Source organism: Cupriavidus sp. YR651 (genome assembly GCF_900101625.1).
Taxonomy (GTDB): Bacteria; Pseudomonadota; Gammaproteobacteria; order Burkholderiales; family Burkholderiaceae; genus Cupriavidus.
Genome location: NZ_FMYZ01000014.1, coordinates 1 through 115,343 on the forward strand (window position 1 = coordinate 1; position 115,343 = coordinate 115,343).

The window sequence follows — 115,343 nt, forward strand, 5'->3', positions numbered from 1 at the left end:
GTCCAGCCCCGCGCCGATCCAGTTGAACGGACGGAACAGCGTGTAGTTCAGGCCCTGTTCCATGCCGTAGGCGTGGATCACGCGGTCCATCAGCTGCTTGGAGCAAGCGTAGATCCAGCGCGGCTTGTTGATCGGGCCGTACACCAGCGGCGAGGCCTCCGGATCGAATTCGTCATCGGCGCACATGCCGTAGACCTCGGAGGTCGACGGGAACACCAGGTGCTTGCCGTACTTCACGGCGGCGCGCACGATCGGCAGGTTGGCCTCGAAGTCCAGCTCGAACACGCGCAGCGGCTGGCGCACGTAGGTGGCCGGCGTGGCGATCGCCACCAGCGGCAGGATCACGTCGCACTTGCGGATGTTGTACTCGATCCACTCCTTGTTGATGGTGATGTCACCTTCGAAGAAGTGCATGCGCGGGTGGTTCACCAGATCGCCCAGGCGGTCCGACGACATATCCATGCCGTAGACCTCCCATTGCGTGGTTTCCAGGATGCGGCGCGTCAGGTGGTGGCCGATGAAGCCGTTGACGCCAAGAATCAGGACCTTTTTCATCGGTGTTCCTCTCTGGACTGTGCGGTAAGAATGTGTTGGAAATCGGAGGTGGAGACCGGGCTCGCGTGGTCGGCGGTGCTGCCTTCCAGCAGTTGCCGGACCCATAGCGCGCCGCCATCGCCGCAGATGGCGACAATGCGGCTGCCGTCGACGTGCAGGCCTGGCGTCAGGCCTGCCGGCGCTGCGGTGGCGTCGATGCGGCGCGCCTGCGCGACGATGAAGCGCCGGCTGCCCAGGTCCGTGAAGGCGCCCGGGTAGGGCGGCGCCACGGCGCGGATCAGGTTGTACACGGCGCTGGCCGGCTGCGTGAAATCGATGCGGCCGTCCTCCGGCTTGCGGCCGGAGAAATAGCTGCCATCCGCCAGCCGGTTGGGGCGCTTGGGCGTGTGCCCGGTCATCATGGCCGGCAGCGCACGCCACAGCGTCTGCTCGGCGGCCACGGTGACTTTCTCGAAGACTTCGCCCGCGGTGTCGTCAGGCAGGATCGGCACGGCGGTCTGGTCGACGATGTAGCCGGCGTCGGGCTTGGCTTCCATCGCATGCAGCGTGGCGCCGGTCTCCGTCTCGCCGTGCAGCACGGCCCAGTTCACGGGCACGCGCCCGCGATACTTGGGCAGCAGCGACCCGTGCATGTTGAACGCGCCACCGGGGGCCAGCGCCAGCACATCGGCGGGAATCATCGACCGGTAGTAGAACGAGAAGATGACGTCCGGCTTGGCGGCGCGCACGGCGTCGGCCAGCGCGGGATCGGCGGGGTCCTCGTTATAGAGGAAGGACAGGTTCAGGTCAGCCGCCGTATCGGCCACGCGGCGGAACCAGATGTTCTCGTCCGGGCGGTCGCGATGCGTGACGACCAGTGCCACGTCCACGCCGCGCGCGTGCAGCACGCGCAGGCAGCGGTCGCCGACGTTGTGGTAGGCAAAGACTACCGCGCGCACGAGGCCTCCGTTGCGTTGGCTTGCGCATCCTGCTCCGGGTCACGCTCGAGCACCGCCTGGATGCGATAGCGCGGGCGGTCGCGTACTTCCTGATAGATCCGGCCGACGTATTCGCCCAGCAGGCCGATGCCGAACAGCATGATGCCGACCAGGAAGAAGTTCAGGGCGAACAGGGTGAACACACCCTGGACTTCCGAGCCCAGCAGGAAGCGACGCACCAGCAGCACCACGAACAGGCCCGCCGACGAGATCGACAGAATCGTGCCGATGGCCGAGAACCACTGCAGCGGAACGATCGAGAAGCCCGTGACCAGGTCGAAGTTCAGCCGGATCAGCTGGTAGAGCGAATACTTGGATTCGCCGGCGTGGCGCTGCTCGTGGCCGACCTCGATTTCCACCGGGTTGGACGAGAACGTATACGCCAGCGCGGGAATGAAGGTGTTGACCTCGCGGCACGCGTTGATCGTATCGATGATGTTGCGGTCGTAGGCACGCAGCATGCAGCCCTGGTCCGTCATCTTGATCTTGGTGATCTTCTCGCGCAGCCGGTTCATGGCGCGCGACGCATAGCGGCGGAACGCGGTGTCATTGCGCTGGCGGCGGATGGTGCCCACATAGTCGTGGCCACGGCGCATCTCTTCCACCAGCCGCGGGATCTCTTCCGGCGGGTTCTGCAGGTCGGCGTCCAGCGTGATCGTGATGCGGCCGCGAGTGTGCTCGAAGCCGGCCAGGATCGCCATGTGCTGGCCGAAATTGCCGTTGAACAGGATGACCCGGGTCACGTCCGGGCGCTTGTGGTACTGGGCGGCCAGCATCTGCGCCGAGCGGTCCGAGCTGCCATCGTTGATGAAGATGATCTCGTACGATTCGCCCGTGGCGTCCATCGCCGGGTAGACACGGTCGAACAGTGCCTGCAGCCCATCCTCCTCGTTGTAGACGGGGATGACGACCGAGACCTCGACGGGGCTTAGTGAGAGAGGCGTTTGCATGTTTCGCTGAGGATTGCGCATACCCGCTCGACATCGGCGGATTGCATGGCGGGGAATAGCGGCAACGTGACGATGCCGCGGCCAATGCGTTCGGCGTGAGGGAGCATGCCCTCGCGCCAGCCCAGTGAGCGGTAGTGTGAAAACAGGTGGATCGGCGGATAGTGCACGCCGGTGCCGATGCCGCGCTCGCGCATGGCTTCCATGACGAGCTTGCGCGCTTCGGCCGGGCCGCCGCGCATGCGGTCGGTGGGCAGCACCACCTGGAACATGTGCCAGTTGGTGGTGGTGTTGGTGGCGTCCAGGGGCAGCGGCAGTTCGATGCCGAGGTCCGCCAGCCCGGCGTCCGCCGCACAGCGGAAGTAGGTCTCGGCGAGTTCGGCGCGCCGCGCGGTGATGGTGTCCAGCTTCTGCAGCTGGGCCAGGCCGATGGCGGCGTTGACATCGGTCAGGTTGAACTTGCCGCCGGGTTCCTCGACATCCATGCCGTCCATGCCGGTGCGGATCACACCCTGCAGGCGCAGGCGCTCGGCGCGCAGCGCTTCCTCGGGCGTGTTCATCACCAGGCAGCCGCCTTCGACGCTGGTGATGTTCTTGTTGGCCTGGAAGCTGAAACTGACCAGATCACCAAACGCACCGATGCGCTGGCCGCGCCAGCGCGAATCGATGGCCTGGGCGGCATCCTCGATGATGCGCAGGTTATGGCGCTTTGCAATGGCGTACAGGCGGTCCATGTCCACCGGCAGGCCCGACAGGTAGACCGGCATGATCGCGCGCGTGCGCGGCGTGATGGCGGCCTCCACGGCGTCCAGGTCGATGTTGCGCGTGCGCGGGTCGATGTCGACAAAGACCGGCCTGGCCCCCACGGTCAGCACGACGTTGGCCGTGGCCACCCAGGTGATCGAGGTGGTGATGACTTCGTCGCCGGGGCCGATGTCGGCGATGCGCAGCGCGATCTCCATCGTGGCGGAGCCGTTGGCGAAGGTGCGCACGGGGCGGCCGCCGAAGAGTTCCGACAGCGCGGCTTCGAACGCCTGCATTTTCGGGCCGGATGTGATCCAGCCGGAGGCCAGCACCTTGCCCACTTCCGCAATGGTGGCGGCGTCGATTTCGGGGCGGACGAACGGCAGGAAATCCTGCGGAGCGGTAGCGGTCATGGTCCTAGGAGCGGGCAATGAGGAAAACGCCAGCCAGTATCAGCAGGATGCCGGCCACGCGCAAGGGACCGATGATCTCGCCGAACAGCCACCAGGCGGCCAGGGCATTGACGACGTAGCCGAGCGACAGCATGGGGTAGGCGATCGACACGTCCACGCGCGACAGGCCCACGATCCAGACGCCCACGCTGATGACATACAGCGTCAGGCCGCCGATCACCGGCCACTGCGTGAGCACGCGGAAGGCCGTGGTCAGCAGCGTGGCGCGGTCAATGGTGATCGCGCCGATGGTGTTGACGCCGGCCTTGAGCAGCAATTGCGCGCACGCATTGAGCAGCACGCCGGCAAAAATGAAGGCAAAGGTCGATAGCGTCATGGCGCGGATCGGGGCTCCTGGGGCTGGGCCGGCGCGGGCGTGCCCGGCGGCGGGAAATTGCTGACGACGACGCGGCGTACGTCGCGTGCCACTACATACATCGGGATCTGGCGGGCCGCCAGGCTATCGTAGGTGTCCGGCGACATGATACCCATCGCGGGCTGGCCGTCACGCCAGCGGGCGAGGAACTGGTCCACGGTGGGAATCCACTTGGCCGGCTCCTGCTGGACGCCGAATTCCAGCTCGTCAGGGTGCTCCACCATGGTCAGCGTGAGGCCAAGGTAGAACGGCAGGGTGTGATCCAGCACGCCCACGCCGTAGAGCGGCATGTCGGGTTTCAGCACCGCCTGGATGGCCGGCACCATATCGACACCGGATGCGCGCCGGCCCATGACCTCGTGGCCCATCAGGCCGATGGTGCAGGTCAGGTACATGGCCAGCGCGAAAGCCGTGATGCTCGGGAGCAAGCCGCGCGTGCGCAGCAGGCGCCGCGCCAGCAGCATGCCGGCCAGCAACACCGCGAAGGCGACGCCGATGTAGACGGCGAACGCCCGGAAGACTTCGTTGGGGTTGGTCGGGCGGTCCAGCGTGGCCACCACCGGCGCGGCGATCAGCCCCACCACTGCCAGCACCAGCAGCGCGTTGATCTGGCGCTTCCATGAACGCTCGTTGATCTGGTCCAGTGCCACGCCGGCCAGCATGGCCAGGGCCGGGAAGACCGGCACGATATAGCCCGGCAGCTTGGACCCCGACAGGCTGAAGAAGGCAAAGATGGCGATGAACCACAGGAAGGCCATCAGCGCCGGCTGGAATGGCTTGCCGCTGGCGCCAAGCACGGTGCCGGCGCGCTCTCGCACGGTATCCCACATCCGCGGGGTCAGGCCCAGCCAGGGCAGGAAGCCCGCCACCAGCAGCGGCACGAAGTACCAGACGGAGCCCTTGCGCGAGTGGACCGTGGAGGTATAGCGGTCCCAGTGCTCGTGGATAAAGAAGAAATGCGGGAAATCGGGATTGGTCCTGGAGATCAGCCAGAACCACGGCACCGTGACCGCCAGCAGGACGACGATGCCGGTGGGCAGATGCAGTCGGCGCCACAGGCCGAAGTCGCGCGTGGTCAGCGTGTAGACCACCAGCACCAGGCCGGGCAGGGCGATGCCGACCAGCCCCTTGGTCAGGATGGCCACGCCCATCGCCACCCAGCACGCCAGCATCCAGCCGCGCCGGGCGGCAGGCGTTGCCTCCGGGTGCTGGGCCAGCATCATGAATGCCAGTACGCAGGCCAGCGCGCCGGAGAGCGTCATGTCGAGCGAATTGAAGTGGCCTGCCACGCTCCACATCGGCGCCGCCACCAGGGCCAGACCGGCCAGCAGGGCCGCGCGGATGCCAAACCAGCGTGCGGCCGCCAGCACGGTGGCGGCCAGGCCGACGATGCCGGACAGGGCCACGCACAGGCGCGCCTGCCAGTCGCCCACGCCGAACAGCTCGTAGGCGATCGTCGTCACCCACATATGGAAGGGCGGCTTCTCGAAGTACTTCAGGGCGTTGTAGCGGATCGTCACCCAGTCGCCGGAGGCGAACATTTCGCGCGAGATCTCGGCGTAGCGGCCTTCGTCGGGGCGCAGCAGATGGCGGGCGTCGAGCGTGCCGAACCACACCAGCAGGACTGCGACGACGACCAGAGCGATCATGCCAACGGGCAGCCCGTCATAGCGCGAGGGCGATGAACTACGCATAAATCTCCTGAAAGGGCCGGATACCGGGGGCGGTCTTGGAGGCCTGGCCGTGCGGCGGACACCACAAAACGCGGCATGAGCGAATTCGGTGGACAACAGCTGGCGCCGCGGCGATGGGAGCCGGGCGTCGCGGCATGGTTCCCGGGCGCCGGGCGGGCACCCCGGGCCGTCCACCGTGGCGCGGGCGCGCAATGGTAGCACGAGCGTATCGGGCGGCCCTTTTCTGGCCCTATATCTGGCCCTATATCTGGCACCGCTCTTGGCCCCACCTCTGGCCCCACTTCCTTCCTCCGGATCCGGCCGCGATTTCGCTATCCCCTTCCACGCAGCCATTTCCGGCACGCCGATTTCGCGCAATACTTCTGGCTGGCCGGCTTCGCGTCGCCGCCCGGAACGACGCGCCACGGAAATCGGGTACCCAGTGATGAAAACCGCCCTGATGTGCGCCTTGCTGTGTGGTGTGGCGATTAAGGCATTTGCACAAGCCTCGGCGCCAATGGCGGATGCCGCACCGGTGGCGGGCGTCTCGCCGATGCCGATGCCGGTTGGCGCCGTGCTGTGCGATGCGCCGTGGTTCCGCTCCGGTTCCCGCGTGCAGATGGAGGGCGACGGCGACTTGCCGGTGTCCATCACCATGACGTTGCGGGACGTGATGCGGACCGCGCGGGGCTGCAGCGCGCAGCTGGAAGTCCGCTCCAAGTCGGCGTTGTCCGCGCTGATGGGGCCGCCGGTGGTCATGGATCAGGTCCACGAGATCAATATCGACCGCAACAGCGCGACGGCCCGGACCCGCATCGACAGCCGCAATGCCGTCATCAACGCCCGCGCCCGCTATGCGCGCATGTTCGGGGAAGCCTCGTTCAGCGGCAGCGGCGTATTCAACTATGCCGGCCTGGAGATCAAGGAAGGCGCGATGCTCGACGGCGAGACCTTCCAGTCGAGCGTGGCGCTGAAAATCTACCCGCTCGGGTCGGATACCGTGGTGGGCACCATGCAGGCGCTGCACGCGTCGATCATCGTCGGCTCGCGCCATGTGGGCCGACGCCAGATGATCGACACGGTCATGGGGCGCAAGCAGTGCATGCCGATCACGTACGAGAAGCGCACCTCGCTGGGTCCGCTGATGGTGGGAGACGAGATCCTGCAACTGGAACCCAGCGTCCTGTACGTGACCGACTGGTACTGCCCGGCCGAAGCCTTCGTACTGCGCACCGAGATCCGGCAGAACAACAAGGTGCAGCGCGTGGATGTGACCGCGCTGGAGATGGTGGACACCGAGTCGGAGTCACGCTGAATCTGGCGACCGCGTGGGCGGCAAACAAAAAACCCCGGGTGGACCCCGGGGTTTTTTTCTGCGCAGCGACCAGCGACCAATCAGTTGCCTTGTGCAGCCTTCTTGGTCTTCTTCGTCTTGGACTTCTTCGGCGCGGTCGACTGGTCGACCAGATCGGCACGCGTGCTCTTGTTCGCGCCCTGGCTGTACGGGTCGAACTTGTCGCCGGACTTGGCACCCTGGCTGTAGGTGTCAAATTTCTCGCCGGACTTGGCGCCCTGGGAATACGGGTCGAAATTCTTCTTGTCTTGCGCCACGGCGGCAACCGAGGCGGTGGCGAGGCCAAGCGCGATGGCGGTGGCGATGAACTTGTTCATGGGTTCTCCTGATGGATGCCGCCTGGCGGCGGTTCGCGTTTTGCAGGGCTACCGGCCGGTAAGTCCCGCTCGGGCCAGTGTCGCCAAGCCCGTGAAGGCCGTCAACTCAGGGGTTGTCCGGGGGCAACACGCCGCTGTTGCCCCGCCGGAACGATGCCGGGCGCCTATTCCGTCACAACGTCGGACGGGTGCTTCCAGGCGTGGAGGACTTCTCCGGAGGGCGCCAGCGCCAGGTTGGTGCCGCGTGCGCCAATCGGCTGCTGGAACCAGCGCTTCTGCAGCGCGGTGGCATCGGGGCCGGCAAACGTCGTGGCCAGGGTCTGGTCCACCAGGCGCTTCCACTCGGGGTCGGCCTTGGACATCATCAGCGCGTTCTGCTCCACGGACAGGGCGGGGCCGACGATCACGTACTGCGACGGGTCCTTGGACTTGGCGCGCAGCCCGGCCAGCAGCACATCGTCCATGACAAATGCCTGGGCGCGGCCTGTTTCCAGCAGCAGGAACGATTCACCGTGGTCCTTGGCGTAGACGTCCCGGTAGCCATACTCGGCCTTCAGGCGGCGGACGTGGCGGTCGCCGGTGGAGCCGGCACTGGTGACCACGGTCTTGCCACGCAGATCCTCGAACGAACGGATGCCCGAATCCGCGCGCACCAGCATGCGCACGGTGGATACGTAGTGCGACACGCTGAAGGCCACCTGTTTCTGGCGCTCCAGCGTATTGGTGTTGGGTGCGCAATCCAGGTCGACCAGTCCGTTGACCACGGCCGGCACGCGGTTCTGCGGCGTCAGCGGCAGCCAGCGCACCTTGATGTCCTTCAGGCCCAGCTTCACCCGCGCGGCCTCGGCGGCGCGCAGGCACAGGTCGACGGCGTACCCGGCCGGCTGGCCCTTGTCGTCGGCAAATGCAAACGGCAGGGCGGATTCACGATAGCCCAGGGTGATCGTGCCGGTTTCGCGGATCTTGTCCAGCACGGGGCTCTGGGCATGGGCGGCGGCAGGTGCCAGCACGGCGCCGCCGAGCGCAATGGCGGCCAGCAGACGACGGGGGGAGTGGGACGAGGACCAGAAAGCGGACCAGGCGGAAGACCAGAACGAGAACGACGCGAAGGAAGACATGAAACGCGAATCCGGCAAAAGAAACGAAGGGTATACCCGCACCGCCGGCACGCGAAGGACAACTTTCTCATAAGCTAATTTCGCGCCCTCAAATCCTTGTCGACGGCGTTGGCATTCCGGCAATTGCGTGAGTCGTCAGGGATCGAGCCGGGTTCCGTCGAGCGCCATCAGCGCCCAAACCATCAGAATCGCGAGGCCGCACAGCCAGCGCAGCCACGTGCGGCCGTGTGCCGTGAGCAGTGCCCATACTGCGAGCACGCTGGCTAGCCAGAGTGTGAAGCACGCGAGCAGATAGTTTGTCTGCGATCGGTATGACCACATGGCCGCGGCAGGGCCTTCCGCGCCGAACGGATAGTCTTCAGGGGTCGTCCACGCGCCCCACATCTCCATCAGCATCACCGCGGCGATGAAGCAGAGGATGCCGGCTGCCAACGCCCTAGTAGCGGACTTCCAGTTCCATGTCTTTTGCATAGTACAAAGACTCTTTGGCGAAGGCATTCATATAGCAGCTTGGCCCCGCGCCTGTCGATTTCGCGCTCCAGTTCTTCAAGTCGGAGCATCTCGATGATTTTGCGCGGGGAGTTCGGGCGATGGAGCGTGTATCCAAAGCGTTCGTTGAATAGCTCTTCGAATCGGCGCCTCAGGATGCTGTTATCTCGGAGCTCAGATACAAGGAAACTCATTTTGCAATCGGCCTCGCCATGGATCGCTCACTTCGCCATGGCGAGGTCATTGCGTAAATGGTACTAATCTGAATTCGGCGTGCAGTCTTCTTGCCGATCCTTCAGTAGTGCTTGGATCACGAATGGATCAAGCGGGGCAGGAATGGCCCCCGCGATGGGGCGGGCGGCACACTTCAGGCGCGTGTTACATCAAGTTACGCGCCAGGCACATTTTCGGAACGCACCAGTGCGGGTACAATGCGCCCACTTTTGTATTGTCTCTATAACAAATGAGCCCCCGTCCTTCTCGTCTGGCGTGCGTGGACGCGCTGAAGGCGGTCAGCTCGCAGCTGATCGTGCTCCACCATCTGGCCTTCTATGGCCCGATGTCCGACGCCGCCCAGGCGTTGGCTCCCGGCCTGATCGGCTGGCTGGCCGACTATGCCCGTATCGCGGTGCAGGTATTCCTTGTCATCAGCGGCTTCCTGGCCGCTCGCAGCCTGGCCCCCGGCGGCCACCTGACCGTGTCGAGCCCGATGGCCACGCTCTGGCGCCGCTACCAGAAGCTGGTGGTGCCCTATACCGTCGCCATCCTCGTGGCGATTGCCGGTGCCGCCATCGCGCGGACCTGGATGACACACGACTCGATCCCGGCGGCGCCGCACCTGATGCAGGTTGTCGCGCATCTGCTGCTGTTGCACAACATCCTGGACGTGGATGCCTTGTCCGCGGGCGTCTGGTACATCGCCATCGACCTCCAGCTCTTCGCGTTGCTGGTGCTGACCTTGTGGCTGGCGCGCGGGGTGTCGCGCCACAGCCTGCCGCTGGGGGTGCCACTGGTGGCCGCGCTGGCCGTGGCATCGCTGTTCTGGTTCAACCGTGACGCCAGCTGGGATGTCTGGGCGATCTACTTCTTCGGCGCCTATGGCATGGGCGCGCTGGCGTTCTGGGCCTCGAACCCGGAGCGCTCGCCGATGGCGCTGATCACGCTGGCCACCATCGGGGCGGCGGCGCTGGTGGTGGATTTCCGGCTGCGCATCGCGGTGGCGCTGGCCACGGCGTTGCTGCTGGCGATCGCCCGCCGGGGCGAATGGCTGGAGCGCTGGCCGGGCGGGGCGATGTCCGCCTATTTCGGCAAGATTTCCTATTCGGTTTTCCTCGTGCACTTTCCGGTGTGCCTGGTGGTCAATGCGGTGGTTTCGCATCTGGCGCCCGGACAGCCGGTGATCAATGCACTCGGCATGGGCCTGGCCTGGGTGGCCAGCAATATGGCCGGCGCGATCTTCCATCGCTATGTGGAGGCCGCCAACCCGCTGCGGACGCTGCGCATGGCCGTCTGGCCGCCGCGCGAGGACCGGGCGACTTCCAAGGCCTGAACCGCCTACATTGTTCGACAAGAACGGCACGCAACTTCACGGTTGCGTGCCGTTTTGCTTTGGGGGCGCGCGGACCGCTCCCAATCCCGCGCGAAGCGTCGTGGTGCGCATGCACCCGGATGTACCGTGCGAGATACCGGGGCGGCGCGCGGGCGGCACAGTGGCGGTGCGTGCGTCATGTCACGCACCGTAACAACCCCAGTTGGGCGATGGCACGAACGTTGCCTACTATGAAGCTATAAACCTGACCATTTGGTCAGGATTCCTGATCCCGGGGAAGTCCGGGAGACGAGGCTGCCATGTCCGACCATATCGTCCTGACTTCGCACGCACGCCACGGCAAGCCGGCCGAGCCGATCCACTGGGGCGCCCCCACGGCGGCCGAGCGGGGGCCCGTGATTGCCAGCCTGACCGATCCGGCGCAGCGCAATGTCATCGGCACCCATGCCGGCGCCTACGCGATCTATCGCGCGCTGGCCGTGGCGTCTGGCAGCCTGCAGCGCGCGCATCGTCCGGACCTGACCGACACGGCGCCGGCCGAAGCCATCGGCCCGCATCCGCAATGGGGCGACCCGGACAAGATCGTTTCGCTCGATCCGTGGGGCCATCTGGTTTCCACCGTGTTTGCCGATCGCATCGCGGCCGGGGTGGACATCCGCCCGACGATTGCCGTGACGCGCGCCCATATCAATATGCCGGAGCTGACCGCCGCCATCGCCGCGGGCCGGCTGAAACCCGATGGCGAGATCCTGTTTCCGAATGGCGATGTGCGCGTGACCAAGGCCGCCGTCGATCCGGTGTGGTACCTGCCCGGCATCGCGCGCCGCTTCAACATCAAGGAAAGCAACCTGCGCCGCAGCCTGTTCGAGCAGACCGGGGGCATGTTCCCGGAACTCGTGACGCGTCCGGACCTGAAGGTCTTCCTGCCGCCCATCGGCGGCATGACGCTCTACTTCGTCGGGGACGTCGCCAAGCTGGGTCATCCGGAAACACGCGTGGCCTGCCGCGTGCACGACGAATGCAATGGCTCCGATGTGTTCGGTTCGGACATCTGCACCTGCAGGCCGTATCTGGCGCACGGCATCGAGCTCTGCATCGAGATGGCGCAGGAGGGCGGCGTGGGCCTGGTGGTCTACAACCGCAAGGAAGGCCGCGCGCTGGGCGAGGTGACGAAGTTCCTGGTCTACAACGCGCGCAAGCGCCAGGTGGGCGGCGACCGCGCCGAGACCTATTTCGCGCGGACGGAATGCGTGGCGGGCGTGCAGGACATGCGCTTCCAGGAACTGATGCCGGATGTTTTCCATTGGCTCGGGATCAGGCGGATCGATCGCTGGGCTTCCATGAGCAACATGAAACACGGCGCGCTGACGGCGCAGGGCATCGAGGTGGTCGAGCAGGTGGCGATCCCCGAGGCGCTGATCCCTGCCGACGCGCGCGTGGAAATCGATGCCAAGGTGGCGGCGGGATACTTCACACGGTATGCGCCGCCCGATGCTGACGAACTCGCCCTGGCAAAGGGCAGGGGGTTGAAGGAATGAACCAATATCCCGACGGGGGCACGTCCGGACACGACGATGGCACCGGCAGCGGCTGGCACAGCCCCGTCCCGGCCGACCATCCCGCGTCCGCGCTGTTGAGCGCGGAGGCGGTGCGCACGCATTGCGCAACCGTGACCGGGCACGTGGCGTCCGGTGAGTCCGAGCACTTCACCTGGAATCCGGACCGGGTCCACGCGATTGCCGATTACGTGGCCGCCACCATCCGGCGCCGCTATCCGACCCTTCAGGTGCCGTACCACAGCCGCTGGCGCCATTTCGAGAGCGGCGGCCCGGGGGAAGAGAAGCTCGACCGCTGGCAGATCCTGTGCGAGCGCGCCGGCATGTCGGGCGTCGACCATTGCGCGGAACGCGCGCGCATCGGCATCGACCTGGTAATCCCGAGCGTGCTGCTCGATGCCGGCGCGGGGCCGGACTGGCGCTATCGCGATCCGGCCAGCGACCTGATGCTGACGCGATCGGAAGGCCTTGGCGTGGCCAGCTTCGACCTGTTCGCGCGCGGCGGTTTCTCCGCCGAGCACGGCGACCCGCTGCGGGCGGACGGCGAGCGGCTGGCCCGCATCGACGCCTCGACCATCGCCACCGCATTCCAGGTGGCGCAGCACAATCCGCTGGTCGGCCTCGAGGGCCGCGCCGGGCTGCTGCGCCGGCTGGGCGAGGTGGTCCAGGCCACACCCGCGGTCTTCGGCAAGCCGGCCCGGCTGGGCAACCTGTACGACTACATCGCCGCGCATGCGCGCGACGATCGCATCGAGGCCAGCTTCGTGCTGCGCACCTTGCTGGTGGCGCTGGGGCCGGTCTGGCCGGGCCGCGTGCAGATCGAAGGGATTTCGCTGGGCGACTGCTGGCGCCATCCGGCCGCGCCGGGGGGGCTGGTTCCGTTCCACAAGCTCACGCAGTGGCTGACGTACTCGCTGCTGGAGCCGCTGGAAGACGCCGGCCTGACCGTGACGGGGCTCGATGCGCTGACCGGCCTGCCCGAATACCGCAACGGCGGGCTGCTCTATGACTTCGAACTGATGGTGCCGCGCGATCCGGAGTTCGCCAAGGTGACCCATACCGTGGATGAACCCGTGATCGTCGAATGGCGCGCGTTGACGGTGACGGGCCTGGATCTCGTGGCGGATGCCGTGCGCCAGGCGCTGGGCGTCTCCGAGGCGGACTTCCCGCTGGCACGTGTGCTGGAAGGCGGCACGTGGGCCGCGGGGCGACGCATCGCAGCGCAGCGCCGCGAAGGCGGCCCGCCGCCTTTTGCGATCCAGAGCGACGGCACGGTGTTCTGACGCGAGATTTTTTTTCCTGCAGGCAGCCAGGCGGCGGGCCAGTGGCCCGTCGCGCCCCGAATCCAGCGAGTCTTCCACCCTAGGAGCGCACCATGAACGACCTGTCCGCCGTGCCCACTGCAGCGGAGACCTTTGCCGAGACTGAAGCGGCGGCGTCGCCCTCGCTGATGGTGGTCAATCATCCGCTGGTACAGCACAAGGTCACGCTGGCGCGCAGCGAGGAAACCACCACCGATAATTTTCGCCGGCTGGTGCGCGAGATCAGCCAGCTGCTGACCTATGAGGCCACGCGCGACCTGGCGATGGAGACCATCGCCATCAAGACGCCGATCGCGCCGATGCAGTCGCCGATCCTGTCGGGCAAGAAACTCTGCCTGGTATCGATCCTGCGCGCGGGCAATGGTTTCCTGGACGGCATGCTGGAGCTGCTGCCGGCCGCGCGCGTGGGCCATATCGGCCTGTACCGCGACCCGGAGACGCTGGAGCCCATCGAGTACTACTTCAAGATGCCGGAGGACATCCACGATCGCCTGGTGATCGTGGTGGACCCGATGCTGGCCACGGGCAATTCGGCCATTGCCGCCCTGAACCGGCTCAAGGAGGCCGGCGTCACCACCATGAAGTACGTCTGCCTGATCGCCTCGCGTCCCGGGCTGCGCGCGCTGCAGGCCGCGCATCCGGATGTGGCGATCGTCACCGCCGCGATCGACGAGCAGCTCAACGACCACGGCTATATCGTGCCCGGTCTCGGCGATGCCGGCGACCGGTTGTACGGCACGAAATGATGGACGCGCTGGCCGCCGCCCACACGGGCGTCGCCGCGTCGCGGGAACCCGGCGGCCGCATCCGCCAGGAGAACGAGGCGCTGATCCTGCGCGCGGCGGAGTACGTCTTTGCCCGCGCGGGCTTTGCTGGCGCGACCATGGCGGACATCGCGATGCGCGCCGGCGTGCCCAAGTCCAACCTCCACTACTACTTCCGCACCAAGCAGGCGCTGTACCGCGCGGTGCTGGCGCACACGCTGCAACTCTGGCTGTCGGAAACCGACATCATCAGCGCCGACTACGCGCCGCGGACGGCGCTGGAGCAGTACATCCGGGCCAAGATGCGGCTCTCCGCGAGCCATCCCGACGCGTCGCGCGTGTTTGCGAACGAGCTGCTGCACGGCGCGCCCGAGATCGGCGGCGTGCTGCGGGAGGCGTTGCGCGAGTTGGTGGCGCGCAAGGCGGTGGTAATCCGCGCGTGGATTGCCAGCGGGCAGATGGCGCCGGTGGACCCGCGTCACCTGTTTTTCACGATCTGGGCGGCCACGCAGACCTACGCGGACTTCGAGACGCAGGTGTGCGCGGTGCTGGGCGTAAGCCAGCTGGACGCGCAGGACTTCGCGCAGGCCACGGAGCATCTGGTGGCATTGCTGCTGCGCGGCTGCGGGCTCGATCCCGACCCGGGCGACGCGGGCGACTTGACCGAACCGTCGGCGACATCGGGTCCGGCGGACATCGGGGACATGGCCGACATAACGGAGATGGCCTCGGCCTTCTCGCGGCGCGCGCCGGATATCGCCTGAGCCGGGCGGCACAACAAGAATTCCAACGCAGTACTCGATACGCGCTCGACGCGAAAGGGGAGTGAAGTCATGAACATGGAACGCTATCGCCGCACCTGGCTGAAGGCTGCCGCCGCAGGCGCCGCGCTGGCCGCCATCGGCGTCACGCCGCTGGCCCACGCGCAGGCCAAGGTCAAGGTGGCCGCGGTGTACACGGTGCCGGTGGAGCAGCAGTGGGTGTCCCGCATCCACAAGGCGTTGAACGAAGCCAAGGCCCGTGGCGAGATCGACTATGTGTTTTCGGAAAGCGTCTCCAATGCGGACTACGAGCGCGTGCTGCGGCAATACGCGGAGCAGGGCTCCGGCCTGATCGTCGGCGAATCGTTTGCCGTGGAAGCCGCCGCGCGCAAGGTGGCCAAGGACTACCCGAAGATCGCGTTCCTGATGGGGTCCTCGGGCAAGCCGCAGGCGCCCAATTTTTCCGTGTTCGATAACTACATTCAGGAGCCCTCGTACCTGACCGGCATGATCGCGGGCGGCATGACCAAGACCAACCACATCGGCATGGTCGGCGGCTATGCGATCCCCGAAGTCAACCGGCTGATGCACGCGTTCATGGAGGGCGCGCGCGAGGTCAATCCAAAGGTGAAGTTCACGGTGAGCTTTATCGGGTCATGGTTCGATCCGCCCAAGGCCAAGGAGGCGGCGTTCGCCATGGTCGACAAGGGCGCCGACGTGCTCTACGCCGAGCGCTTTGGCGTTTCCGACGCGGCCAAGGAGCGCGGCAAGCTGGCCATCGGCAACGTGATCAACACGCAGCCGCAGTATCCGTCGACGGTGGTGGCGTCCGCGCTGTGGAACATGGAGCCGACCATCGGCGCCGCGCTGGCCAAGGTCAAGGCCGGGCAGTTCAAGAACGAGGACTACGGCCAGTATTCGCTGATGAAGTACAAGGGCGCGGAACTGGCGCCGCTGGGGACGTTCGAGGGCAAGGTGCCGGCCGACCTGGTGGCGAAGGTCAAGGCGAAGGAAAAGGCCATCCTGGACGGCAAGACCACGGTCAAGGTGGTGGAGACGGAGCCGAAGTCGACACCTTGATGACGGCCTGATGACGGCATGCCGACCCGGTGCTGATGCGGTTTTCAGACACTACGCGGGCACTACGCAGGCTACGCAGGCAGAACCCGGGCAGGCCGCTTCTCCCCTCTCGCGCCTCGCGGAGAGGGGAGACCCCATACCTAGAAACTGATCGATGTCGAACGCTCCCCCCGTCCTCCGGCTCTCTCATATCACCAAGCGGTTTGGCCCGCTGACCGCCAATGACGATATCTCGCTCGCACTCCATCGCGGCGAGGTGCTGGCGTTGCTTGGCGAAAACGGCGCGGGCAAAAGCACGCTCGTCAACATCCTGTTTGGGCATTACGTGGCGGATGCCGGCACCGTGGAGGTCGACGGCGTGCCCCTGCCGCCGGGCAATCCGCGTGCCGCGCTGGCGGCCGGGGTCGGCATGGTGCACCAGCATTTCACCCTGGCGGACAACCTGTCCGTGCTGGACAACATCCTGATTGGCACGGAACCGCTCTGGCGCTGGCGCCAGCAGCGTGGCGCCGCGCGGGCGCGCGTGCAGGAACTGGCCACGAAATTTGGCCTGGCCGTGCAGCCGCAGGCCCGCGTCGGGGCGCTGTCGGTCGGTGAACGGCAGCGCGTGGAAATCATCAAGGCGCTCTATCGCGGCGCACGTGTGCTGATCCTCGATGAGCCGACCGCCGTGCTGACGCCGCAGGAGGTCGACAGCCTGTTCAGCACGCTTGCGCAACTGATTGCCGAAGGGCTTTCCGTTATTTTCATCAGCCACAAGCTGGACGAGGTATTGCGCGTCTCGCATCGCGTGGCCGTGCTGCGCGGTGGGAAGCTGGTGGCGACGCGCGCCGTGGCGGAGACCAGCAAGCCGGAACTTGCCGAACTGATGGTGGGCCGGCGCGTGGAGATGCCCACGCGCGATGCGGCGGCGGCGCCCGGCGCGCTGGTTGCCACGCTGGATCGCGCCAGCGTGCCGCCCGCCGAAGGCCGGGTCGGCCTGCACGACGTCACGCTGGCGCTGCATGCGGGCGAGATCGTTGGCATCGCCGGCGTGTCCGGCAACGGGCAGGTGACGCTGGCGGAGTTGATGAGCGGCATGCTGGCGCCGTCCTCGGGCCGGCTTGCGATTGCCGGGGCGCACCTGCCGGCCGAGCCACGACGCTGGATTGCCGCGGGCGTGGCCCGGGTGCCCGAAGACCGGCACGCCGAAGGCGTGGTGGGTGACCTGGCCGTCTGGGAGAACGCCATCGCCGAGCAACTGGCCAACCCGGCGTTTGTTCGCGCGGGATGCATTCGCGGTGGCGCCGCGCGGCGCTTTGCCGCAGCGCTGGTGCGGGCGTTCGACGTGCGTGGTGGCGGCATCGACGTGCCCACGCGCACGCTTTCCGGCGGCAATATGCAGAAGCTGATCCTCGGGCGCGCGCTCTCCGTACGCGGTTCCTCCTCGCCGCAACTGGTGATCGCCAGCCAGCCGACCTGGGGACTGGATATTGGCGCGGTGGCCTACGTCCACCGGCAGTTGCTGGAAGCCGCAAGCGGCGGCGCGGCGGTGTTGCTGATCTCGGAGGATCTGGATGAGTTGCTGTCGCTGGCGGACCGCATCGCGGTGATCCACGGCGGACGCGTGACGCCGGCGCGGCCGGCCTCGGCGTGGACCATCGGCACGCTCGGCCTGGCCATGGCTGGCGCCGACGCCACACACGGCATGCCCGAGGCGGAGGTGGTCCATGCGGCTTGAAGCCCGTACCACAGTGTCCCGCACGGCGCTGGTGGCGGCGCCGTTCGGCGCCATCGTCGCCACGCTGCTGATCTGCGCGCTGCTGGTGGCCTGGGCCGGCGCGCCGGTCGGCAAGGCCTACCTGTTGCTGCTGGAAGGCGGATTCGGCTCGCGCTTTGCGTGGTCTGAAACGCTGACCCGCGCGACGCCCCTGATGCTGACGGGACTCGCCGTCGCCGTGGCGTTCCGCACGCGGCTGTTCAACATCGGCGCCGAGGGACAGCTATACCTTGGCGCGCTGGCCGCCGTGGCGGTGGGCGGCCAGGTGGATGGCGCGGCGGCCCCCTGGGCGGCAGCGCTGCCCAACGGCGTGCTGTTCGGCCTGATGGTGGCGGCCGGGATGCTGGCCGGCGCGCTGCTGTTGCTGCTGCCGGCCGTGCTCAAGCTGCGGCTGGGCGTGGACGAGGTGGTCACCACGCTGCTGCTCAATTTCGTGGTCTTGCTGGGTGTATCGATGATGCTGGACGGGCCGATGAAAGATCCGCTGGCAATGGGCTGGCCGCAATCGGTGGCGCTGGTGTCGGAACTGGAGCTGACGCGGCTGCTGGAGCGCTCGCGCGTGCATAGCGGGCTGCTGATCGCGATGGCGCTGGCGGTGGCGATCTGGGCCGTCAACCGCTTTACCGTGTTCGGCCTGCAGATGCGCGCGGTGGGCGCCAATGCCCGCGCGGCCGCATTCGCCGGCATGCCGGTGGCGCGCGTCACGCTGCTTGCTGCGTTGCTGTCCGGCGCGCTGGCGGGGCTGGCCGGGGTGGTGGAAGTGGCCGGCCGCACCGGCTATCTGACGCTCGATATTTCGCCCGGCTACGGCTATGCGGGCGTGGTCATCGCCATGCTGGCCGGGCTGCATCCGATTGGCGTGGTGGCCGCATCGGTCTTCGTGGCCGGGGTGCTGGTGGGGGCCGACGGCATGAGCCGCGCGGTGGGGGTGCCCAACGCCATCGCCGACGTCATCGTGGCCGTGGCGCTCTTGACCATGCTGGTGGCGACGATGCTGACGCGCTACCGCGTGCGTTTCGATCGCATCGGGAGGGCCGCGTAATGGAGCTTCTCGATATTCTCGCCGGGGCGCCGTTCTGGATTGCGGTGCTGCGCGTGGCCACGCCGCTGATCTTCGGCACGCTGGGCGTGCTGCTGTGCGAACGTGCGGGCGTGCTCAACCTCGGCATCGAAGGGATCATGGTGGCCGGCGCGTTTTCCGGCTGGCTGGCCGTCTACCACGGCGCGCCGCTGTGGGGCGGCGTGGGCGCGGCGGCGGCAGTGGGCCTGGCTTTCGGCCTGCTGCACGGATGGCTGACGGTGTCGATGGCGCTGTCGCAGCACGTGGCGGGGCTCGGCGTGACGATGCTGGCGACGAGCCTCTCCTACTATGCGTACCGCCTTGGCTTCTCACAGGTCTCGACGCCGCCGACGATCACGCCGTTCGCGCCGATGACAGCGTGGCAGCACGTGCCGCTGATCGGCCCCGTGATGGCGGGCGAAACCGCGCTGACGCTGCTGGCGTTACTGATGGCGCCGATCATCGCCTGGCTGCTCTATCGCACCCCGCTGGGGCTGGCCGTGCGCATGGTCGGCGAGAATCCGGCGGCGGCCGAAGGGCAGGGCATTCGCGTGGGTGCCATACGCATCGGGGCGATCATGGCCGGCTCCGCCTTGATGGCGGTGGGCGGCGCCTTCCTGACGTTGTCCGCGTTCAACGCGTTCTTCTTCAACATGATCAACGGCCGGGGCTGGATCTGCGTGGCGCTGGTCGTCTTTGCGTCCTGGCGGCCGGGGCGCGCGTTGCTGGGCGCGCTGCTGTTTGCCGCATTCGACGCCTTGCAGTTGCGGCTCCAGCAGGGCGGCGTCAGCTTGCCCGGCCTGCCGGCGCTGCCCTATCAGGTCTACCTGATGCTGCCGTATGTGCTGTCGATCCTGGCGCTGGTGCTGGTGGCGCGCCGCGCGGCGTATCCGCAGGCGCTGATGAAGCCCTATCGCAAGGGCGAGCGCTGATTTCTTTTCTTTACGAGACCTCTCATGTTCGACCTTATCCTGCGCCACTGCACATTGCCCGACGGACGCACCGACATCGACATCGGCATTGCCGACGGCAGGATCGCCGCGCTGGAGCCACGCCTTGCCGCCACCGGCGGCGAGGAAATCGACGCCGCGGGCCAGCTGGTGACGCCGCCGTTTGTCGACGCGCACTTTCACATGGACTCCACGCTGTCGTACGGCCTGCCGCGCGTGAACCAGTCGGGGACGTTGCTGGAGGGGATTGCGCTGTGGGGCGAGCTCAAGCCGTTGCTGACACAGGATGCACTGGTGGAGCGCGCGCTGGCCTATTGCGACTGGGCGGTGGCCAAGGGGCTGCTGGCGATCCGGTCGCACGTGGATATCTGCGATCCGCGCCTGCTGGCCACCGAGGCGCTGCTGCATGTCCGCGAGCGCGTGAAGCCGTATCTGGACTTGCAACTGGTGGCGTTTCCGCAGGACGGGGTGCTGCGATCCCCGGGCGCGCTGGAGAACCTGCGCCGGGCGCTCGATATGGGCGTCGACGTGGTCGGCGGGATTCCGCACTTCGAGCGGACGATGGCGGACGGCGCGGCGTCGGTGAAGCTGCTCTGCGAGGAAGCGGCCGCGCGCGGCCTGCGCGTGGATATGCATTGCGACGAGAGCGACGATCCGATGTCGCGGCACATCGAGACGCTGGCGAGTGAATCGGTGCGGCTGGGGCTGCAAGGCCGCGTGACGGGGTCTCACCTGACATCGATGCATTCGATGGACAACTACTACGTGTCCAAGCTGCTGCCGCTGATGCGTGAGGCTGGGGTGGCGGCCATCGCCAATCCGCTGATTAACATCACGTTGCAGGGGCGGCACGATACGTATCCCAGGCGGCGTGGCATGACGCGTGTGCCGGAGATGCTGGCGGCGGGCATTCCGGTGGCGTTCGGGCATGACTGCGTGATGGACCCGTGGTACAGCCTGGGCACGGGGGACATGCTTGAGGTGGCGCACATGGGCCTGCACGTCGGCCAGATGACGGGGCAGGACGCGATGCGTGCGTGCTTTGCTGCGGTGACGGAGACGCCGGCGGCGATTCTCGGGCTGGAAGGGTATGGCGTGGCGCCGGGCTGCCGGGCCGACCTGGTGCTGCTGCAGGCGCGCGATCCGGTGGAGGCGATCCGTTTGCGGGCGACGCGCCTGATGGTGCTGCGCGCGGGCAAGGTCGTGGCGCGCACGCCTGCGACGACGGCGGTGTTGTCGCTGGAGGGGCGGCCATCGCAAGTGGATTTCCAGTTGCGTCGCGGTGGGTGACGAGCGCGGAGCGCGCGTGGCGTTCGGATTTTTTAGGGCAGGGTGTTGACAGCCATCGAGCGTGTCAGCATAATTGCGTTCTTCGCATCGCAGCAGCAATGCAGCGAGACGAAGCCCAGATGGCGGAATTGGTAGACGCACTAGGTTCAGGTCCTAGCGGTGGCAACACTGTGGAGGTTCGAGTCCTCTTCTGGGCACCATATTCAAGGCCCCGCGCAAGCGGGGCCTTTTCATTTGTCAGCCCAGAAAGGAAAGCCCTGAGGGCTTTCCGCGAGGACGAGAAAAGGTTGCGCTTGCAAGCGCAACCCGGGGTCGCGCGTGGGTGACCGAGTCCTCTTCTGGGCACCATATTCAAGGCCCCGCGCAAGCGGGGCCTTTTCATTTCTACTTGCCGACAGGCAGGAGCGCCCCCGCTCTTTCAGGTCGCCGCTGCCGCGGGCATCTTGCCCGACGTGCCTTCGCCCGACATGCCCGGCGCGTGCCGGACGCAATTGCGTCCGTCCGACTTCGCCTGGTACAGCGCTGCATCGGCTGCGGCAAACAGCGCGTCCCAGTGCCGTTGCCCTCGCGGGCCCATCGCCACGCCAAAGCTTGCCGTGACCTCGAGCCTCGCGCCGCCAGACAGCCGGATCGTGTGCGCGGCAATGGTCAGTCTCAGTGTCTCCGCCAGCGCCAGCGCGCGCGCGCCGTGCGTCGCCGGCATCAGGATCGCGAATTCCTCACCGCCGAAACGCGCAGGCACGTCCGGTGCGGACACGTGCGAGCGGATCAGGTCCGCGATATCGCGCAGCACGGCGTCGCCAGCCGGATGGCCGAACCGGTCATTGATCCGCTTGAAGTGATCCAGATCCATCAAGATCAGGCAGACCGACTCACGCACGCGCTGGGCATTCGCCTCATCCGCAAACAGGTCGTCCGCGTCGTCGATCTGGCCGAATCCCGCATAGCTCGCATTCAGCATCGTGGTCGGTGCGTCGCGCAGGTGTCCCGCCATGAGTTCCAGCGCGCGGCGGTTCAGCAGGCCGGTCAGGCCGTCCGTGCGCGCCTGGTGTTCCAGCTCCTCCGTCATCGTGGCGCGCTCGCGCAGCTTGCGGCGCAGGATGTCGAGCGCATCGAAGAGCCGGCGCAGCTCGCCGGCCTGGCGGGCGTTTTCGGGCATCGCGGCAAAGGCCGGCGGGGCGCGTTCCTCGGCCAGCGCAATCACCTCGTCGCGCGCCGCCAGCAGCGGGCGGAACAGCGATCGCTGGGCAAACAGCATCAATTGCGCCAGCACCGCGAGGATCAGCGCTGCCGCACCGCCGGCCGCCAGCAGCACGCGCAATGCGCTGTCGCGGCTGGCATCGAAATGCCGGATCACATCGTCCAGGAAGGTCTTGCGCAGACGTTCCAGCGGTTCCAGCGTCGGCACGTAACGGTTGGTCAGTTCCGTGGGGGTCATCGAATAGTGCCCGCCGACGCGGCCCTGGGCGACCAGGCTGTCGACCATCTGCAGTCCCTGGCCGAAGAAGCGGCGATCGGCATCGGCGTAGGCTTCGCGCAGCGCGGGCGCGTCGCCGTAAAGGCTGTAGGCGGCGCCCGTCAGCTGCCAGAGCTCCAGCAGCCGGCCGCGCGTACGGTTGAAGTCGACGAGCGTGCCGAGCGGCAACGACTGCCGCGCGGCAATCGGCGCGATGATGTTGGAGGCGATGCGGCCGCCGTATTCGCGCAGGTCTCCCAGCATGCGGCCCGTGATGGCTGGCGCGGCCAGTCCGGCGTTGCAGCTGGAAAGCTTCTTCACCTGCCAGCTGATTGCAGGTTGCAAGGTATCCACGACCTCGAACATGCCTTCGATGGCGTGCTGGATGTCTTCGAGCTGGCGCTGGGGGAGGGGCAGGGCGCTCAGGCGGTCGATCTCGGCGCGGGCGCGCGTCAGCCGCTCGCGCACGCGGTCGATCATCAGTGGGGGCACCGGGTGTGCGTGCAGCCAGAACGGTGCCGGGGGCGGATCGGTCAGGCGGGCCAGGGCGGCGTCGCTGCGCGCGCGGAACCGGTTCAGCCGCTCGCGGGCCGGGCTGTCCGGCGACAAGCCCTCGCCCATGACGCTGTTGGCGGGACCCCGCTCGGCGGACAGCACGTTGGCGGCGTCCAGCAATTCACGGTATCCGGCGATGTCGTACAAGTTCTGGCGGGCCGTGGCGAAATCGCTATAGGAGCGCGCCATCAGCATGCCGGCCAGGCCAGTCGCGCAGAATGCGGCCACGGCGGCGCCCGCGCCCAGCTTGCGGCGCAGGCTCGGGCCAAACTGGCCCGGCAAGCCGTGTCTTGCTGCGCGCCGCCGCAGGGTCGGCCAGCCGGGCATCGGGATCTCCAGATAGAAATGTCTCGGGGCGGATGCTAACGAAGCAGCAACGCTTTGCATAGTCAGACAATTGCCGTTGCGCGCATGCCTAAATTGTCTGCTTGCTTGTACGATCTCTGCGGGTTTCGTCCTGCGCGAGACCTCACATTCCAGGTAACCATCGACCGATGTTTGACCTATTCTCAAACTGATCGGGCAAGGTTGAGAACGCCCGACGAGGTGGTTGCCATGTCCGTGCTGAAGCTGTACGGGAGAGAGGAGAGGGCCGGGAGCCATCCCGGATGGGGACGCTGTGTTGCCGCGGACCCAGGCCACCATCCTGTTCTCCACTGGTGTTTTCTGCTTGCGCTGCTGGCCAGCGCCGCCGCTCACGCGGACTTTGCGAGCGGGCCACCCGGCGACGAAGGGCCGCGAGTCTGGGTAACCGTGGAACCCGAGGAGCCCGCAGCGCCGCCGGTGGCCGCGGAGCCCCCGGTGTCCGCAACGCCCACGGTATCCGAAGTGCCCCCGGTGTCCGCCACATCCCCGACTCCAGCCGCGATTCCCGAGACGCCGTCGATGGTGCCGCCACGCATGATCAGCGAGGACGAAAACCCGGATCTGCCCGTCCCCGTGCACGCATCGCTGCCGCCAAGATCGGCACCGGACGCCGACCATGACACGCACCCGCTGAGCGGCATCGACCGTGAGGTCGTCTCATTCCGCGAAGGCCCGCGTCGCCCATTGCTACATCTCGACGATGTTGCCACGGCCACCGGATTTGTCGATAGCCGCGTGCGCAGCATGGCGCTGGCGCTGGACACGCCCCTGTCGCGCAATGCCAATGGGCTGACTTTGCAGTCGCGCGTGGAAATGGCGTATCGCCCCGGACTGTCACCGGTGCCGGGCAACTGGGATGCGCCACCCGGAGAGGCCAATGCCACCGGCCTGGCGGTGCGGCTGTACGGCTCCAAGCCAACGCGGCTGAACGGGGTGTATCCCTTCGTCGAGGCCGACTGGTGGCAGGACAATCGCGCGCGGACCATCAATATCAATGGCACCCGGATCGATACCGACGTGCTGCGCGGCCTGCTGTCGTTCAACATCGGCGCGCACAGCAATTCGACGACCGGCCTGAAGTTGTGGGTCAAGGCGCGAGGCGGGAAAAATGCAGGCGGCACGCTGGGCGCGCGCTACAGGTGGTAGCGCTGGCGGGGCTGCGGTGCACAGAGGGGAAGAATTTTCACGAAACGCTTGCACGCGAGGCGAATTGCGATACAATTGCGGCCTCGCGTGCGGCTGTAGCTCAGTTGGATAGAGTACTTGGCTACGAACCAAGGGGTCGTGGGTTCGAATCCTGCCAGCCGCGCCATCTATAAAAAGGGAAAGGGCTTCCGGAAACGGAAGCCCTTTTTCTTTGTGCCCGCTCTTTGCGCTTCCTCCCTGCGCTGCCCCTTCCCGCTTCCCCTCGATTTCCCATCGCGGCTCCCGTCGTCCTGCCCCCGCCGGTCTCTTTGCTGCTCCCGTCGCGCCCCCCGTGTTTTCCGTCGCCGATGGGGTTACATGGATCGATCAGTCGGCTTGCGGATGACATATCTGCGGCGCCGCGCATCCTCCGTCACGCCGATCCATACCCGTGGTCCTCGCGTCATGTAACGCCGGGGACGCTTTGCGCCCGGCCGTGGCCAGCTTCCGGTTCTGCCGCCGGCGCTGTGGAATGTCCCGGAAGTTCAGTGATTGTGTACGTTTCCCCCCAATTTGCAGACACGAATCATTGACAGTGCCAGACCCACAGCGCCATCATTCGTTCGGAACAGATGCGCCTCCGGGGCTACACAAATACCGCCCTGCAGTCCCCCGGAAGGGTCGCCAGCCTAAGGGAACGGGGTCATGAATCCATCGATACGCCAACTGGCAAGCGTCCTCTCGCTTGCCGTCCTGCTGTCCGCTTGCTCGTCCACGTCCGAGCCTGTCGTCACCGAAACCCCGGCTGCCGAACAGCCCTCCGACCAGGCCATGAAGGCCCTGTCGGCTGAGGTCTTCACGTACGGCTATCCGCTCGTGCTGATGGATGTGACGCGCGAGGTGATGACGGCAAAGGTGCCGCCCAACACGTTCGTCCACAAGCGAACCTTCCCTGATCCGACCTATACCGACGTTGTCAGCCCCAATGCGGATACCTTGTATTCGTCCGCGTGGATCGACGTGTCGAAGGAGCCGGTCGTGCTGTCCCTGCCCGACACCAGCGGCCGCTATTACCTGATGCCGGTGATGGATGCGTGGACCAATGTGATTGCGTCGCCGGGCAAGCGCACCACGGGCACCAAACGGGTCGCCTTTGCGATTGTCGGTCCGGACTGGCAGGGCACGCTGCCCAAGGGCGTCAAGGAGATTCGCTCGCCGACCGCGCTCGCGTGGGTGATCGGGCGGACGCAAGCCAACGGCAGGCAGGACTTTCCGGTCGTGCATCGGCTGCAGGACCAATACCGGTTGATTCCGTTGTCGATCTGGCAGAAGGGCGGCCGCATGGCGCCGCCGCCGCTGCCGCCGCGTGTCGCCCTGATCGATACCCAGACGCCGCCGGTGGAGCAGGTGGCGGCGATGGATGCGCAGGCGTTCTTCAGCCGGCTGTCCGCGCTGTTGCCAGAGAATCCGCCGGCGCCCGAAGATGCCGCGATGGTGGAGAAGATGAAGCGGATGGGCGTGAAGCCCGGGGAGCCGTTCAAGACCACGGTGCTCGAACCGTCCACGGCCCGCGCGGTGCAGGAGGGCGCCACGGCGGCGCTGGCCGGCATTACCGCCAACGCCCGCAAGGGCGCCGCCGGCAGCACGGGCTGGCGCATGCAGCGCGACCTCGGCACGTATGGCGTCGACTACGGCAAGCGTGCCGCCATCGCCATGGTCGGGCTGGGCGCGAACCTGCCCGAAGACGCGATCTATCCGTGGACGCGCGCCGATGCCACGGGCCGGCCGTTCGACGGTGGCAGCCGCTACGTGCTGCACTTCGACAAGGGCCAGCTCCCGCCGGTCAAGGCGTTCTGGTCGCTGACGATGTACAACGACAAGCATGCGTTCGTCAGCAATCCGCTCCAGCGCTACACGATTGGCAGCCGCGACCGCCTGCGCTACAACCGCGACGGTTCGCTCGATATCTATATCCAGTACGATCGCCCGGCGCCCGATCAGATCGCCAACTGGCTGCCTGCGCCGCCCGAGGCATTCAGCCTGATGCTGCGCGCGTACTGGCCGGACCAGGTATTGCTGGATGGCAAGTGGACGCCGCCAGCGGTGCAGCGCGTGAACTGACTGCGTGAACTGAGCGCGCGGGCCGCGCGGGCAAACCGCGAGCCAGTGATGAGCCCTTCCTGACCGGAAGGGCTTTTTTCATGGTGCCGGGAGAATCGGAGGCGGCGCGGAGGTGGCCGCCGGATGTGCCCGCGAGAAACGGGCTCAAGAAACGGGCTCAAGAAACGGGCGCCGGATGTCGGCGCCCATTGCCTCAGAACCTGACCTTCACCCCCGCATAGAACGCGCGGCCCACGCCCGGGTAGAACACGGACGTATTGGCCGTGCGCGCATCCGCCACGGTGCTGAAGTCGCTGATGTAGCGCTTGTCGGCAAGGTTGCGGGCGTCGAGGAAGAGCGTCACGCCGCGCTGGAACTCATAGCTTGCCTGCATCCCGAACAGCACGTACGCCGGCACCTTCAGCGTGTTGGCGTAGTCCACGTACGCGCCAGTCGGCACCCAGTCGAGCGTGCCCGCCACGCGCAGCCCCGAGGCATGGCTGTAGGCCAGCGTGGTGCGCAGCACGTGCTGCGGCACGCCGGCGATGCGGTTGTTGCCGTAGACCGGATCGTTGTCGAAGCGGAAATCGCTGTAGTTCCACAGCTGCGATACGGTGACCTTGTCGCCGGACCGCGCCACGTCGCGCAGCACGTCGGCGCTGGCGCCCAGTTCCACCCCTTGCAGGATGGTCTTGTTGGCATTGAAGGTGGAGGCCGGCACGTCGGGGCTCACCGTGAATTGCAGCAGCTGGTCACGCACCAGCGACCGGTAGACGGTCAGGTCCCAGCCAAAGCGGTCCAGCTGGCCGCGCGTGCCGGCTTCCAGCGTCCAGCCGTGTTGCGCCGACAGCGGCACGAACTGGTTGGTCGTGCCGATGGTCTGGTTCAGGTCGGAGAAGTCCGGTACGTCGGCGCTGCGCGTGATGTCGACGAAGGCCTGCACATCCTTCCTCGGCTCCCACAGCACGCCGAACTTGGGGTTCACGCCGCTGTACGTGGTGCCATCGGATTTCGCGGTCGGGTTCGTCGGCAGGCCGCCGTAGTCCTGGTACTCGCGACGGTTGCGGTATGCCTTGGCGCCGGCCATCAGCGCCACGGTGGGCACCACGTAGAGGCGGTCCTCGAAGAAGGCCTCGTAGTTGTAGGCGTCCTGCCTCGAATTCAGCGTCTGCGCACCGCGGTCGCCGTTCACGTTGACGTACTGGCGCGCATCGTTGTTGCCGCCGAAGAAACGCAGCCCCGCGATCATCTGGTTGCGCAGGCCGCCGAGCGTGAAGTTGCCCGTGTAGCGCGGCGCGAAGCCGTAGGTCCAGCTATCCTGGTCGATCACCTGGAAGATCGGGTGATACAGGCTCTTGTGGATGACCCAGGTGGTGAAGTCGATCTGCCCGCTATCGAGCTTCACGCTGGTCACGTTGGCCAGCCGCTCGGTGCGCGTGTTGCGCGCCTGGTCGCCGGCCAGTGCGGTGGCCGAGGCCTTGCGCGGGTTGTTCAGCGCGTCGCTGAGCGACAGCGAACCCGGCAGCAACTGGTCGACGATGTACGCGCCGAAGTAGAACCGCGTCTCCACGCTCGGGCTGAAGCGGTAGCCGAAGTTGGTGTTGAGCTGCTCATACTGGCCGCGTTCGTGGGCGCGATAGCCTTCCGAATGGTTGACGCTGAGATTGGCCAGGAAGTCGAACGCGCCGATCTGGCGGGATACCTGTCCGCTCGCGCGGATCGTGCCAAAGCTGCCGCCGTCCACGCGCACCATGTTGCGGGCGTCGGCGGTCAGCGCGGTGGGCGTGGTGAAGTTGATCGCGCCACCGAGCGTGGTGGCGCCATAGGCCAGGCCGTTGCCGCCCTTGTAGACCTCGGCCGCGGACAGGCCGAGCGGGTCGATCTGGTAGTAGTCGCCGCTGCCATCGGCAAAGTTGGTCGGCACGCCGTCCTGGAGGATTTCCAGCCCGCGCGTGTGGAAGCCGCGCGCGATGCCCGAGCCGCGGATCGACAGCCGCAGTTCCTGACCATAGCGTTCCTCGACGTAAACACCCGGTGCATCCTTGAGCACATCGCGCAGATTGCTGGCGTAGGTGTTCGAGTACGACGCGGCATCGACAAAGCCGACCGAGCCGGCCGACTGATAGAGCGACCGGCGTTGCTGCGCGATGCCCGGCACGGTCAGCGATCCCTCGGCGGTGGCCGTGGCGGTGACGGTGGGTAGCGTGGGAACCGGCGTGTTGGCGTCCGTGGCGGCCGGGCTTGCGGATTGGGCCAGTGCCGCGCCCGTGAGGGCAGCCGCCGGCAGCACCGCGGCGCGGCGCCAGGTTTTGGCTCGTTTCATTCCTTCCTTGTGGTCGGGACTCACGCCCGCATGGCTGCGGGCGCTGTCTCGCTCTATCTTATGAGATGGACAGGAAGGATACGAACTTGGGTGCCCATGCGCCATGCGACACAGCAGCGCACCGCAGCGAGGGGACCGCGAGAAAGCGCCCGGTGAAGGCGCCCTGTGAAGGCGCCTTCGGGGGGCCCCTCGTTCAGATCGCGGCCTGTCCCGCGCAGGCCACGCCGCACGCAGCGGTGTGGACGTGCGTGGCCGGCGTGGCGGACACGTTGGCCGTGGCGGGGCGCTGCACGCGCTTCCACGTCACCGGGGCCTGCCCCGCGAGCTTGCCGCGCAACTGGCGCGCCGCGGTGACCATGTTGGCCAGAGCGGCTTCGGTCTCCGGCCAGCCACGCGTCTTCAGGCCGCAATCCGGGTTGACCCACAGCCGCTCGGGCGGGATGACCTCGCAGGCGCGCTCCAGCAGCCGCGTGACGGCGTCCACCGTTGGCACGCGCGGCGAGTGGATGTCGTAGACGCCCGGGCCAATCTCGTTCGGATAGTCGAAATCGCCAAACCCTTCCAGCAGTTCCATGGCCGATCGCGAGGTCTCGATCGTGATCACGTCCGCATCCATCGCCGCGATGGCCGGCAGGATGTCGTTGAACTCGGCATAGCACATATGCGTGTGGATCTGGGTCTGGTCGGCCACGCCGGCGGCCGACAGCCGGAACGCGTTCACCGCCCATTCCAGGTAGGCCGCCCAGTCCTCGCGGCGCAGCGGCAAGCCTTCGCGCAGCGCGGGCTCGTCGATCTGGATGACGCGGATGCCGGCCGATTCCAGGTCGCAGACCTCGTCGCGAATCGCCAGCGCCAGCTGGCGGGCCGTGGTGGCGCGCGGCTGGTCGTCGCGGACGAACGACCATTGCAGCATCGTCACCGGCCCGGTCAGCATGCCCTTCATCAGCTTGTCCGTCAGGGACTGGGCGTAGCGCGCGGTGTCCACGGTCATCGGCTCGGGACGGTAGACGTCGCCGTAGATCACCGGCGGCTTCACGCAGCGCGAGCCGTAGCTCTGGACCCAGCCGTTCTCCGTGAAGGCGTAGCCGCAGAGCTGTTCGCCGAAGTATTCCACCATGTCGTTGCGTTCGGCTTCGCCGTGCACCAGCACGTCCAGCCCCAGGGCTTCCTGCTTGCGCACGGCCAGTTCGATTTCCGCGCGGATCCGCTCGAGGTATTCCAGCGCGCCGATGTCACCGCGCTTGAAGGCGGCGCGCGTCTGGCGAATCGCGGCAGTCTGCGGGAACGAACCGATCGTGGTCGTCGGCAGGGCCGGCAGGTTCAGGGCCTCGCGCTGGCGATCGATGCGGATGTCGAAGGCGCTATCGCGGTCGGCCATGTCGGCCGTGACCGCGGCCAGCCGCTTCTGGACCTGCTGGTTGACGACACGGCTGGAGGTGCGGCGCGACTGGCGGGCGCTGTCGGATGCCGCCAGCTGGTCGGCCACGGCCGCCTCGCCCTCATTCAGCACGGTGGCCAGCGTGTGCAGCTCGTCGAGCTTCTCGGTGGCGAAGGCCAGCCAGGATTTCAGCTCGGGGTCGAGGCGCACCTCCGCATCGAGCGACACCGGCACGTGCAGCAGGGAGCAGGACGGCGCCAGCCAGAGCCGGTCGCCGAGCGCGGCATGCAGCGGCTTGAGCGTGTCGAGCACCGCGCGCAGGTCGGCCCGCCAGATATTGCGGCCGTCGATCACGCCGACGGACAGCACGGCATCGGCCGGCAGCACGTGTTGCCAGGCGGCCAGCTGCGCCGGGGCGCGGACGAGGTCGATGTGGAAACCCTGCACCGGCAACGCCGCGGCACGCGCGGCATGCGGTGCGGCCGTGTCGAAATAGGTGGCCAGCAGCAGCTTGACGCCCGCCTGGGCCAGCGCGGGATAGGCCTGGTCGTAGGCATCGAGCCATGCATCGTCCAGGTCCAGGCACAGCGCCGGTTCGTCGATCTGCACCCACTCGATGCCGCGCGCCTTCAGCGTGGCCAGGATGCGCTGGTAGGCCTGCACGACCTTCGGCAGCAGGCTCAGGCGATCGAAACCGGGTGCGTGGGACTTGGACAGCCACAGGTAGGTCACCGGTCCGATCAGTACCGGACGGGTCTGCAGGCCGAGTGCGAGGGCTTCGTCGATCTCGTCGAAGAACCACGCGGGGCCGCCATCGAAGGTGCTGTCCGCATCGAGCTCGGGGACGATGTAGTGGTAGTTCGTGTCGAACCACTTGGTCATTTCCATCGCCGGCTGGGCGGCGTTGCCCCGGGCCAGTTCGTAGTACTGCGCCAGCGTCAGCGCGGCGGCGTCGAAGCCAAAGCGCCGGGGCAGCGCGCCCAGCAAGGTGGTCAGTCCGAGCATCTGGTCATACCAGGCGAAATCCCCGGCGGCGACGGTGGCCAGCCCGGCGTCGGCCTGCAGTTGCCAGTGGCGGCGGCGCAGCGTGGCGCCGGTGTCGCGCAGCGCGACTTCAGAGGTTTCACCGCGCCAGAAGGCTTCCTGCGCGAATTTCAGTTCACGGCGCGCGCCGATGCGCGGAAAGCCGAGGGTGTGGGTGCGTGCCATCTGTTGCTCCGATCGAGTCTGTCTGTCTGGCGCACAGTGTCGATTCCCACGTAGAATGAATCAAGCGACATGTTTTAAACAATGTATGAATTTTATTCAAGTGACTCCATGATCGAGGTTCGCCATTTCCGCTCCCTCGTGGCCATTGCCGAATCGGGCAAGCTGGCCACGGCGGCCGAGCGCGTACACGTCAGCCAGTCCGCGCTGTCCCACCAGATCAAGGCCATCGAGGCGCACTACGGCATGGCGTTGTTCGATCGCACCCGGCAGGGGCTGCGCTTCACGCCGGCCGGCGAGCGGCTGCTGGCGCTGGCGCGGGAAGCCCTGGCCGCGATCAGCGCCGCCGAGCGCGACCTGCTGCGATTGAAGGGCGACACGCGCGGCGAGCTGCGCGTGGTGCTGGAGTGCCACACCTGCTTTGACTGGCTGATGCCGGTGATGGATGAATTCCGGCGCCGCTGGCCGGAGGTGGAGGTAGATCTGGTGGCGGGCTTCCATGCCGATCCGCTGGCGCTGCTGACCAACGGCCGCGCGGACATGGTGATCGGCTCGAAACCGCCGGGCAAGCGCGGGCTGGAGGTGGCGCCGCTGTTCCGCTTCGAGATCCTGGCGGTTATCGCCAACGAGCATCGGCTGCGCAACAAGCGACGGATCGAGGCCGCGGACCTGGCCGGGGAAACGCTGATCACCTATCCGGTGCCCGAGCAGCGGATCGACCTGATCCGTGAAGTGCTGGAACCGGCCGGCATCCACCTGCAACGACGCACGGCGGAACTGACGGTGGCCGTTCTCCAGCTGGTGGCCAGCCGCCGTGGCGTGGCGGCGCTACCCAACTGGGGCGTGAAGAACTACGTCGATCACGACTACGTGCTGGCCAAGCGCATCGGGGCAAAAGGGCTCTGGAGCGAACTCTATGCGGTCGTGCCGGCCGCGATCTCGGAGCGGCCTTATGTGGCCGATTTCGTGTCGATCGTGCGCGATATCTGCGCGGCGGAACTCGACGGGATCGAGCTGCTGGCGCCGGCGGCCTAGCCGCATTGGCGAGGGCGAGCCGGCCAGCGCAGGGCGGCCGGATCGCAACGGGCGCCGGATGAGGGCACTTCAGGCGTGCAGGGCAAGCGGTTCGGCGAGCGTCGGCACCCCCACGCCGTCCAGCGCATCCAGGCCCTCGACGTCATCGGAGAATTCCACGTCGACGATCTCGACTTGCACGCCGTGGCCGACCCGGCGCACGAACACGTGAAGCAACTCGGGCATCGGCGCCTCGGCCAGCAGCCGCACGGCATGGCCGCCTTGCGCGTCGACATGCAGTTGTCGCAACGACAGCCCGGTGCGGCGGGCATTGGCGAGCACCCATTCCAGACTGCCGAAGACGTCCGTACGGTCCAGGCGGAGGGCGATCTGAAGAGAGGGCAGCGACATGGCAGAGGTCCGGAAGTGATTCGCGAGAGGTCCGGTAAATTTACCAGCCAACCGCCAAAATGAGCTTCTGAATTTTCTTCATGTGAAGGCTGAATGGAGATGAAATCTCTGTTTGATGTAGAGTCTTGGGGAGATTGTTCTTCAGAGGAGGTCGCGCGGTGCCCAATGTACCCAAACTCGATGAGATCGATCGCCGCATCCTGCGCGAACTGCGCCGGGACGGCCGGATCTCCAATGCAAAGCTGGCCGAACTGGTCGGCCTGTCTGCTACGCCGTGCTGGAACCGGGTGCGGGCGCTGGAAGAGGCGGGGGTGATCGAGAGCTATGCCGCGCTGCTGAACCAGAAGGCACTGGGCCTGCCGGATACGGTGCTGATCGAGGTCACGCTCGACCGGCACGACGACGACATGCTCCATCGCTTTGGCGAGGCGCTGGCGGAACTGCCCGAAGTGCTGGAGGCGCACCTGCTCACGGGCGAATACGACTATCTGATCAAGGTGGCGGTGGCCGGCACGGAAGGGTACGAGGAGTTCCTGCGCCACAAGCTCTACAAGCTGCCGGGGCTGCGGCACAGTCATTCCACGTTTGTCCTCCGCACGCTCAAGCGAGAACCTTCCGTCCAACCCTAGAGGTCGTTTCACAAAGATCCTGGCGTCGCCGCGCGGCCTTGCGGCCGCCCGACCGCTCAGCGCGCGGCCAGCCTGCCCAGCCTCGGCGCCAGCGCCGTGGTGACCACGCCCAGGCCGATCAGGGCCAGCCCGATCGACAGGTCCGCCGAGATCCGCTCGTGCCAGGCCGCGGCCGACAGGACCAGACCGATCAGCGGCACGCCGAGCATCGCAATCGAGGTGGCTGCCGGCGGCAGGGACTGCGTGACGTTGAGCACCACGATAAAGGTCAGTGCCGTGGCCAGCGGGCCGGTATAGAGAATCACGGCCCAGATATCGGCGATCGCGGCGAGGTCCGGCGCGCCATCGCGGAACAGCGCCAGCAGGACCAGCGGCACCGTCGCCACCGCGCATTCCCAGGGAATCATCTCCGCGCCGAGCCGGACGGACCGGTTGGCGCGCAACTGGATGATGCTGACCGACCACGCCAGCGAGGCGCCGAGCAGCATCGTCAGTCCCATCACGGTGTGCCACTGCCAGTCGCCCAGCGCGGGCGCGACGATGACGGCGATGCCCGCGTAGCTGAAGGCCGTCGCCAGCCATTGCAGGCGCGACGGGCGCTCGCCCAGCACCAGCGACGACAACGGAATGACCCAGACTGCCGTGGCGTAGGCCACCACCGACGCGCGGCCCGGCGCCACATACTGCAGCGCCCACAGGGCCAGCGCCGTGAATGCCGCCATCTGCAGCAGCCCCACGCCGATCACCAGCGGCCATTCTTGTCGCGTTGGCAGACGCAGCCGGCGCACGGCGCCCAGCACGACCACGCTGATCAGCGCCGCCGAGCCAAAGCGGCAGGCGGCAAACCACAGCGGGCTGACATGCGCGAGGCCCAGCTTCATGACTGGCCAGTTGCCGCCCCAGATGATGACGGCGCCGATCAGCGGCAGGAACTTCTTGATACCGGCGAGGGAGGCCGCGCCGGCGGGAGCTTGGACTGACATCGGGTGAGGCTTGAGATCGTTGTTTTGCGCGATCGGGCAAGTGCCGGATCGGATGCGGAAAGTCTACGGGGCATTGCGCCGCAGCATTGACCGGATCGCCCTGCAAGGGTCCGCGATTGCGGCATAGAATGCTGGCTTCAGCCCTAACGAAAGCGCAACATGCTGGACATCGATCTCGACGCCACAGACATCCGGATCCTGAGCGAATTGCAGCGGGACGGCAGCCTGACCAATGTGGAACTGGCAAGCCGCGTCAATCTCTCCCCGTCGCCATGCCTGGCGCGGGTCAAGCAGCTCGAAAAAATGGGGGTTATCTCCCGCAAGGTGACGCTGCTCGATGCGCGTCGGCTGGGGCTGAAGGTCGTGGTGTTTATTTCGATCTCGCTCGACAAGCAGCGCCGCGAGACCCTCGACGAATTCGAGCGCCGCGTGGGCGCGCTGCCGCAGGTGATGGAGTGCTACCTGATGTCGGGCGATGCCGACTACCTGCTGCGCGTGGTCGTGCCGGACGTGGAGGCGCTGGAGCGGCTGATCATCGACCAGATCACGCGCATTCCCGGGGTGTCCAATATCCGTTCGAGCTTCGCGCTCAAGCAGGTGCTGTACAGCACCGCACTGCCACTGGGCTGATTTCGGGCCGCGTTCCCGGCTGGATTCCCGACCGGACAACCGACGGATGCGCCAGCGCGTCCGGAACGTTCGCAGTATTCTCGCCCTCTGGCACGGGCCGGCGTCGCGCACGGCCTGCGGAAGACATCGCAAGGAGAAGACAGCATGGATCTGGGACTCGGCAATAAGGTGGCGATCATTACGGGTGGATCGCAGGGCATCGGCAAGGCGGCGGCCGAGCGGCTGGCGGCGGAAGGCGCGGCGGTGGTGATCGCGGCGCGCGGCATGGCGCGGCTGGAGGAGGTGGCGGCGGAAATCCGCGCCCAGGGCGGGCGAGCGCTGCCGGTGCAGGCCGATGTGAGCCGCGCCGAGGACTGCGTGAAACTGGTGGCGGCCGCCGTCGAGACCTTCGGCCGAGTCGATATCCTCGTCAACAACGCCGGCACCTCCGCCACGGGCGATTTCGAGTCCACGCCCGATGAAGTCTGGCAGGCCGACTTCGACCTCAAGCTGTTTTCCGCCATCCGCCTGTCGCGCCTGTCGATCCCGCACATGCGCCGCCAGGGCGGCGGCCGCATCATCAACATCACCAACATTGGCGCCAAGCAGCCGCGCGCCAAGTCGATGCCGACCACCGTGACGCGGGCCGCCGGTCTGGCGTTCACCAAGGCCTTGTCCAAGGAATTCGCGCCGGAGCAGATCCTGGTGAACACGATCTGCATCGGCCTGGTGCGCGCGGGGCAGCACGAGACCAAGGCCGCGCGTACCGGCGTCGACGTCGAGGATCTCTACGTGAAGCTGGGCAAGGACATCCCGCTCGGCCGCGTGGGGCAGGCCGAGGAGGTGGCCAATGCCATTACGTTCCTGGCGTCTGACGCGGCCAGCTATATCACCGGGACCAGCATCAACCTCGACGGTGGCACATCGGGCGTGCTCTAAGCGGCTACGTTCCTGCCGGCAGGCTTATGGCTGGGGTGCCTGGGTGCGCTGGCCAGGCGCGCCCGCCGCAGGTCAGGAGCATTCCAGCCGCACCGCTGTATCGTAGAAGCCGATCCAGCGCGTGATCTTTTCGTTCTCGACGGTAAAGACGTGCGCCCATTCGAGCGTGTAGGTCTTTCCGGTCTGGCGCACCACGCCCTCCACGATCCCCAGCACCGTGATGTCCTTGCCGTTGGCGGCTTCGATGATCTCGATGTCGTCGAATCGCTTGATGTCGTCGTCGGCCGCCATGTGCTCGAACACGTTCGCGATATCGGCGAGCGAGTTGCGCTCCCCGGCGTAGCGGATGTGGCGCGGCTGGCCAACCATCTTCCAGCGGACATCCGGGGACAGGACGGCAAGCACGGCCGGGATGTCCTGCCTGCGATAGGCGGCGTAGGTGCCCTTCACGATCTCAATCGGCGTTGCCATGACGGAGTCTCCCTGATGGTGTTGTGTGTGGGGGGTGCTGATCTTCTGGCGCGGCTTGCCCGGCCGCTCGGTCCACCGTAGGGCGCGGCGGCAGGCCATGCAAGCCGACCAGGCGGGCTGGCACACATTGCGACACAACGTGCAGTGAATGACACATGGAACGCCTGTATCATCGGCGGTTTTGGTGTCCCGACGGTTGTCCCTGTCGCCGGTTTCACCTTGGCCCGATCCTCTCGTTATCCTCTCGTCGCCATGAATCCAACCTCGATCTTCTTCGCCCAGGCCTGCCTGGTCGTGGGCACGCCGCTCATTCTGTGGCGCAGTTTGCGAATGGGAGGCATCGTGCCGCTGGTGGTCATGCAGATCGTCGGCGGCATCCTGCTGGGGCCGTCGCTGCTGGGTGCGCTCTGGCCGGAGAACTGGCATGCGTTGTTCGGCGCGCCAAAGCTGGCCGCGCTGTCCGGGCTGCAATGGCTGGCCGTGGTGCTGTTCGCGTTCCTGTCGGGCCTGCACATCGGCGGGGGCGAGGCGCAGGGCCTGCGGCGCATCGCGATCAGCGCGGCCATCGGCTGCGTCATGCTGCCCTTCGTGTTGGGCGTGGGCGCCGGCTTTGCACTGGGCCACTTCCGCCCGACGTTGCTCGGCGAATCCGCGACCCTGTGGCAGTTTGCGATTGCTGTGGGGGTGTCCATGGCCGTCACCGCGCTGCCGGTGCTCGGCGCCATCCTGCGGGAGATGCAGTTGAGCGATTCCACGGCCGGCCGGCTGGCGGTCGCCTGCGCGGCATTCAGCGATGCGGCCATCTGGATCGTGTTGTCCTGCATCCTTGCCAGCGCCGGCCAGGCAGCTGGGCAAGATCCGCTGCGGCTGGTGCTTTGCGGTGCCGCCTACGTCGCCGTCATGTTCGCCATCGTACGGCCGCTGCTGGCGGCATGGCTGCCCCGGCTGCGTGGCGCGGATGCGCGGCTGGCCGCGGTGGTCGTGCTGATCTTTGCCTCGGCCTGCGCGTCCGAGCTGATCGGCCTGCACTACATCCTCGGTGGCTTCCTGGCGGGCGTGGTGCTGCCGCGCAGCGCCGCCGCCGATATCGGCCGGCAGCTGGAACCGACCACGGTGGTCGTGCTGATGCCGTTCTTCTTCCTGATGACGGGGCTGCGCACGGACCTGACGACGGCAGGCGGCGATGCGCTGGTGGTCTTCGTGGTGGCGACCGTGGTGGCCGTGGTCGGCAAGATGGCCGGCACCGCGCTGCCTGCGCGGCTGGCCGGGCTGGGTCGGCGCGATGCCTGGACCCTCGGGGCGCTGGCGCAGACCAAGGGACTGATGGAGGTGGTGGTGCTGGCGATCCTGCTGGAAAACAAGCTGATCGGCACGGCGGCGTTCTCGGGCCTGCTGCTGATGGCATTGGCCACGACGGTCGTGGCCAAGCCGCTGACGCTGGCAGCCCTGCGGATGAAAGCCGACTAGAGGTCGTCCGGCTCCCGATTCCGGGTCAGGCTAGCCGGCTGCGTATCGCCGCCCGCAGCGCGGGCAACAGTTCCGCCTCGAACCACGGATGCTTGCGCATCCATCCCACCACGCGCCATGACGGATGCGGCAGCGGAAAGACCGCCGATCCGAAATCGCGGAAATTCTGCACAGCTGCCGTCATCGAATCCCGGGCCTCCTTCGGCAGGTACCGCGCTTGCGCGTAGGTGCCGACCAGCAATGTCAGGCGATCCGCCGGCAACTGGTCGAGCACGCGCTGGTGCCACAGCGGCGCGCACTCGGGGCGGGGCGGCAGGTCGCCGCTCTTGCCCTTGCCGGGGTAGCAGAATCCCATCGGCATCAGGGCGACGCGCGCCGGATCGTAGAACTCGTCGGGGGTGAGGCCGGTCCAGTCGCGGAGGCGGTCGCCGCTTGGGTCATCGAACGGAACGCCGCTGGCGTGCACGCGCGATCCGGGTGCCTGGCCGATGATCAGGATGCGCGACGTGGCGCTGAATTGCACGATCGGACGCGGGCCGGCGGCAAGTTGGGGAGCGCAGCGGGTACAAGCGGCAATCTCGCGCTGGAGGGCGTTGACGACACCCTCCGCGCCGTGGGGTAACTGCATGGTCTGCCAGCGAAGTTTGTGGGGCATGCGTATATTACTGGGCGATGCGCCGGCCGTGCCGCCGGCGGGCCGAACGAAAGGATTTGACGTATGACGACGAAAACCGAAACCGCCATCCTGGCGGGTGGCTGCTTCTGGGGCATGCAGGACCTGCTGCGCCGCTATCCCGGCGTGCTGTCCACGCGCGTGGGCTATAGCGGCGGCGATGTGCCCAATGCCACATACCGCAACCATGGCACCCACGCGGAAGCGCTCGAGATCGTTTTCGATCCGGCCAGGATCAGCTTCCGCCAGATCCTGGAGTTCTTCTTCCAGATCCACGATCCGACCACCCGGAATCGCCAGGGCAACGATATCGGCACCAGCTATCGCTCGGCGATTTTCTATGCCGACGAAGAGCAGAAGCGCGTCGCCGAGGAAACCGTGGCCGATGTCGACGCGTCCGACCTCTGGCCGGGCAAGGTGGTGACGGAGATCGCGCCCGTGGGCCCGTTCTGGGAGGCGGAGCCCGAACATCAGGACTATCTGGAGCGCTATCCCAACGGCTACACCTGCCATTTCGTGCGGCCCAACTGGAAGCTGCCGTCGCGCGGGTGATGGCTCGGGCACTCGGCGCCATGCCCGGGCGCCGGGGTGCCGTCATCGTGACATGACAGGGCGGTTCCTATAATCGTTCGCGGTGCCGCGCGCGCCTGCGCGCGGCGTTCTGCCGCCGCTTCGTCGCGACGTCGGGCTGACCGAGTCAGACAGTCCGACAGTCCGATGAGTCCGACGCAATCAGCGTATTGCGGCGATTGCGGCGACTTCCGCTGCGCCGATGCAGCGTGCGCGAGGAACATCATGTCCGATACCGATATCGCCACCGAATCCCCGGAGCTCTTCGACGCCATCCTGATCGGCACCGGCCAGGCGGCGCCGTCGCTGGCCAACCGGCTGACCTCGGCCGGCATGACCGTCGCGGTTGTTGAGCGCGCCCTCGTGGGCGGCACCTGCGTCAATGTCGGCTGCACGCCGACCAAGGCGATGGTGGCCAGCGCCTATGCCGCCCGCATGGCGGCGCGGGGTGCGGAGTACGGCGTGATGCTGCCGGGGCCGGCGCGGATCGACATGGCGAAGATCTCCGCGCGCGTGGCGGGCATCACGGGTGCCAGCCGATCGGGGCTGGAGCGCTGGATGGGCGGCATGCGTGGCTGCACGTTGATTCGCGGCCATGCGCGTCTCGAAAGCCCCCGGACGGTCCGCGTGGGCAATCGCCTGTTGCGGGCGGACAAGATCTTTCTGAATGTCGGCGGCCGCGCACTGGCGCCGGATAGCATCAAGGGACTCGCCGACGTCCCATACCTGACCAACACCAATATGGTGGCGATGGATGAGGTGCCGGAGCACCTCGTCGTCATCGGTGGCAGCTATGTGGGACTGGAGTTCGCGCAGGTGTTTCGCCGCCTGGGCGCCAGGGTGACGGTGGTCGAGCGCGGTTCGCACCTGATTTCTCGCGAGGACGCCGAGGTGTCGCTACAGGTCCGCGAGATCCTCGAGAAGGAAGACATCGTGATCCGGTGCGGGGCCGAGTGTATCCAGTTGCATCGACATGCCGAAGGCGTGGCGGTTGGCGTGGACTGCGCATCGGGCGACCCACAGATCGTCGGCAGCCATGTGCTGATGGCCGTGGGACGGCGACCGAACACCGATGACCTCGGCCTCGACAAGGCCGGGGTCTCCATGGACGCGCACGGCTACATCAACGTGGACGACCAGTTGCGGACCAGCGTCGACGGCATCTGGGCGCTGGGCGATTGCAACGGGCGCGGCGCGTTCACGCACACCGCGTACAACGATTTCGAGGTGGTGGCGGCCAATGTGCTCGACGGCGCCAACCGTTCCGTGGCGCATCGCATCCCGGTCTATGCCCTGTACACCGACCCGCCGCTAGGCCGCGTCGGCATGACGGAGGCGCAGGCACGCAAGGCAGGGCATCGCGTGCGCGTGGGCATGCGACCCATGACGCGCGTGGCGCGCGCGGTGGAGAAGGGCGAAAGCCAGGGATCGATGCGTGTCGTGGTGGATGCCGACACCGACAAGATTCTCGGCGCGGCCATCCTCGGGCCCGGCGGGGACGAAGCAGTGCACATGATCCTGACGGCCATGGCGGCCGGCATGACCGCAACTCAGGTCACGCAGACGATGGCGATCCACCCCACGGTGTCGGAACTGATTCCGACGATTTTCGGGGAGCTGGCGGACGCGAAATAGACGGCGTGATGGCTGGCAAGCTCTAGCGTACCGGTGTTGGTGAGTTTTCGACGAAATATGATTGGCAAGGTGCTATAGCGACAATAGAATTTTTTTCATAGCAGTTTTATATAAAAACCCCGCACTTATGGAAGCGGGGTTTTCTTATTGAACCAAAAAGCCCGCACGATTCCAATCGCGCGGGCTTTTTTTTGTCGTCTTGATCGGTAGCTTGCAGTACGACGTCCGACCATGGATAAGCGGAAAATTCTCAAATACTTCATCAATGGCGTTTTGGTTGTTTGTTGTCTTCCCTTTGTGATTGTTTTCCTTATTGGATTGCGCCATTTCGATTTGGATACTGGAACATGCCCAGATGCGGGGCCGCAGTTCTATGAGTCTGCCGTGCGAGAACGCTACGTTCGAGGCGGCAAAACCATCGACGATATTGAATTTCTGCCTGGCACGCGATACGCCGCTCCATTATATTGGTACGTTCCATTCAAGAAGGGTTCGGACAAGTATTTCGCCTTGGTTGACTGCCGTGGTGGCATAGAGTTAGGTCGACCGACGGACTAACTGCACCGCCAGGCGCAGCACACCTGGGAAGTCCGCTTCGTCAACAATCCCTTGAAAGTTGGAAGACCCGCCAGTCGGCAGGGCTTCCCCGGGCGGTTCTGTGGTCAGGCCGCCCATTTTTTTCCTGTCTCCGTCGCCGCGGTGTCTTTCGCGCGATTTCTGTGCCAGACCCAGACCCAGACCCAGACCCAGACCCAGACCCAGACTGGCGCACCGCGATGCGGGTTAGTCCGCATGCGCGACTGCCAAAAGGCGACAGTCCATACCTGACCCCGCTCAGATAATCGGCGCGACGCCTATCACTCTGGGAGACCCAACATGGACCTGCTGCGTATTGACATCAACGGGGATGATGAAAGCAGGCTGTTCCGGAAGGTGAGCTGGCGAATACTGCCGGTGCTGTGTGTCTGCTATGTCTTCAGCTTTCTGGATCGCACCAACGTGGGCTATGCCCAGCTTCAGATGCGCGACGAGCTCGGGTTCGGCGATGCGGTATTCGGGCTGGGGGTCAGCGTGTTCTTTATCGGCTATGCGCTGTTCGAGGTGCCCAGCAACATGCTGCTGTCGCGCATCGGGGTCCGGAAGACGTTCCTGCGCATCCTGATCCTGTGGGGACTCGCCTCCGCGGCGATGATTTTCGTGAAGACGCCCGCGCAGTTCTACGTCGTGCGATTTCTCGTCGGGGTGTTCGAGGCCGGATTTGTGCCCGGCGTCCTGTACTACCTGACCCTGTGGTATCCGAAGCGGCGCATCGCCCAGGTGACCGCGATCTTCTATATGTCCTATACCCTGGCGCCGATCCTGGCCGGCCCGGCGGCCGGAGCGATCATGACGTGGCTCGACGGGGCCTTGCAGCTTCATGGATGGCAATGGCTTTACCTGCTGGAAGGCCTGCCGTGCTTGCCGTTGGGTGTCATGGCGTACCTGCTGCTGTCCGAAAGCCCGAAGGAGGCGCGATGGCTGACCGAACGTGAGCGAGGCGAGCTTGAACAGCTGCTGAGCCAGGATCGTGCTGGCCATGGCCACGCTCGCATGCGCGACGCGATCTTCGATGCGCGCGTCTGGGTGCTGGGGCTGATCGTGTTCCTGGTCGTGTTCGGCGTCTTCGCGCTGTCGTTCTGGAAGCCGACCCTGCTCAGGGGCATGGGGCTGACCGTGATGCAGGTCGGCCTCGCGGCGACGATCCCTGCGCTGTGCGGCGCAGCCGCAGCCGTCCTGATGGGTCGTCACTCGGACAAGACTGGCGAGCGCCGCTGGCACTTTGCCATTGCCGCAATGGTTGGGGCCATCGGCATGCTCTGCGCGTCAATGTTTCCGCACGATCCCGTCATGACCATCGTATGCCTGACGCTCGCGTCGATTGGCATGTCCAGTGCCTATGCGGTTTTCTGGGCGATGCCCGCGAGCATCCTGTCCGGCCCCAGTGCCGCCGCGGGCATTGCCGTCATCACGACGATCGGTTCGAGCTCCGGCGCGGTCGCTCCGCTGCTCGTCGGGGTATTGAAGACGCTCACCGGCGGCTTTACCGCGAGCCTTTACGTCCTGAGCGGCGCGCTGGCCTGTGCCGCCGTCATCTTCGCCTACTACTTCAGGGACGATGCTGGCGCACGCCGCGTTGCGAATTCGGCAAGCCACACGTCGGCCGCCTGACAAGCAGAAATGAAGCGAGGGCCCGGAGGCCCTCGCCAATTGCCTGGAATCGTCGCGGCGCGTCAGACCAGTCCGAGGGCGCGCAGCTTGGCGTCCGTGGCCGAGTAGGGGCGCTCGCAAATGATCTTGTCCGAATTCGGCGCGAATTCGAAAGTCGCGGCCATGCGTACGCGGAACTTGCGGCCGGAGGGCGGGAAGATCTTGCCGTTGGCCTTCAGGTCGCCAAGGTGCGTGCCCGAGAGCCAGAACTCGACCAGTACGGTGTCGTCCGCGGCGGCGATGGCGATGATCTCGTTGGCCAGGTCGGGGAATGAGGCGCGCGACGAATCGAAGTAGCCTCGCACCTCGTCTTCGCCATCGAACACGGTGCCGGTGGCGTGCATTTCGTACCGGGGATGCGCAAAGGTGTCGATCACGGCATCCCAGTCGTGCGTGCATTCGAGGGCCATATGATCACGCACGGTCTGGATGCGCGCGGCGTTCAGGGATTCGGACATCATGTTCTCCATCAGGTATTGCGGGAAGGATTGGCGACTGGCATCGGCTTGCGCTGCGCCAGTCGCTTAAGGGAATGGAACGCGGTGTCAGCGCAACAGCCGCCAGCCGCCGTCAACGGTGAATTCGCCGCCTGTGATGTAGCCGGCCTGGTCCGACGCCAGGAAGGCAATCAGGTTGGCGACATCCTCGGGCTTGCCTTCGTCGGCGAGCGGAATGCGCCGGCCTGCCGTTCGGGGATCGACACCGCCCGCCGCCTGCCGTTGCTTGTATTGGTCGAAGATGGTTTCGAGCATCGGCGTGGCGATCTTGCCGGGGTGGACGGAATTGCAGCGGATCTGGTGGCCGTTTTCGGACCCGGCCAGCGCCACGGTCTTGGTCAGTTGCGTCACCGCGCCCTTGCTGGCGCCATAGGCGACGCTTTGCAGGGTCGGGTAATACGCACCGACGGAGGCGAGATTGACGATGGCGCCCTTGCCGGTCTTGCGCATTGCCGCGATGCCTTCGCGGCAGCCCAGGAACGTCCCGTCAAGGTTGACGGCCATGACACGCCGGAAGTCGGCGAGAGTGGTGTTGGCGAGCGTGCCATTGACCACATCGCCGACGATGCCGGCCGCATTGACGAGCACGTCGAGCCGCCCATGGCGCTCAAGGATGGCCGCGATCGTGGCTTTCCAATCCGACTCACTGGTGACGTCCAGCGCCATGAACTCGGCGCCAATCCGGTCCGCCACCGCGGCACCGTTGCCGCCCGCAAGATCGGCAATGACGACGCGCGCACCGCGCTCCGCCAGCAGGCGGGCGGTAGCGGCCCCGATGCCGCTCGCGCCGCCGGTCACCAGCGCCACCTGGTCCTTGAACTGAGTCATCTCGATAGTCTCCTGTGGGTTGTCTGAAAGCATGGTTTCCTGCACATCATCTGATTTTGTGCTGGAATGAAGAAACGTTTCTACACGTGGTTATGATTGTTGGTGCCACGAAAGATGCGGGCAATCATGGTAAACACTACCAACCTTGATGCAGCGTTGCGGCTATATTGTAAAAACGTTTCTGCAAAGGCGGGACGGCAACATTCAGACGACAAGGAGACAGCGATGAGTTATTTGTTCGGCGGCGTCCGGCAGCTTGGCTACGTGGTGAGCGACATTGAGAAGGCCATGGCTCACTGGACGGAAAAGCTGGGCGTCGGGCCGTGGTTCTACAAGGAAGACGTGGGAACGACGGAATACCGCTACTACGGCAAGCCTGCGACGCCGCCGAAGCTGTCGATCGCGCTGGCCAACTCCGGCGACCTGCAGATCGAGCTGATCCAGCAGAGGGACGACGCCCCGTCGCTCTACCTGGACTCGCTCAAGCGCAGCGGCGAAGGTGCGCAGCACATCGCCTACTGGACGGAAGACCGCTTTGACGAAATCGTGGCCCACCTCCTGGAGGCCGGCTATGTAGAGGGGCATGGTGGCCGGATGGGGCCGCGCGGACGCTTTGCCTACTTTGTGAATCCGGAACTGCCCAGCGGCATGTTCGAGATCTCCGAACTGACCGGTGGCAAGGGCGAGTACTTTGCCGAGGTCAGGCGGGCAGGGCTGGCCTGGGATGGCAAGGGACAGGCCATCCACCAGATCGGCGCGCCGCGCTAGCGCACCGCCTGGCCTGCAGGCCGGCCACTTGCCGGCTGGTTGTTTCTCCGGCGGCAGGCCCTGAAGAGTCCGCGTCCCCTGGTGAGCTAGAATGCCTGACGTCCAGGAATGACGCGTACTCGTCGCTGGCTCGCCGCGCTGCCGTGGCGGCCGGCGCTATAAAAGAGCCGGGGAGGGAGTCGATGTTGCAGTCTTGTGTCAGGCCCGTTGCGGCACAACGAATCGCGAAACGTAGCCGATGAAGCCACGCATCACGATCCGTGAGGTTGCCAAGGAGGCCGGTGTTTCGATTGGCACGGCGTCCCGCGCGCTCAATCGGGCCGGACGCGTCAGCGAAGCCGCGATCGCCGCGGTTACCAAGGCGGCGCGGCAACTGGGGTACGAACCCGACGCCATCGCGCAGAGCATGCGCACGCGCTCGTCCGGCGCCATCGGCCTGATCGTGTCGGATCTCGCCAACCCGCTTTACGCCAGGATCATCACTTCCGTCGAGGCCGCGCTGCAGGCAGCCGGGTACGCGTTGCTGATCGCCAGCACGCATAACGACGGGAAACGCGAAAAGAACCTGATCGACCTGTTCCGCCGCCGACGCGTGGATGGCCTGATCCTGGGGCCCTGCGAGACGGAAAATCCCAAGCTGCTGGAGCAACTCTCCCAGGAGATGCCGGTCATCGCACTCGACCGCGATTTCGGCCCGACCGGCACCGGTGTCTATGTCGATCACTACACCGGCGCGCTGCAGGCGACCCGCTACCTGCTGAACCTGGGCCACACACGCATCGCGCTGCTGACGCCGGGCAGCGTACTGCGTCCGGGCCGGGAACGTATCGCCGGCTTCAAGGCGGCATACAAGGAGCAGGATCTTGAACCGGTGCCGAAACTGATCCGATGCGAGAAATCCGCAATGGATTTCGCGTTTACCGAAGCGCTCTCGCTGCTGTCCGGATCCGATGCGCCCACGGCCTTCATGTGCCTCGGCACGCGCATCCTGGCCGGGGTGTTGCAGGCGATGCGGCATACCGGCAGGACAGCCCCCGGGGATGTGAGCGTGATCAGCATCGGCGACACAGACTTGTCGCAGCTATTCAGCCCGTCCATCACGTCGTTGACGTGGGACCTGGAGATCGTCGGCACCGTGCTCGCGCAGCTCATGCTCAAGCAACTGGAACGCGACGCAGACATCGAACCCGAGACCATCGTGATTACCACGCAACTCGTGCTCCGCGAGTCATGTGGCCCCGCCACCGCGCGCAAGAAAGCCACCGCGTAGCCGCTGCGCCATCCGTTCCCGGGTCAGCAATGCCGCCTTCATTCGAGGCGGCATTTTTTTGTCCAGCGAGTCCTTGCTCAAACTGCGAAAACGTTTCTACAATGGACACACCATGCGTGGTGACGACGTGACAGCGTGACTGCGTTCCAGACCTATACGACAGGAGACACATGCAATGAAAGCTGCGATTCGCGGTGAGACGGGACTTGCTTTTGCAGAGTTGGAGATCCCTCGACCCAAGCCCACTGAAATCCTCGTGAAAGTCCGCGCCAGTTCCCTGAATCGCGCCGACTTGTCGCTGGTCGACGGGAAGGCGCACGGGGCCGCCGGCGGGACCGGTACGCCGCTGGGCCTGGAATGGTCGGGGGATGTAGTGGAGGTAGGCGCGGACGTCACGACGTACCGGGTGGGCGACAAGGTGATGTGCTCCGGCCTCGGCGGCTTTGCCGAGTACGCGGTCACGGATTGGCGGCGCGCCTTCCCGTTTCCGGACCCGGAGATGGACTACGAGACCGGCGCCTGCCTGTCCGTCGCACTGCGCACGACCCATACGGCGATGCGTCATCTGGCCGGGCTTGAAGCCGGGCAGACCGTGATGGTGCTGGGCGCTTCCTCTGGCGTTGGTCTGATGGCCTTGCAGGTGGCAAAGCATTTTGGCGCCAGCCTGGTCATCGGCACGTCGACGAAGCCCGATCGCCGCGCACGCCTGGCAGCGTTTGGCGCCGACATCGCGCTCGACAGCAACGACCCTAACTGGGGGAAGGCCGTGCTGGAGCACACCGATGGTCGCGGCGTGGATCTGCTGGTCGATTTCCTGGCCGGGCCGTTTATCAACGACAGCATGCGCGCGGTGAAGATCGGCGGACGCATCGTCAATATCGGCCGGATGGCAGGGGAGAGCGGAGAATTCGACTTCGATCTCCATTCGTTGCGCCGCATCCAGTACCTCGGCATGACCTTCCGGACCCGCACCGTCGAGGATTTCGGCGAGATTGCCGAACGCGTGCAACGCGACTTCTGGCCGGCTCTGCGGCAAGGACAGCTTCGCCTGCCGATCGATGTCAGGCTGCCGCTGGACCGTGTCGCCGAGGCTTGCGAGATGATGCGCAGGAACACGCATTTCGGAAAGATCGTTCTGACGCAGGGCGCATAAGCCTCGCGCGACGCCCGAGCTGGCGACCTCCGCCAGCCCTCCGTGCACGCGCTCCGGCGCGCGCACAATCCTCACAAAATTCTCACGGGTTTACCACCATTTGATTTGCGCTCTCGCCATCGCACAATTTGTGGAAACGTTTCTTCTCGTTCCAGAAAATGCCACGTCCGATGGCAAGCGAACACGGAGCGATGAACGCGTGAAAGACAGAAGTTGGAGACAAAGATGAAGACCTACGCCGCCCTCGGTTTCCTCGCAGCAGTCGTGTTGTCCTTTGGCGCGCAGGCGCAGGGCGAAGCCAGCTATCCGAACCGGCCGATCCGCCTGATTGTCCCGACCGCGCCGGGCGGCGGTGGCGACGTGTTCGCCAGAATCCTCGCGGACCAGCTCGGCCGGCGCCTGAAGCAGCCGCTTGTCGTCGAGAACAACGCCGGCGCGGCCGGCACCATCGCGATCGGCCAGCTCGCACGGGCCACGCCGGATGGCTACACGATCGGCCTTGGCACGATGACGACGACCACGCTGGCCCCGGCCGTCTACCAGGCGCTGCCCTATGACCCGGTCAAGGACCTGACGACCATCGCCCGCGTGGGAACGTCACCGATCATCCTGGTCGCCACCAAGGACTTTCCCGCCAACAACCTGAAGGAACTCGTGGCCGTGGCGAAGAAGAGCGCGTCGCCGCTGCAGTTCGGCACCTGGGGACTGGGCTCCACCGGACACTTCTGCGCGGAGGTGCTGGCGCAGAAAACCGGTATCAAGCTGGACCACATCCCGTTCAAGGGCACCTCGCCGGTGGTGACGGCCATGTTGGGCGGCGTGGTGAAGCTGGCCTGGCTGGACATCGGCAGCGGCACCTCGGCGGTGAAGACCGGCAAGATCAAGCCGCTGGCCATGTGCACGCGTCGCACCGCGAATTTCCCCAATGTGCCTACCTACAAGGAGCAGGGGGTCGATTTCGACCAGTGGACGGGCTGGGCGATGTTCGCGCCCGCGGGCCTGCCAAAGCCGATCACGGAAAAGCTTGCGGCAGCCGTGCAGGAGACGCTCAAGGATCCGGCGGTGACGAGCAAGATGGCCGATCTCGGCATCACGCCTGACTACGTCGCCGGCAGCGAACAGGCCGCGATCAATGCGCGCGATATCGACGTGTGGAAGCGCGTCGCCCGCGAAGCCAACATCAAGCTCGACTAAAACATTCCTATCCATCTCTCCTGGAGGTAGCCATGCCATTGCCGAAGGTTGTCACGCACCAGGACCGGCTCTTGTCGGTCAACATCAACGAATCGCACGAGTTTCCCGGCTCCGAGCCGGGCTCGACCATCATTCCGCTGTTCCTCGATCGCGAAAACGGCGTCTGGGTGCTCTACGGCAAGTTCGAGCCGGGCACGACGCTCCCGCCCCATTTCCACACCGGCACCGTGCACTTCTTCACGACCAAGGGGCAGTGGAACTACATCGAGTATCCCGAGGACCCGCAAACCGCAGGCAGCTACCTGTATGAGCCCGGCGGCTCGGTGCATACCTTCTCCGTGCCCGCCGATGCGAAGGAGCCCGCTGAAGGCTTCATGGTTGTCTACGGTGCCAATGTGATCTTCTCCGAAGGCGAATTCCAGAGTGTCCGCGACGCCGGCGCGATCGAAGAGGGCATCCTCGCGGCCGCACGCAAGGCCGGGATTCCGGTGCCGCGCTACATCCGCCCCAAGGGGGGCGCGGAGTTCTCCGTGGGCTGAAGCGTTCCCGGAGCTGGCAGGTCAGAACAAAACACAGGAGACAACTGTCATGAAGCCTTCCCTCTGCAGCAGCCTCGCGGCGATCTGCATGTCGCTTGCCACGGTCGCCTTTGGCCAGCCCACCGGCGACTATCCCACCCGCCCGGTCAAGCTGATCGTGCCCTCTGCCGCCGGCGGGGGCGCGGACGCCTTTGGCCGGCTGCTGGGCGATCAACTGAGCAAGCGCCTGAAGCAGCCGTTTGTCGTGGAGAACATCGCCGGCGCGGCCGGAACGATTGCCATCGGACAACTGGCGCACGCCAGGCCCGATGGCTACACGATCGCACTGGGCACGATGACCACGACCACGCTGGCGCCGGCGGTCTACCACCAGCTGCCTTACGATCCGGTCAAGGGCCTGACCACGCTGGCACGGGTCGGCACCTCGCCGATCATCCTGGTCGCCACCACCGACCTGCCCGCCAACAACCTCAAGGAATTGATCGAATTGGCGAAGCGCAGCCAGAAACCGATCCAGTTCGGCACCTGGGGCCAGGGCTCGACCGGCCACTTCTGTGCCGAAGTACTGGCGCAGAAGGCGGGCATCAAGCTGGACCATATCCCGTTCAAGGGTGGTGCCGCGGTCATGACGGCCATGATGGGCGATGTCATCAAGGTCGGCTGGCTCGATATCGGCTCCGGCACGGCCGCGGTGAAGACGGGCAAGATCAAGCCGCTGGCGATGTGCACGCGGCGGACTGCCAACTTCCCGAACGTTGCCACCTACAAGGAGCAGGGCGTCGACTTCGATCAATGGACCGGCTGGGCGATGTACGCGCCGGCCGGCGTGCCGAAGCCGATCGTCGACAAGATCGCGGCGGCACTGAAGGACACGCTGCAGGATCCCTCCGTCATGGCGAAGATGAACGACTGGGGCATCACACCCGACTATCTTGGCGGCGCGGAGCAGGCCGCCGTCAACGTGCGGGAGATCGAGGTCTGGAAGCGCGTGGCGCGGGAGGCCAACATCACGTTGGATTGACGGCCATGCCAGGCGTCGCGGAAGCCCGCCGCCATGGTGGCGAGGCACTGCTGTCCCCCGAGCTGGAGGCTGCGTTGCGCGCCAACGTCATGCGCCGGCAACTGGCGAGGAACGAAGTGCTGTTCACCTACGGCTCCTCGCCGGAGGCGCTGTTCTGCGTGGCGCGCGGACGCATACGCTTCAGCGTCACGGCGGCCAACGGCCGTGAAGCCGTTCTCAGCGTGCTGGAGCCTGGGCAATGGTTCGGCGAGGTCTCGTTGTTCATGGATGCGCCCCGCGTCTACGATGCGCGCGCGGTGGTCGATTGCGAGGTGCTCGTGGTGCCCGCGCAGGCGTTCCATGCCATCGTCGATCACCGCCCGGCGTTCCTGATGGAATTCACGCAACTGATCTGCTCGCGCTATCGCTGGGCGCTGGAGTGGATCGACGAGACGATCCTGCAACCGTTGCCGGTACGGCTGGCGCGCCGCCTGCTGGCGGCGCAGCATGCGCACGCGCTGTCGGAGGCGGCCGACGGGGATGCGGCGCTGCACTTGTCTCAGGAGGACCTGGGGCACATGCTGGGCGTCTCCCGCCAGAGCATCAACCGGCAGCTCAAGGCGTGGGAAGCCCAGGGGATCCTGCGGCTCGACTACGGCAGCGTCACCCTGCTGGACCAGGACGCCTTGCGGCGCCTGGCCTGACGCGCTGGTTACTTCGCGCTGGCAAATTCCGCGCCGCCTCTGGGGCGGATGTACTTTGGCATCGGCATGGCGCCCAGCTTCACGGCAGCCAGCAGTGCCGCCTCGATGGCGCCGGCATCCATGATGCTGTGGTACTCGCCATTGACGAAGTTGATGTTGGCGCCATGGACCACCATCAGGCCTTCGGCCGGCTCGCTGGCATCGGCCGGCACCATGAAGGTGTGCATGGAGCCACCGGGTTCGAACAGGTAGCTGCCCGCCGTCTGCGGATCGTCCGGATACTCGGCGTAATGCCACATGCCGCGCGTGGTGTAGAAATGCACCGTGCCCGTATGGAAATGCGTGGGCAAGACCGTGCCCGGTTCGAATTTTCCGAAGAGCACCCAGACCCCGTTCTCGCGATCCAGGAACAGTGGGGTGATGGTGGTTCCCGGCACTTCCGTCGGCAGGCGCGGGACTTGGTTGGTGTTGATCGTCAGCAGGTGTTCCTGATGGGTCGTGGCTTCCGGCAAAGGCATGTCGATGTCTCCGTGGCAATCGTGATCGGTGATGGCGACTTACGCCGCGGCGGCGTGGTCTGCTGCCGTGTCCCGCAACAGGCCGGCAAGGGCCCGCGCCTTCTCTTCGGCAGGCAAGCCGGCCAGTAGCTGCTGCATCATGGTCAGGCTGTCGTAGTAGATGCGTTCGCAGGTCAGCGTCTCGCCGTCGAACAGGAAGAGCGCGATCATGCGGCAGCGGAACGGTTTCCCCGTCGGCGGCAGGCCGTTCAGGTTGCCGCGATGCGTGCCGAGCAGCCAGAACTCGACGATCACGGCGTCATCGGTATGCCGGAGCTGGATGATCTCGCTGCGCTGGTCCGGAAAGGCCACGCGGCTTTGCGTGTAGTACTTCCGGACGTCAGCGTTGCCATCGAACACTGCGCCGCTCGCGATGAGCTCGTAGTGCGGATGCGGGAAGGTTGACAGGACCGCATCGAAATCCTGCCGGATCTCGTCGGCAAAGTGATCGCGAACCACGCGTTCGCGAAGCGTGCGCAGGTCTGCGCCAGTGGTTGTTGTCGTCATCGAAGTCTCCGTCGCACTTTTGTGAGGGCGCTGCCGTGCTGGTTCTGGATGGCAGTGCGCCGGAGGCAATTATCGGCATGGGAGCCGAGGAAGACTGTCGCGGATTGGCGGTTCAGGCGGCGTGTTTTCAGCCACCAGCAAGGACGTTGCGTTGACGACCGGGTGATCGCAACGGGCTGAGCTACTGCTCTATCGCTTTATTGCCCCAGACGGTCCCGGAGGAACTCGATGAAGCGCTGTGTCTTCGCCGGCAGCAGGCGGGTCTCGGTGATCGCATAGACGGGCATCGGCGTGCCTTGCCATTCCGGCATGATCTGGCGCAGCTTCCCGCTGGCGAGTTCATCCGCGACGATTTCCTGCGGCATCAGGACGATGCCCATATCGAGCGTTGCCAGGCGGCGGCTCATGCCAACGCTGTTGAGGATGAACCGCCCACTCACCGGCACCGTGGCGGTTCGCTTCCCGTCGTGCAACGTCCACGAGCCCGCCTTCAGGATGGTCAGGCACTCTCGCCGCGCCAGATCGGCGGGGTCGTCTGGCTCGCCCATTTTTTTAAGGTAGCCGGGCGAGGCATAGAGTTGAGGCGTGAGTGAGGCCAGCGTGCGTGCGATCAGTTGCGAGTTCTCGGACTCTCCCATGCGGATCGCCACGTCGAACGGCTCGCTGACCAGATCGACGCGTCGGGGCGTCAGGTCGAAATCGAAAGTGAGGCCGGGATAGAGGCCGGCAAACTCGGCGATCAAGGGCGCCAGGTAGGTGACCGCGAAATCCACCGGCAGCGACGCGCGCAGCACGCCGGTGGGCTGCGCGAGCATTTCGCCGAGTTGCTCATGTGCCAGCCGGGCTTCATCGACGATGCGCTTACATCGGTCGAAGTAAATCTGACCGGCCTCGGTCAATTCGATCTTGCGTGTTGTGCGATGCAGCAGGCGCAACCCGATCGCCTTCTCCAGCGCGCTGATTCGGCGCGACAGGGTCGAGTTCGGCACGCCCATTGCCTCCGCTGCACTGCGAAAGCCCCTGGCTTTGACGACCTCCACGAACAACGCCATGTCGTTCAGCAGTTCCATGTTCATTGCTCCATTAATGGATCAATGTTATCCGAATCACCATATTTATCCCGAATGGGAAGCAAGCGATGATGTCTTCCATCCATCAGAGGAAGTCATCATGAGCAAACTATTCGATCCCGTCCGCGTCGGCCGCCACACGCTGCAAAACCGCCTGGTCATGGCACCGATGACTCGCAGCCGTGCCCAATTCGATGGCACGCCGGGCGAGTTGGCCGCCGAGTATTACGCCCAACGCGCCAGCGCTGGCCTGATCGTCGCCGAAGGCACACAGCCCTCGGACGATGGACAGGGCTACCTGACCACGCCGGGCATCTACACCGATGCGCACGTCGCCGGCTGGAAGAGGACCACCGATGCCGTGCATGCCAAGGGTGGCCGCATCTTCATCCAGCTCATGCATGCCGGACGCATGTCGCACCCGGATAACACGCCGCATCATCGTGAGGGCGTCGCGCCGTCAGCGATTGCCCCGGGTACGGGGATGTTCACGGCCAAGGGCATGCAGGACATTCCCGTGCCGCGTGCGCTGACCACCGCGGAAGTGCACCGGACCGTCCAGGATTTCCGCCATGCGGCCCGGCGCGCGGTCGAGGCCGGCGCCGATGGCGTAGAAATCCACGGTGCGAATGCCTATCTGATCCAGCAGTTCTTCGCACCGAGCGCGAACACGCGCACGGACGCATACGGTGGATCGATCGAAAACCGCACCCGCTTCGCCATCGAAGTCGCCACCGCGATTGCCGAAGAAATCGGCGCCGATCGCACCGCGATCCGCCTCTCACCCGGCACGACCATGTGGGGGATCGACGAAGGTGACGAAGGGCCGGATTTGTACCGCTACCTCGTCGCCGAGCTCGACAAGCTGGGACTGGCCTACCTGCACATCATGCATCAGGGCAACGACCCGCTGCTGGCCGATATCCGCAAGCGCTGGAAGGGCTCGCTGATCCTGAACCGGCCGGGCCGCCCGCGTGAGCAGATCGGGGCCGACGTGGCGTCGGGGCTGGCCGATCTGGAGTCCTACGGCCAAATGACGCTTGCGAATCCGGACTTCGTCGACCGCCTGAAGGCCAACGCGCCGATGAACGAGGCCGACCGCAATGGCTTCTTCGGCGGCACGGCGCAGGGCTACACCGATTACCCGACCTTGAGCGAAACCAGAGCCGCCTGAGGCCAGCACCGCAACCTGACCACCAAGGCGTTTCAGGTCCGCTGCGCCCCCGTCAGTTGAGAACTCCCACTGGAGAATCTATGCTGCAGTGGGAGCGCAAGGGGGCCATGCACCATTCAGACTTTCAGCCCGGCACACTGTGGCCGGCCATCGTGCAACGGACGGCACACGCCCTGCAGAGCGGGGCGTTGTGTCCGATCGAAACCGTCCAGTCGTCGATCGAGGACGGCGGCGTGCGGTTTCTGGTCCGCCAGGTGTCGAGCCTGGCCCGCAAGGACAAAGCACGCGGAACGGGCAGTGGCGGGGCCAATCCATTTCTTCCCTATGACCCCGATCTGTTTGTTTCGGATATCTCCGACACCCACGTGGCGTTGCTCAACAAGTTCAATGTCATCGAGCATCACCTGCTTATCGTCACGCGCCGCTTCGAACTGCAGGAATCATTGCTGACCGTGGCGGACTTTGCCGCGCTGTTGGCTTGCATGGCGGAGTTCGGGAGCCTGGGCTTCTACAACGGCGGGGCAGCCGCAGGAGCGAGCCAGCCCCACAAACATCTGCAGGTCGTACCGCTGCCACTTGCCGAGGCGGGCCCGGCGTTGCCGATCGGCCCCTTGCTGGAGTCGGCGCGGATCACCGGCACCATCGGCACCGTCCCCGGCCTGGCATTTGCCAATGCGTTCGCGCCGCTGGATATCTTTGCAGCGCCCGCGCGCGAGATGGCGTGCACGTTGTGCGAGCGCTTCCGTGCATTGCTCGATGCGGTTGGCGTTCGGGCCATCGATGTGGATGGCGGACTGCATCAGTCAGCGCCGTACAACCTGCTGATCATGCCCGCAGGGCTGCTACTGGTGCCACGATCCAGCGAATTCGTGGAAGGCATCTCGGTCAATGCGCTGGGTTTCGCCGGCTCGCTGTTTGTGCGGGACGTGGCGCAGATGCGCGTGATCGAGAGGCTTGGTCCAATGCGTTTCCTCCAACGCGCCGCGGCGGCCGCAGGCTAGCGGGAAGGGGCGCGATCGGCCGAATCGGCCGATCGGATCAAAGCCAGAGCTTAGAACTGGAGCGACGCATTCATCAGGAATGTGCGCGTTGCGGCTGGCAGCACGAAGCCGTCGTACGTGGTGGTCCAGTAGCGGCGGCCGAACACGTTGTTCAGCGCGGCACGGACGGTCAGCGACTTGCCGGCCACGCGCGTGGTGTAGCGCGCGCCGAGGTCGGCGGTGGTGTAGGACGGTATCTGCTGCGTGTTTGCCGAATTCACGTACATCGAACCGGTGACCTTGGCCCCGGTCCACAGCGTCAGGCCGGGCACGAACGGGGTGTCGTACTCCACGCGTCCCGTGAGGATGTAGTTCGGCGTTGCGAACACGCGGTTGCCGTTGATGGCGGGATCGTCCACGTCCCGGGTCTTCGTATGCAGCCACAGCACGCCGCCCATCACGCGCCAGTCACGCGCCACGCGAAGCCAGCCGCTGGTGTCCAGCCCCGTGAACTGCTGGTTGCCGTTCTGCACGAAGACGTTCGACGTGTTGGTGTACTCGTAGCCCTTGTCGACGCGGAACAGCGCCACGTTGGCCCCCCACTTGTCGCGATCGGTCTTGAAGCCCACTTCGTACTGGCGGCTCTTGAGCGGACCGAAAGTTTCGCCGGCGTTGACGTTGGTCACGCTGGCCGAACCACCCTGTTCCAGAGATTCGACGTAGCTGACGTAGGCCGTCGAGAAATTGTCGGTCTTGTACATCAGCGCCACGGTCGGCGTGAACGGATTCGCGCTGTAGTGCGAGGTCTTGACCGCGTCGGGTGTGTAGTTGTCCTGCGTGAAGTTGTTGTAGCGAACGCCCGCCAGCACCGAGAAGCGAGGCGTGAACTGGATGGTATCGCTCAGATAGATCGACTTCTGCTGGATCTTGTAGTCGCGGTAGGGCATGTAGTCCTTGCCCACGTCCGGCTGTTCCGGCAGCAGCACCGGGTTGTACAGGTTGCTGGTGCCCATCGCGATGCCGTTGCCACCAAGGCCGCTGTCGAGCTCGCGCACCTGCGACAGGTAGCCCAGGCCGGCTACGATCTCATGCTTGATGCCACCGGTGTCGAACTTGCCCTGCACCATGGCGTCGTACGCCTGATAGTAGTAGGCGGTCTTCCAGCGATAGTTGGTATCGGCGAAGTCGCCATTGTTGTCGAAGACGTAGAGGAAGCTGTCCGCGTTCAGGCGATTCTGGCGCGCGAAGCGGTACTTGAAGCTGGTCTTCCAGTCGCTGTTGATCCGGTAGTCCACGCCGGTGCCCACGGTCAGCGTATCGGTCTCGTGCGAGGACCAGGGCTGCGCCAGGTTGCGCGCCACGCTGCTGGCGGCAGGAATGGTGTCCGTGCCGAACGACAGGCCAAAGATCGTGCCCTGTGACTTGCGCTTCCAGTACATGACGTCGGCGCTCCACGTCAGGTCCGGCGTGATGCGGAAGTCGGTGGCCAGCGAGAGCGTTTGGCGGCGCACATGCACGCCGGGCTCGTTGGTGTTGCCGTCCTCGTTCACTGCGTTGAAGCGATAGCCGAAGCGATCGTCCATGCCGAAGCGGCCACCTACGTCGAGCTTCTCGCTCCAGACGTTGTTGGTCTGGTAGCCGATGGTCACTTCGCGCAGCGGCTTGTCGGTGGGCCGCTTGGTCACGTAGTTGATGATGCCGCCCGGCGAGCCAAAGCCGTACATGAAGCCCGACAAGCCCTTGAGCAGTTCCACCTGCTCGAATGGCTCCAGCGGGATGTCGGCATCCCAGGTGACGAAGTTCTGGCCGTCCACCTTGGTGCCGTTAAGCATGTCCACGCGCATGCCGCGCACGGCGAAGTACGAGTTCTCGGTTCGCGCGTTGTCCCCCAGCACTTGCACGGCCGGGTCGTACTTGAATACGTCGTTGGCGGTCTGCGCCATGCGCTGCTGGATTTCGTCGCTCGATACGGCCGTCACCGAAAACGGCGTGTCCACGGCCTTGCGATCGCCCAACGCCCCGTTGCTCACACGTTCCACCTTGACGGCCTCGCCACTTCGCTCAGCCACGACGGTCGCGGTCGGCAGCGTAGCGGCAGCATCGCCTTGCGACTGCGCCTTTGCCGGCAGCGACAGGGTCAGCCCGAGTACCGCAATGGCCACGGGCGAGAGGGCAGGCAGGGATGAACGGCAAAAAACGCGCGCGCGCAGGCTGGCGCGCCCGTTGGAGGGACGGTGCGAAGACATAGGTTCCGGGAAGGTTGTAGCGGGAGGTGGTTGTTGTCAGCCCTTGTTTTCCGGGCTGCAAGGTAATCCAAATACAAACGCAAATGCGAAGGATTCGCATTTATAACACACAAGAACCGCGATTAAGCAAACGCTTAGTTTGGCTAGGGGATTGTTGCAATTCACCAACGCGAAGGGAGGAGTCAGCACCCTTCGGAGAGCGAAAAGCGCGCCGGTGGAGGAGCGATTCGGCAGAGCCTTATCGTGGGCGCGGCTTGGTCGATAGATGACTGTATGTTTATACAGTATAGTGGCGGCATTGCCGGAGCAGGCGGTACTGCCCGTCACCCAAAACCCTTCTCGAAGTGTCTGATTTTATTAGGGCATGATGGTGTGTTTTGGTGGCGCAAGAGCACTTCGGTCTTGCTCCTAACCCTTTGATTTGAGAGGCAGAATTGTCCGAACATGGCACGATCCGCATTCGCGGCGCCCGTCAGCACAATCTCAAGAATGTCGACCTGGACCTGCATACGGGCCAGATGACCGTGGTCACGGGCCCGTCAGGCTCCGGCAAGTCCAGCCTGGTATTCGACACGCTCTACGCGGAAGGCCAGCGCCGCTATGTCGAGACCTTCAGCGCCTACGCCCGCCAGTTCCTGGACCGGATGGACCGGCCCCAGGTGGACAAGGTGGACGGTGTGCCACCCGCCATCGCCATCGACCAGACCAATCCGGTACGCAGCTCGCGGTCCACGGTCGGCACCATGACCGAACTGAACGACCATCTGAAGCTGCTGTATGCGCGCGCGTCGGAGCTGTTCGACCGCCAGACCGCGCTGCCGGTACGCCACGACTCACCCGAAACGATTTACGCCGAACTGGTGGCCCGCACGGCCCCCGGCCAGCCGTTTGCGGACGCGCGGCTGGTGGTGACGTTCCCGGTGGAATTGCCTGAGTCCGCCACGGACGAGGAAGTGGAACAGTGGCTGTCCGTCAGCGGCTATACGCGCGTGCATGGCCAGCGCGTCGTGCAGTCGCCCACGGGCAACCGCAAGGTGCTGGACGTGGTGGCCGACCGCTTCCGGATCGGCAATGTCGACAAGGCGCGCGCCCTGGAGGCCATCGAGGCCTCGCTCAAGCGGGGTGGCGGTCGCGTGAGCGTGAGTGTCGTGCCGGACGAGGGCGATGGCCCGGTCTGGAAGTTCTCCACCGGCCTGCACAGCCCCGAAAGTGATATCCGCTACGCCGATCCGCAACCGGCGCTCTTTTCGTTCAACTCCGCCTACGGCGCATGCGAGACCTGCCGCGGCTTCGGCCGCGTGATTGGCGTGGACCTTGGCCTGGTGATTCCCGATGGCCGCAAGTCCCTGCGTGACGGCGCGATCAAGCCGATGCAGACGCCGGCCTGGAAGGAGTGCCAGGATGACCTGATGCGCTACGCCGCGCGTGCCGGCATCCCGCGCGACCTGCCGTGGAACCAGCTCAGCGAGGCCGAGCAGCACTGGGTGGTCCACGGCTCGCCGGACTGGAACGGGCAGTGGAACAAGCAGTGGTATGGCGTGATGCGGTTCTTCAGCTACCTGGAGTCCAAGGCGTACAAGATGCACATCCGCGTGCTCTTGTCGAAGTACCGCAGCTACACGCCGTGCGAGACCTGCGGTGGCGCACGTCTGAAGACGGAATCGATGCTCTGGCGCCTGGGTTCCCGCGACAATGCCGATGCCGTGTTACCCCCGGCGCATCGCTTCCTGCCGCGTGGCGTGGACTGGGACCGCACGCAGCTGGAAGCGCTGCCGGGCCTGACCGTGCACGACCTGATGCTGATGCCGATCGCGCGCATCCGTCGCTTCTTCGACGACCTGACCCTGCCCAGCGCGCTGCTCGACGACGCACTCAAGCTGCTGCTGGCCGAGGTTCGCACGCGCCTGAAATACCTGTGCGACGTCGGCCTGGGCTACCTGACACTGGATCGCCAGAGCCGTACGTTGTCCGGTGGCGAGGTGCAGCGGATCAACCTGACCACGGCGCTCGGCACCTCGCTGGTCAACACGCTGTTCGTACTGGACGAGCCCAGCATCGGGCTGCATCCACGCGACCTCAACCGCATCGTCGAAGCCATGCACCGGCTGCGCGACGCTGGCAACACGCTGGTGGTGGTCGAGCATGACCCGTCGGTGATGCTGGCCGCCGACCGTCTGATCGACATGGGGCCCGGCCCCGGCGAGCGCGGCGGCAACATCATCTTCGACGGCACGCCCGAGCGCATCCGGGGGGAGCACACGCTGACGGGCGACTACCTCGGTGGCCGCCGGCTGGTCACGGACACGTCGCACTGGATCACCCGCCCGGTAGACGCCAGTACGCCGCGCGTTGTGCTGGAGGGTGCCTCCGAGCACAACCTGCGCGATGTGACCGTGGAAATCCCATTGAACCGCCTGGTCTGCGTGACCGGCGTGTCGGGATCGGGCAAGTCCACGCTGTTGCAGGACGTGCTGTACCCGGCCATGGCGCGGCACTTTGGCAAGACCACGGAATCTCCGGGTGCGTTCCGCGACCTGACCGGCGTGGAGCAGGTGGATGACGTCGTGTTCGTCGACCAGTCGCCGATCGGCAAGACCGCGCGGTCGAACCCGGCCAGCTACGTGGGCGCGTTCGACGAGATCCGCAAGCTGTTTGCCAAGGCGCCACTGGCGCTGCAGCGCAGCTATACGGCCGGCACGTTCAGCTTCAACTCGGGCGATGGCCGTTGCCCGACCTGCGGCGGCTCGGGCTTCGAGCATGTGGAGATGCAGTTCCTCTCCGACGTCTATCTGCGCTGTCCGGACTGCGATGGCACGCGCTATCGCGCGGAAGTGCTCGAAGTGAAGATCGAGCGCGCCGCACGCGGCCAGCCGCCGCGCACGCTGAGCGTGGCCGATGTGCTGGAGCTCACCGTCAGCGAGGCCACCGCGCTGTTTGCCGACGATCCGGGCGTGCTGCGCGTGCTGGCGCCGATCGCCGACGTCGGCCTGGAATACGTGAAGCTGGGGCAGCCGGTGCCGACGCTCTCCGGTGGCGAGGCCCAGCGCCTGAAACTGGCGGGCTTCCTGGCGGAAACCGCGCAGGCGCAACCGGTCAGGAACCGCAAGGCGGTGATCCTGCCGAAGCGGCTGTTCATGTTCGACGAGCCGACCACGGGCCTGCATTTCGACGATATCGCCAAGCTGATGCGCGCGTTCGGCAAGCTGCTGGACGGTGGTCATTCGCTGATCGTGATCGAGCATAACCTCGACGTGATCCGCGCGGCGGACTGGCTGATCGACCTGGGCCCGGAAGGCGGCGACGCGGGCGGCGAGGTGCTCTGCGTGGGCACGCCGGAAGACGTCAAGGCCTGCGCCGATTCCCATACCGGCCAGGCGCTGATCCAGTATGACGCCGCGATGGGCGAGGCCGGCACGCTGGCCGCCGAGCGCGCGGAGATTGCCACGCACGGCCTGCCGCTGCAGGCGGCGGTGCAGGCCGCCCGGGCGCGGCGCGCCGTCGAGGGCGAGGGCGTGGTGCGCATCGTCAATGCGCACGAGCACAACCTCAAGGCGCTCAACGTCGATATCCCGCACGGCAAGTTCAATGTGATCACCGGCGTGTCCGGTTCCGGCAAGTCGACGCTGGCGTTCGACATCCTGTTCCACGAGGGCCAGCGCCGTTACCTGGAGTCCCTCAACGCCTATGCGCGATCGATCGTGCAGCCGGCCGGGCGGCCGGAGGTGGACGCCGTCTATGGCATTCCGCCGACGGTGGCCATCGAGCAGCGCCTGTCGCGCGGTGGCCGCAAGAGCACGGTGGCGACCACGTCGGAGGTCTGGCACTTCCTGCGCCTGCTGTATGTGAAGCTGGGCATCCAGCATTGCGTCCACGACGGCGCACCGGTGAAGTCGCAAAGTCCTGCGTCGATCGCCGCCCAGTTGCTGCGGGATTATCGCGGCCAGCACGTTGGTTTGCTGGCGCCGCTGGTGGTGAACCGCAAAGGCGTCTATACGGATCTGGCCAAGTGGGCGCGCGCGCGGGGCAACACCCACCTGCGCGTGGACGGCGAGTTCCTGCCGGTGGACCCGTGGCCACGGCTGGACCGGTTCCGCGAGCACACGATCGAGCTGCCGGTGGGCGACATCGTCGTTTCGCCGGACAACGAGGCGCAACTGCGCGCGCTGCTGGACCAGACGCTGGAAGTCGGCAAGGGCGTGATGCATTTGCTGGCGCCGCTCGACGGGCTGCATGACGCCATGCACGGCGGCGGCGGCACGGGCCATGTGGGCGAGACCAAGGTCTTTTCGACCAAGCGCGCCTGCCCGGTCTGCGGCACCAGCTATCCGGAACTCGACCCGCGCATGTTCTCGTACAACAGCAAGCACGGCTGGTGTTCCACCTGCGTGGGCACCGGTCTGGCGCTGACGCGCGAACAGCGCGCCGTGTATGACGACACCGTGCTGGGCGGCGATGACCGCGGCCGGGAGCAGAGCCTGCCGTCGGAGGAACAGGAGCCGGAAGGCGTGGGCGACACGCCATGCACCGATTGCGGCGGCACGCGCCTGAATGCGGTGGCGCGCGCGGTGACGTTCGATACGAATGCGATCACCGATGTGGCGCAGTGGACCGTGTCCGACACTCGCCGCTGGGTGGACGCATTGCGCCTGACCGGTCGTGACGCGGAGATCGCGCGCGACGTCGTCACCGAGATCGCCAGCCGCCTGCAGTTCCTGGAAGAGGTGGGCCTGGGTTACCTGAGCCTGGATCGTGCCGCGCCGAGCCTGTCTGGCGGCGAGGCGCAGCGGATTCGTCTGGCGGCGCAGCTTGGCAGCAACCTGCAGGGCGTGTGCTACGTGCTGGACGAGCCGACCATCGGCCTGCATCCGCGCGACAACCAGATCCTGCTGGACGCGCTGCGCAAGCTGGGCGACAAGGGCAACACGCTGGTGGTGGTGGAGCACGACGAGGACACGATCCGTCGCGCCGATCACATCATCGACATCGGTCCGGGCGCCGGCAAGCGCGGCGGCCACCTGGTGGCGCAGGGCGGGGTGGCGGCGCTGGCGGCCGCACCGGATTCGACCACCGGCCAGTTCCTGGCGCGGCCGATCATCCATCCTTTACAGGCGCGGCGCGTGGTGAAGCCCGCACGGGCGGGCAAGGAAGCCGAGCCCGCGCAGTGGCTGACCGTTCATGGCGCGCACCTGCACAACCTGCGCGACGTCACGGCGCGGATTCCGCTGTCGCGCCTGGTGGCCATTACGGGCGTCTCCGGTTCGGGCAAATCCACGCTGGCGCGCGATGTGCTGATGACCAACCTGCTCGATGCGGTGGGGCGGTCGGTGATGTCGTCGCCGGCCACGCGCCGCGCCCGGGCGGCCGCGGAGAAGGCCGGCAAGCCGACGGCGACGCGGGCGCTCAGCGTGGAGCACGCCTGGCATGGCTGCGAATCCATCACCGGCTGGGAGTCCGTCGATCGCGTGCTGGAAGTGGATCAGACCCCGATCGGCAAGACGCCGCGCTCGTGTCCGGCTACGTATATCGGCGTGTGGGATGCCATCCGCAAGCTGTTTGCGGAAACACTGGAAGCGAAGGCGCGCGGCTACAAGGCGTCGCGGTTCTCGTTCAATACGGGCGAGGGACGCTGCCCGGCCTGCGAGGGCCAGGGCGTGCGCACCATCGGCATGAGCTTCCTGCCGGACGTCAAGGTGCTGTGCGACGTCTGCCACGGCCAGCGCTTCAATCCGGAAACGCTGGCGGTGACCTGGCGCGGCAAGAACATCGGCGACGTGCTGACGATGGAGATCGACGAAGCCGTGGAGTTCTTCTCGGCCATGACGCAGATCTCGCATCCGCTGCAACTGATGAAGGACGTGGGGCTTGGCTACCTGACGCTGGGGCAGCCATCGCCCACGTTGTCCGGCGGCGAGGCGCAGCGGATCAAGCTGGTGACCGAGCTTTCCAAGGTCCGCGACGACATCACGCGCCGCGGCCAGAAGGCGCCGCACACGCTGTACGTGCTGGATGAACCGACCGTGGGGCTGCATATGGCCGACGTGGCGCGGCTGATCCGCGTGCTGCACCGACTGGCCGATGGCGGCCACAGCGTGGTGGTGATCGAGCACGACCTGGACGTGATTGCCGAGGCGGACTGGATTATCGACCTGGGGCCGGAAGGCGGTGCGGCGGGCGGGACGATCGTCGGCGCGGCGGATCCGGAGGCCCTGTCGCGGATCAAGGTGAGCCATACCGGTGCGGCACTGGTGCCGGTGCTGGCCCGCGAGGCGGAAGGCGAGGCGCGGGCGGTGAGTTGAGGGCGTGCTTCAGGGGGCGGCTGGTTGTGCTCCACGCGTGAAGGTTGCCGGTTGAGCCGGCGGCCTTCGCATGTGATATCACGCATCAGGCACCTGCCGTCGGGCATCAGCCATCAGCCATCAGCCATCAGCCATCAGGCGTCCCCGTCATTGGTAACCCATCACCGGGACGGCGGCCTGTCGCCCGGGCCGCTGCGCAATCATGCGTCTGGCATCTTCGATCCGGTTTGCCCGCAGATACGCGGCAACCAGCGTCAGGTCGATGAGATCGCGTTGCGCGCGACTGCCGCCGATGCGGACGGTCTCCGGCCGCGCGGCTTCCAGTTCGAAAATCGCGCTGTCCCAGTCGCCGGCGCCATAGGCGGCAAAGCCGTCCGTGATGCCGATCACGACATCGCCGGGCGGGTATTTGTTCACCTCGAGCTTGTCGCGGATTTCGGCCAGACGCGTTTGCAGGGCTTCGTTGTCGTCCTCGACGACGCAGGCAATCAGCGCGTGCGTATCGGCATAGCCCAACCCGGCCTTGGGAAAGCTGCTTTGCGCATGCGCGCGGACTTCGCGCCAGGCGGTGTTGTTGCGCGGCTGGCCAGCCAGTTCGGCGCGCCAGAGGAAGGACACCGAATCGGTGACCACATTGATGGGCGGCCCCCATGCGCCGCCCGGATGCACGCTGGAGCGATATACCTCCCAGGCGCGATCCGTCCGGCCCACCGCCAGCGCGGCCAGCGCCACGTGCCAAGACAGGTGGCAGTGGGTCAGGCTGCGCTTGTCGAGCCGTGGCATCCAGTCTTCCAGGAAATCGAGGGCCATCGCCGACTCGCCGCGCTCATACATCACGTGGACGCGGAAGTGCGCGGCATGGGCATGGCGCGGATTGGCCGCCAGCGCGCGTTCGAGCAACGTCCACGCCTGGTCGAGACGGCCGGTCTCGCAGGCGGCAAAACCGTATACGGCCTCGAACCACCAGTCCTGCCCGTACGCCGGCGCCAGCGATGCCAGCAACTGGTAGAGCTGCTCTTCGTGATCGGCGTCGCCACTGAACCCATACAAGCCGAAGACGCTGGTCGCGGGGGCCAGCACCATCGCGTCCCGGGGCCAGGTTTTCAGATGCGCGTGCATCGCCTGCATCGCCTGAACCGGCTTGCCCTCTATGGCCAATGCCACCGCATCGATATGACTTTGCTCGCGCGGCGTGGCGGATGCGGAGAGTTCACGCGCCTTGGCCGCCAGTGTCCGTGCCGGGGCCACGTCGGCATCGAGAAACATGCCGCGCGCCAGCGCGATATGGGCGAGGGCAAAATCCGGGGCGTTGTCGATGGCGGTGGCGAGGTGTCCCCGGTATCCGGCAACACCCGAGATCACGCTGTCGACGCCAGCCACATAGGCATCACGCGCCGCCTGCGACGCGGTCGACAGGGGCAATCCATATCGGTCTTCCAGCATGTCGCTGTCCCTCCGGCAGGGCGATGGGCATATATGTCACGGCACATTGCGACAGGGCCGGCACGCCCCGGCGCCGGCCCTGTCCGATAGTTATAGTGCACTTCCCGCCGGATTTGCCCAGGATCTCGGCCCAGCCGCTGCCGCGCGACGCCGGCGCGGCCTGCGCGCATACCGCCCCCCCAACGCTGCCGAATCTCCAGTAACTAGCATGCTGCGAGTATCATCGACGGGAAATCCGCCAATGCGCGGCCAATGCGTGCAGTACAGAACCTGACGCGCCGGAGCCCAACGACCATGCAACGCAAGACTTTCCGAAACATGCAGTGCCCCATCGCCCGCAGCCTGGAGCGCGTGGGAGAGTGGTGGAGCATCATGATCCTGCGCGATGCGTTCTACGGGACCACGCGTTTCGACGAATTCCAGCGCAACCTCGACATCGCGCCCAATATGCTGACGCGGCGCCTGAACGGGCTGGTGGAAGAGGGCCTGCTGGAAAAGCGCCAGTACTCGGAGCGCCCGCCGCGCTATGAATATGTGCTGACGGAATGCGGCCGCGATTTCCGGCCTGTGCTGCTGGCGCTGATGGCCTGGGGCAATCGCAATTTCGCGCCGGAAGGGGCGAGCGTGCAGATCGCGGACCGGGAAACCGGCAAGATCGTGACCCCGGTGCTCGTCGATGGCGACAGCGGCGAGCCGTTGCAGATGGGCCGGCGCCACGTGGTGACGGCGGGCCCCGCGGCCGATGAGCGCACGCGCGCGCGGTTGTCGTCCGCGGCGTCGTTCATGACCGGGCGGACGGCTCGCGCGACGGCGGCGGAATGACCTGAGCCCGGTGGCGCCGCACTGGCGCCGTGCTGACGCCCAACTGGCGCTGGTTTGCCCGGTATCCTACGCTGCTACTTTCGGTGTTGCGACGCAACGCCTTGCCAGAAAGGAGCTGCCATGCCCGATTTCCGCCTGCCCTTGTCCGGTGACGTCATCCAGTCGATCAATCCGTGGAACTGGTTTGTGCGTACCGTCGGCGGCCAGTTCGGCCTGATCAACATCAATCTGGGCCGCAGCACCAATCCCGAAATGGAAGCGCGCATCCTCGACGAGGTGGGCTCGTACGGGCACCAGATCGGCAAGATGGGCGATGCGCTGGGCGTATTGCTGGCGCACGTGGATCGCAGCAAGCTGACGGAGACCGAGCGCTGCACGATCGACGAATTCGAGGTCCAGCTGGCGGAAATCGCGCGGGTCAAGCAGAAGCGCGCGGCGCTGACTGCCCGCCAGTAGCAGGGCATCGAAACGGGGCGGCCAGGTTGCTCCCAAAGCATTCCTGGCATAGAGTCCTTGGGATAGCACCCGTCCTCCGACGGTTCTTTCCGCCGATTCCGGACCCGACCCGATGCCACGTTTTCCTTGCCTTTGCCTGGCCGCGGCCAGCCTGCTGGCTGCCTGCACCACGCCGCCGCCAGCGCCGCCCCAACGCATGCCGTCCTCGCCCAACACGATCACACCGCCGTCGGGCGCCTACGGCGGTATCAGCCGCGCGCAAATGGACGCGGCCGGCAATGCCTGCGAAAAGGTAGTGGCCAACGCCGTCAAGACCCGCTTCCCGCAACCGGGCGCCGTCATGCTGATGCCGGACCGCGAGCGCGTGTTCCAGCAGTCAGCCACGCAGACCGGCATCAATGGTGAAGGCACGTTCGAGCCCGACGCCACCGACGACGCCATGTCCTTCCGCTACACCTGCATCTACAACACGCGCACGCAGCGCGTCGATGACGTGCAGATGAAGTACTGAGTTCCGGGAGGAGGCCTCCCCGGAACGTCCCCCCAGCCAGGACCGCCGGGCGCCCGGACGCAGTGAAGATCAGATCATGCCGCCGTTGGCGCGCAGCACCTGGCCGTTGATCCAGCCGCCGTCAGGCCCGGCGAGGAACGACACCGTCGCGGCGATATCCTCAGGCGTGCCCAGCCGCTCCAGCGGATTGAGCTTCGCCAGCTTGTCGATCAATTCGGGCGACTTGCCATCCAGGAACAGGTCCGTCGTATCTTTCCCGTTTTGGCCGCCCGGAATCGCTGGATGCGCTGAACGGCCATCGCATGGTTGGATTCCGGTCGACGCTGACCGGGGGCGTGCTGCCGCTGGAGTTCATGGTCGACGGCGCCCGGCGGGACGTGATGTTGCCGGCACCGGTGACCATGAGCGGCGCGGAGAGTTTTGCGGCGGCCTGCCGGCTGGGGTTGGGGCTGATCCAGGTGCCCCGCTATCACGTCGAGGACGACATCGCGCGCGGCACGCTCGTCATCGTGTTGCCGGAACTGCCCCCGCCGGTGATGCCGGTGTCGTTGCTCTATCCGCGCAGCCGCCAGTTGTCGCCCCGCGTTCGCGTCTTCCTGGACTGGGTTTCGACGGAGTTCGCCGCAAAACGCGGCGAAACCGGCGAAGAGGGCGCCTCCGGCAATTAAGCGCACGCTGAATCGGCGCCAGCACGTCCGCGCGTTTTCCCGTATTGTCTCGATCTGGTGACAATATCGGCCCGCCTGGCCGACGGGGTCGCCCGATCGCCGATGCCCCCATCGCCCCCACCGCTTTCCCGCTACCTCCGACCGTGCAGAACAACGCCACCCCGCCGCAGCCCGCCACCCCGGACGCCTCGCCCCACATGCCTCAGCACACCCCCATGACCGCGCGCGAAAAGCGCGGCATGGCGGCCATCATGATCGCCGTCGCGCTGGCCACGCTCGATACCGCCATCGCCAACACCGCGCTGCCGGCCATTGCGGCCGATCTCCACAGTACCCCGGCGGCCTCGGTGTGGATCATCAATGCGTATCAGCTGGCGATGGTGGCCACGCTGCTGCCGTTTGCCGCGCTCGGCGGCATTCTTGGCCATCGCCGCATCTACCTGGGCGGCGTGATCCTGTTCATCATCTCGTCCGTGGTCTGCGCGATGGCGTGGTCGCTGCCGTCGCTGGCCGCCGCACGCGTGCTGCAGGGCGTCGGCGCCGCCGCCATCATGAGTGTCAACACGGCGCTGATCAGCGCCATCTTCCCGATCCACCGGCTGGGACGCGGCGTCGGCCTCAACGCGCTGGTCGTCGGGGTTTCGTTTGCCGTGGGACCGACCGTGGCGTCGATCATCCTGTCGCTCGGGCCCTGGCCGTGGCTGTTTGCCGTGAACCTGCCGATCGGCCTGCTGGCGCTGGCGATTGCGTGGCCTTCGTTGCCCCAGACAAAACGCAGCAGCCACGGCTTTGATCCGGTGGCAGCCATTCTCAACGTCATCACCTTCGCCGCGCTGATCTTCGCGTTGGGCGAGGGCGTGCAGCGCGAGCCGACGGAATATGTCGTGGCCGCCGCCGCGGTATTTGCCATTGCCTTTGTGCTGCTGCTGCGTCGCGAGCGCGGACACCCCGCGCCAATGTTGCCGGTGGACCTGTTCAGGCGGCCGATGTTCGCGCTGTCCACGCTCACCGCCATCTGCTCGTTTGCTGCGCAGGGGCTCGCCTTCGTGTCGCTGCCGTTCTATTTCGAGCACGTGCTGGGCCGCGATCCGATCGAGACCGGCTTCCTGATGACCCCGTGGTCCGCCGTGGTGGCGTTGATGGCGCCCATCGCCGGCCGGCTGTCGGACCGCTATCCACCGGGGCTGCTCGGTGGCGTGGGGCTGGCCATCATGTCGGTGGGCATGGTGTCGCTGGCGATGATGCCGGCCGATGCGAGCGTGCTCAACATTGGCATTCGGATGGCGATCTGCGGCGCGGGTTTCGGCTTTTTCCAGTCGCCGAACCTGAAGGCACTGATGGCCAGCGCCCCGCGTGAGCGGGCGGGTGGTGCGAGCGGCGTGATCGCGACCGCGCGGCTGCTGGGCCAGGCGACGGGTGCCGCGCTCGTGGCGTTGTCGTTCGGCATCGCCGGCAAACATGGGCCGACGCTCGCGTTGTCCCTCGGAGCGGGATTCGCCGGCGTCGCGGCCATCGCCAGCGGTTTGCGGCTGATTGCACCACACAGCGCGGACAGCGCGATGCACGCGACGCCCAAGTAGACGCGGGTCAGTCCGCCGCGCTGCCCGCACTCGGCGACAAGAACGCGCCATCCCGGCCAGCGGCGCTGCGGATGCCAGCGCCATTCGTGCGCGCAGGGCTTGTAGAAACTGCACGCCGAGCGTGGCCACCGGGCCACATCCGTGCGCCGCGCCGCCCGGTATGAAACTTGCCGTTCCCCTAGGTATCGGGGCCGCCGTGTGCTGCCCCTCACCCAAGGAGGGACGCAATGAACCGATCTGACGACTACGGCCGTCGCCGTTGGCCGGACCAGCGCTACGGCGGCTACGAGGAAGGCTATGGCCATGTTCCGGGCGACGATCATCACTGGCGCCGCCGCGACTTGTCGGCCGGTCGCTACGGCAATACCCGCGAGCGCAATCCGTACGACACCGATACCTGGCGGAACGTCGAAGACCGCGACAACGGCGCATGGCGACGCGGTCGTACGGCGCAATTGAGTGACGGATGGCGTTCGCGCCATGCCACGGTCTACTATCCGGGTCGCTCGGTCCAGGACGAAGCGCGCGACGAGAGTTCGCCGCATGAGCGTGGTTACGTCAGTGCCTACAGCACCGGCTACGAGGATGGCTACACGGCTGGCGCGCGTGCTTCGCGCGACGAGGTGCCGGGGTCGCCGGAACGCTGGCAGGGCACGGGCGGCAGCTACGAAAGTGGATATGAAGGCGACGCGGTGCGCACGGACCGGCAACGGTCACGTGGCAAGCCGGTCTACGGCCAGGAGCGCGTATCGGCTTACGGATACGAGCGCGATACACGGGGCGAACAGTATGCGCGCCCGACCGGACCGAAGAACTACACGCGGTCTGACGAGCGTATCCGCGAGGAAGTCTGCGAACGCCTGGCCCACGCGCCGGAACTGGACGTGAGTGAGGTGACCGTGACAGTGATCGCCGGCGTGGTGACGCTGACCGGATCGGTCGTCAACCGGCGCGTGAAGTATCGGGTGGAAGACATCGCGGACGACACCTATGGCGTGAGCGACGTCGTCAACCAGATCCATGTGCAACCTTACGGCGTGCTGGCATCGGAATAAGGCAGACTGATCAAAGGGCTGAACAAGGCGCCGCTTAGACCTACCTCCGATGGCCCAATCCGCGAAATCAATGCCCCGGCAGTTCAACTGCCGGGGCATTTTTCATGGGGCGGGTTCATGGTCGACGCCTTCGGTGTCTCCAGACTCGACCGGCAAGTTGCATGCCCGCTGGCGGCGCGGCAAATGCGGGTTTTCACCAGTCGATGCGGGCGCCTATAGTTTCGACAGGGGACCCGCGATACGTCTTGATGACGTCGATTCGCCCGCCAGAGGCTGGAACGCCAAATGCTTTGGTTTGCGGCGTGCAGCGAGGCCGGCCCGGCCGCAATCGCGCAATTGCGCAATTGCGTGCTTGCGACCTGCCGGCCTGCGAGCAACGGAGGTAACGATGAATCTGACCACCGTTCTGGTCACCCTGAGCCTGGCCTCATCGGTGGCGGTCTCCTCCACGCCCGTTGAAAAGCAACTGCTAGCCATCAGTCCGCGCGATTTCGCCCAGCAGTTCAACGCGGTGGCCCATGACGCGGGCTCCAAACTGACGCTTCCCGATTTCCGCATCAAACCCGGCTGGCACCGCGCCACGACCAGCGAGGGCGTGTCCGTGCTCGTCCGCGCGGCGCACACCGGCTACGCGCTCGACGAGGTGGTGGTGGTATGCCGCGCCGTCGAGCAGTGCCTGATGACGATCTGTACGACCGCGCTGGCGATCGACGCCAGCGTGGACCCCGTGCTGCTGCAACGGTTCATCGCCGCGCGCATTGCCGCGCAGCTCGGCGAGGTGGCACTGGTGATGTCGGGTCTGGTGTACCTGGTGGTATCGCCGAAGGATGACGACTACGTCGCGCTGGTGATTCGCCCGTACTTGCCGCAGCAGGAACTCAGCGCCCACACGCAGGCTACGTTACGGCCGGTCAGCATGCCTGTGCACGTGCGGGCCATGCCTCAGGTCTGAGCATCTCGGTCAGTCGGGGCGTATGCCGCGCGGAGCCGGCGCGAGCAGCTTTCGCTGCCCCTCAGTGCAGATGCGGGCTCGCGCGCCGCACTGGGAGATCGTGCCCACGCGAGAGCGCGGATTCCACGATGCGTTGCTCCAGCAGGCGTTGCAGCTCGGTGGCCCCACGGTAGTAGTGCGCCAGCAGCAGGCGCAGGTCCGGATCGGCCAGAGGTTCGCGCAGCAGCGCACCGTACTCCGTGGCGGCGTGTCCGGCCTGTTGCGCCGCGTAGCGCAGCAGCACAAGTTCGCCGGCATCCGTGGGCGGGGGCGCGTGCGATAGCGCGGTATCCCGCCGCCTGGCGGTGGGCGGATACGATTCCTGATCGCTGATGGAAGCGCCCGCCCGCACGGCTAGCTCGGCGGCGGCGCAGCTTTGGATGTTGGCGCGGTGCGCCAGGACGGCGCGCACTTGCGGATCGGATGCCGCGGCGGCCGCGGCGGATAGTGACTCTGCACACAACTGGGCATGGCGGCTAAGCCGGGCCAGTTTAGTGGTCAGTGCATCCATGACGGTCTCCGTCTTCGCGTTTCTCTACTGTAGATGACGGACCGGATCGATGACCAAAGCGCCATCGTCATCTGTCGGAAATTTTCTTCAGATCTGTCGCGAGCGGATGGGTATCGGGGATAGACGCGGAAACGCGCCGCCCGCATGCCATGTGGTTGGCATGCGGGCGACGCGCGCCACGGGCCCCAAGGGAAAGTCGGGTCCGTGGCGATACCGTTACGCGACGCCATGACTGTTTCGGCGCCGGGTCCGGTGAGTCGCCCGGTGGGCCGGGCGGCGCTTCTCGGGCGTCGAGACCGGCGGGGCATTCCATGTCAGATTTCCATAGTGTAGTGCCGGATTTTTACGATGGAAGTGCCTTCACGATATGTGCATCGCAGCCGGCCCACAGGGAGGCGACGCCTGAATCGCGTGTGGGATATCGACGACTTGGCGACGACTTCGCGACGACTCGGCGTCTGTGCCGGTCACACCACAGCGAAGCAAGGGCTGGTTGCTGCGGTCCCGTAGCTTGTTCAGGGTTTTGTGTTGTTCAGACAGTATGAACACCGCCAAAAGTTGAACAGCGCCGCGCTTTCGTCCATGATCGTAGCTACGTTTACAAACTTCCATGACGCCAGTTCACGGCGACAAGACCACGCTGCCATGGACCAGAAGACGGTTGATTTCGACTGGGTGGAAGCCGCATTGTCGGCGCTGCACCGGACGACGGGCATACCGGCGCGCATCCGGCGCGGCAGGCGCGAGGGTGCGGCGTCTCCGGTGGCGGCGGTTTCGCTGCGCCGCGGCACTGTCACGTATCGCTATGCGGTGGAATGCCGCCGCTCGGTTCGCACCGCAGCGGATCTGTCGGTGGTCCGGGCCCAGTTGGCGGCGCGCGATCCGGGCCTGCTCGTCACCACATACCTGACGCCGGCGCTCGCCGGCCAGTGCCGGGAGATGGGGCTGCAATTCATCGATACGGCCGGCAATACCTACCTGGATGCGCCCGATCTGTTCGTCTTCGTCAGCGGCCAGACGCCGCCGGACAGCGTGGTGCGGCCGACGGTGCGCATCAGCGGCAATCCCAGTTCCCAGCGCATGGTGTTTGCCTTGCTGTGCGAGCCGGCATTGCTGCAGGCGACCTACCGCGAAATCGCGCGCGTCAGCGGCATCGCGCTGGGTTCCGTCGGCGCCGTGTTCAACGGGCTTGCCGCGCGCGGGTGGCTGCTGGAGACCCGCCAGGAGGAGCGCCGCCGCCTGACGGCGCCGGACCGGTTGCTGGACGAATGGGTGACCAACTATCCGACGATCCTGCGGCATCGGCTGCAGCCGCGCCGCTTCAGCGCACCGAATCCGGAGTGGTGGCGATCCGTGGGTGTGGCGGACCTGGGCGCCAGCTGGGGCGGCGAGGTGGCGGCCGAGTCGATGGTGGGCGGCCTGCGGCCTGAACGGCAGACGCTCTACGTGTTCCCGTCGCGCATGGCGCAGGCGATGCAGGGGCTGACGCAGAAGCACAAGCTGCGACCGAACCCGGAAGGCGCCGTGGAAGTGCTGGAGGCGTTCTGGGATCCGTCGATCGACAAGTCGGCCGGCGCGGGCCTGGTTCCGCCCGTGCTGGTCTATGCGGACCTGATGGCGACGCTGAGCGCCGCGGATCTGGAGGTGGCCGCCCAATTGCGCAAGGGCATCATCAAGGACGTGCTGGATCAGTTCTGAAGCCGGGGCGCCCGGACGTGGCCCGAATCACCGGCCTGCCGCACGCACACGCCCCGGGGCACCGCCTCAGTATCCACTGCTGCCTGCGACGGTGGCGCCCTTGCCGCCATCCCGCGACGCTTTCGCCAGTTCGCGCACCGCCCGCGCATAGACCAGCACATCCACGCCGGTGGCCACGAATGTGCAGCCGAGATCGAAATACTGGCGGCCCGCCGCGGCATTCGACGTCAGCGTGCCGGCGGCCTTGCCGCTGGCGATGATCGTCTTCATCGCGCGTTCGATGGCGGCCTGCACCTCGGGGTGGCCCGGGTTGCCGCGATGGCCCATCGAGGCCGCGAGGTCCGCCGGCCCGATGAACACCCCGTCCACGCCGTCCACCGCGCAGATCGCCTCCAGGTTCTGCAGGGCCGTCACGGATTCGGCCTGCACCAGCAGGCAGACTTCGTCGTTCGCCACGTCCAGGTAATCGGCGCGCGCATTCCATTGCGAGGCGCGCGCGATGGCGCTGCCCACGCCACGGATGCCTTGCGGCGGGTAGCGCGTGGCGCTGACCATCCGGCGGGCCTGTTCGGCGGTATCGACCATCGGGATCAGCAAGGTGCGGGCGCCGATGTCGAGCAACTGCTTGATCAGCGCCACGTCGCCGGAGACGGCCCGCACCACCGGTTCGGCCGGATAGGGGGCCACCGCCTGGAGCTGGGCGAGGATGCTGCGGACATCATTGGGCGCGTGCTCGCCGTCGATCAGCAACCAGTCGAAGCCCGCCGTGGCGGAGACCTCGGCCAGATAGGGCGTGGCCATCGAGATCCACAGGCCGACCTGCGGCTGACGTGCCGCGAGCGCGGCCTTGAAGGGATTGTTTGCGGGCATGGGCTAGGGGTCTCGGGAGGGAGCGAAGCCATCACGATAGGACAAAGCCGCTGGAACGGGAAGTGGGGGAAGCGGGGGGAAGGTGCGGAATGCGGTGAGCTATAGAGGAGAGGCGGGCAGCGGGTCCCGGCGATGGGACCCGCCGATCAGATTGCCGGCTTGCGTCAGCGTGCCCAGGGCGCTTCGGCGTCGAACCGCAGGTCGTAGCGGGCCAGCGCCTGCGCATGCAGATCCCGGTCGATCGCATGGAGCGCGCTCACCACGATATGGTGGCGGTCGATCTCGAAGAACTGGCGCAGTGCGCCGCGCGTGTCGCTGCGGCCGAAGCCATCGGTCCCGAGTGCCGTATAGGGGGCGTCGACGTAGGGCGCGATCAGCTGGGCGTAGGCGCGCACGTAGTCGCTGGCCGCCACGACCGGCGCATCGCCGGGCAGGCAGTGGCGGACGTGGCTGTGCGCGGTGGCATCGCCGCCGAACAGCGCCCGGCGCTCGCATTCGCGTGCATCGCGCGCCAGTTCGGGGAAGCTCGTCACGCTCCATATCTCCGTGTGGATGTTCCAGTCGCTGGCCAGCAGCTCCGCTGCGGCGATGACCTCGCGCAGGATCGGGCCGGAGCCCAGCAGGCGGACTGCCACCGGTGCATCGTCGGGGCCGCGCGTGCCGAACCGGTACATCCCCTTGATGACGTCGGCATGCGCGCCTTCGGGCAGCGGCGCTTGCGCGTAGTTCTCGTTGTTGACGGTCAGGTAGTAGAAGTCGTCGCGCTGTTCCTCGAGCATCGCGCGCGCGCCGTGGTCGATGATGACGGCCGCCTCGCTGATGAACGCGGGATCGTAGGCGCGGCAGTTGGGCACCGTTGCCGCCACCAGTTGGCTTGAGCCGTCCTGGTGCTGCAGGCCCTCGCCGGACAGCGTCGTGCGGCCCGCCGTGGCGCCGATCAGGAAGCCCCGGGCGCGTTGGTCCGCCGCAGCCCAGATCATGTCGCCCACGCGCTGGAAGCCGAACATCGAGTAGTAGATGTAGAACGGCAGCATGGGCACGCCGTTCACGCTGTAAGACGTGGCGGCGGCCGTCCACGATGCCATCGCGCCGGCTTCCGTGATGCCTTCCTCCAGCAACTGGCCGTCGCGGCTCTCCTTGTAGTACAGCATCGATCCCGAGTCTTCCGGCTCATAGAGCTGGCCCTGCGGCGAATAGATGCCGATCTGGCGGAACAGGTTGGCCATGCCGAAGGTGCGCGCCTCGTCGGCGACGATGGGCACCACGCGCGGTCCCACGGTCTTGTCCTTGATCAGGTTCGAGAACAGGCGGACCACGCCGGTTGTCGTGGACACCTCGCGGTCATCGGGCTGCAGGGCGAACGCGCCATAGTGGCCGAGCGGCGGCAGCGGCAGCACCGGCGACGCACCGGAGCGCGCCGGCAGGTATCCGCCCAGCGCGCGCCGGCGCGCATGCAGGTAGGCGATTTCCGGGCTGTCGTCGGCGGGCTTGTAGAACGCCATCGATGCCAGCGCGGCGTCGTCGATCGGCAAGGCAAAGCGCTGGCGGAACGCGCGCAGGGCGTCGATGTCGAGCTTCTTCTGCTGGTGCGCCGTCATGCGCGATTCGCCGGCATTGCCCATGCCAAACCCCTTCTTGGTCTTGGCCAGGATGACGGTGGGCCGGCCGGTATGCGAGGCCGCCGCCTGGAACGCCGCATGGAGCTTGCGCAGGTCGTGGCCGCCGCGGCGCAGGCCGTCGATCTCGGCGGGGCTCATGCCGGCGACCAGTGCCTTGAGTTCAGGGTCCTGATGGAAGAAGTGCGAAAGGTTGTAGTCGCCGTCCTTGGCGCCGAGGTTCTGGTATTCGCCATCGACCATCGCGGCAAAGCGCTTGAGCAGCGCATGCTGCGTATCGCGCGCGAACAGGGCATCCCATTCCGATCCCCAGATCACCTTGACGACGTTCCAGCCGGCGCCGGCAAACAACGATTCGAGTTCGTGGATGACCTGGCCATTGCCGCGCACCGGGCCGTCCAGGCGCTGCAGGTTGCAGTTGATGACGAAGGTCAGGTTGTCGAGCCGTTCCCGCGCGGCCAGCGACAGCGCCGCGAGCGATTCAGGCTCATCCATCTCGCCATCGCCGAACACGCCCCAGACGCGCCGGCCCACCGTTTGCGCGAGACCACGGTCCGCCAGATAGCGCAGGAAGCGGGCCTGATAGATCGCGCTGATGGGGCCGATGCCCATCGAGCCGGTCGGAAACTGCCAGAAATCCGGCATCAGCCACGGATGTGGATAGGAGCACAGGCCGTCCTTGCCGACTTCCTGGCGGTAGTTGGCGAGCTGCGCTTCCGACAGGCGGCCTTCGAGGAAGGCCCGCGCATAGACACCCGGCGCCGAGTGGGGCTGGAAGTACACCAGGTCGCCGTTGCGGCGGTCGATCCCCTTGCCATCGTCGGCCCGGAAGAAGTGCTGGAAGCCGACTTCGAAGATCTCCGCCGCCGACGCGTAGCTGGCCAGGTGGCCGCCCAGTTCGCCGTACGCCTTGTTGGCGCGCACGACCATCGCCAGCGCGTTCCAGCGGATGATCGCGGTCAGCCGTTCCTCCATGGCGAGGTCGCCGGGGTACGGCGGCTGCGCGGCCAGCGGGATGGTGTTCTGGTAGGCGGAGTAAGGGTGGGGCGCCTCCAGCCCGAGATGGCTGGCATGCTCGGTCAGGCGGTTCAGCAGGAACCCGGCCCGATCCGCGCCGGCATGTTCGAACACGCCGCTCAGCGCGTCGAGCCATTCGCGGGTCTCCAGCGCGTCACTGTCGTGGCCGGTGCTGGCGGGGGTGGCAGCGGGGGTGGCGGCGCTGGCGTTGGTGCCGTTGGTGCCGTCGGTGGCGGGGTTGGCACCCGCCACGGCCTGGTGTTCCGAAAAGTCCATCTCGCGTCTCCTGTAGGGCACCGCGGCCTGTCGTCCCCCGGCGTTTTGAACGATTCTAGGCGCGGGCTGGCGGCAGAAGCTGCCGGATTCGGACGGGTCGGGATCGGCGGGCAGCAGATCGTGCTGCGCCTTGCGCGAAGCCGGGCATGCGCGAGGCCGATGCGGTCATTCCGGCAGCACGGCCGTCGCCTCGATCTCAGGCGACATGCCGTCTGGCGCGGTGCATTCCAGTCGTGTTTGCCGCCGATTTTGTGCGGTACGATGGCCGCCTTCCGCATTCGCCCCCATCCGATGCCATGGCCCGCCATCCCAACACGCCCGTTACCGATCGCCCCCTGCGGTCACGCGACCCCTTGTCCGTTGGCGAAGTGGCGGCGCGCAGCGGACTGGCGGTGTCCGCGCTGCATTTCTACGAATCGAAGGGCCTGATCTCCAGCACGCGCAGCGACGGCAACCAGCGCCGCTATCCGCGCGGCGTGCTGCGCCGGCTGGCGGTGATTCGCGTGGCGCAGCGCATGGGGCTGCCACTGGCCGTGATTGCCGATGCGTTCCGGAAACTGCCCGAAGGCAAGGCGCCGACGGTGGCGGACTGGCGCCGCTTGTCCGCCGCGTGGCGCGAGGACCTGGACGCCCGCATCCGCACGCTGACGATGCTGCGCGACCAGCTGGACGGGTGCATCGGGTGTGGATGCCTGTCCCTGAAGGCTTGCCCGCTGCGCAATCCGCAGGACTCGCTGGCGGGACAAGGGCCGGGCCCGCATTTCAGTGCGAGCCCGCAGCAGCCGCCCCGGCGGCCGGGGCAGGCAAGGCGCTGACTACTGGTTCTTCATGGCGTCGGCCAGGCGGGAGATGATCTCGCCTTCGCTCTTGAAAGCCTTCTGCGCATAGGCCCCGTATTGTTCCGGCCCCATGTAGTTGGTGACCATGCCGTATTGCCGCGTCACGTTGAGCAGCTTGGGGTCCTTCAGGGCATTGCGGAACGCTTCGTCGAGCCGCTTGACCACGGCAGGCTTCATCCCCGCCGGGCCGATGATGCCGAACGGCGAGTTCGACCAGACCGGGTAGCCGATTTCCTTCAGCGTCGGCGCGTTGGGGAAATCCGCTGCGCGCTTCTCGGACAGCGTGGCCAGCACGCGCATCTGCCCGCTTTGCACATACGGCAGCAGCGTGTTGGACAACACCGCCACGTCGGAGGAACCGCTCAGCAGCGCGGTGATCGCCTCGGCATCGCCCTTGTAGGGCACATGGGTCCAGTTGGACTGCGAGACCCGCGCCAGTTCGGAAATCGTCAGGTGCTGGCTGCCGTAGATGCCCGTGGTGCCGTAGCTGATGCCGCGCTTGCTGGCCCTGGCCTCGTCCACCAGTTCCTGCATGGTCTGCCATTTGGCGTCCTTCTTCACGGCCACCGCGAAGTTGTAGTCCGCGATCATGGAGACATAGGTCAGGTCCTTCAGCGGGTCATAGCGCATCTTCTGCACGTGCGGCAGCCGGAAAATCACCACCGGCGCCATGCTGAGCGTGTAGCCGTCGGGTTCCGTGGTCACCATCTGCGTGGCGCCCAGCGTGCCGCTGACTCCCGGCTTGTTTTCCACGATGATCGACTGGCCCAGTTCGCGCCCGGCGGCGTCCGCCAGCGCGCGCGCCACCTGGTCGGTCACGCCGCCGGCGCCGTACGGCACGATTAGCCGGATCGGGCGCGTCGGGAATTCGTCGGCAGCCTGGACTACGGTGGGCAGTGCGCCTGCCGTGGCTGCCAGGCTGGCAGCGGCGATGGCGAAGAAGCGGCGTCGTTGCATGGGGTCTCCTGGGATGTCTGCCGGGTCGAACAAGTCCGGCGCATGGTGGTTGTCGCCTCAGTATGACTGCGTCGGCGGAGGCGCCCGAGCGGGGTATACGCGAGGTTTGCGCGGGGCGGGCCGCGCTATCCGCCGATTTCATCGTCTCCATGCGCGGCCTGCATGCAGCCGGCAAACCACAAGCCGAGGCGGGTTATCGAAAAGAAAAGGCCACCGGGAATACCGGTGGCCTTGGGCGCATCGCGTGGCCCCTGTCGGGGCCGGAAAATCAGGCGGAGATCAGGCGGCAATCACGCGCGTGCGGATGAACGCCTCATCGCGCATCAGCGCATCGGCCCAGCCGGCGGGCGGCACCAGGCTGATATCCGTGATGGCATAGCCGATGTCGCCCTCGGTCTGCAGTTGCTGCGCCACGATATTCGCGCCGATCTGCGCCAGCGCCTGGTTGAAGTGCGACAGCGTGCCGGGGCGGTTGTAGTGGATGTTCAGGATGCGCGCGGGCGCCTCCAGCGGATTCGGCTGGATCTCCGGCAGGTTCACCGCGCCGATCGTGGCGCCTGTTTCCAGGAAGTTGACCAGTTTGGTCGCCACCTCCACGCCGATGTTTTCCTGCGCCTCTTCCGTGCTGCCGCCGACGTGCGGCGTCAGGATGACGTTGGGCTTGCCCTGCAGCGGGGAGACGAACGGGTCCGTGTTGCTGCGCGGCTCCTCCGGAAAGACGTCGATGGCGGCGCCGGCCAGGTGGCCGTCGTCCAGCAATTGCGCCAGCGCGTTGATATCCACCACCGTACCGCGCGATGCATTGATCAGGATGCTGCCGGGGCGCATGGCGGCCAACGCCTTGCGGCCCATCAGCCCGCGCGTCTGCGGCGTGGCCGGGACGTGCAGCGTGACCACATCGGCCTGGGACAGCGCATCTTCCAGCGTGTGCACCGGCATGGCCGAGCCGATCGACAGGCGAGGGCGGATGTCATAGAACACCACGCGCATGCCCATCGCTTCCGCCAGGATGCCGACCTGCGCGCCGATATTGCCGTAGCCGATCACGGCCATGGTCTTGCCACGAATCTCGAATGATCCCTTGGCGGTCTTCTGCCACTGCCCCTGGTGCGCCGAGCGGCTTTTCTCCGGAATGCGGCGCATCAGCATGATGGTCTGGCCGATCACGAGCTCGGCCACCGAGCGCGTGTTCGAGAACGGCGCGTTGAAGACCGGAACGCCCGCGTGAGCCGCGGCGCCGAGGTCCACTTGCGAGGTCCCGATGCAGAAGCAACCCACCGTCAGCAGGCGGGAGGCGTTGGCGAACGATTCCGCCGTCAGCGTGGTGGCGGAGCGGATGCCGAGCAGCTCGTGATCGCGGATGGCCTGCGACAACGGCTCGCCGGCCAGGGCCTTTGGCTGGGTGGCGATGTCGATCTGATGGCGCCCCAGCAGTTGCTGGGCGCTGGTGTGGATGTTTTCGAGGAGGATTGCGCTGGCCATGACGGTCGGGCGGTGCTGGAGAGAGTTGGAGGGGCTTCGGGCGTCCGAGAGCGTACGAGGTACGTGGAAGGAGACGCGCATGAGCACACCTTATCACTGTCCCTTATCCGTGCTTGTGGGAGGGACATAGCACGGCGCGGCATTGACCGCGACGCCGCTACGAGGCGTGCTGGCTGGCCTCAGATGTCGTACGAGATGACGCAAAAATCACGAAAACCACCGATTTTGCGCTTGATCATCCATGTTTCGTGTCATAGGATGTCTGACAAGTCGTGGGGTCTTCGTCAAGAAATGAGCCGGCTTCCCGCGACCCATACCAACAATCAGGAGACAGGCATGAACGAAGTGAACACGGGAGTCGACACTCAGCGTCGGCTGTTACTGAAGGCTGGCGCGGCCGCCGCGACGTTGGCGGGCAGCGGGCCGGTGCTGGCGCAGGCCTTCGACTTCAAGCCCAGCCAGCGCTATCCGGACGCCGCAATCGAGATCCTGGATCCGAGTTTTGCCAAATACCGCCTGTTCAGTTCGACGGTGGAACAAGTCGCCACCGGGTTCCGCTGGGTGGAAGGCCCGGTCTGGTTTGGCGATGGCCGCTACCTGCTGTTCTCCGACATTCCCAACAACCGCATCATCCGCTACGACGAAACGTCGAACCAATGGAGCGTCTTCCGCTCGCCGGCCAATTTCACGAACGGGCACTGCCGCGACAGGCAGGGCCGGCTGGTGAGCTGCGAGCACCTGACGCGCCGCGTCACGCGGACCGAATACGACGGCACGATTACCGTGCTGGCGGACCGCTATCAGGGCAAGCGATTCAATTCGCCCAACGACATCATCTGCAAATCGGACGGCTCGATCTGGTTCAGCGATCCGCCGTTCGGCATCTCTGGCGACTGGGAGGGCGACAAGGCGACGCCCGAACTGCCGCAGGCGGTCTACCGCATCGACCCGAAGGACAACACCGTCACGCAGGTCATCAGCGACCTGAATGGTCCCAACGGGCTGTGCTTCTCCCCGGACGAGAAGAAGCTGTACGTGATCGAGGCCCGCGCGCAGCCCTATCGTGTGGTCTGGGCCTATGACGTGGCGGCGGACGGCGGTCTCGGTAACAAGACCCGGCTGATCGATGCCAATGGCCCCGGCGCACTGGATGGCATGAAGTGCGACGTGGACGGCAACATCTGGGCGGGATGGGGCAGCAATGGCGCGCCCGGGGCGGACCCGGCCAAGCTGGATGGCGTGCGGGTGTTCAATCCGCAAGGCAAGGCAATCGGCCATATCCACTTGCCGGAACGCTGCCCGAACCTGTGCTTTGGCGGCGCCAAGCGCAATCGCCTGTACATGGCCAGCAGCCATTCGCTTTACGCGCTCTACGTGGAAACGCGCGGCGCGGTTTGAAGCGTTGACGCACCGGGATGGCTGGCGCGGGCAACCGCGGACCCGGCGCCAGTCATTCCAACAGATGAAACGAACATCTGAAGGTAAGAAAAACATCACTTCCCTGTCATGAACATCGGCCACCATCGGCGCCCGAAGAAAGCCTTGCCAGTGCGGCTGGGACGCTGAGGGCGCAGCCAGGCTGGCAGACCCTCGGAGCCGAAGGCGCACGGTCAGATGGGTCAATAAAAACAATACATTATCAGGGAAGTTTCATGCATCACTTTAAATCCGCGATCGGCATCGCGGCGGCCTTGGCCGTCGCTTTCGGCTTCTACGGCTGCAATGGCAGCGACGACGCGACGAGCTCGCCCGCCACTAGCACACCCCCCAACCCGGCCACGCCCACGGCGGAAGTCACCGGCAAGTGGACGACCGGCGATCTGCATGTCCATACGATCGAATCCGACGATGCCCAGAGCCCGCTGGCGACGGTGCTGGATCAGGCGCTGGTCAAGAACAACCTGGACTGGACGGCGCTATCCAACCACCTGCGTCCCTCCACGCGCGATCAGAATGGCGCGGCCATCGCCGGCGGCCCGCTGCCGTACTCGCAGGCCATGGCCCAGTACGAAATGCCGGCCGTCCGCCAGTTGCAGGTCAATGGCAGCTACGTGAGCAAGCTGATCTTCTCGGCCTTCGAATGGGACATGCCGACGCACGACCACATGAACGTGGGCATCTTCGGCGGCACCCCGCTGGGCACGGCCACCCGGGCCGCCAATGAGTTCGAGTACTTCTTCACCAACCGCCCGGACACCCAGTTCGACCCGGTCGACGTGGCCAACTGGAACGCCAAGGGCGCGCGTGCCTTTACCACGCACGCCGATGCAGTCAAGGCCGTGGCCTGGCTGCGTGACAACTACCCCGACACCAGCTACGCGCTGATCAACCACCCGTCGCGAAATTCCGGCAAGTACACCGCCGCCGATTACCGCGAATTCAACGATACCGCCCCGAATATCGCCTTTGGCGTGGAGGGCATGGTCGGCAACCAGATGGAGCCGGACCGCGGCGGCTACACCACGGCCTACATCAATGCGAACCTGAAGAACCGCGTCTACGGCGGCGTGGATTACGTGGTGGCGCAGGTCGGCGGCATCTGGGATGCACTGCTCGGCGATGGCCGCCGGTTCTGGAACGTGGCCGATTCCGATCACCACTTCAAGACCATCGGCGCCAACAGCAGCGGGTACTTCCCAGGCGAGTACGCCAGGACCTATGTCTGGATCGACAACAAGAACACCGGAATCAAGGGCGTGCTGGAAGGCATCCGCTCGGGCAAGATGTTCTCGGTGTTCGGGGACCTGATCAACGCACTGGATTTCAACATCGCCAGCGGCACGGGCAAGAGCGAGATGGGCGGCGAGCTGAAGGCCAGCGCCGGCGATACCGTGACGGTGACCATTCGGTTCAAGAGCCCGGACCACAACAATTACCAGTATCCGATCGACAGCGGCATCAACGTCAACGTCAGGCCGACGGTGGACCATATCGACCTGATCGCCGGGGATGTCACGCCACGCGCGGCGGCGGGCACGCCGGGCTACAGCAAGGAAACGAACGACTCCACCAAGGTCATCGCCACGTTTACCCAGGCGGACTGGAAGCTGGACAAGGATGGCTACAACACTGTGACGTATACGTACAAGGCGGCCAGGAGCCAGTATTTCCGCCTGCGCGGGACCAACCTCGGCATGAACGTGCCGGGCGAGACCCAGGACGGCAACCCGCTGCCGGACCAGAAGACCACGGTGACGGAAGACGCGGCGCGCTTCAACGCGATCAACGCGCGCAACTACAACGATCTCTGGTTCTATTCGAACCCGGTGTTCGTGACGGTGGGCAGCTGATCCTGCCCGCGGCGCCCGGGCGGATCAGTTTGCGTCGAGCGCCGTGGCCGCCTTGTCCATGAGCGTCAGCAACTGCTGCAGGCCCTCCTGGCCCAGCGCGGCATGCAACTGGCCGTCCAGCCGGGCGGTCAGTTGTGCTTCGATCCCATCGCAAAGCACCCGTCCCGCATGGCTGGCCGCCAGCACCATGCTGCGGCGGTCATCGCGGGCCGGCATCGCCGTGACCAGCCCGCGTTGCCGCAGGGCGAAGATCGCGCGCGAGAGCGACCCCGCATCGTGATCCGTGGCCTGCGCCATCTCCGTCAGCGTACTGGTCTCGCGTTCGCGCAGATGGCAGAGGATGATCCATTGCGAGATATTCAGCGCGGACTCGCGCAGGATGGCCGTCGCCCCGTGCTGCAGGTTCCGCTTCAGGCGGCCGGAGCGCAACAAGGCCACGCTGCCCGACAAGCGTCGTGTCGACATGATTGCCTCCTTGCATGGCAGGTTTAGTGCGCGCCAGCCGCGGCCCCGGACACGGCACCCCGGATCGGCCGGGTGAACCAGATCAGCGGCACGATGGCGATGAAGATCACACCCGAGATCCAGAAGATATCGTTCAGTCCGAGCATGACGGCTTGCGTGTTCAGCGATTTCTCGAAGAAGGCCACGGCCTGACCGGGCGTGAAATGCATCGTGGTCTGGATCGATTCCAGCGCGGCGCCATACAGCGGACTGTTGGGTCCCGTCTGTTCCACCAGCCGGGCGTGATGCAGCACCGCACGGTCATTCCAGCCGGTGGCGGCCAGCGACGTCCCCACGGCGCCACAGAACACCCGGGCGAAGTTCGACAGGCCGGCGGCGGCCGGAATCTTGTCCGCCGGCAGGCCGGACAGGACGATCGCGGTCAGCGGCACGAAGAACAGCGCCATCGGGATGCCCTGGAGCAGCGTCGGCAGCACCAGCGTGAACGTATCGACGCCGGTCGTGTAGTTGGACCGCATGAAGAACACGGCCGCAAACCCGAGGAACGACAGCGTGGCCAGCACGCGCAGCTCCGCCTTGGGCATGAGCTTGCCGAGCAGCGGATTCAGCAGCACCGCGAAGACGCCGAGCGGCGCGGTCACCAGGCCGGCGTTGACGGCCGGGTAGGCCAGGTATTGCTGCATCCACTGCGGCAGCACCACCAGGTTGGCGAAGAACAACGCATACGCCACCGAGATGGCAATCGTCCCGGCCAGGAAATTGCGGCCCTTGAACAGGCGCAGGTCGATGATCGGATTCGGCTCGGTCAGCTCCCAGATCACGAAGAACAGGAAGCTGAGCAGCGCGACCACGGCCAGCGTGATGATCACGGGCGAGGCGAACCAGTCGAGGTCCTTGCCCTTGTCGAGCATGATCTGCAGTGACGCGACCCACGTAATCAGCGACGCCAGGCCCACGGTGTCGATTGACAGCTTGCGCGCGGGGGTTTCACGATCCTTGTAGATCGCCCACGTCACGGCTGCGGCAAACAGGCCGACCGGGACGTTGATGTAGAAGATCCAGGACCACGAATAGCTGTCGGTCATCCAGCCGCCGAGGGCCGGGCCGGCGATCGGGCCGACCGTGGCGGTCATCGCCCAGAGGGCCAGCGCGTGGGTACTCTTTTCCTTCGGAAAGGAACCGAGCAGGATCGCCTGCGACAGCGGGATCAGCGGACCCGCCACGGCGCCTTGCAGGATGCGGGCGGCCAGCAGCGTGGTCAGGTTGGGCGCCACGCCGCAGAGCCAGGACGACAGCACGAACAGCAGGATGGCGCCGACGAACAGCCGGATCTGGCCCACGCGCTGGGTGAGCCAGCCCGTCAGCGGAATGGCCACCGCGTTGGCGGCGGCGAACAGCGTGATAACCCAGGTGCCTTCGTCCACCGACACACCGAGGTTGCCGGAGATCGTCGGGATCGCCACATTGGCGATCGACGAGTCCAGCACGTTCATGAAAGTGGCCAGGGCCACCGCAAAGCTACCCATCACCAGCTTTGCGCCGGTGAGCGGTGGAGGAGTCAAGGGCGTCTGGGCTTCGGTCGACATATTGCGCTCCGCAATGTGGGGTCGTGGCGGGTCTGTGGGAGGTCTGCGCAGTGTCTGCGCATGGTCTGCGCGTTACGAGCCGCTGGCCGCCGCGCCGCGCCTTGCAATGGCGACGTCGCCCGCCTTGCCGTGGCTGTTCCTGGCGATGATCCGTTCGATCTCGCGGTCGGCTTCCTGCCCGTGGCGCTGGAAGACATCGGTGCTGTACGTGGTGCGGGTCGGCTTGGCCTGCGCGCTGTCGAGCTGTGAGCCATCGCGCTTGATGTTCACATCGACCTGCATGGACAGCCCGATCTGGAGCGGATGCGCGCGCAGTTCGGCCGGGTCAAGCTGGATGCGCACCGGCAGGCGTTGCACAACCTTGATCCAGTTGCCGGTGGCGTTCTGGGCGGGCAGGGCGGAGAACGCGCTGCCGGTGCCCGCGGAGAAGCCCACGACCTTGCCGTGGTAGGTCACGCTGCCGCCGTAGAGGTCCGCATGCAGTTCCACCGGCTGGCCGATGCGGATGTGCTTGAGTTGAACTTCCTTGAAGTTGGCGTCGACCCACACGCCGTCCAGCGGGACGATGGCCATCAGCGGATTGCCCGGCGCCACGCGCTGGCCGACCTGTACCGAGCGTCGCGCGACGTAGCCGGTCACGGGGGCGGGCAAGGTGTTGCGCGCGTTGGCGAGGTAGGCATCGCGCACCCGGGTGGCGGCGGCCTGCACGCTCGGATGATCGGCCACGGTGGCCTGATCCGTCAGCGCGTGATTCGACGCCAGTTGCTGGCGCGCGGTTTCGAGTGCGGCCTCGGCGGTCTTGACCGCATCGCGGGCGTGGGCGACGTCTTCCGCGGCCACGGCGCCGGCTTCGGCCACCTGCGTGCGGCGGCGCAAGTCGTCCTTCGCGCGGGCCAGGTCGGCCTGGCGCTGTTGCATGGTGGCTTCCAGGACGCCGTTGTTGACGTAGAGCGCGCTGACCTGCCGCACGGTCTGGCCGAGCGCGGCTTCGGCGTTGGCCAGTGCGATGCGGGCATCGGCATCGTCGAGCGTCACCACCGACTCGCCGGCCTTGACGATCTGCGTGTCGTCCGCGTTCACGGCGATCACCGTGCCGGTTACCTGCGGCGTCAGTTGCACGAGATTGCCGTTGACGTAGGCGTCATCGGTCTCCTCATGGAAGCGGGCAACGGTGTAGTAGTACGCGCCATATCCCGCCGCGGCGAGGGCCGTGGCGAGGCCCAGCAGGGCGAGCATGCGCTTGCGCTTGCCGGCGCCGGGGTTGGCGGCTTTAGCGGTGGCGTTGGCGGCGGTGGCCGTCGCGGGAGCAGTTGCGGCCGGGGTCGTGTTCGTATCGTTCATGGTGGCACCTGTGCGTGAGTTCGTTCGGGATCGTTTTGAATAGAGCGGACGGGTCAGCGGGCAAGTGCCGCCTGTTGGGTCGATGCCGGGGCTTCGGTGTAGCCCCCGCCGAGCGCGGCGGCCAGGGCAATCTGGCGGTCGCGCCGGGTCATGCGCAGGTTGGTCACGACCTGGCTGCTGGCCAGCGCGTTCGTTTGCGCGTTAAGCACGGTCAGCTGCGTGGTCAGGCCAGCCTTGTATTGGGCCAGCGCCAGCGTCAGGGCGCGCTGCGCGGCGACATCGGTGCGCTCCGCATTGACGATCTGGGCGTCGATGGCGCGGATGTCAGACAGTTGCGTCGCGACGTCGGTCAGCGCGCCGATCAGCGTGTCGTTGTAGCTGGCGACGGCAAAATCGAACTCGGCATAGCGGCCCTTCAGCTGGGCACGCAGCGCCCCGCCATCGAAGATCGGCAGGTGGATCGCCGGACCGGCCGACGCCGTACGGCTGGCGGCGCGGAGGAAGCGGCCCCAGCCGAAGGCGTCCAGACCGATCGCGGCACTCAGGTTGATATCGGGGTAGAACTCGGCCTTGGCCACCTTGATGTCGTGCGTGGTGGCATCGACGCGCCAGCGCGCGGCGACGATGTCCGGACGACGCGAAACGAGGTCGGCGGGCAGGTTGTCGGGCAGACGGACTTCGTCCCCGGCGCCCAGTGCCGGGCGGGCGATGGCCAGGCCACGGTCGGGCCCCTGGCCGAGCAGCGCGCCGAGCTGGTAGCGGGTACGCAGGATATTGCCTTCGAGGGCGGACACCGACACCTCCGCAGCCGCGAGATTGGCTTCGGCGGTGCGCTTTTCCACCTCGGTTTCGAGCCCCATCGTCACGCGGCCGTTGGTCACGCGCAGCACATCTCGGCGCTGGCTGACTTCGTTGGTCGCGATATCGTGCAGCGCGTAAAGGCGGGCGAGCTCGTTATAGGCACGGGCTGTCGCGCTGGAGAGCGTCAGCTTCACCTGTTCGGCCTCGGCTTCCGTGGCATGCACCGTTGAGACCGCGGACTTCAGCGCCTCGCGATTCTTGCCCCACAGGTCCAGCTCATAGGTGGCGCTGAGGAACGCCTTGTTTTCCGACTGCCAGGAGCCCGCGAAGCCGGGCGGGATGAAGGTACTTTCCGTCAGGCGCTGACGCGTCCAGGAATACCCGGCGCCGACTTGCGGCAACGTGTTGGCGTTGGCGGTTTCGCTGAACGCCACGGCCGCGGCCACCCGGGCGCGCGCCTTTTCCAGCGTCGGGCTGCCCTGCAGGGCTTCGGCGACAAGTGCCTTGAGCTGCGCGTCGCCAAACTGGTCGGCCCAGTCGACGGCAGGCCAGCGGCCTCGTTCCGCAGGAATGGATTGCGTGGAGGCAAAGTGGTTCGCCTCCTCCATGTGCTTGTCGCTATGGATGCCCGCGTAGTTGGCGCAGCCGGCGAGCACCGCAGCCATCAGGACCGAGAGGGCGGGCGCGGCAAGGCGGCTGATTCCCGGATTGCGGTGACTGATGCGGCCTACGCGGCTGTCCGCCTGATCTTTTGTTTGCTTAAACATTGTCTGACTCATCAGATAAATGGGCGAAAAAAGAGGCGCGTAGGCTCCCCGGAGAAATCCGGGCACACCAGGCGGCTGAGAAGGCTCATCGTGCCCGCCTGGATACGCGCTGTTTTTATTGCCTGAACAATAACTGACACATCAGACAAAAGCAAGGGTGAAGCCCGGAAAAATGTTCCTATCGGGCTGATAAGGAGGGATCGGGCTGGAGGTCGGTTACGGCAGATGGAGAGCGCGCTGGCTGGCGTCGACTGGTGCGTGCCGGATTGGCGCGGTGGTCTGCGGCGGTAGCTCGGATTGCCGCACCTCGGCGACATCCAGGCGATAGCCGCGCCCATACGCCACGGTGAGCAGCACGCCATTCTCCGCCCGCAGGTTCAATACCCTGCGCAGTCGCGAAATCATGCCCGGTAATGCGCGCGAGGTCGGGAGCAATTCGCGGCCCCACACGGTGCGTTCGATCTGCTCGCGTGACAGGACGATGCCGGGATTGGAGAACAGCAGTGCGGCCAGCGTGTACTCCATCGCCGAGAGCGAGATGCGCTTGCCGCGCAGGCTGGCGCAGCGTCCGAACGAACTCAGTTCATATGGGCCGGCGCTGGGCACTTTCTGAAGTCGGTTCTGGCGCTTTGGACGCCGCTGGCATGACGAGGTGATGCGGGCAAGGAGTTCGCGAACGCGCAACGGCTTCACCATCGTGTGGTCAACGCCTGCATCGAGCGCCGCAACGATGTCCTCCTCGTTATCGTGGTGGGTGATCATCAGGATCGGCGCATCGCATGCCAGCTTTCCGCGAAGCATATTGACGACTTCGATGCCGGGCATGTCGGCCGGCGCATCCTCGATGACGATGCCGTCAAAGTTTGCGAGGCGACCGGCCTGAAGAAAATCGCTGACGTGGGAAAAGGCCTGGCAAATGAACTTCGCGTCGGTCAGCCACCGCTGCATGGCGAGCGCGGACTCAGGCTGGCCACCCAGCACTGCAATACGTAATGGGAATGTCATCGGGGGCCTTCAAATGGTGTGCGGGGTGCCGGTGTGGGGTGCTAGTGCGACGTGCTGCCGGGTCGGCAGGCAGGAGATGTCTATCGCTCAGGTTAGCTGGCATTCCCGGGTGGCTCTATCGGGATAGTTCTAAATCCATGAGCCGGCAGGTATGGACTGCAGCGGCGACGTTAGTCGCCGACATTGCGATCACGTCGCAGCATGAAGTTCATCGACCAGACCGTGCTCAACACAACGATCCAGAGTCCGAAGAAGAGCCACATCGTCATGATGTTTTCGCAATCTTTTTGAGGTAGGGCAGCTTTTCAGCAAGACGAGAGACCATGTCGCGATAGCGTGGTGCGGCCAGGGTTCGGACGTTGTATTGTCGCGGGAGTGGCCGGTGGATAACATCAGAGATCAGCGAGTCTCGTCAGTCGCCGACAGGAAAAACAGCCTTCGATGTGCCAGTCAGCGGAATGATTCAGGCTGAGCTGCCGGAATGGAAAGGCTAGGATGGATGGCCGACTCCGAAAATAGAGCTCTTTCGAAAAGCAACCGCGATGGGTCCGTACCGAGGCAGCAAGAAAATAAACGCTCTGCAAAGTCAGCGATTTCTCTCGCACCGTGGCAGCCACGATTGCAACGACAGGCGCCTCCCGGGCAAGTCCTATACTGGTAGACAGTGCATTACATGCATGCTGAAACGGTGCCACGCAGCCAGTCCGTCAATCGCTGCCGCCGACACCGGAAAACGCGCGGCACGACGGTGTCTATGGAAGTGACGATGTACTCGAAAAGACTTCATTTCCTTGCGTCGTTCTTGCTTTCCCTGTGGGTCGCCGCAATGACGACTTCGGCGCTGGCGGCGACATCTCACAACGGTACCCCCACTTCTCAGACGCTCGTCAACGCTGGCCGACTCCCGCAGCAACTCGTTGTCGGCGGTGTACCCCGGGAGATGATGCCAATCGAGGGCGTGGTCAATGGCGAGCCAACCGGGTTCAGTGGCGACCTGCTGAAACAGTTGCTGGCTGGCTCTGGCATTCAGTTGACCGCACGCACGTATCCGAACCGGAAGGCATTGCTGAAAGCAGCATGCGACGGCGAAGTGGACCTGATCATGAGCGCGGTGCCACGTAACGAGTTTGCGCATTGCCTGATTTATTCCGCTCCCTATCTTGTCCGCAGCATCGTACTGGTGGCACGTGAAGGCGATGCGCGTGCGCTTGACGATGTGTATCTGGACACCGCGCGCGTCGTCCTGGAGCGCGGCTCCCCGTGGGCATCGGAATGGATCGAGATGCATCCCAATGGGAAAGTCGTTGAAGCCGATACGATTACCGACGCGCTTGACATGCTGGCTTCGGGAAAAGTCGATTTATATGTCGGTATTACCCTCACCATCAGCCGGTTGCTGGACCGCTCGTCCTATATGGGATTGCGCGCGGTTCGCCTGATCACGCCGCATTCCGAAGGATTCCATTACGGTGCGCCCATCGGCAGGCGAGCGGTGATCAGCGAACTGGATCGCCGGCTGGCCACACTGTCCCCCGACACCATCGAGAATTTGCGCGGACGCTGGTTCTATCCGGACGGCGGCGCCGCCAATAACGCCTCCGGCGCCGTGTCTGAAGAGGTCGCCAAGGCGATCGAGAAGAAGGGCGTCCTCCGTTATACGGTCGCTTCGTTCTTGCCGCCTTATTCCGTGGAAGGCGATGGAAAAAAGGTGAGCGGCATCACGGTGGATTACCTCGCCTACCTTGGAAAGGATCTGAATCTGCCGGTTGAGTATGTTCCGACGGCGAATCTGTCGGAAGCATTCAGGTTGGCGGAGGCGGGAGAAATCGACCTGGTGGCAGGACTGCCCGGCCACTATCCGGCGCCTGGGCAGATGCTGCCGCTTGGCGTCTACGAATCGCCGCCGATGGTGATCGTCATACCGGCAACGGCACCTTATATTCCAGACCTGACGGCCCTGACCGGGAAATCCCTTGCCATTGCCGGCAATGATCCGATGGCCGACACCATACGAAGCCACACGCCGGACACGTTGCATGTCGGCGTGGAGACGCTGAGGGATGCGCTGACCGCGGTGCGGAGTGGGGATGCGGTGGCAACGATTGGCAACCTGACGACCATGGATGCGTTGCTGCGGCAGGATTATGCGGGTGAATTGCGGATTGCCGGCCATGCAGGCTTCAGTGAGGATTTTGCGGTGCTTGCCGGCCCTCATATGAGCGAATTCGTGCCGGTGATGCGACGCATGCTCAGGACGATCCCCGATACCGAACGAACCCGGATCCGTGACCGCTGGCTGACGGCCTCATACCAGTTCTACACGCCGTGGGATCTGATTTTGCGACGGGCGTTGCCATTCCTGCTGATCGGAGCGGCTGCTTGCCTCATCGTTGGTTTCAGCTTTGTTCGCCTTCGCAAGGAGATCCGCCTGCGCACCGCGACCGAGCGGCAATTGACGCATCAGCTGTCGTTCAAGGAAGCCCTGCTCAATTGCCTGCCATATCCGGTGATAGCCAAGGATGGGACGCAACGCTACGTCGAGGTCAATGCGGCGTTCGAGGACGTATTTGGCATTCGGCGCAACGACATTATCGGCAAGACCGCCCAGTCACTCGAAGGCGCGCAGGCATCTGTTCTCAAGACCATGGATGAACGGTCTTTCGATTCGGCAACAGAGGCGCCACTGGAACTGACCGACGTGTCGGGGCGGAAAAGAACCGTCGTCCATATTCAACAGGAATATCGCGACGCCGGAGGTGGGGCCAATGGCGTCATCGGTACGTTGTTCGATATCACGGATATCCACGAGGCACGCGAACAGGCTCAGTTATTGGAGCGACGTCTGCAGGATGTGACCAACAGCCTGCCGGCCATCGTTTTCCAGATGCGGCACGTGTTCGCATCCGGTCAGCCCGTGGAAATCACCTATGCGGCCGGGAATAGCGATGCGTCGATGGGATTGACGCCGAAGGAGATATTGGCGACTCCCGAGCTCTTGTCCAAATACCTGCACCCCGACGATGTTGAGCGTGTGCGGTCGGCGTTCCGGGCGTCGCAACGGACGCAGGAACCCGTCGAGCAGGAGTGTCGTTTGCTCGGGCGATACGGCATGAGATGGGTGACCATCCGGGCGATCTGCCGGCGCGACGGAGACGAGACGGTCTGGAGCGGTGTGATCGCCGATGTCACCGAACAGCACTACCAGGCGGACGCGCTTGGCAAGGCAAGGGATGTCGCGGAAGCCGCGCTTCGGGCCAAGGAGGGCTTCCTGGCGATGATGAGCCATGAAATACGGACGCCGCTGAATGGCGTTCTCGGACTCATCGAAGTGCTGCAAACCACCTCGCTCTCATCAGCGCAACACAAGATGCTCTCGCTGGTCGAGGAGTCCGGCCATGCGCTGGCGCAGATCCTGAACGACGTGCTTGATTACGCGAAGATCGAGGCGGGCCGCCTGTCGATCATCCCGGCGCCGACGGACTTGCGTGAACTGGCGGACAGCGTTGTCGGGCTGCTTGCGCCACAGGCGTATAGCAAGGGCCTGAATGTATACATCACGATTGATGACGATGTTCCCGCAACCGTCCATGCCGACGCGATTCGAATTCGGCAGATCTTCTTTAACCTTCTGGGTAATGCCATCAAGTTTACCGACCGGGGATCCATCTCCCTGGGCATTCGGGCCAAGGCTGCCGAGGAAGGGGACATTACGCTGGCCATTTCGGTGACCGATACGGGCATCGGCATCGCCCCGCAGGACGCCTCCAGACTGTTTGCCCCGTTCGTGCAGAGCGAGCACCAGACGACGCGACGATTTGGCGGTACGGGACTGGGCTTGTCGATCTGCAAACGGCTCACCGAGCTGATGGAAGGCGAGCTGACGCTGCAGAGCACGCTTGGTGAGGGGACGACCGTCACCCTGGTGGTTCGCTGCCCAGTCGTCGATGCGCGCTACGACTTTCCCCGATTCGCGGGCCATCGCCTGCATATCCAGGTGGAGGATGCAAGGACCGATGCCTCGCTTCGCGCCTACGCGGCGGCGGCGGGTCTGGCCGTCGTGGATGCCATACGCGATGCCGGCGATCTGTGCATGCGGTCGGACATGGCCGAAGCGCCTGGCAGCCCGCGATGCCGGCGAATTCGTGTGACATCAGAAACGGAGCAGCTGGGGTTCAGCGTGTCGGACGGTGAGATTCGACTCAGCGATAACCCGCTGCGCTGGTCCGCTTTCCTTGCGTGCATACAGGAAGCACTGGCCCTGGACGATGTGGCGTCAGGCGAGGACGCGGCGGACCTCCCGACGCAAGCACCATCGGGTCTCCCGCTTGCGTCGGCCCATGACGGCGCGCCGCGCCAGCATGTCCTGGTGGCCGAGGATCATGGGATCAGCCGGGAGCTCGTCCGGCAACAACTGGCGCTGCTCGGCTATGACTGCACGCTCTGCGAGAACGGCCAGGAGGCGATGCGGGCGCTGCAGCACAGACGATTCGACATTGTTGTCACGGACTGCCATATGCCGGTCATGGATGGCTTCGAACTCACGCGCTGGATTCGTGCGTCGCCGGATCCGGATTTGCGACGGCTCCCTGTGATCGGCGTCACCGCGACCACGCTGGCGGACGAGCATCAGCGTTGCTTCGAGGTCGGCATGGATGCCTATGTGCTCAAGCCGACGACGCTCGCCTCGATCCAGCGCGCGCTGACGCGCTATCGCGATGCGGAGCACGCGGGCGACGATGCCGAAGCCGCGGACCCTTCCGCAACGGAAGACGCGGCGCCCATCGGTTTTGACCGCACCCTGATCCGCCGGGAGGATCTGTTCGGAAAGTCGGGCGCACTGCAATGGTCGGACGAGATGTTTCGCGTATGCGAAAGCGCCATCGAGGAGGATCGTCGGTCGCTACTGAAATGCCTCGAGGATGTGTCCGTCGATGACTTGCGGAAGTGGTGCCACCGGGCCGGCGGCGGCCTGGCCGTTTTCGAACAGCCCGAGATCAATGGCTTGATCGGGTGCTTTTCCGACGTCGTCAAGGCCGCGGACGTCGCGAAGATCCAGGTCGTCGGGGAGACCGTCACCGACATGCTGGACCACATTCTGGATCTGCTTCGCGAAGCGTCTACGCGGGAAGGCTGAGCATTCCGGCGAGCGCCTTTTCCGATGCTTCTTCCCGACGCGGTGCAGCAAGGCTCAGGGCGTCGCCGAAATTATTCGCGCGATCGCTACGACTGCCAGCAAGTTGTAAGGGATGCACTATGCTCCTTTTAGAGGTCGTTTAAAAATGAAGCGAAGCGGTCCTGGCTAGGCGCGCGGCCGCAGACAGTACAAGTGGTACGGCCAGGCCGCGCAACGACGCCAGGATCTTTTTTAAATGACCTCTTAGTGCAGGGGCGCCGCTGTTGCCGGGTTGCGTGTCTGTGTTCCGCATTGCAGCATCCCTTTTTTCTGGCCGTGACGTCGGTGGACTCCCGTCATGTTGTCGATGACGGTTGGGGTCCCGGTCGCCTTGTCGTGGGTCGAGGGAGGGCACCATGCTGCGTGGATCTCGGTTATTTACGGGCGCTGGCTTGGTGGTCTGCCGCCTGCTTTTGGGAATCCTTGCGCTGGGGATGCCATTGGCGTTCTCCGCGCCGCCGTCCTCGGCACCCGCGCCGTCCTCCGCGACGACTCCTGCCGCCGCGAAAGGTGCTTCGTCTCCGAATGCCCCGGCCGCTCTGGCCAAAGGGGATCCATCCAAACGCCAGTTGGGCCTCGCCGTCCAGCCGTGGAAGGGCGATTTCGACGCCATGATGCAGCGGCGCCTGATCCGGGTCCTCGTGCCTTACAGCCGCTCGCTTTATTTCCTCGACAAAGGCCACGAACGCGGCCTGACCGCCGAACTCGTGCGCGACTTCGAGCGTTACCTGAACAAGACCTATGCCGACCGACTGGGCAAGCGCCCGGTTACGGTGTACCTGATTCCCACCACGCGGGATCGGATGCTTTCGGACCTGAACGCCGGCCTTGGCGATATCGCAGCAGGGAATCTCACCGTAACGGCCGAGCGGGAGAAGCAGGTCGATTTTGTCGCCCCGCGTGACCGCAAGCCGGTCAAGGAACTTGTCATCACCGGCCCGAAAGCCGAACCGATTGCGTCGCTCGACGCCCTGGCGGGACGCACCATCCATGTCCGCAAGTCATCCAGCTATTACGAGAGCCTGAATCTGCTTGACCGGCGCCTGCGCGATGCCGGCAAGCCGGGGCTCAAGCTCGTCATGCTGCCGGATGCGCTCGAAGATGAAGACGCCATGGAGATGCTGAATGCGGGGCTGATCGATGTCATCGTGGTCGATGACTGGAAAGCGCGGCTGTGGGCGCTGGTACTGCCGAAAATCAAGATTCACGACGACCTTGTGCTCCGTGCCGAAGGCTATGTCGGTTGGGCGACTCGCAAGGGCAGCCCGCAACTGAATGCCGCCATCGACGACTTCTACAAGAATTTCCTCAAGAAACAAGGCGTGGCCGAGTACCGCCTGAGCCAGTATATGAAGCGCTTCAAGCAAATCCGCAATAACGGCGGCGATGAAGAGGTCAAGCGTTTCCAGGAGACGGTAGCGCTCTTTGAGAAATACGGCGCGCAGTATGGATTTGATCCCTTGATGCTTGCGGCGCAGGGATTTCAGGAATCGCAGCTCGACCAGAAGCGCAAGAGCCGGGTCGGCGCGGTCGGCATCATGCAATTGATGCCTGCCACCGGAAAGGAAATGGGCGTGGGCAGCATTGCCGTCGCGGAAGCCAATATCCACGCCGGCGCCAAGTATATGGATCAGCTGATGACGCGCTATTTTGCCGATGCGCATTTTGAAGGCAGCACCCGAACGCTCTTTGCGTTTGCGAGCTATAACGCCGGCCCGGGCAATATCTCGAAAATGCGCAAGCTCGCCACCGAGCGGGGCCTGAACCCCGATAAATGGTTCAACAACGTGGAAATCGTGGTGGCGGAGAAGATTGGCATGGAGACCACGACTTACGTACGCAATATCTATAAGTACTACGCGGCGTACACCTTGCTGAAGGAGGCGCAAGCCCGGCGGGAAAAGGCCGTGGAACAAGTCGTCAAGTAGTCCGGTTTCGGAGCGCGCTCTCGCGCGGCGGCATGCGCCCACAGGCGGCGCGCCATTTCCGCCAGCGGGCTGTGTGGTCTGCCCACGACTGGCAACGGATCTCGCAGCCTGCGGCGTAAATTTTCCTCCGCACATTGCGATAAGTAACCTTATCGCGATGTGCGGTGCCGGCTGCTAAACTCTCTTCCATGACATTGAGCCCAGCCGCCCCCCATTCCGCCGTTCCGGCGCCCTCCGGATTTCCCGATGCCGCATCGCTCGCCGCCTTGCGTGCCTGGCATGCAGGCCTGACCTCGCGTGAGGCCGTCGCGCGCTATCTGGGCGAAGCAAGAAGCCACGGGCAGTCGTCGCGTGGCATCCTCGGCCGGCTCCGCCGCCAGCTTGCCGCCTACGCGCGCTACCGGCTGCGCGAGGACCTTGCGGTGCTGTTCGAGTTCGCGGCGACCGAGCGGGCCGAAAAAGGCAGGGCGGCGGACCAGGCGATCGAATTGCTGCGGAGCTTGCCCGCACCCGCCCCGGCCATCGGTGACGATATCGGACTCTGGCTGGCGCCCGCCGCGGTGACGGCGCTGCGCGCGCAAGGCATCGATACGCTCGCTGACCTGACCGTGCGCATTCCACGCCGGCGGCAATGGTGGGCGGTCATTCCGGGGCTGGGCATGGCCGGCGCCCGCCGCATCGAGGCGTTCTTCCGCGAGCACCCCACGCTGACCGAACGTGCCCGCGCGCTCATCGCGGCGGAGCCACGGGGCATGATCGTGCCGTGGGAAGCGTTGCGCCTGCCGGAGGAGGTCAACGGGTCGCTGGGGCAATTCCGGGCCCCGCGCGAAACCTGCACGCTGACCGCGGGGAATGACTATGAAGCGGTGCAGGCCTGGCTGGCGTTGCACGAATCACCGGCGACGCAGCGCGCGTATCGGAAGGAAGCCGAACGGCTGATCCTCTGGGCCATCATCGAACGGGGACGACCGCTGTCGTCGCTGACCACCGAGGATGCCACCGCCTACCGGGGCTTCCTGCGTCAGCCCTCGCCGCGTACGCGCTGGGTGGGCCCGGCCCGGCCCCGGACGTCGGCGGACTGGCGGCCCTTCACGGGGGCGCTGTCGGCGCGGTCTGCCGCGTACGCGTTGTCGGTGCTGGGCGCGATGTTCCGCTGGCTGGTGCAGCAGCGCTATGTGCTGGCCAACCCGTTTGCGGGAATCAAGGTAAGGGGTGGCGGGCGGACGGCGGCCATCGACACCTCGCACGCGTTCTCCGAGGGCGAATGGTTGCTGACGCGCACCATCGCCGATGGCCTCGAATGGTCCTATGGATGGGAGGCGCCGGCGGCACAACGCCTGCGCTTCATCCTGGACTTCACCTATTCAACAGGTCTGCGGGCAAGCGAGTTGGTGGGCGCGACGCTGCGGAATATCGAAACCGACGTCAATGGAGACCACTGGCTGCATCTGGTGGGCAAGGGCGCCAAGGCGGGCAGGGTGGCGCTGCCGCCCATGGCGCGCAACGCGCTGGATCGCAACCTGGCCGAGCGCGGGCTGCCGGTCACGCGTGTGAATTGGGACCCGAAGTCGCCGATCGTGGGCAATCTCGGGCCGGACGAGCGATCCGGCATCTCGGGGGCGAGGTTGTGGAACGTCATGAAACGGTTCTTCTCCACGGCGGCGGACCTGATCGAGAAAGAGCGGCCGGCGACGGCGGAAAAGCTGCGGCATGCCAGCCCGCACTGGTTGCGCCATACCCACGCGACGCACGCGCTGGCGCGCGGCGCGGAGCTCACCACCGTCCGGGACAACCTGCGCCACGCATCGGTTTCGACGACCTCGCTCTACCTCCACGGTGACAGCGTCAAGCGGGCGCGGCAGATCGAGTCGGCCTTCGGCTGAGGCATTGGGGAAGGCGTCGGGGGAGGTGGCATCGGCTGGCGGACGCCTTGCGACAGCCGGCCGGCATGCTCCCGCCTAGGCTTCCACCATCCCCAGGAACTGCTGCAGTTCGGCCGTCCGTGGCCGCGCAAAGACCTCGTCGGGCGGGCCGATCTCGTGGACCTTGCCCTGATGCATGAAGACCACGCGGTCGCACACCTCGCGCGCAAAGCGCATCTCGTGCGTGACCATCAGCAGCGTCATGCCGTCCGCAGCCAGGCCGCGCACCACCTGCAAGACCTCGTTGACCAGTTCCGGATCCAGCGCCGAGGTGATTTCATCGCACAGCAGCGCAGCAGGCTGCATCGCCAATGCCCGGGCGATGGCCACGCGCTGCTGCTGGCCGCCGGAGAGCTGGTCGGGATAGGCATTGAACTTGGCCGACAATCCCACGCGCGCCAGGGTTTCCTCGGCCAGTTCGCGTGCGCGGGCCTCGGGCACACCCTTGACGACCATCGGGGACAGCATCACATTGCGCCCCGCGCTCAGGTGCGGAAACAGGTTGAACTGCTGGAAGATCATGCCGACCTTCAGTCGCAACGCGCGCAACTGCAGCTCGCTATCGGCAAGATGCGCACCGGCCACGGTAATGGCGCCGGCGTCAATGGTCTCCAGGCCGTTGATGCAGCGGAGCAGGGTGCTCTTGCCCGAACCGCTCTTGCCGATGATGGCGATGACTTCACCGGGTTCCACCATGAGCGAGACGCCCTTCAGGACCTGATTGCTGCCAAACGATTTGTGGACCTGGTCAATGGCGATGAGCGGCATGGAATTTCCTCTCCAGCGATTTGCTGTATTGCGAAAGCGGCCAACACAGCGCGAAATACATCAGCGCGACGGCGGCGTAGACGGTGAACGGTTGGAAGCTGGCATTGACGATCATGGTGCCCGCCTTGGACAACTCGGTGAAGCCGATGATCGATGCCAGCGCGGTGCCCTTGACCACCTGCACGCCAAAGCCGACGGTGGGCGCCACGGCGATACGCAGCGCCTGGGGCAGGATCACGTGGCGCATCTGCTGCACGTAGTTCATGGCCAGACTGCCGGAAGCCTCCCACTGGCCGCGCGGAATCGCCTCGACGCAGCCACGCCAGATCTCGGCGAGGAAGGCAGCGGTCCAGAGCGTCAGCGCCAGGCCCGCAGCCAGCCAGGCGGGCACATCGATGCCGAACAGCGCCAGCCCGAAGAAGGCGAGGAACAGCTGCATCAGCAGCGGCGTGCCCTGGAATACTTCGATATACGCCCAGGTTGCGCGCCGCAGCAGCGGCCGCTTGCTGGTCCGCATCAGCAGCACCAGCAGGCCCACCACGCCACCGCCCACGAACGCCACCATTGACAGCAGCACGGTCCATCGCGCCGCCAGCAGCAGGTTGCGGACGATGTCCCACAGGGTGAACTCGATCATCGGGCCCTCCGGGCAAAGAGCTGGTGGCCCACGCCGCGCAGCAGTTGACGCAATAGCAGCGCAAGCGCCAGATAGATCAGCGTGCTGACCAGATACACCTCGAAGGCGCGGAAGTTGCGCCCCTGGATGAAGTTGGCCGCATAGGTCAGGTCTTGTGCCGCGATCTGCGAGCAGACCGCCGATCCCAGCATGACGATCACCAGCTGGCTCGACAGCGCCGGCCAAATCTTCTGCAACGCGGGGCGCAGCACTACGTGGCGGAAAACCTGCAGCGGCGACATCGCCAGGCTGGCACCGGCCTCGAACTGCCCGCGCGGCGTGGCAGCCAGCCCGGCGCGCACGATCTCGGTGCCATACGCGCCCAGGTTGATCACCATGGCCAGGGAGGCGGCGACCATCTCCGGCAGGTGCAGGCCCAGACTCGGCAAGCCGAAGAAGATGAAGAAGAGCTGGATCAGAAACGGCGTATTGCGGATCAACTCGACATAGATGCCGATGATCGCGCGCAGCCACGCCGGCCCCTGCGTCCTGGCCCAGGCGCCAAAGATGGCCACCGCCACGCCCAGCACGCCGCCGGTGAGCGTGAGCTGGGCGGTGACCGCAATGCCCTTGAGCAAGACGTCGGAGTAGTCCAGCACCGACAGGAAATCAAACTGGTAAGCCATGACGATGGAACCGGTTTGCCGCGATCAGAGTTGTGCCGGCAGCGGCCGCAGCAACCACTTGATCGACAGCGAGTTGAGCGAGCCGTCCTTCTTGGATTCGGCCAGGATGGCGTTGACCTTGTCCCGCAACGCGCCTTCGCCCTTGTTCATGCCAATAAAGCAAGGGGAGTTCTTGATCAGGAACTTGGTCTCGGGCGCCTTGGGCGGATGCTTCGCGATGAGCGCCGATGCCACCACGTTGCCGGTGGCAATCAGCTGGACCTGGCCGGAAAGGAACGCGGAGATCGTCGCGTTGTTGTCCTCGTAGCGCTTGATGACCGCGCTGGCCGGGGCGATCTTGGTGAGTTCCAGATCTTCCACCGCGCCGCGCGTGACGCCGACGGTCTTGCCGGCGAGATCCCCGGCGGCTTTCACCGGCAGGTCGGCGGGGCCGAACACGCCATTGAAGAAGGGCGCATAGGCCTCGGAGAAGTCGAGCACCTTCTCGCGTTCCGGATTCTTCCCCAGGCTGGAAATGATCAGGTCCACCTTGCGGGTCTGGAGATAGGGCACGCGGTTGGTGCTGGAGACCGGCACCAGTTGCAGCTTCACGCCCATTTTCTTCGCCATCAGCGCGGCGACGTCGATATCCAGGCCCTGCGGCGCCATGTCCGCGCCAATCGAGCCGAACGGCGGAAAATCCTGCGGCACGGCCACGCGCAGCACACCGGCCTTGGTGATATCGGCCAGCGTATCGGCCTGTGCCGCCGTGGGCAGGCCCGTCATGCATGCGCCGGCAAACAGGGCCAGCAGCAGGGTTCGGCGGGCGGCGGAAGCGGCGCCGCCCGCACGGGTCATCATGGCGGACGAGGGAGTCGGGATCATCGGGTCGTTCCTTTTACTCTGGAGGTGGGTTGCGGAGCAGGGGCGGCGTTCCCGGATGCTTGCGGGGAGCCAGTGGATGGGGTGAGGGACGTGGCATCGGAAACGGGTGCCAGCGCGTGGCGAAGCTGCGCCAGCGGATCTTCGGGCGGTACGACGCTCAGGCTGGCGTGCACCTCGTGCAAATGAGCTGCCATCAGCCGCGCCGCACGGGTGCCGTCGCCGGCCGCCAGCGCGTTCACGATGTCTTCATGCTGGGCGCAGGACCGCCTGGCAGCCGTCGCGGACTGCTGGCGGCTGGCCACCAGCGTGGTGCGCGCCGTCAGGTCGCGCAAGGTATCGACCAGCAGCCCATGCCCGAGCGACGCGCACAGGCACACGTGGAAATCGCCCAGCAGAAAGCTTCGTGCGCCGGCATCGTCGCCGTCGAGGGCCGCTTTTTCGCGGGCGATATGTACCTTGAGGGCATGGATCGCCGGTTGGCTGGGAGGGCGATCCTTGCTGACATCGCGCAGCAGACCGGTCTCGATGATGCGGCGGGCGTCGAAGGCGGCGCGGATATCGTCCGCGCCGGGCTCGATCAGGTACCAGCCGCGCCGGGAACTGACGGTCACCATGCCTCGCGCGGCCAGCCGCATGAGCGCCTCGCGCACCAGCGTGCGGCTGACGCCAAACAGCGCGGCGAGCTCCTGCTCACCCAGGCGGGAGCCCGGCAACAGTTTTTGCGCGAGCATGGCCTCGGTAATGCGCTGGGCGATATCGGCGGAAGGCTTGTCTTGGTTTGCGGTCACGGGGACCTACTCAGCAAGTCGTATGCCAGCCTTGTATGCAAGACTTGTGAGCAAAAATGGGTGCAATTGCCACGATGAAGGGCGGGCGCGGCACCGGCCTTTCCCCAAGCGGGTGCGCGGCTGGCTGCTCGTGGTGCATGCTCACCCGGAGGGCGGCGGCCATCGGCCAATCCGCGGCGGTCGCGCCTTGCGAGTCAGCGATCCCCCCGTTTCTGCGCAGACGGGTTTAGATCGACGATGGGGTGATTGCGATAAGAAAAGTTATCGCAATGGTGTTTCGAATTAGCGTGTCTGCTCGGCAAGCGCCGTGCGCGATAGCTGGCAGGAGAGGGTGTTGACCGCCGCGGCCGCGAGGGCGAGCACCGTGCCGACTGCCGCAAGCCCGATCCAGCCGGCGCGATGCACTGCATATCCACCGAGTGCCGCCCCGGCTGCGCCGCCGAGGAAGTACGACACCATGAAGACGGTATTGAGACGGCTGCGGGCCTCGGGGCGTTGCGTGTAGATGCGAGCCTGGTTGGCAACCAGCCCGGCGCGATTGCCGAGGTCGAGCAGAATCATCCCCAGGATCAACCAGGCCACGCTGCTACCTGCCATCGCGATGCAGGCGAAGGCTGCGGCGGCGGTGATCGCACCCGCTGAAACCACGGTTCGCGCGCCGATTCGGTCGACGATTGCGCCGATTCGGGGTGACATCGCAAGTCCGGGGAGCCCGATGAGCCCGAATGCGCCGATGGCGGCAGGACCCAGCGCATAAGGCGGGCGTACCAGCAATGCGGCGAGCGACGCCCAGAGTGCGCTGAAGGCGGCGAACACCAGGAAGCCGGTTGCGGCGGAAATGCGGAGCTGCCGTTCCCGGCGGACGAGGACGGCGAGAGAGCCGATCAGCTCCCGGTAGCGGATCACGGTCAGGCCGTTGGACACCGGCAGTTCCCTGACGACGGCCAGCAGCGCCACATCGACGATGGAAGCCAGGACGAAGATGGCACGCCAACCCATTTGGCCGCCGACCATCCCGCTCAGCATGCGCGCAAGCAGGACGCCCGATGACAGCCCACCCAGCAAGGCACCGACGATGCGCCCCCGGTGCGCGGGCATCGCTCTGCCGGACACGGCGGGGATGATGATCTGAGCCGTGACCGCCGTCATGCCGACCATGAAACTGCACGCCACCAATACAGGAAAGGTCGGCGCCATGGCGCACCCGATCATCGCCACCGCATTCCCGACGATCAGCCGCGACGCCAGCTTGCGGGGCTGAATGCCGTCGGCAAGAGGAACAAAGCACAGCAGTCCTATTGCATATCCGAGCTGGGTGAGCGTCGCCACAAGCCCAGCGTCCGCCAATGTCACGCCAAACCCTGCCGCCATCTGAGGCAGCAGCGGCTGGTGATAGTAGATGGCGGAGACGGCCAGCGCGCAGCTGAGGGCCATCAGGAAAACCTGGCGCCGGGACATCCCGAGCGACGTTGCGGAGGCAAGTGAATCTGACATGGGTACGGCCGGCTGGAGGTCTGTTGAACGATGGATCGATCCAGTCCAGTATAACTATGAAAATCATAGTGTCAAGGCTGGCGCGGCCCGGCGGGCAGCCAGCGCCTCAATTGAGGTGGCAAGCACGTCGGCGGCCGACCATGCACGGCTCCCCGAAAGGCAGCGCCATGCCACCCATGAAACTGCGTGTGTGGCGCGGTCCCGTATCCGAAATTCCGGCGCCGACCGTGCGCTGCCCTGCATTGGCTTCGATGTGCCTCGCTCCTTGCATGCCGCGCAAGTCGCTCTAGTATTGAGACGACACAGGATCCCGACGTGCGGGATCCGCCCCGGAGGCACGCATGGGAGCCATCTTCATCAGCTATCGGCGCGAGGACAGCGAAGGCCAGGCGGGTCGGCTGTATGACGATCTGGCCGAGCATTTCGGCCCGGAAGCCGTCTTCATGGACGTGGCAGGCATCGAGCCCGGCCGTGATTTCCGGCGAGTCATCGACGAACGTGTGTCGTCCTGCGCGGTGCTGCTGGCGGTGATCGGCAAGGGTTGGCTGGCTGCGGTGGACGAACGGGGCACGCGCCGGCTCGATGACGCCGCGGACTTTGTCCGCCTGGAGACGGCGTCGGCGCTGCGTCGTGATATCCCCGTCGTACCAGTTCTGGTGCATGGCGCTCGCATGCCGCGATCGGATGATCTGCCCGAGGATCTCGCCGACCTCGCCTACCGCAACGGCGTGGAGCTGACGCACGCACGCTGGGCATCCGATGTACAGGTGCTGCTCAATGCCCTGCGGCCGTACGTGGCCGCACCATCGGCTGGTGCTACGACGAGCGTCGCGCAGCCCGAATCCACGGCCTCCGCAGCGGTCGGCCAGCAGCCGTCCCCGATGGCCAGGCCCGCGTCCCCCACCATGCCTTCCACTCCGCCAAGCCCGACGGCATCTCCTTCACCCACCGGCGCGCAGCCTGCAATCTCGCCGCTCATCGCGCAACCCGGCATGCGCAAGCCACCGCCGCGCATGCTGATGGCGGGCGCGGCTGCTGCCGTCGTGGCGATTGGCCTTGGAATCTATCTGGCAAACCGTGGCGGCGATGGCGGTCACACGGACTCCAATCTCATCGTGGCCGACACGGCACCGGTCACCGCGCCAACTGCTGTCACACCCGCCGCGCCGGTCGCATCTTCCGATTCGCCTAATCAGACAAATCAGGCAAATCAGCCAAATCAGGCAGTCGCCAGTACGCCTGAAACAACACAACAGGCAGAAACGCCAGCCAACCCCGCGCAAGCACCGGCCAACACCTATCAGGGGGCATCTGGCCGCGCCGACGAGACGGCCGCCAGCACCGACACGCAAGCGTTGCCGCCGCCGCGCAGCCTGCGCTGGCGCATGGGAAATTTCCCGCCACCCAACGCGGGCAAGGTGCTGTTCACCGTGATGCCAAGCGGCGATCCGGCATGCATGTCCTATGACGGCAGGGATTGTCTGTGGGGCGTGTTGTACAACGATGTCGATTTCAGCAAGGTGAAGCCGCTGATTTGTGGCGACTATCACAAGGCCATCTGGGGTGCGACCGGCTACGAGGACCCCAAACACTGGTGCAGTCTGGTAAGGAATCGCGCTGCCGCCAGATAGCCTGTGTGCCCCCGGGCAGCCAGGCTCCGGGGAGGAGGGCGTTTTTGCCACACCTGGAAAAACGACAAAAACGGCATTGTCGCGCGCTTTTTTTCGCCTATGCTTGGTCTTGTCAGACGCCCGCCGGTCAAGTGGGATGAGGCCATGGGAGGCTCGCATGACTGCCTTTGACGAACTTCTGGCCGAGACGATCCGCACGCCCGGCCTGCTCGCACCCGACGTTTCTCTCGACGAGGAGCGCAAGCTCTTCGAGAACGATAATCCGTCGCCCGAAACACCGCTGCTGCTGGGCACCGCCACCGTGTCGGACCGCGCGATGGACATGATCATCGCGTTCGAGATCAGCAGCGAAGCCACGTACAACAAGCTATACCGCCACCCCGTCTGGCCCAAGGGCAAGTCGGGCGTCACGATCGGTATTGGCTACGACATCGGCTACGTCACGGCGGATGTGCTCGCCCGCGACTGGAACGATGGCATCGGTGCGGCAGCGGTCGCCGCGCTGACGCCGTGCTGTGGAAAAACCGGCGACACGGCCAACCAGATGCTCGCGCAGGTGAAATCCGTGGACGTGCCGTTCGCGCCCGCGGACGCGGTCTTCAAGAAGACCGTGATCCCGCGTTTTGTGGCGCGCACGCTGGCGGCATTGCCGCCGGGCGCGGAAAACCTGTCGCCCGATTGCCTCGGCGCACTGGTCTCGCTGGCGTACAACCGTGGCGCCTCGTTCAATGCGGACGGCGACCGCTACAAGGAAATGCGCGCGATCCGCGACGACATCGCGCAGCAGCAGCTCGCGGACATCCCCGCGCAGATCCGCGCCATGAAGCGGCTGTGGGCAGGCAATCCGGATATGGCCGGACTGCTGCGACGGCGAGACCTCGAAGCGTTGCTCTTTGAGCAAGGGCTGGCCTGAGCGCTGCCGCAGTGCCATGCGCGCCGGAGAAGTGCGCACCCGTCGCGAGGCGGACACTACAGGGAGTGGGACATGCCGATTCGCCAGATCTCCGGTACGGACATCGATTACTTTCTGATCCTGTTCGACGAGGCCGGCAAGGAGCGTCCCGAGGCCGACGGAACCTTGCTCAGTGACGCGATTCGCGCCCGCCTGGCCGACCGGACCGCACCGGTGACCGATGTCTTCGTGGCCAGCCACGGCTGGCAGGGCGACGTACCCGCGGCCATCGCCCAGTATGACAACTGGATCAGCGCGATGGCGTCGTGCGGCGCCGACCTTGGCGACATGGCCGACCGCCGCCCCGGCTTCAATCCCATGCTGATCGGCCTGCACTGGCCCAGCCTGCCGTGGGGCATGGAAACCGTGCCGCCCGAGGGCGCGGCCGTGCTGTCGCTCGATCACGAGGCCGATATCGCGATGCTGGCCTCGCAGCTTGGCGATGGCCCTGAAGCGCGCGCCGCGATCGACCGCATCCTCAGCTACGCGGACGTCGCGAACACCCCCACGCTGACGCCTGCCATCGAAGATGACTTCGCCACCTTGTTCAGCGTGTCGGGTCTGCGCACGGGCAGTTCGGGCGGGCGCCCTGGCGCGGATCAGGACGGCTTTGACCCGCAGGCCATCGTCACGCAGTCGGAGTCCGGCGAGGCCGGTACGGACGCTGGTGCCGGCGAGCCGCACTTGCTTGGCCTCGGCGGCAAGATCAAGGAGGCCATCCTCTCGCCGCTGCGCCAGCTTTCCTTCTGGAAGATGAAGGACCGCGCGCGCATGTTCGGCGAAACCGGCGCCCACGCGCTGCTGGATGCGATGCAGGTGGCCAGTCCGGATGCGCATTTCCATCTGATGGGCCACAGCTTTGGCTGCATCGTCGTCTCCGGCATGGTTGCCGGCGGCGCCGGCACGCCCGCGTTGCGCCGCCCCGTCGACACGTTGTTCCTCGTGCAGGGGGCGTTGTCGTTGTGGGCCTATGCGGCCGATGTGCCCTATGCGCCGGGCACGCCCGGGTATTTCCGGCGCATCCTAGAGCAACACCTGGTGCGCGGCCCGCTGGTCACGACCCGCTCCGTGCACGATTCCGCCGTCGGCAAGTTCTATCCGTTGGGGGCGGGCGTCAAGGGCCAGTTCCTGCTGGGCGACGATTTCCCGAAGTACGGTGGCATTGGCGCTTTTGGCATACAGGGTGAGCCCGCCACGGTGGACATGCCCATTGCCTCGGTCGACCTGCCCTACGACTTCAGCGAAGGGCGCATCTTCAATCTCGAAGCGAGCAACGTCATCAAGAATGGCGACGGTCCGGCCGGCGCGCATAGCGATATCGCGCATCCGGAAGTCGCGCACGTATTCTGGGCGGCGGCAATCGCCGGGCTCTCGAATCAGGCTAATCGTGGCGGCGAGAGCGGCGGCGGTGGACGCATCCTGTCGCCCGGCGTGCCGTTTCCCGCGTCGGCATCGCCGCCACCATCGCCGCCGGTTGCAGTCGAGTCGCCTGGCATCTCGGCCAGCCCGCCTCCCAGTGTGTCGCGTGGCGCGAAGGCAGCGCCTCCACCACCACCGCAGGCGGGCTTCGAAGGCGGCTTGCTGGGCATCGACGAACCGACAGCCGCCGCCACACCGGGCCCGGCGGCCGTCGCGCCGCCAAGCCAGCCGCGCTGGATCAACGCCGGCTTCGAGGGCGTCGATGCCGGCGCGCCGATCGTGCAGGGGCAGTGGTATACGCTCGCGTTCGACATCGACGAAGTGAAACGCGCTACGGCCGCCGCCGCCGTGACGTTTGTCGAAGAGGGCCTGTTCGCGCCGGATGCGCGGGAAATCGTGCTGACCGTACAGGTCGATACGGACGACTTCGACATCTCCGGCCACGTTGGCCAGATCCGCGTACCGCGCGCCGGCAAGAGCTTCACCAAGGCGCGCTTCGATGTCTCCCCGTTGAAGAACGGCCCGTGCAGCCTGAAGGCGACGATCCTGAAGGATGGGCAGTTTATCCAGCAGATGGACCTCGTCTTTGCCGTTGGCCAGCCGGGGACGCCGGCGGCGGTGACCACGCGTGGGCGGTCGCTGGAAGGCATCGCGGTATTGCAGCCGCGCGACCTGAGCCTGCAGATCTACCCGGGCATCGGCAACAGCTACGAGTGCGTGGTGTGCGGGCCGGTGGCCACGCGGGTGCGCTTGCCGATCACGCCGGGGCTGATCGATACGTTTATCGTCGGCGCCCGTGCCGACCTCATGAAAGTGGTGATGTACCAGGACGCGCAGGGCAAGTACCTGTTCCAGCGCGGCATCGACATTCCCCAGGAGGCCACCGACAAGGCGCTGCAGATCATGGCGCGCACGGGCGCGCTGCTGATGATGAAGTTGTTCGAAGGCGCGGGCGCGGGCGATGACGTACGCGCCGTGGGCAAGGCATTGCGCCAGCTGAGCACCGATCCGCGGCTGCGCCTCAAGATCCAGATCGTCGCCGAGACGCTGCCGATTCCGTGGTCGCTGCTCTACATGGGCGATGTCAGCGGCAAGGTGCCGCTCGACTGGAACAACTTCCTCGGCATGCGGCATATCGTCGAGCAGATCCCGCTGCAGAACCCGATGGCGGTGATGGAGCCCGAGATCGCCAGCGCGCCGCAACTGAGCGTGAGCCTGAATTTCAACGCCGGCATCGACGCGCAGATGGGCGCGGACTTCGTGCAGTCGCAGCGAGCGTTCTGGACGGATCGTGCGGGCCGCATCGGCGTGCGCGTCACTGACCGTGCCACGCCGGACGACTTCATCGGCGCACTGGGAGACCCGCAGACGCCGGACCAGATCCTTTACCTCTATTGCCACGCCGTGTCCAAGGGGCTGACCGAGGCCGGCGGCCCGGGGGCGTCGAGCCTGGCGCTGAACGAGGAACTGATCAGCCTGAATGACCTTGAACTGCGCGCGCCCCGCGATGTCAGGCTGGCCGGCAAGCCGCTGGTGTTCATCAACGCCTGCGAATCCGCGGAGATGTCGCCAACGTTCTACGACGGCTTTGCGCCGTATTTCATGGACAAGGGCGCACGCGGCGTGATTGGCACCGAATGCAAGACGCCGGCGCTGTTCGCCAAGGAATGGGCGGGACGCTTCTTCGAGCGCTTCCTGGCCGGCGAGCCACTGGGCGAAGCGGTGCTCGGGCTGCGCCGCGAGTTTCTCGAACAGCACGGCAACCCGATGGGCCTCCTGTATGCCGTGTATTGCGATGCGGACACGGCCATCCGGCCGGCATTGACATAGCGCGGCGCCGAGCCCCGGCAGGTGAACATGAAGCGTCAGGACAGTGCCATGCGGCTCAGGGCCGCCCGGCAGGCCGGAGTGGGATCGGCGGCGGCGGGGCCCATGCGGGGCGCTGCCGGCGACCCGCCCGGCCAGCGCATGACGCTGGGGCAGAAGCGTCCCGTACTGTCCGGCGCGACGGCCTTGGCGCTGAAGATCGCCGCGCTGAGGGTGGAAGTCGTCAACGGCAACCTGATGTTCACCGATGATCCGGTGCTCGTGGGCCACTACCGCGGCAGCGCGCTGGCCGGCACCGAGGCGGTGATGGACTGGCTGATGGGCAGCGCCATGTCCATGTCGATACGGCTCGGACGCTACCCGCACGACCTCAAGACGCAGCAGGTCTTTGTCAATGCCACGGCGGACAAGATCAATCCGTTGCGCAACATGCCGCGCCCCAGCGGCGTGGTGGTGGTGGGGCTGGGCGATGAGGGCCACCTGCGCGCCAGCGGACTGGCCGCTACCGTGCGTCTTGGCGTGATCGCCTGGGCGCAGCACCTTGCCGAGAGCACCCCCGCGGCGGACGACGCGCCCGTCGTGCACGCGCCATTTACGGTTGCCGCATCGCTGGTCGGCAGCGGCGGCACGGGCATGTCTGCAGGCCAGGCGGCGCGCTCCGTGGCCGAGGGCGTGTGCGAAGCCAACCGCCTGCTCGCGGCAGCGGGATGGCCGTACGTGGAGCGCCTCAGCCTGGTCGAACTGTTTCTGGATCGCGCGTCGGAAGCCTGGCGCGCGCTGCAGTTGCTGGATCAGGCATGCCCGGGCCGCTATGACATCCGGCGCTACATCCGTGGCAGCACGGGCGCGCTGCTGCGTCCGCTCGAATCGAGCTACCGGGGCGCGGATTTCGACCTGATCACGGCCGTGACGCAAACCGACGAGAACGGGGACTCGTCCATCGTCTATACGCTCGATACCCGGCGCGCGCGGACCGAGGTGCGCGCGGTGGCGGCCCAGGGCCGCCTGCTGCGCGAGCTGGTGACCGTGGCGTCGTCGAACACCGGTGACGACGCCAGCGTGGGCCGCACGCTGTTCAAGCTGCTGGTGCCGCTGGAGATGCGGCCGTTCCTTGCCGGCGCCAGCGAGATGCAGATCGAACTGGATGCCGGCACGGCGGGGATTCCGTGGGAACTGCTGGACAGCGGCAGGGATGCGGACGCGAGCGAGGATGTCGAGTACAAGCCGTGGGCCATCCGCGCCAAGTTGCTGCGCAAGCTGCGGACCCAGGAATTCCGGCGGCAAGTGGAAGACACCGGCCGGCTGGCGCCGATGCTGGTCATCGGCGATCCCTGTTCCGACGATCCGCGCTATCCGCTGCTGCCGGGTGCTCGGCGGGAAGCACGCGCCGTCTCCAAGCTGCTGTCAGGCAATTTCGGCGGGGTGAGCCGCGTCGAGACGCTCGTCGGCACCACCGATACGGACCGTGGGCCCGATGCTCGCAAGGTGGTGGCCATGCTGCTGGACACCGACTGGGGCATCGTCCACATTGCCGCGCACGGGCAGCCCGCTGTCGAAACGGTAGGTGGGGGCGGGGCCGGGGGAGGCGATTCGGGCGCAGCGGCCGCCACGCCACACACCGATAGCGCGACGCGCGCCGGCGGCATCGTGCTGTCGAACGGGACCTTCCTGGGGCCGGAGGAATTCGCCAAGATGCAGCGCGTGCCGGAACTGGTCTTCGTCAATTGCTGCTACCTCGCCCATACCGACACCGCCGCGCTGCTCGATACCCGACCCGCCGCGCCGTTTCATCGTCCGTACTTCGCGGCAAGCGTGGCGGACGGCCTGATCAAGATTGGCGTGCGCTGCGTGGTGGCGGCGGGATGGGCGGTGGACGATGCGGCGGCCGAGACTTTCGCCACCAGCTTCTACCAGGCGCTGCTTAATGGCCGCCGCTTCCTGGATGCGGTGGCGATCGCCAGAGAGGCCGCCTACCGTGCCAATCCCCGCAGCAATACGTGGGCCGCCTATCAGTGCTATGGCGACGCGGACTGGTGCCTGCCCGAATGGCGTGACCGGCAGGACCGTGGCGCCGGCGACCCTGCCGTGGACGACGAAGTCCGATTCGCCGCGGCGTACTCGGTGATTGCGTCGCCGCACGGCTTGCTGCTGGCAATCGAGCAGATCCAGACCGAGCTGCGCGTCAACGGTGCCGATATCGAGGAGTCCTGCAAGCGCCTGCGTTATCTGTACCGCAAGTTTGCCCAGCCCGAGCCCCGGTGGGAGCGCATGGGCGCGGTGGCGGAGGCGTTTGCGACGGCGTGGCGCGAAGCCGGCGACCTGGAGGAAGCCGTGGCGTGGTACCAGAAGGCCGTGACCGCCATCGACAGCAAGGCGACGATGTACGCGGCGGAACAGCTGGCCAATATGCAGGTGCGGCTGGCACTGCAGCGCGTGCGCGATGCCTCGGCACGGGCCAGCGCGCAGTCGGCCTCCGGCAGCGCGCCGCAAGCCGCGTTGCTGCAACCGGTCATCGATGCCTCGCGTGCGCAACTGGTGGAGACGACGGCCAGCCTGGCGCGGCTGGTGTCCCTGCATTCGTCGATGGAAAGGCTGGCGCTGTGCGGCTCCGCCAGCAAGCGCCTGGCGATGGTGGAGCGCTTTGCCGGCTGTCGGGAAGCCGAAATCGCAGCCGTGGCCGAGGCCTTGCGCCTGTACCGGGCCGCCGAGGCGGCCGGCATTGCGCAGGGCGCGGGCAATGCGTTCTACGCGGTCATCAACCGGTGTTCGGCGGAGCTCGTGGCGCATTGGATGGAGGGCACCCCGGGCGACTATCAGGCGGACTGGGAGGGCCTGGTCAGGGCGTCGCCGGAGCGGAACAACGCCGAGCCCGATTTCTGGAGCCGCTCCGCGCTGACGGAGATATGGGTCTACCGCAGCGCCGCCGAACGAACGCTGGCGCGGGACCTGCCATCGATCCTGAATGACCTCGGCAAGCTGCAGAGCCGACTGCCCGCCATCAACAACTGGCGCACCGTGCGCGACCAGGCCGATTTCGTGCTGTCCGAATACATGCTGCATGCGGAGCCGGCGGAGAAGGCGGCGGCGCTGCGGCTGCAGCAGAGCCTGGAGCGCTGGGCGGAAGCCGGCGGAGCGAGGCGCGCGTGAGCCACACAGCGCCGGCAGCATCGCCAGTCCACGCGGTGGTCGCACTGGCCGGGCGGCGCATCGATGCCGCGGATGCGATCCTGTCGCGCTTTCCCCTGGCCAACGTCGAGCACGTCGCGGCACGGATTGCCGCCGAGCTGGAACGCGTGCAAGCGGTGGCGCTGGTGTGCTCGGCCGCCTGCGGGGCGGACCTCATCGCGCTGGATACGGCCGCTATACGCCGGATCCGGCGGCGCATCGTGCTGCCGTTCGACGCACACCGCTTTGCCGAGACGTCGGTGCGGGACCGGCCGGGCGAGTGGATGGCAAGTTTCACGCGCCATATCGACAAGGCCGTGCAGGACGGCGATCTGGTGACGCTGCCCGGCTCGGGGGACGACGAACGCGACTACCTTGCGACCAATGCGGCGATCATCGCGCAGGCCAGCGCACTGGCGGGCACCTTCGTGCCCGTGGCGGCCCTGCATGCGTTTGCCGTGTGGGAGGGCGTGGCGCGCCCGGGCGCGGACACCACCGCTGCGTTCGTGTCCCTCGCCACGCAGCAGGGACTCCGCGTCACGACGATTCCGACGCGGTAAGCGGCGTACGCCACGGCAGATGCCATGACGCCAGCGTCATCCACCATGACGCCAGCGTCATCCGCCATGAAGCACGCGCCATCCGCGCGGTTACAGGTCGGGCAACTGGCTGATAAAGGACTTGCTGTGCTGCGCGACGCGATTGCTGAGTTCGGGCTCCAGCGCGTCGAGCACCGCAAGGTTGATTTCGGCCTTGGAATCGTAGTGGGTGAGCTCCACGTCATTCTTCTTGGCCTTGAAGAACAACACCTGCGTCACCGCCGAGCCGGCCTTCAGCGCAAACGCCATCATCGAGACCACGAAGTGGCCGTCCGGCGACTGCTCCGCCAGCGCGACCTGGAAGCTGGAGACGTTGGCGGCGCGCGTCTCGCGGCTGAAGATCGTGATCCACGGCTTGGTGTCGTCCATGCTTGCCAGCGCGTCCAGCGTGGTATTGACCAGCGCGAGCGCACCGGGCGCCCCGGGGCCGAGCAGCAATGCCGCGACCGACATGATCGCCTTGTGGGTTTCGAAATTCTGGGTGCCTTCCACGTATTTCGTGGCAGTGCTCGTTTCCACCAGCCAGCCGATATTGGCCAGCACCGACACGTATTCCTTGTACCAGGCATCCACGTTTGACGGATCGCCGACCACGCGTCGGGCCACGAGTTGCGCCAGCAGCAGCGAGTTGGCCACGGCGCTGCGGCGCTCGGGCGGCACGCCCTTGGCAAAGGTCAGCACGCCGGAGCCCACCACGACAGCCTGGTCCTTGTCCGCTTCAAATGCGGGAGCTTCCGCATCGAGCAGCATCGGGCTCGTATCGGGGTCGACGGGCGGCAGCTTTACGTCGAGGAGAAATGTCCTGGCGCTTTCGATCGAGGCAGTTGGCATGGCGGATCTCCCATTGCGCGCGAGGCCGGGGTGGCCCTGGTCTGTCCATAGTAGGTAAACGCGCGGCGCGGGCGCAGCCAAAGATAATCAGGGTTACCTCTCTGCGCCCATCTGTGTCGTTACCGATGATTGGTAGAGGCGGATCGGCTGCCATCTTCCGAGTGGAGGGAACTCGCATCTCCCGGGTGCAGTGAATGCACATACCGGCATAAAGATCCCGCGAAAGACGTCAAGCGGCCGCACCCGTTCGTGCGGCAGGTTTGAACCAGAAAAACTCGACAAGGTGTGACACCGGACCTATGTTCAATGTTATCCACGAAATCGGGGTGTAACGATGATTGCGTTTATTCGCGCGAGTTTTCCCGGCACGCCTGCAAGCCAAATGTGGTCCGACACAGTCGCAACCAACTGGATGGATCCCAATATTCCGTTCAGCATGGCCCACTTCTGGAGGACCGCGACGTTTCAACAAGTCGATATGGCGAATGTCATTTTTCCTCCGGTTACGGTGAATGACCCGCGGACGGGCGCGGCCGATGATCGTGATCGGCTGGTGCGCGCGGTCCTGGTTGCCGTCGAGAACGCCAGTCATCCCAATTG

General features: G+C 65.9%; 92 protein-coding genes, 2 tRNA genes and 1 pseudogene (1 of these 95 running past the window's edge). 54 read left to right on the plus strand and 41 right to left on the minus strand.

From position 1 onward, the window contains the following. The 6 genes from BLR29_RS26575 to BLR29_RS26600 all read right to left on the minus strand — a co-directional run. Positions 1-555, minus strand: a 555-nt coding sequence (locus BLR29_RS26575; protein WP_143018536.1) for a bifunctional UDP-4-keto-pentose/UDP-xylose synthase, incomplete at its 3' end; no start/stop codon positions are given. Then, complete coding sequence (locus BLR29_RS26580) at positions 552-1,493, minus strand: formyltransferase (protein ID WP_092141301.1); 942 nt, start codon at positions 1,491-1,493, stop codon at positions 552-554. The genes BLR29_RS26575 and BLR29_RS26580, both read right to left, overlap by 4 nt. Continuing rightward, a complete protein-coding gene (locus BLR29_RS26585) occupies positions 1,481-2,482 on the minus strand; it encodes a glycosyltransferase (protein ID WP_092141304.1) in 1,002 nt (333 codons plus the stop codon). Before BLR29_RS26585 ends, BLR29_RS26580 begins: the two co-directional genes overlap by 13 nt. Beyond that, entirely contained in the window at positions 2,461-3,636 is a 1,176-nt protein-coding gene (locus BLR29_RS26590) for a DegT/DnrJ/EryC1/StrS family aminotransferase (RefSeq protein ID WP_092141308.1), read from the minus strand. The genes BLR29_RS26585 and BLR29_RS26590 overlap by 22 nt, the downstream gene beginning before the upstream one ends. Positions 3,637-3,640: 4 nt before the next feature. Beyond that, positions 3,641-4,012: a DMT family transporter gene (locus BLR29_RS26595; protein WP_092141312.1), complete on the minus strand. Its 372-nt coding sequence runs from the start codon at positions 4,010-4,012 to the stop codon at positions 3,641-3,643. After that, entirely contained in the window at positions 4,009-5,745 is a 1,737-nt protein-coding gene (locus BLR29_RS26600) for an ArnT family glycosyltransferase (RefSeq protein ID WP_092141315.1), read from the minus strand. The genes BLR29_RS26595 and BLR29_RS26600 overlap by 4 nt, the downstream gene beginning before the upstream one ends. Before the next feature lie 424 nt (positions 5,746-6,169). Between BLR29_RS26600 and BLR29_RS26605 the strand changes: the two genes are divergently transcribed. Next, positions 6,170-7,039 carry a hypothetical protein gene (locus BLR29_RS26605; protein ID WP_092141318.1) on the plus strand — a complete coding sequence of 290 codons (870 nt, stop codon included), beginning with the start codon at positions 6,170-6,172 and terminating at the stop codon, positions 7,037-7,039. An 80-nt stretch (positions 7,040-7,119) separates the two neighbouring features. Here the strand turns inward: BLR29_RS26605 and BLR29_RS26610 are convergent, their stop codons facing one another. From BLR29_RS26610 to BLR29_RS26620, 3 genes are all read right to left on the minus strand, one after another. Further along, complete coding sequence (locus tag BLR29_RS26610; protein WP_092141321.1) at positions 7,120-7,395, minus strand: amino acid ABC transporter permease; 276 nt, start codon at positions 7,393-7,395, stop codon at positions 7,120-7,122. A gap of 164 nt (positions 7,396-7,559) precedes the next feature. Beyond that, positions 7,560-8,513 (minus strand): amino acid ABC transporter substrate-binding protein, encoded by a 954-nt coding sequence (locus BLR29_RS26615; protein ID WP_092141324.1) that lies wholly within the window; start codon positions 8,511-8,513, stop codon positions 7,560-7,562. A 135-nt stretch (positions 8,514-8,648) separates the two neighbouring features. Beyond that, a complete protein-coding gene (locus tag BLR29_RS26620) occupies positions 8,649-8,984 on the minus strand; it encodes a hypothetical protein (protein WP_143018537.1) in 336 nt (111 codons plus the stop codon). Between the two features lie 481 nt (positions 8,985-9,465). Here BLR29_RS26620 and BLR29_RS26625 point away from each other — a divergent pair, with 481 nt between their 5' ends. The 11 genes from BLR29_RS26625 (at position 9,466) to BLR29_RS26675 (ending at position 21,293) form a co-directional block, all read left to right on the plus strand. Further along, positions 9,466-10,551, plus strand: coding sequence for an acyltransferase family protein (locus tag BLR29_RS26625; protein ID WP_092141330.1), 1,086 nt, complete (start codon positions 9,466-9,468; stop codon positions 10,549-10,551). 299 nt (positions 10,552-10,850) lie between these two features. Then, positions 10,851-12,089, plus strand: coding sequence for a GTP cyclohydrolase II (locus BLR29_RS26630; RefSeq protein ID WP_092141333.1), 1,239 nt, complete (start codon positions 10,851-10,853; stop codon positions 12,087-12,089). Next, positions 12,086-13,390 (plus strand): URC4/urg3 family protein, encoded by a 1,305-nt coding sequence (locus tag BLR29_RS26635; RefSeq protein ID WP_092141336.1) that lies wholly within the window; start codon positions 12,086-12,088, stop codon positions 13,388-13,390. The genes BLR29_RS26630 and BLR29_RS26635 overlap by 4 nt, the downstream gene beginning before the upstream one ends. A gap of 92 nt (positions 13,391-13,482) precedes the next feature. After that, complete coding sequence (gene upp, locus BLR29_RS26640; RefSeq protein ID WP_092141339.1) at positions 13,483-14,175, plus strand: uracil phosphoribosyltransferase; 693 nt, start codon at positions 13,483-13,485, stop codon at positions 14,173-14,175. Beyond that, positions 14,175-14,957 (plus strand): TetR family transcriptional regulator C-terminal domain-containing protein, encoded by a 783-nt coding sequence (locus BLR29_RS26645; RefSeq protein WP_369804721.1) that lies wholly within the window; start codon positions 14,175-14,177, stop codon positions 14,955-14,957. The genes upp and BLR29_RS26645 overlap by 1 nt, the downstream gene beginning before the upstream one ends. Before the next feature lie 69 nt (positions 14,958-15,026). Beyond that, the gene (locus BLR29_RS26650) at positions 15,027-16,034 is read left to right on the plus strand and encodes a BMP family protein (protein ID WP_092141345.1); all 1,008 of its coding nucleotides are present in this window, start codon (positions 15,027-15,029) and stop codon (positions 16,032-16,034) included. A 154-nt stretch (positions 16,035-16,188) separates the two neighbouring features. Further along, positions 16,189-17,754, plus strand: coding sequence for an ABC transporter ATP-binding protein (locus BLR29_RS26655; protein ID WP_092141348.1), 1,566 nt, complete (start codon positions 16,189-16,191; stop codon positions 17,752-17,754). Next, positions 17,744-18,835: an ABC transporter permease gene (locus BLR29_RS26660; RefSeq protein ID WP_092141351.1), complete on the plus strand. Its 1,092-nt coding sequence runs from the start codon at positions 17,744-17,746 to the stop codon at positions 18,833-18,835. The genes BLR29_RS26655 and BLR29_RS26660 overlap by 11 nt, the downstream gene beginning before the upstream one ends. After that, positions 18,835-19,785 carry an ABC transporter permease gene (locus BLR29_RS26665; RefSeq protein WP_092141354.1) on the plus strand — a complete coding sequence of 317 codons (951 nt, stop codon included), beginning with the start codon at positions 18,835-18,837 and terminating at the stop codon, positions 19,783-19,785. The genes BLR29_RS26660 and BLR29_RS26665 overlap by 1 nt, the downstream gene beginning before the upstream one ends. A gap of 24 nt (positions 19,786-19,809) precedes the next feature. Beyond that, positions 19,810-21,093: an amidohydrolase family protein gene (locus tag BLR29_RS26670; RefSeq protein WP_092141357.1), complete on the plus strand. Its 1,284-nt coding sequence runs from the start codon at positions 19,810-19,812 to the stop codon at positions 21,091-21,093. A 113-nt stretch (positions 21,094-21,206) separates the two neighbouring features. Then, positions 21,207-21,293 (plus strand) — tRNA-Leu (locus BLR29_RS26675). A gap of 218 nt (positions 21,294-21,511) precedes the next feature. Here BLR29_RS26675 and BLR29_RS26680 read toward each other — a convergent pair. After that, entirely contained in the window at positions 21,512-23,431 is a 1,920-nt protein-coding gene (locus BLR29_RS26680; protein WP_092141360.1) for a GGDEF domain-containing protein, read from the minus strand. 474 nt (positions 23,432-23,905) lie between these two features. Here BLR29_RS26680 and BLR29_RS26685 point away from each other — a divergent pair, with 474 nt between their 5' ends. The 3 genes from BLR29_RS26685 (at position 23,906) to BLR29_RS26695 (ending at position 26,716) form a co-directional block, all read left to right on the plus strand. Continuing rightward, positions 23,906-24,616, plus strand: a complete 711-nt coding sequence (locus BLR29_RS26685) for a hypothetical protein (protein ID WP_369804716.1) — start codon at positions 23,906-23,908, stop codon at positions 24,614-24,616. 89 nt (positions 24,617-24,705) lie between these two features. Next, a tRNA-Arg gene (locus tag BLR29_RS26690) sits at positions 24,706-24,782 on the plus strand. A gap of 518 nt (positions 24,783-25,300) precedes the next feature. After that, positions 25,301-26,716, plus strand: coding sequence for a DUF1254 domain-containing protein (locus BLR29_RS26695; protein ID WP_092141366.1), 1,416 nt, complete (start codon positions 25,301-25,303; stop codon positions 26,714-26,716). A 193-nt stretch (positions 26,717-26,909) separates the two neighbouring features. Here BLR29_RS26695 and BLR29_RS26700 read toward each other — a convergent pair whose 3' ends face one another. After that, on the minus strand, positions 26,910-29,018 hold the full coding sequence (locus BLR29_RS26700) for a TonB-dependent receptor family protein (protein WP_092141369.1): 2,109 nt from the start codon (positions 29,016-29,018) through the stop codon (positions 26,910-26,912). A gap of 193 nt (positions 29,019-29,211) precedes the next feature. Then, positions 29,212-31,605: a 5-methyltetrahydropteroyltriglutamate--homocysteine S-methyltransferase gene (gene metE / locus BLR29_RS26705; protein WP_092141372.1), complete on the minus strand. Its 2,394-nt coding sequence runs from the start codon at positions 31,603-31,605 to the stop codon at positions 29,212-29,214. A 108-nt stretch (positions 31,606-31,713) separates the two neighbouring features. Between metE and BLR29_RS26710 the strand changes: the two genes are divergently transcribed. Beyond that, positions 31,714-32,637 carry a LysR family transcriptional regulator gene (locus tag BLR29_RS26710; protein ID WP_092141375.1) on the plus strand — a complete coding sequence of 308 codons (924 nt, stop codon included), beginning with the start codon at positions 31,714-31,716 and terminating at the stop codon, positions 32,635-32,637. A 69-nt stretch (positions 32,638-32,706) separates the two neighbouring features. On the opposite strand, the gene BLR29_RS26715 is transcribed toward BLR29_RS26710, so the two are convergent. Further along, positions 32,707-33,027 (minus strand): AsnC family transcriptional regulator, encoded by a 321-nt coding sequence (locus BLR29_RS26715; RefSeq protein ID WP_092141378.1) that lies wholly within the window; start codon positions 33,025-33,027, stop codon positions 32,707-32,709. A 158-nt stretch (positions 33,028-33,185) separates the two neighbouring features. On the opposite strand from BLR29_RS26715, the gene BLR29_RS26720 reads away from it, so the two are divergent. Further along, positions 33,186-33,656, plus strand: coding sequence for an Lrp/AsnC family transcriptional regulator (locus tag BLR29_RS26720; protein ID WP_092141381.1), 471 nt, complete (start codon positions 33,186-33,188; stop codon positions 33,654-33,656). Between the two features lie 56 nt (positions 33,657-33,712). Here BLR29_RS26720 and BLR29_RS26725 read toward each other — a convergent pair whose 3' ends face one another. Then, positions 33,713-34,639, minus strand: a complete 927-nt coding sequence (locus tag BLR29_RS26725) for a DMT family transporter (protein ID WP_092141384.1) — start codon at positions 34,637-34,639, stop codon at positions 33,713-33,715. Between the two features lie 159 nt (positions 34,640-34,798). Here BLR29_RS26725 and BLR29_RS26730 point away from each other — a divergent pair, with 159 nt between their 5' ends. Together BLR29_RS26730 and BLR29_RS26735 are read left to right on the plus strand one after the other, a co-directional pair. Then, positions 34,799-35,269, plus strand: coding sequence for an Lrp/AsnC family transcriptional regulator (locus BLR29_RS26730; RefSeq protein ID WP_092141387.1), 471 nt, complete (start codon positions 34,799-34,801; stop codon positions 35,267-35,269). 144 nt (positions 35,270-35,413) lie between these two features. After that, entirely contained in the window at positions 35,414-36,187 is a 774-nt protein-coding gene (locus BLR29_RS26735; protein ID WP_092141390.1) for an SDR family NAD(P)-dependent oxidoreductase, read from the plus strand. 72 nt (positions 36,188-36,259) lie between these two features. On the opposite strand, the gene BLR29_RS26740 is transcribed toward BLR29_RS26735, so the two are convergent. Next, complete coding sequence (locus tag BLR29_RS26740) at positions 36,260-36,658, minus strand: nuclear transport factor 2 family protein (RefSeq protein ID WP_092141393.1); 399 nt, start codon at positions 36,656-36,658, stop codon at positions 36,260-36,262. A gap of 252 nt (positions 36,659-36,910) precedes the next feature. Between BLR29_RS26740 and BLR29_RS26745 the strand changes: the two genes are divergently transcribed. Further along, on the plus strand, positions 36,911-38,125 hold the full coding sequence (locus tag BLR29_RS26745; RefSeq protein WP_092141396.1) for a cation:proton antiporter: 1,215 nt from the start codon (positions 36,911-36,913) through the stop codon (positions 38,123-38,125). A 25-nt stretch (positions 38,126-38,150) separates the two neighbouring features. On the opposite strand, the gene BLR29_RS26750 is transcribed toward BLR29_RS26745, so the two are convergent. Continuing rightward, positions 38,151-38,753: a uracil-DNA glycosylase family protein gene (locus BLR29_RS26750; protein WP_218132722.1), complete on the minus strand. Its 603-nt coding sequence runs from the start codon at positions 38,751-38,753 to the stop codon at positions 38,151-38,153. A gap of 90 nt (positions 38,754-38,843) precedes the next feature. Between BLR29_RS26750 and msrA the strand changes: the two genes are divergently transcribed. The 4 genes from msrA to BLR29_RS26765 all read left to right on the plus strand — a co-directional run bounded on the left by msrA (position 38,844) and on the right by BLR29_RS26765 (position 43,211). After that, positions 38,844-39,350 (plus strand): peptide-methionine (S)-S-oxide reductase MsrA, encoded by a 507-nt coding sequence (gene msrA, locus BLR29_RS26755; protein WP_092141401.1) that lies wholly within the window; start codon positions 38,844-38,846, stop codon positions 39,348-39,350. A gap of 243 nt (positions 39,351-39,593) precedes the next feature. Beyond that, a complete protein-coding gene (locus BLR29_RS26760; protein WP_092141404.1) occupies positions 39,594-41,003 on the plus strand; it encodes an FAD-containing oxidoreductase in 1,410 nt (469 codons plus the stop codon). Positions 41,004-41,234: 231 nt separating this feature from the next. Beyond that, a complete protein-coding gene (locus BLR29_RS32150) occupies positions 41,235-41,561 on the plus strand; it encodes a hypothetical protein (protein ID WP_143018538.1) in 327 nt (108 codons plus the stop codon). 318 nt (positions 41,562-41,879) lie between these two features. Further along, positions 41,880-43,211 (plus strand): MFS transporter, encoded by a 1,332-nt coding sequence (locus tag BLR29_RS26765; RefSeq protein WP_092141407.1) that lies wholly within the window; start codon positions 41,880-41,882, stop codon positions 43,209-43,211. A gap of 62 nt (positions 43,212-43,273) precedes the next feature. Here the strand turns inward: BLR29_RS26765 and BLR29_RS26770 are convergent, their stop codons facing one another. Next, the gene (locus BLR29_RS26770; protein ID WP_255371454.1) at positions 43,274-43,711 is read right to left on the minus strand and encodes an ester cyclase; all 438 of its coding nucleotides are present in this window, start codon (positions 43,709-43,711) and stop codon (positions 43,274-43,276) included. A gap of 84 nt (positions 43,712-43,795) precedes the next feature. Then, positions 43,796-44,575 (minus strand): SDR family NAD(P)-dependent oxidoreductase, encoded by a 780-nt coding sequence (locus BLR29_RS26775; protein WP_092141413.1) that lies wholly within the window; start codon positions 44,573-44,575, stop codon positions 43,796-43,798. 225 nt (positions 44,576-44,800) lie between these two features. Between BLR29_RS26775 and BLR29_RS26780 the strand changes: the two genes are divergently transcribed. The 7 genes from BLR29_RS26780 to BLR29_RS26810 all read left to right on the plus strand — a co-directional run bounded on the left by BLR29_RS26780 (position 44,801) and on the right by BLR29_RS26810 (position 51,203). Further along, positions 44,801-45,343: a VOC family protein gene (locus tag BLR29_RS26780; RefSeq protein WP_092141416.1), complete on the plus strand. Its 543-nt coding sequence runs from the start codon at positions 44,801-44,803 to the stop codon at positions 45,341-45,343. A gap of 238 nt (positions 45,344-45,581) precedes the next feature. Further along, entirely contained in the window at positions 45,582-46,613 is a 1,032-nt protein-coding gene (locus BLR29_RS26785) for a LacI family DNA-binding transcriptional regulator (protein ID WP_092141419.1), read from the plus strand. Positions 46,614-46,788: 175 nt separating this feature from the next. Then, positions 46,789-47,766, plus strand: a complete 978-nt coding sequence (locus BLR29_RS26790) for a zinc-binding dehydrogenase (RefSeq protein WP_092141422.1) — start codon at positions 46,789-46,791, stop codon at positions 47,764-47,766. 225 nt (positions 47,767-47,991) lie between these two features. Beyond that, positions 47,992-48,960, plus strand: a complete 969-nt coding sequence (locus BLR29_RS26795) for a Bug family tripartite tricarboxylate transporter substrate binding protein (RefSeq protein ID WP_092141425.1) — start codon at positions 47,992-47,994, stop codon at positions 48,958-48,960. A gap of 32 nt (positions 48,961-48,992) precedes the next feature. Next, positions 48,993-49,499: a 2,4'-dihydroxyacetophenone dioxygenase family protein gene (locus tag BLR29_RS26800; RefSeq protein WP_092141428.1), complete on the plus strand. Its 507-nt coding sequence runs from the start codon at positions 48,993-48,995 to the stop codon at positions 49,497-49,499. Positions 49,500-49,548: 49 nt separating this feature from the next. Further along, positions 49,549-50,520 carry a Bug family tripartite tricarboxylate transporter substrate binding protein gene (locus BLR29_RS26805; protein ID WP_092141431.1) on the plus strand — a complete coding sequence of 324 codons (972 nt, stop codon included), beginning with the start codon at positions 49,549-49,551 and terminating at the stop codon, positions 50,518-50,520. 5 nt (positions 50,521-50,525) lie between these two features. Then, positions 50,526-51,203, plus strand: a complete 678-nt coding sequence (locus BLR29_RS26810) for a Crp/Fnr family transcriptional regulator (protein WP_092141434.1) — start codon at positions 50,526-50,528, stop codon at positions 51,201-51,203. Positions 51,204-51,211: 8 nt separating this feature from the next. Here BLR29_RS26810 and BLR29_RS26815 read toward each other — a convergent pair whose 3' ends face one another. From BLR29_RS26815 to BLR29_RS26825, 3 genes are all read right to left on the minus strand, one after another. Continuing rightward, positions 51,212-51,721, minus strand: a complete 510-nt coding sequence (locus BLR29_RS26815) for a 2,4'-dihydroxyacetophenone dioxygenase family protein (RefSeq protein ID WP_092141437.1) — start codon at positions 51,719-51,721, stop codon at positions 51,212-51,214. 39 nt (positions 51,722-51,760) lie between these two features. After that, positions 51,761-52,267: an ester cyclase gene (locus tag BLR29_RS26820; RefSeq protein WP_092141440.1), complete on the minus strand. Its 507-nt coding sequence runs from the start codon at positions 52,265-52,267 to the stop codon at positions 51,761-51,763. A gap of 197 nt (positions 52,268-52,464) precedes the next feature. Beyond that, a complete protein-coding gene (locus BLR29_RS26825; protein ID WP_092141612.1) occupies positions 52,465-53,337 on the minus strand; it encodes a LysR family transcriptional regulator in 873 nt (290 codons plus the stop codon). Between the two features lie 100 nt (positions 53,338-53,437). Between BLR29_RS26825 and BLR29_RS26830 the strand changes: the two genes are divergently transcribed. Both BLR29_RS26830 and BLR29_RS26835 read left to right on the plus strand, forming a co-directional pair. Then, on the plus strand, positions 53,438-54,511 hold the full coding sequence (locus tag BLR29_RS26830) for an alkene reductase (protein ID WP_092141443.1): 1,074 nt from the start codon (positions 53,438-53,440) through the stop codon (positions 54,509-54,511). 107 nt (positions 54,512-54,618) lie between these two features. Continuing rightward, positions 54,619-55,512 (plus strand): ATP adenylyltransferase family protein, encoded by an 894-nt coding sequence (locus BLR29_RS26835; RefSeq protein WP_092141615.1) that lies wholly within the window; start codon positions 54,619-54,621, stop codon positions 55,510-55,512. A 50-nt stretch (positions 55,513-55,562) separates the two neighbouring features. Here the strand turns inward: BLR29_RS26835 and BLR29_RS26840 are convergent, their stop codons facing one another. Next, complete coding sequence (locus tag BLR29_RS26840) at positions 55,563-57,737, minus strand: TonB-dependent siderophore receptor (RefSeq protein WP_092141446.1); 2,175 nt, start codon at positions 57,735-57,737, stop codon at positions 55,563-55,565. Positions 57,738-58,171: 434 nt separating this feature from the next. Between BLR29_RS26840 and uvrA the strand changes: the two genes are divergently transcribed. Then, the gene (gene uvrA / locus BLR29_RS26845; protein WP_092141449.1) at positions 58,172-64,033 is read left to right on the plus strand and encodes an excinuclease ABC subunit UvrA; all 5,862 of its coding nucleotides are present in this window, start codon (positions 58,172-58,174) and stop codon (positions 64,031-64,033) included. Positions 64,034-64,180: 147 nt separating this feature from the next. Here uvrA and BLR29_RS26850 read toward each other — a convergent pair whose 3' ends face one another. Beyond that, on the minus strand, positions 64,181-65,476 hold the full coding sequence (locus tag BLR29_RS26850; protein ID WP_092141452.1) for a tetratricopeptide repeat protein: 1,296 nt from the start codon (positions 65,474-65,476) through the stop codon (positions 64,181-64,183). Between the two features lie 294 nt (positions 65,477-65,770). Between BLR29_RS26850 and BLR29_RS26855 the strand changes: the two genes are divergently transcribed. The 3 genes from BLR29_RS26855 (at position 65,771) to BLR29_RS26865 (ending at position 67,265) form a co-directional block, all read left to right on the plus strand. Next, positions 65,771-66,298 carry a winged helix-turn-helix transcriptional regulator gene (locus tag BLR29_RS26855; RefSeq protein WP_092141455.1) on the plus strand — a complete coding sequence of 176 codons (528 nt, stop codon included), beginning with the start codon at positions 65,771-65,773 and terminating at the stop codon, positions 66,296-66,298. A gap of 120 nt (positions 66,299-66,418) precedes the next feature. Further along, positions 66,419-66,754 (plus strand): hypothetical protein, encoded by a 336-nt coding sequence (locus tag BLR29_RS26860; protein ID WP_092141458.1) that lies wholly within the window; start codon positions 66,419-66,421, stop codon positions 66,752-66,754. Between the two features lie 112 nt (positions 66,755-66,866). Continuing rightward, on the plus strand, positions 66,867-67,265 hold the full coding sequence (locus tag BLR29_RS26865) for a short-chain fatty acid transporter (RefSeq protein WP_092141461.1): 399 nt from the start codon (positions 66,867-66,869) through the stop codon (positions 67,263-67,265). Between the two features lie 69 nt (positions 67,266-67,334). Here the strand turns inward: BLR29_RS26865 and BLR29_RS26870 are convergent. Then, positions 67,335-67,523 (minus strand): annotated as a pseudogene (locus BLR29_RS26870) (SDR family oxidoreductase); the annotation flags it as partial. Between the two features lie 44 nt (positions 67,524-67,567). Between BLR29_RS26870 and BLR29_RS26875 the strand changes: the two are divergent. The 4 genes from BLR29_RS26875 (at position 67,568) to BLR29_RS26890 (ending at position 71,520) form a co-directional block, all read left to right on the plus strand. Further along, positions 67,568-67,933, plus strand: a complete 366-nt coding sequence (locus BLR29_RS26875) for a LysR substrate-binding domain-containing protein (RefSeq protein WP_255371456.1) — start codon at positions 67,568-67,570, stop codon at positions 67,931-67,933. A 215-nt stretch (positions 67,934-68,148) separates the two neighbouring features. Further along, entirely contained in the window at positions 68,149-69,513 is a 1,365-nt protein-coding gene (locus BLR29_RS26880; protein ID WP_092141467.1) for an MFS transporter, read from the plus strand. Positions 69,514-69,740: 227 nt separating this feature from the next. Further along, positions 69,741-70,568: a BON domain-containing protein gene (locus BLR29_RS26885; RefSeq protein ID WP_092141470.1), complete on the plus strand. Its 828-nt coding sequence runs from the start codon at positions 69,741-69,743 to the stop codon at positions 70,566-70,568. Positions 70,569-70,956: 388 nt separating this feature from the next. Next, positions 70,957-71,520, plus strand: coding sequence for a malto-oligosyltrehalose synthase (locus BLR29_RS26890; protein ID WP_092141473.1), 564 nt, complete (start codon positions 70,957-70,959; stop codon positions 71,518-71,520). 61 nt (positions 71,521-71,581) lie between these two features. Here the strand turns inward: BLR29_RS26890 and BLR29_RS26895 are convergent, their stop codons facing one another. After that, positions 71,582-72,070 carry a hypothetical protein gene (locus tag BLR29_RS26895; protein ID WP_092141476.1) on the minus strand — a complete coding sequence of 163 codons (489 nt, stop codon included), beginning with the start codon at positions 72,068-72,070 and terminating at the stop codon, positions 71,582-71,584. A gap of 645 nt (positions 72,071-72,715) precedes the next feature. Here BLR29_RS26895 and BLR29_RS26900 point away from each other — a divergent pair. Then, on the plus strand, positions 72,716-73,768 hold the full coding sequence (locus tag BLR29_RS26900) for a type IV toxin-antitoxin system AbiEi family antitoxin (protein WP_176861072.1): 1,053 nt from the start codon (positions 72,716-72,718) through the stop codon (positions 73,766-73,768). A 66-nt stretch (positions 73,769-73,834) separates the two neighbouring features. On the opposite strand, the gene hpaI is transcribed toward BLR29_RS26900, so the two are convergent. Both hpaI and mdeB read right to left on the minus strand, forming a co-directional pair. After that, entirely contained in the window at positions 73,835-74,638 is an 804-nt protein-coding gene (gene hpaI / locus BLR29_RS26905) for a 4-hydroxy-2-oxoheptanedioate aldolase (protein ID WP_092141482.1), read from the minus strand. Positions 74,639-74,802: 164 nt separating this feature from the next. Continuing rightward, a complete protein-coding gene (mdeB, locus tag BLR29_RS26910; protein ID WP_092141485.1) occupies positions 74,803-77,547 on the minus strand; it encodes an alpha-ketoglutarate dehydrogenase in 2,745 nt (914 codons plus the stop codon). A gap of 296 nt (positions 77,548-77,843) precedes the next feature. On the opposite strand from mdeB, the gene soxR reads away from it, so the two are divergent. Then, complete coding sequence (gene soxR / locus BLR29_RS26915) at positions 77,844-78,362, plus strand: redox-sensitive transcriptional activator SoxR (RefSeq protein ID WP_092141619.1); 519 nt, start codon at positions 77,844-77,846, stop codon at positions 78,360-78,362. On the opposite strand, the gene BLR29_RS26920 is transcribed toward soxR, so the two are convergent. After that, a complete protein-coding gene (locus BLR29_RS26920; protein ID WP_092141488.1) occupies positions 78,363-79,343 on the minus strand; it encodes a tripartite tricarboxylate transporter substrate binding protein in 981 nt (326 codons plus the stop codon). A 279-nt stretch (positions 79,344-79,622) separates the two neighbouring features. Continuing rightward, positions 79,623-80,825: a phosphoglycerate dehydrogenase gene (serA, locus tag BLR29_RS26925; protein ID WP_092141491.1), complete on the minus strand. Its 1,203-nt coding sequence runs from the start codon at positions 80,823-80,825 to the stop codon at positions 79,623-79,625. Between the two features lie 336 nt (positions 80,826-81,161). Here serA and BLR29_RS26930 point away from each other — a divergent pair, with 336 nt between their 5' ends. Both BLR29_RS26930 and BLR29_RS26935 read left to right on the plus strand, forming a co-directional pair. Further along, a complete protein-coding gene (locus BLR29_RS26930) occupies positions 81,162-82,223 on the plus strand; it encodes an SMP-30/gluconolactonase/LRE family protein (protein WP_092141494.1) in 1,062 nt (353 codons plus the stop codon). Between the two features lie 254 nt (positions 82,224-82,477). After that, complete coding sequence (locus tag BLR29_RS26935) at positions 82,478-84,115, plus strand: S-layer protein (RefSeq protein WP_092141497.1); 1,638 nt, start codon at positions 82,478-82,480, stop codon at positions 84,113-84,115. 24 nt (positions 84,116-84,139) lie between these two features. On the opposite strand, the gene BLR29_RS26940 is transcribed toward BLR29_RS26935, so the two are convergent. From BLR29_RS26940 to BLR29_RS26960, 5 genes are all read right to left on the minus strand, one after another. Then, a complete protein-coding gene (locus BLR29_RS26940; RefSeq protein ID WP_092141500.1) occupies positions 84,140-84,580 on the minus strand; it encodes a MarR family winged helix-turn-helix transcriptional regulator in 441 nt (146 codons plus the stop codon). 23 nt (positions 84,581-84,603) lie between these two features. Further along, positions 84,604-86,166, minus strand: coding sequence for a DHA2 family efflux MFS transporter permease subunit (locus tag BLR29_RS26945; RefSeq protein ID WP_092141503.1), 1,563 nt, complete (start codon positions 86,164-86,166; stop codon positions 84,604-84,606). Positions 86,167-86,238: 72 nt separating this feature from the next. Next, positions 86,239-87,507 (minus strand): HlyD/EmrA/EmrK family protein, encoded by a 1,269-nt coding sequence (locus BLR29_RS26950; protein WP_092141506.1) that lies wholly within the window; start codon positions 87,505-87,507, stop codon positions 86,239-86,241. Between the two features lie 53 nt (positions 87,508-87,560). Further along, entirely contained in the window at positions 87,561-88,973 is a 1,413-nt protein-coding gene (locus BLR29_RS26955) for an efflux transporter outer membrane subunit (protein WP_255371459.1), read from the minus strand. 318 nt (positions 88,974-89,291) lie between these two features. Continuing rightward, a complete protein-coding gene (locus tag BLR29_RS26960; RefSeq protein WP_092141512.1) occupies positions 89,292-90,080 on the minus strand; it encodes a response regulator transcription factor in 789 nt (262 codons plus the stop codon). Positions 90,081-90,834: 754 nt separating this feature from the next. Between BLR29_RS26960 and BLR29_RS26965 the strand changes: the two genes are divergently transcribed. The 3 genes from BLR29_RS26965 to BLR29_RS26975 all read left to right on the plus strand — a co-directional run bounded on the left by BLR29_RS26965 (position 90,835) and on the right by BLR29_RS26975 (position 99,064). Beyond that, complete coding sequence (locus tag BLR29_RS26965; protein WP_176861073.1) at positions 90,835-95,214, plus strand: ATP-binding protein; 4,380 nt, start codon at positions 90,835-90,837, stop codon at positions 95,212-95,214. Positions 95,215-95,609: 395 nt separating this feature from the next. Then, complete coding sequence (locus BLR29_RS26970; protein WP_176861074.1) at positions 95,610-97,181, plus strand: MltF family protein; 1,572 nt, start codon at positions 95,610-95,612, stop codon at positions 97,179-97,181. A 188-nt stretch (positions 97,182-97,369) separates the two neighbouring features. Then, positions 97,370-99,064, plus strand: coding sequence for a phage integrase family protein (locus BLR29_RS26975; protein ID WP_092141521.1), 1,695 nt, complete (start codon positions 97,370-97,372; stop codon positions 99,062-99,064). A gap of 75 nt (positions 99,065-99,139) precedes the next feature. Here the strand turns inward: BLR29_RS26975 and BLR29_RS26980 are convergent, their stop codons facing one another. The 6 genes from BLR29_RS26980 to BLR29_RS27005 all read right to left on the minus strand — a co-directional run bounded on the left by BLR29_RS26980 (position 99,140) and on the right by BLR29_RS27005 (position 104,283). After that, on the minus strand, positions 99,140-99,871 hold the full coding sequence (locus BLR29_RS26980; protein ID WP_092141524.1) for an amino acid ABC transporter ATP-binding protein: 732 nt from the start codon (positions 99,869-99,871) through the stop codon (positions 99,140-99,142). Then, positions 99,852-100,508 carry an amino acid ABC transporter permease gene (locus tag BLR29_RS26985; RefSeq protein ID WP_092141527.1) on the minus strand — a complete coding sequence of 219 codons (657 nt, stop codon included), beginning with the start codon at positions 100,506-100,508 and terminating at the stop codon, positions 99,852-99,854. Before BLR29_RS26985 ends, BLR29_RS26980 begins: the two co-directional genes overlap by 20 nt. Continuing rightward, entirely contained in the window at positions 100,505-101,173 is a 669-nt protein-coding gene (locus tag BLR29_RS26990; protein ID WP_092141530.1) for an amino acid ABC transporter permease, read from the minus strand. Before BLR29_RS26990 ends, BLR29_RS26985 begins: the two co-directional genes overlap by 4 nt. A 24-nt stretch (positions 101,174-101,197) precedes the next feature. Beyond that, the gene (locus BLR29_RS26995; RefSeq protein ID WP_092141621.1) at positions 101,198-102,010 is read right to left on the minus strand and encodes a transporter substrate-binding domain-containing protein; all 813 of its coding nucleotides are present in this window, start codon (positions 102,008-102,010) and stop codon (positions 101,198-101,200) included. 23 nt (positions 102,011-102,033) lie between these two features. Continuing rightward, positions 102,034-102,825 carry a GntR family transcriptional regulator gene (locus BLR29_RS27000; RefSeq protein ID WP_092141533.1) on the minus strand — a complete coding sequence of 264 codons (792 nt, stop codon included), beginning with the start codon at positions 102,823-102,825 and terminating at the stop codon, positions 102,034-102,036. A 282-nt stretch (positions 102,826-103,107) separates the two neighbouring features. Next, complete coding sequence (locus BLR29_RS27005) at positions 103,108-104,283, minus strand: MFS transporter (RefSeq protein ID WP_218132721.1); 1,176 nt, start codon at positions 104,281-104,283, stop codon at positions 103,108-103,110. A gap of 377 nt (positions 104,284-104,660) precedes the next feature. On the opposite strand from BLR29_RS27005, the gene BLR29_RS27010 reads away from it, so the two are divergent. The 5 genes from BLR29_RS27010 to BLR29_RS27030 all read left to right on the plus strand — a co-directional run bounded on the left by BLR29_RS27010 (position 104,661) and on the right by BLR29_RS27030 (position 113,873). Then, a complete protein-coding gene (locus tag BLR29_RS27010) occupies positions 104,661-105,950 on the plus strand; it encodes a TIR domain-containing protein (protein ID WP_092141539.1) in 1,290 nt (429 codons plus the stop codon). Positions 105,951-106,107: 157 nt separating this feature from the next. Then, complete coding sequence (locus tag BLR29_RS27015) at positions 106,108-106,863, plus strand: lysozyme family protein (RefSeq protein ID WP_092141542.1); 756 nt, start codon at positions 106,108-106,110, stop codon at positions 106,861-106,863. 72 nt (positions 106,864-106,935) lie between these two features. Continuing rightward, positions 106,936-110,151 (plus strand): CHAT domain-containing protein, encoded by a 3,216-nt coding sequence (locus BLR29_RS27020; RefSeq protein ID WP_092141545.1) that lies wholly within the window; start codon positions 106,936-106,938, stop codon positions 110,149-110,151. Between the two features lie 27 nt (positions 110,152-110,178). Beyond that, positions 110,179-113,295 (plus strand): CHAT domain-containing protein, encoded by a 3,117-nt coding sequence (locus tag BLR29_RS27025; RefSeq protein ID WP_092141548.1) that lies wholly within the window; start codon positions 110,179-110,181, stop codon positions 113,293-113,295. Beyond that, a complete protein-coding gene (locus BLR29_RS27030) occupies positions 113,292-113,873 on the plus strand; it encodes a hypothetical protein (RefSeq protein WP_092141551.1) in 582 nt (193 codons plus the stop codon). The genes BLR29_RS27025 and BLR29_RS27030 overlap by 4 nt, the downstream gene beginning before the upstream one ends. A gap of 90 nt (positions 113,874-113,963) precedes the next feature. Here the strand turns inward: BLR29_RS27030 and BLR29_RS27035 are convergent, their stop codons facing one another. Further along, entirely contained in the window at positions 113,964-114,743 is a 780-nt protein-coding gene (locus BLR29_RS27035) for a hypothetical protein (RefSeq protein WP_092141554.1), read from the minus strand. A 334-nt stretch (positions 114,744-115,077) separates the two neighbouring features. Between BLR29_RS27035 and BLR29_RS27040 the strand changes: the two genes are divergently transcribed. Beyond that, on the plus strand, positions 115,078-115,343 hold the beginning of the coding sequence (locus tag BLR29_RS27040) for a hypothetical protein (RefSeq protein ID WP_143018540.1). Its footprint extends 1,558 nt past the window's final position; 266 of the gene's 1,824 nt are visible here — the first part of the coding sequence; it begins with the start codon at positions 115,078-115,080; its stop codon lies off the right edge, out of view.

Excerpts from the sequence above, each read along its gene's own strand:
- BLR29_RS26975 (WP_092141521.1), top strand. The coding sequence starts at position 97,370 with ATGACATTGAGCCCAGCCGCCCCCCATTCCGCCGTTCCGGCGCCCTCC.
- BLR29_RS26990 (WP_092141530.1), bottom strand. The coding sequence starts at position 101,173 with ATGGCTTACCAGTTTGATTTCCTGTCGGTGCTGGACTACTCCGACGTC.
- BLR29_RS26740 (WP_092141393.1), bottom strand. The coding sequence starts at position 36,658 with ATGGCAACGCCGATTGAGATCGTGAAGGGCACCTACGCCGCCTATCGC.
- BLR29_RS26840 (WP_092141446.1), bottom strand. The coding sequence starts at position 57,737 with ATGTCTTCGCACCGTCCCTCCAACGGGCGCGCCAGCCTGCGCGCGCGC.
- BLR29_RS26960 (WP_092141512.1), bottom strand. The coding sequence starts at position 90,080 with ATGACATTCCCATTACGTATTGCAGTGCTGGGTGGCCAGCCTGAGTCC.
- BLR29_RS32150 (WP_143018538.1), top strand. The coding sequence starts at position 41,235 with ATGGATAAGCGGAAAATTCTCAAATACTTCATCAATGGCGTTTTGGTT.
- BLR29_RS26805 (WP_092141431.1), top strand. The coding sequence starts at position 49,549 with ATGAAGCCTTCCCTCTGCAGCAGCCTCGCGGCGATCTGCATGTCGCTT.
- BLR29_RS26810 (WP_092141434.1), top strand. The coding sequence starts at position 50,526 with ATGCCAGGCGTCGCGGAAGCCCGCCGCCATGGTGGCGAGGCACTGCTG.
- BLR29_RS26670 (WP_092141357.1), top strand. The coding sequence starts at position 19,810 with ATGTTCGACCTTATCCTGCGCCACTGCACATTGCCCGACGGACGCACC.
- BLR29_RS26785 (WP_092141419.1), top strand. The coding sequence starts at position 45,582 with ATGAAGCCACGCATCACGATCCGTGAGGTTGCCAAGGAGGCCGGTGTT.
- BLR29_RS26770 (WP_255371454.1), bottom strand. The coding sequence starts at position 43,711 with ATGATGTCCGAATCCCTGAACGCCGCGCGCATCCAGACCGTGCGTGAT.
- BLR29_RS26970 (WP_176861074.1), top strand. The coding sequence starts at position 95,610 with ATGCTGCGTGGATCTCGGTTATTTACGGGCGCTGGCTTGGTGGTCTGC.
- BLR29_RS26645 (WP_369804721.1), top strand. The coding sequence starts at position 14,175 with ATGGACGCGCTGGCCGCCGCCCACACGGGCGTCGCCGCGTCGCGGGAA.
- BLR29_RS26895 (WP_092141476.1), bottom strand. The coding sequence starts at position 72,070 with ATGGATGCACTGACCACTAAACTGGCCCGGCTTAGCCGCCATGCCCAG.
- BLR29_RS26605 (WP_092141318.1), top strand. The coding sequence starts at position 6,170 with ATGAAAACCGCCCTGATGTGCGCCTTGCTGTGTGGTGTGGCGATTAAG.
- BLR29_RS26745 (WP_092141396.1), top strand. The coding sequence starts at position 36,911 with ATGAATCCAACCTCGATCTTCTTCGCCCAGGCCTGCCTGGTCGTGGGC.
- BLR29_RS26725 (WP_092141384.1), bottom strand. The coding sequence starts at position 34,639 with ATGTCAGTCCAAGCTCCCGCCGGCGCGGCCTCCCTCGCCGGTATCAAG.
- BLR29_RS26875 (WP_255371456.1), top strand. The coding sequence starts at position 67,568 with ATGGTTGGATTCCGGTCGACGCTGACCGGGGGCGTGCTGCCGCTGGAG.
- BLR29_RS26950 (WP_092141506.1), bottom strand. The coding sequence starts at position 87,507 with ATGAACGATACGAACACGACCCCGGCCGCAACTGCTCCCGCGACGGCC.
- upp (WP_092141339.1), top strand. The coding sequence starts at position 13,483 with ATGAACGACCTGTCCGCCGTGCCCACTGCAGCGGAGACCTTTGCCGAG.
- BLR29_RS26825 (WP_092141612.1), bottom strand. The coding sequence starts at position 53,337 with ATGGAACTGCTGAACGACATGGCGTTGTTCGTGGAGGTCGTCAAAGCC.
- BLR29_RS26590 (WP_092141308.1), bottom strand. The coding sequence starts at position 3,636 with ATGACCGCTACCGCTCCGCAGGATTTCCTGCCGTTCGTCCGCCCCGAA.
- BLR29_RS26765 (WP_092141407.1), top strand. The coding sequence starts at position 41,880 with ATGGACCTGCTGCGTATTGACATCAACGGGGATGATGAAAGCAGGCTG.
- BLR29_RS27025 (WP_092141548.1), top strand. The coding sequence starts at position 110,179 with ATGAAGCGTCAGGACAGTGCCATGCGGCTCAGGGCCGCCCGGCAGGCC.
- BLR29_RS26595 (WP_092141312.1), bottom strand. The coding sequence starts at position 4,012 with ATGACGCTATCGACCTTTGCCTTCATTTTTGCCGGCGTGCTGCTCAAT.
- BLR29_RS26650 (WP_092141345.1), top strand. The coding sequence starts at position 15,027 with ATGAACATGGAACGCTATCGCCGCACCTGGCTGAAGGCTGCCGCCGCA.
- BLR29_RS26795 (WP_092141425.1), top strand. The coding sequence starts at position 47,992 with ATGAAGACCTACGCCGCCCTCGGTTTCCTCGCAGCAGTCGTGTTGTCC.
- BLR29_RS26775 (WP_092141413.1), bottom strand. The coding sequence starts at position 44,575 with ATGACTCAGTTCAAGGACCAGGTGGCGCTGGTGACCGGCGGCGCGAGC.
- BLR29_RS26890 (WP_092141473.1), top strand. The coding sequence starts at position 70,957 with ATGAATCTGACCACCGTTCTGGTCACCCTGAGCCTGGCCTCATCGGTG.
- BLR29_RS26730 (WP_092141387.1), top strand. The coding sequence starts at position 34,799 with ATGCTGGACATCGATCTCGACGCCACAGACATCCGGATCCTGAGCGAA.
- BLR29_RS27005 (WP_218132721.1), bottom strand. The coding sequence starts at position 104,283 with ATGTCCCGGCGCCAGGTTTTCCTGATGGCCCTCAGCTGCGCGCTGGCC.
- BLR29_RS26865 (WP_092141461.1), top strand. The coding sequence starts at position 66,867 with ATGCCACGTTTTCCTTGCCTTTGCCTGGCCGCGGCCAGCCTGCTGGCT.
- BLR29_RS26935 (WP_092141497.1), top strand. The coding sequence starts at position 82,478 with ATGCATCACTTTAAATCCGCGATCGGCATCGCGGCGGCCTTGGCCGTC.
- BLR29_RS26940 (WP_092141500.1), bottom strand. The coding sequence starts at position 84,580 with ATGTCGACACGACGCTTGTCGGGCAGCGTGGCCTTGTTGCGCTCCGGC.
- BLR29_RS26965 (WP_176861073.1), top strand. The coding sequence starts at position 90,835 with ATGGAAGTGACGATGTACTCGAAAAGACTTCATTTCCTTGCGTCGTTC.
- hpaI (WP_092141482.1), bottom strand. The coding sequence starts at position 74,638 with ATGCCCGCAAACAATCCCTTCAAGGCCGCGCTCGCGGCACGTCAGCCG.
- BLR29_RS26955 (WP_255371459.1), bottom strand. The coding sequence starts at position 88,973 with ATGGCTGCGGTGCTCGCCGGCTGCGCCAACTACGCGGGCATCCATAGC.
- BLR29_RS26985 (WP_092141527.1), bottom strand. The coding sequence starts at position 100,508 with ATGATCGAGTTCACCCTGTGGGACATCGTCCGCAACCTGCTGCTGGCG.
- BLR29_RS26980 (WP_092141524.1), bottom strand. The coding sequence starts at position 99,871 with ATGCCGCTCATCGCCATTGACCAGGTCCACAAATCGTTTGGCAGCAAT.
- BLR29_RS26860 (WP_092141458.1), top strand. The coding sequence starts at position 66,419 with ATGCCCGATTTCCGCCTGCCCTTGTCCGGTGACGTCATCCAGTCGATC.
- BLR29_RS26995 (WP_092141621.1), bottom strand. The coding sequence starts at position 102,010 with ATGACCCGTGCGGGCGGCGCCGCTTCCGCCGCCCGCCGAACCCTGCTG.
- BLR29_RS26700 (WP_092141369.1), bottom strand. The coding sequence starts at position 29,018 with ATGAAACGAGCCAAAACCTGGCGCCGCGCCGCGGTGCTGCCGGCGGCT.
- BLR29_RS27010 (WP_092141539.1), top strand. The coding sequence starts at position 104,661 with ATGGGAGCCATCTTCATCAGCTATCGGCGCGAGGACAGCGAAGGCCAG.
- BLR29_RS26710 (WP_092141375.1), top strand. The coding sequence starts at position 31,714 with ATGATCGAGGTTCGCCATTTCCGCTCCCTCGTGGCCATTGCCGAATCG.
- BLR29_RS26660 (WP_092141351.1), top strand. The coding sequence starts at position 17,744 with ATGCGGCTTGAAGCCCGTACCACAGTGTCCCGCACGGCGCTGGTGGCG.
- metE (WP_092141372.1), bottom strand. The coding sequence starts at position 31,605 with ATGGCACGCACCCACACCCTCGGCTTTCCGCGCATCGGCGCGCGCCGT.
- BLR29_RS26615 (WP_092141324.1), bottom strand. The coding sequence starts at position 8,513 with ATGTCTTCCTTCGCGTCGTTCTCGTTCTGGTCTTCCGCCTGGTCCGCT.
- BLR29_RS26750 (WP_218132722.1), bottom strand. The coding sequence starts at position 38,753 with ATGCAGTTACCCCACGGCGCGGAGGGTGTCGTCAACGCCCTCCAGCGC.
- BLR29_RS26695 (WP_092141366.1), top strand. The coding sequence starts at position 25,301 with ATGAATCCATCGATACGCCAACTGGCAAGCGTCCTCTCGCTTGCCGTC.
- BLR29_RS26815 (WP_092141437.1), bottom strand. The coding sequence starts at position 51,721 with ATGCCTTTGCCGGAAGCCACGACCCATCAGGAACACCTGCTGACGATC.
- BLR29_RS27015 (WP_092141542.1), top strand. The coding sequence starts at position 106,108 with ATGACTGCCTTTGACGAACTTCTGGCCGAGACGATCCGCACGCCCGGC.
- BLR29_RS26885 (WP_092141470.1), top strand. The coding sequence starts at position 69,741 with ATGAACCGATCTGACGACTACGGCCGTCGCCGTTGGCCGGACCAGCGC.
- BLR29_RS26945 (WP_092141503.1), bottom strand. The coding sequence starts at position 86,166 with ATGTCGACCGAAGCCCAGACGCCCTTGACTCCTCCACCGCTCACCGGC.
- BLR29_RS26715 (WP_092141378.1), bottom strand. The coding sequence starts at position 33,027 with ATGTCGCTGCCCTCTCTTCAGATCGCCCTCCGCCTGGACCGTACGGAC.
- BLR29_RS26900 (WP_176861072.1), top strand. The coding sequence starts at position 72,716 with ATGGACCAGAAGACGGTTGATTTCGACTGGGTGGAAGCCGCATTGTCG.
- BLR29_RS27020 (WP_092141545.1), top strand. The coding sequence starts at position 106,936 with ATGCCGATTCGCCAGATCTCCGGTACGGACATCGATTACTTTCTGATC.
- BLR29_RS26920 (WP_092141488.1), bottom strand. The coding sequence starts at position 79,343 with ATGCAACGACGCCGCTTCTTCGCCATCGCCGCTGCCAGCCTGGCAGCC.
- mdeB (WP_092141485.1), bottom strand. The coding sequence starts at position 77,547 with ATGGACTTTTCGGAACACCAGGCCGTGGCGGGTGCCAACCCCGCCACC.
- serA (WP_092141491.1), bottom strand. The coding sequence starts at position 80,825 with ATGGCCAGCGCAATCCTCCTCGAAAACATCCACACCAGCGCCCAGCAA.
- BLR29_RS26600 (WP_092141315.1), bottom strand. The coding sequence starts at position 5,745 with ATGCGTAGTTCATCGCCCTCGCGCTATGACGGGCTGCCCGTTGGCATG.
- BLR29_RS26820 (WP_092141440.1), bottom strand. The coding sequence starts at position 52,267 with ATGACGACAACAACCACTGGCGCAGACCTGCGCACGCTTCGCGAACGC.
- BLR29_RS26655 (WP_092141348.1), top strand. The coding sequence starts at position 16,189 with ATGTCGAACGCTCCCCCCGTCCTCCGGCTCTCTCATATCACCAAGCGG.
- BLR29_RS27035 (WP_092141554.1), bottom strand. The coding sequence starts at position 114,743 with ATGCCAACTGCCTCGATCGAAAGCGCCAGGACATTTCTCCTCGACGTA.
- BLR29_RS26790 (WP_092141422.1), top strand. The coding sequence starts at position 46,789 with ATGAAAGCTGCGATTCGCGGTGAGACGGGACTTGCTTTTGCAGAGTTG.
- BLR29_RS26780 (WP_092141416.1), top strand. The coding sequence starts at position 44,801 with ATGAGTTATTTGTTCGGCGGCGTCCGGCAGCTTGGCTACGTGGTGAGC.
- BLR29_RS26930 (WP_092141494.1), top strand. The coding sequence starts at position 81,162 with ATGAACGAAGTGAACACGGGAGTCGACACTCAGCGTCGGCTGTTACTG.
- BLR29_RS26665 (WP_092141354.1), top strand. The coding sequence starts at position 18,835 with ATGGAGCTTCTCGATATTCTCGCCGGGGCGCCGTTCTGGATTGCGGTG.
- BLR29_RS26620 (WP_143018537.1), bottom strand. The coding sequence starts at position 8,984 with ATGCAAAAGACATGGAACTGGAAGTCCGCTACTAGGGCGTTGGCAGCC.
- BLR29_RS26800 (WP_092141428.1), top strand. The coding sequence starts at position 48,993 with ATGCCATTGCCGAAGGTTGTCACGCACCAGGACCGGCTCTTGTCGGTC.
- BLR29_RS26880 (WP_092141467.1), top strand. The coding sequence starts at position 68,149 with ATGACCGCGCGCGAAAAGCGCGGCATGGCGGCCATCATGATCGCCGTC.
- BLR29_RS26635 (WP_092141336.1), top strand. The coding sequence starts at position 12,086 with ATGAACCAATATCCCGACGGGGGCACGTCCGGACACGACGATGGCACC.
- BLR29_RS26735 (WP_092141390.1), top strand. The coding sequence starts at position 35,414 with ATGGATCTGGGACTCGGCAATAAGGTGGCGATCATTACGGGTGGATCG.
- BLR29_RS26585 (WP_092141304.1), bottom strand. The coding sequence starts at position 2,482 with ATGCAAACGCCTCTCTCACTAAGCCCCGTCGAGGTCTCGGTCGTCATC.
- BLR29_RS26680 (WP_092141360.1), bottom strand. The coding sequence starts at position 23,431 with ATGCCCGGCTGGCCGACCCTGCGGCGGCGCGCAGCAAGACACGGCTTG.
- msrA (WP_092141401.1), top strand. The coding sequence starts at position 38,844 with ATGACGACGAAAACCGAAACCGCCATCCTGGCGGGTGGCTGCTTCTGG.
- BLR29_RS26630 (WP_092141333.1), top strand. The coding sequence starts at position 10,851 with ATGTCCGACCATATCGTCCTGACTTCGCACGCACGCCACGGCAAGCCG.
- BLR29_RS26855 (WP_092141455.1), top strand. The coding sequence starts at position 65,771 with ATGCAACGCAAGACTTTCCGAAACATGCAGTGCCCCATCGCCCGCAGC.
- BLR29_RS26760 (WP_092141404.1), top strand. The coding sequence starts at position 39,594 with ATGTCCGATACCGATATCGCCACCGAATCCCCGGAGCTCTTCGACGCC.
- BLR29_RS26610 (WP_092141321.1), bottom strand. The coding sequence starts at position 7,395 with ATGAACAAGTTCATCGCCACCGCCATCGCGCTTGGCCTCGCCACCGCC.
- BLR29_RS26835 (WP_092141615.1), top strand. The coding sequence starts at position 54,619 with ATGCACCATTCAGACTTTCAGCCCGGCACACTGTGGCCGGCCATCGTG.
- soxR (WP_092141619.1), top strand. The coding sequence starts at position 77,844 with ATGGCCCGCCATCCCAACACGCCCGTTACCGATCGCCCCCTGCGGTCA.
- BLR29_RS26625 (WP_092141330.1), top strand. The coding sequence starts at position 9,466 with ATGAGCCCCCGTCCTTCTCGTCTGGCGTGCGTGGACGCGCTGAAGGCG.
- BLR29_RS26850 (WP_092141452.1), bottom strand. The coding sequence starts at position 65,476 with ATGCTGGAAGACCGATATGGATTGCCCCTGTCGACCGCGTCGCAGGCG.
- BLR29_RS26830 (WP_092141443.1), top strand. The coding sequence starts at position 53,438 with ATGAGCAAACTATTCGATCCCGTCCGCGTCGGCCGCCACACGCTGCAA.